Origin of the sequence: Oceanospirillum sp., assembly GCF_048265165.1 — a bacterium.
Lineage (GTDB): Bacteria > Pseudomonadota > Gammaproteobacteria > Pseudomonadales > Halomonadaceae > Oceanospirillum.
The window spans coordinates 57,672-173,014 of record NZ_JBLXCD010000003.1; the positions used below are offsets into that span (position 1 = coordinate 57,672).

A 115,343-nucleotide genomic window follows, 5' to 3' on the forward strand; every position below is an offset into this window, starting at 1 on the left:
CATATTGGGCGATAATATTCTCTTCATCGCCATTATCCAGATAGATATTAAACTGAGTGGTTCCCGCATCTTCCAGATCACGAATCTTAGCAATATGATCCTCAACACGGCCCAGTACACAGAAGCTTTTGACAATATCTTCGGTAATAAAATCCAGGTACGGGTTATCGCTCTGGCCATGTTTGGAGTAGTCATAACCGCGACGTTTCTCGATATAGTCGGTCAGGCTTCGTGGCACCAGACCTGAATCGCTACCGTATTTTTCCACAATATCCGCAACATGGTTACCTACCATGGCGGGATACCATTTTGTGTGCTCTACGCAGTAATCCATATCACCAAAATACGCAGGGGCTGCGGCTTGTACTTTAAAGTTGCTCATATCACGGCCTGCGGCTTCGCCTGCGCTTTTAGCCTGATCAGCAAACCATTTAACCAGGCTAGGGTCGCCAATTTGCAGAATAACGCCATCGCCGACTTCACCCGCCGTTTTAAGCGCTTTAGGGCCGTAGGCACCAATCCAAACCGGTAGTTCATAACCGGTTGCCCAAGGCAGTTTCACCGGCTCTTCGCACTCGCCGTATTCCACCTCTTCACCGCGCACCATCGCTTTAACTTTTTGGGTAAATTCTGCCACACGGGCTAAAGGCGCTGGTTTTTTCCCCATAACCCGCATGGATGAATCTCCACGCCCCAGGCCGATATCAAAGCGGCCATTACTCTGGTGGGCCAAACTGGCATACAGGCTGGCGGCCAGTGACCAATCACGAATATTGGGGTTGGTGACACAGGGGCCAAAGCGCAGCTTGGTAGTGTGTTCCATACACATCGCCATTGCCACGAAGGATTCGCGCCATAGAATATGAGAATCATAAAACCAGCAGTAATCAAAGCCTGCAGCTTCCGCTTGGCGTACAAGGTGACGGGCGCGATCTGGGCTGACAAAGCCTTTAAAAGTGATACCAAATTCCATAAGAGTTACCTCGGGTATTATTGTTTGACTGTTATTTATTGGTTTCTTTCTATTGTTGCTTTTTTTCTGTTATTTCTTTTTGCTACTGCTTCGCTAAGGCTTAAGCATTAAGCTCCAGGCTTGAATTAGTGTTCTGGGGGACAGATACGAATCCCCGCATGGGAAAAGGGCACCTCTTTTGAGATATTCAGCCGAATCAAAATAGGGGTAATCGCTTCGATGCAGCGGGCGCTTTCTGCCAGCCCTGCGTTATAAGCAGTGGTGCCCAACCGTTCACAGAGCGCCATCACTTTTTTCTTCGCGGTCAGGTCGTTACCGCAAACCAGCAGATCGCAGTTAATAGGGGTATCCAGATTGTTTAGCGTTACCGCTGAAACGTTGTGCAGGGCACCCACCACAGGAATCTCATCCCCAAGCACCGCTTGAGCGGCCTCGGTGGCGGAACCTTCCGGCGGCATACTGACCGCTTTAGGGTTGCCCTCAGCAAGAGGCACCACGATATCCACCAGTATTTTTCCGTTGAGCAAGGGCTTAATCTGCTCTAACGTGGCGTTATGGCCGCTGAACGGCACTGATAGCACCACAATCTCGTCACTGGCCTGTACGGCACTGGCAATATCACAGCCGCTTAAATGTTGCCCATCGAACGTACTATTGAGTTCATCGGCCAACGCGGCGGCTTTATCGCCATCCCGCGAACCAATCACTACATCAACACCGGCCAGCGCTAAACGCTTGGCAAGCCCTTTGCCCTGCGGGCCTGTACCACCAATAATGGCTACTTTCATCGGAATAAATCCTCTTGTTGCGCTCGAATCAGATCCTGACCTGAGCTGTCGGTTGCTTGCCAATCAAGACCACGAAAGACAATCACGGGGGTTTGTGCGCTTTTATCCATCAGCAGACCAGAAGCCGCCGCCAGCTCGTCCGCCAATGCCGGAGCGGTAACGGTCAGGGGGCGACCGTAAGCATCGGTTTCACCGGCCATCAGGTTTAAAGCAGGAACATTCGCCACGCCAATGGCGACATTGGTTTGGCCTAAACGCCAGGGTCGGCCAAAGGTATCGCTGATAATCACCCCTAGGGTGATGCCAAAATGCGCTTCCAGCTGATCCGCAATCGCCTTGGCACTGGCGTCCGGGTCATCTGGCAATGTGATCAGAATATCGGGATCATCCGAGTTGGATTCATCCACCGCGGCATTGGCACAGATATAGCCCCGCTTATGCTCAGCGATAAGCACACCTTCCTGCTGTTCAGGTCGGCGTACCGCTCGCAGAATCCGTTTTGACTGATCGATAATAATTTGTACTTTGCGGGGGTCTTTGCGCACGCTTTCCGCCAGATCAAGGGCAGACTGCGTCGGTGTCACCTCAGACAGACGACGTAAGGCACCTTCGCATTTAGACACCACTTTATGGGCGATCACGAGGATGTCACCGTTAACCAAAGCAATATCATGGTGATCCAGGTGGGCGATAAGCAGATCTGCCAGGCGATCCCCCGTTTTAAAATGCGGTAAACCTTCCAGTCGGAATACATTAAGGCCGGTAGGTGTTTTCTGACCTGATGTGGGTTCAGATGCAGGTTTAGATGCAGGTGCAGATGTCAATAAAGATGTAGCATTAGGCATAGCGTTTGCCTCCTATCCCCGTCATATCCGTTTCTGTCAGCCCAGTCAACGCATGGCTGTTGGCGGCGGTGGCGCTATAGAGATCCATCTCCTGATCAATATCCAATGCCATTAAAGGCAAGGCCAGAGCGCTAAATTTCAGATTGGCTTTTATCGCTTCACGCTGATGGGCTCGGGCGGAATCCAAACCAAATCGAAAGCGAATCCCATTCGGTGGCTGAACCAACAGTGCATTGGTGCCGCCATCATTAGCGATGGCAACCACCACATCCTGATCCTGGCCGCGCCGGATCACCTGGGATAGCTCTTGTTCGGTCAAAAAAGCCAGATCAATCGGCAGCATTAACAGGCTTTTGTAACCCAAACGACAAACCTCTGAGGCCGCCTGCTCCATGGCGGCATTAAGTCCGCGTCCTGCCGTTTGTCTCAGCGTGAGGCAGCCCAGACGTTCCGCTTTGGCCAGTACCTTGCTATCTTCACTCACCACCAACAGGTCATAATCAGAGAAGTGCTGCTGAAGATAGCCAAGGGTGTACTGATACAGATGCTTTGCCAGAACCTCCCGCTGCTGATGGTTTAACGCCGGTGACAGACGTTGCTTGGCAAGTTCCGGTGACTTAACCGGCACCACAATGCAAAGGGATGCTGTTTTATCAGGGCCTTCAGAAGATCTGTTCGCTCTGGACGTTCTGATGGGGCTATCGGCTAAAGAATCATGGGGTTTCATAGGAGCGCCTCTTCCGTTGCGGAACTGGTCGTTGATTGCTTAATCGCCCATTCAAGACTGGCGCTAACCACTTGCGCTTTATCCTCAAGACATTGCATTAAGGTGGGCAGGCAATAGGTTTTGATGCCGAGAGCTTCTATCGCCGCCTGATCCTCTTTATCCTGATGATCAATCACCAGGCCCTGAATCAAACCGGCATAATGCTCCGCTAAGGCGATATTGTTAGCGGCCTTACCCAGAGCGCGCATCATACGATCCGCAGGGCCTTTCACGGTTTGTCCTCCAATAAAGGGGGAGATCGCCAGCACAAAGGCGTTGCTGTTTTGAATGGTTTGCCTGATCTGGGGAATAGCTAAAATCGCACCGATACTGACCAAAGGATTACTGGGCGCCAGCAAAATAATATCGCTATTGCTCAGCTGCTTAAGCACCTCAGGGGTTGCGGTGGCCTGCTCTGCCCCTTGATAACGAATCCCGTCAATCTCAGGCTGGCACTGATGCTGGACAAAGTAGCGCTGGAAACTGTGCCACTGACCATCAAAGTGAATCTGTGTCGGCACCTTGTCATTGGTGGGTGGCATAATCGGCAGTTTCAGACCAAAGCGCTGGGCAATACCCAGAGTCACCTCGGTCAGAGTCGCACCGGAATTAAGAGCGCAGGTTCGATAGATATGGGTGGCAAAATCTTTATCCCCGAGTGTCATCCAGGTCTCATGGCCAAAGGCTTTTAATCCCTCAAGGGCCTGATAGCTTTCATCCCGTAACCCCCAGCCTTTCTCTCGGTCAATCTGTCCGGACAAGGAATAGATCAGCGTGTCTATATCAGGGCAAACCGTTAAACCGTGAAAAATATCATCATCGCCAATATTGCCAATAACGGCGGCGTGATCGGCATATCGGGAGGCTTGCAGTCCTTCTGCCGCCTTTGCACCACCGACACCTCCGGCCAGCAGAGTGACCACAGGCGCTGTCATCCCTGACCTCCTGCGGATACCGGTAAAGCATCAGAGGAAGTCAATGCCGGAGACGTATCAACCGCTGTCAGAATCGGTGATGGAAAGGTTTTTAGCGTTTGATAGAGGGTGCCGCGCTGCACCGGTGTTAAGCCATTCGCCTGAATATTGGCGACCATATCACTGGGCATGACCTCCTGACCGTGGCTACCACCGGCGGCTCGGGAGATACTTTCATTCATTAGCGTACCGCCCAGATCATTAACACCGGATTTCAATAATGAGGCCGCCAGCTCCGGCCCCATTTTCACCCATGAAGACTGGATATTATCGATCTGCCCCTGCAGCATCAGCCTTGCTACAGCGTGCATTTTCAGGTGCTCATCATCTGTCGGGCCGGTACGAACCTGGTCAGGGTTATCGTTGTACAGTGCGGTTTCGTAGTGGATAAAACCAAGGGGGACAAACTCAGTAAAACCACCGGTTTCTTTCTGAATGGTCCGTAACAGAGCCATATGCTCGGCCCAGTGCTTTGGTGTATCCACATGGCCGTACATGATCGTGGCGGTTGTGGGCAAACCCACGCTGTGGGCCGCTTTAATAATGTTGACCCACTCTTCCGTGGTCAGCTTATTTTTGGTGAGTTGCTTGCGCACCTCTACATCCAGAATCTCAGCGGCGGTACCCGGCATAGAACCCAGACCCAGCTCTTTTAGCTCTGCCAAAAAAGCTTTGGGTGTCATACGGGCTTTTTTACTGCCGTACCAGATTTCAAAGGGTGAAAACGCATGAATATGTATCTCCGGCACACGGGCTTTCACATGGGTAATAATGCCGCGGTAGTAGTCCGCATCCAGATCAGGGTGTAGGCCGCCCTGAATACACACCTCCGTTGCCTCTCGCTGCCAAGCCTCTTCGGCTCTGTCTGCAACCTGCTCCAGACTTAAAAACTCCGCCCCTTCATCACCTTTGTGCTTGGCAAAGTTGCAAAAACGACACCCCATGTAGCAGACATTGGTAAAGTTGATATTTCGGGTAATGACGAAGCTAGCCTGCAGCCCTTTTCTTTTCTGACGGACAATATTAGCGGTATGGCACAGCGCGTCGGTTTCTGCCCCTTGTCCATCAAAAAGTAAAATAGCGTCATCTACAGATAACTCATCTCCCGCCAGAGCCTTCTGTAATACCGCCTGATAGTCCTTACGTATGGCCGGGGATGGTGATGCGCTGTCTATTGCAGATGTATTCACTGGTACAGAGGTATCGACTGGTGCCAATACAGAGATAGATGAAGAAACGGTGACAGGTGCATTCATGCGACAAGCCCTCTTGATAGAAGATTCGTTTGATTTAACCCGTGCACACGTTGTTGCAGGGCTGGCACTAGAAAGTGTTGCTCTGTGGATTGAAATTCAGGATAAATCGTCAGGCGTTCAAAGAGCTGATAGCCACGGCCACGACAGGCGGCATCTAAACTTTGAATTTGCGGCCAGGCACGTTCCGGGTTAATAAAGTCACGGGTGATAGGAGAGATACCGCCCCAGTCATTAATACCCGCCGAAAGATAAGCCCCGTACTCTTGTTCAAGATTCGGCGGGGCCTGCAGGCTAATCTCTGGCGGGAGTATTAAGCGTGCTATCGCCAGGGTACGCTTCATCTCATCAAGATCAGGCTCTGCACATCCGGCCATTGCGGTACCCGGCTTAGCACGGAAGTTCTGAATAATCACTTCCTGAATATGGCCGTAGGCTTGATGGATATCGCGGATCAGCGCCAGGCTTTCGACCCGGTCCTCCCAGCTTTCACCGATACCGATCAAAAGACCGGTGGTAAAGGCGATACCCAATTCACCTGCGGCTTCCAGGGTTGCGGTTCGGCGCTTTGGGGTTTTATCGGGACAACCATAATGAGCCTGTCCCGGCTTCATTAAGTTGATTGAGCTGTTTTCCAGCATCATGCCCATGCTGGCGGCATAGGGTTTTAAACTGGCCAGTTCGCTTTTTGTCAGCGCCCCAGCATTAATATGAGGCAGAAGTCGTGTGCGCTCTAACACCTGTTCGCACTGACTTTGCAGATAGTCCAAAGTGCTGGCGTAACCCAGATGTTCAAGCCACTCCCGGGCTTTAAGGTGACGTTGCTCGGGCTTTTCACCCAGGCTAAACAGAGCTTCAGTACAGCCTGCGGCCTCACCTTGTTTTGCTACTGCCAGCACCTGTTCCGGTGTCATATAGTTAGCGTTTGGGCTATCAGGGCTTTGAACAAAGGTGCAGTAGCCGCAGGTATCACGGCACATATTGGTTAAAGGCAGGAACACTTTAGGCGAATAAGTCACCTGTTGGCCCCACTGTGCATCACGAACAGCTGATGCCTGCTCGCACAGTGCGTATAGGTCTGGGCCTGTAGCGTTTTTGTATCGATTAGCGTCAGCAGCAGAGATCATGATGAACCACCAAATTTACGTGAATTTAAATGTTTTACCATTTGGTATAAAACATAAATATCACAAAGAAATTTGATCGGTAAACACGTTTTTTTTAGTGCAGAAGGCGCACCAAACTGACCCCAGTCTATTTAATACAGGTTAACCAAATCATTAACTATTTATTAAAATCCCTGTAAAAACATAATGTTAAAGGTTATCTATTTTTTCATATTTCATTAACATTAAATTCAGGCTTTGTTTTTACAAATGGTAAAAAGAAAGAATTATTTTTTACCAGCACCAAGAGCGTGCAAAATAAGTTCTGTCACAGCTTTCTCTGCCCGGGCGTAACCTTCTTCATGAAGTTGAGACTGCCCCATTAAAATTTCCATTTGAGTGGAAAAATCAGCATATGACTGAGTCGTTGCCCAAACCATAAAAAAGAAATAAGGAGGGTCTATTTTGTTAATAAAACCCTTATTAATCCACGAGTTAACAACATTTATATCACGCTCAAATTGCGGTTTTAAATCAGAAACCAAATAAGGTCTGAGCACCGGCGCACCACCAATAATCTCATGGGCAAAGACTTTAGAGCCGTAGGGATAGTCTCTGGAAAGTTGCATTTTTGCCTTCACATAATGGCGAATCGAGGTCTCGGGGTCCGCCTCTGAAAGCTCCAGAAGTTGTAGCTTATCAATCCAAATATTAAGGGTTTCCTGTAAAACCCTTTTGTATAGTAAGTCTTTGTTTGAAAAGTAATAAATCAGGTTTTGCTTGGATATATTCGCTCGCTCAGCAATCCGCTCCATGGAGGCTCCACTAAAACCCCGCTCAGCAAAAACAACCTCCGCTGAACGTAAAATCCGCGACTCCAGCATCTCCCTGTTAATCGCCTGTTTCGTTTTCTTGCTGACTGTCTTTACCACAAAAAGAACCACCTTCTAACATATTGAATTAAAATATTTTTTTGATAAAACAATGCTATTTCATCCTGTCTCTAAAGCTTAGCGGAAACAACACGACTATCGTTGAATTAAACCCTGATATATAAAGTTGGCCTCCTGCTTGCATTAGCCCTTTGCGTGATATTTTGATCATCCAACTCCTCTGCAATTTAAGTTGTTCATTTATCGAGGAGTTTTTAACTCTTAAATTTTACCAAATGGTAAATAAAATAGATAAGCAAATACTCTCTTATTAACAGCCATACAGTCTACTTCACTATTTTTAGGAGCCATATATGCAGGATTTACAGATCAACACTTTACGAGTCAAAAAAGAGCGCCTCTGGGATAGCCTGATGGAGATGGCACAGTTTGGGGCGACCGAAAAGGGCGGCTGTAATCGCCTGGCAGGAACCGATTTAGACAAGCAAGCCCGTGACCTATTCGTATCTTGGTGTAAAACCGCTGGCTGTGAGATCACTATCGATAAGATTGGTAATATCTTTGCCCGTCGCCCGGGTAAGAATAATGATCTTCCCGCCGTAGGCACCGGCAGTCATCTGGATACTCAGCCGACAGGTGGCAAGTTTGATGGTGTTTTTGGGGTACTGGCCGGTGTTGAAGTTTTACGCACACTGCATGAAAACAAAATCGAAACCCCAACCGCCATGGAATTTTCTGTCTGGACCAATGAAGAAGGTTCTCGTTTTCAACCTGCCATGCAAGGCTCTGGTGTTTATGCCGGTCGCTTTGACCTTGAAACCGAACTGAATAAAACCGATGTTGACGGTATTCGCTTAGGCGATGAGCTTAAACGTATCGGTTATTTAGGGGATGCAGAGCCTGGCAGTCGTAATGTTGGCGCTTTCTTTGAAACCCATATTGAGCAAGGTCCTATTTTAGAAGATGCCGACAAAGCCATCGGTATTGTTCGCCTGGGTCAGGGCATTCGCTGGTACAACATTGAGATTCAAGGTCGGGAGTCCCATTCAGGAACCACCCCTATGTATCTGCGTAAAGATGCCATGGTAGCTTCTGCTGAAATCATCTCCGAGATTGAAAACATCGCCCACCGCCATGAAAACGGCTTAGGCACTGTTGGCTTTATGCAGGTTTATCCCAACTCCCGCAACACCATTCCCGGCAATATCAAATTCAGTGCCGACCTTCGTAACCCCAAGCCGGATGTACTGCTCGCCATGCATGAAGAGCTAACCGCCTTTTGCCAAAGCGTTGCAGACAAACGCGGCCTTGAGATCAACCTGGACCCTTTCTGGTATTTCGCTCCGGTGGAGTTTAACGCCTCCGATGATGTAAAAGCCGCCACAGAGAAGCTCGGCTACAGCCACATGGATATCTATGCCGGTGCCGGCCATGACGCCTGCTATATGGCAGACCTTGTGCCCGCAGGCATGATCTTTACTCCCTGCGAAGGTGGTATCAGCCATAACGAAGTTGAATACAGCTCTCCTGAGCAATGTGAAGCCGGAGCCAATGTCTTGCTGCATACCATGCTTGAAGCAAGCCATCGCTTAGCTTCTGCTTCATAAGCTATTCCACCCTTTAGAAAGAATGGTCCGTTTAGAAAGAAAACTTTCCCCATAAGAACCGTGCTTTTGCACACCAAAATCAAAAATCGAAAGGTGCAAAGATGACGAGTAAAGCGATAAAACAAGGTGAATTCTACGAACTGGATGCAAAAGATGATCTGAAATCCAGCCCCGCCTACAGCGATGACCTGGCCCCAACAAAAATCAAGGAGCGAACCTGGAGTATTTTTAATATTGCAGCCCTTTGGGTTGGTATGGCGATCTGCGTACCCTCTTACACCTTAGGCGGTGTATTAACCGCTTACTTTGGTTTGTCGGTAACGGAGGCGCTGGTAACGATTCTGGTCGCCAATATTATTCTGCTGGTTCCTCTAACGCTCAACGCCTACCCCGGAACCAAGTTTGGTATCCCCTTCCCAGTAGTCTTACGCTCATCATTTGGCATTGTGGGTTCTAATATCCCTTGCCTTATCCGTGGGCTGGTCGCCTGTGGCTGGTTTGGTATTCAAACCATGTTTGGCGGCTTAGCGATTCACTTATTGTTCTCGGCCTTCTCTGATAGCTGGGCCTCATTAGGTGGTGTCGGTGAAGTGATCGGCTTCTTTATTTTCTGGGCATTACAGATGTATGTGGTGATCCGTGGCGCAGAATCCATTAAATGGTTGGAAACCCTGGCCGCACCGCTGCTGTTAGTTGTTAGCCTGGGTCTGATGTTTTGGGCCAGCGGCAAGGTATCCTTTGTTGAAGTATTAGCAACACCGGCAACACGCCCTGAAGGTGCCAGTTTTTGGGGTTATTTCTTTGGCGGCTTAACCGCAATGATCGGCTTCTGGGCTACACTATCACTGAATATCCCCGACTTTAGCCGCTATGCTAAATCTCAAAAAGATCAGGTAATCGGCCAGATTTTAGGCTTACCTCTGACCATGTTCTTCTTTGCCGCACTGGGTGTTGTTCTGACAGCAGCATCAACAACACTGGTAGGGGAAACCATCTCTGACCCTATCTCCTTAATCGGTAAAATCGACAGTCCGTTCTGGGTTTCGATTGCGATGGTTTTAATTATCATTGCCACCATCTCCACCAATACCGCAGCCAACATTGTATCCCCTACCAATGATTTTCAGAATATCGCCCCCAAACTGATCAATCATACCCGCGGCGTACTGATGACAGGTGCCGTCGGTATTGTATTAATGGGCTGGGAACTGCTGAAGAAAATAGGCTGGATCGTATCCGATGTTAGTGTCGAAAGTATGTACACCAACTGGCTATTGGGTTATTCAAGCCTTCTGGGGCCTATCGCCGGTATTATGATCGTGGATTATTTCCTGATCAAAAAACAAAACCTCGACCTTATCGCGCTCTACTCTTCTAAGGGTGATTACCCCGCATTCAACCCTGCAGGCCTTATCGCATTTGCAGTTCCTGTTGCTGTAACCATTGCATCTTTTGGTGTTGATTCCCTTAGCTGGTTCTATGATTACGGCTGGTTTACCGGTGCATTCACTGGTGCTCTGATTTACTTTCTTGTGGCAAGCAAACAATCGGCAGCCAATAAACAACCAATCGTTAGCAGCAGCGCCGCTTAATTAAGGGAGACCTATATTATGTTACTGATTAAAGGTGGCACTCTTGTTACCCATGAAGAAAGCCGAAAAGCGGACCTTCTGTGCGATAACGGTAAAATCATTCAAATAGGGGCTGATTTATCAGCACCCGATGCTGAGGTGATCGATGCAACCGGCAAGTTGATTATGCCCGGCGGTATCGACCCACACACCCATATGCAACTGCCCTTTATGGGCACCGTGGCAAAGGATGACTTTGCCTCTGGAACTGCCGCTGCACTGGCCGGTGGCACCACGACCATTATTGATTTTGTTATTCCAAGTCCACAGCAATCCCTGCTGGAAGCCTATCAGCAGTGGCGTGACTGGTCTGAGAAAGCCCATGCCAACTACTCCTTCCATGTGGCGATTACCTGGTGGGATGATTCCGTTGCCAAAGAGATGACCACCTTGGTAAAAGAGCATGGAGTTAACTCTTTCAAGCACTTTATGGCCTATAAAAATGCCATTATGGCCACGGATGATATTCTGGTGGCCAGTTTTACCCAGTGCTTAGAGCTCGGCGCTGTGCCAACCGTCCATGCGGAAAACGGCGAATTGGTTTTCCATCTACAGCAAAAAATGCTGCAAAAAGGTATGAACGGCCCTGAAGCACACCCGTTGTCACGTCCTTCATCGGTTGAAGGAGAGGCTGCCAACCGGGCGATCTCTATTGCCAAGACCCTGGGGGCTCCGATTTATCTGGTGCATGTTTCTACAGAAGAAGCGGCAGATGCTATTCGCTACGCTAAAGATCACGGTCAAACGGTCTTTGGTGAAGTGCTGGCAGGGCACTTAGTCGTGGATGACAGTGTTTATCAGAACACTGACTGGGAAACTGCAGCAGCTCATGTCATGAGCCCGCCATTCCGTCCCAAGCATCATCAGGATGCCCTTTGGAAAGCGGTTCAGGCGGGAACGTTACAGACTACCGCAACGGATCACTGTGCCTTCTGCACGGAACAGAAAGCCATGGGTAAAGAGGATTTCACTAAGATTCCAAACGGGACAGCCGGTGTGGAAGAGCGCTTAATGGTATTGTGGGATAAAGGCGTCAACTCCGGCAAGATTACCGCCAATGAGTTTGTTGCACTAACCTCAACCAATACCGCGAAGATCTTTAATCTCTACCCTCAAAAAGGCTCTATTCGTGAGGGTGCTGATGCGGACTTAGTGATCTGGGACCCAGAGCAGAGCAAAACCCTCTCAGCAAAAAGCCACTGGTCTAATATAGAACACAGTATCTTTGAAGGTATGACCGTATCAGGTGTCCCCGTTACCACCATTTGTAATGGTAAAGTAGCCTTCGATAACGGTAAACTTTTGGCCGAACAGGGAGATGGGCAATATGTTAAACGTGCACCCTACGCCCCCTTCTACCAGGCATTAGAAAAACGCTTATCGCTGGCTGAACCCAAGCCCGTTGATCGTAACTAATCATTCAGATCAGAAGCTGGATAGCGCTCAATATATACGGACAAAAAAAACGGCAGCCTAAGCTGCCGTTTTTTTGCATTTTAAAGATAACACCGTCTTACTAAGGCTGTTCTGTCTTAGCTTCTTTATCCAGCTGCAGGGTTGTCAATGTACGCTGACGAATCTCTTTCAGCATTTCCGGCTGATCAGAAAGTGTGAAGCCATAGGAAGGCACCATCTCTTTGATCTTTTCCTGCCAACCATCCGAGGCCAGACGGTCTTTAAAGCATTTTTCGATAATTCCAATCATGGTATTAACCGAAGTCGATGCACCGGGGGACGCGCCCAGCAGGGCTGCCAGAGAGCCATCAGCAGTGGTGATCGCTTCTGTACCGAACTCCAGCTTTCCTTTCCCTTGCTCATCTTTCTTGATGATCTGCACCCGTTGACCTGCCATCGCCAGTTCCCAGTCATCATCCTGAGCATCAGGGAAAAAGTTACGCAGAGAGTCACAGCGGGCGCTGTGGGACTGACGCACTTCACTGATCAGGTACTTGGTCAGATCCATATTGTTCATGCCCACAGACATCATTGGCATCAGGTTATCCGGGCGGATGGTGCTGACCAGATCAAACATGGAGCCCTTTTTCAGGAACTTAGTTGTGAAGCCGGCAAAAGGACCAAACAACAATGCTTTCTCACCATTAATAATCCGGGTATCCAGATGCGGCACTGACATTGGAGGGGCACCGATTGGTGCCATCCCGTAAACCTTAGCCATATGCTGTTCAACGATTTCAGGCTTCTTGCAAACCAGCCACATACCGCTCACTGGGAAACCGCCGTAGCCCTTACCTTCTTCTACACAGGACTTCTGCAGCAGAGGCAGAGCTCCACCACCAGCACCCAGGAAGACAAAGCCAGCATTAATTGTCACATTGCTGCCATGTTTATCTTTTAACTTAACGTTCCAGCGGCCATCTTTCGCTTTGTCGATATCTTTAACATTATGGCTCAGCAGGAGTTCAAAACCATCCTGCTTCTGCAAATGGTCAACCATGTTGCGGGCAACAGAACCAAAATCAACATCAGAACCATAACGAACGCGGCTTGCAGCAACTTTTTCGGAAGGGTCACGATTCTGCATAACCAATGGCATCCACTGACGAATCACATCGTGATCCTCAGAGTACTCCATATCTACAAACGCCTGGAATTGGCTGAGAGTCTGATAGCGGGCACGTAAAAACTCAACATTCTTCTCGCCCCAGACAAAGCTGCAATGCGGTGCCGTATTAATAAACTTTTCAGGGGAAGGAAGTGCCTTCTGCTCCACAAGATAGGACCAGAATTGCAGGCTGACCTCAAAGGCCGAGTTGATTGCGAAAGCTTTGGTAGTATTGACGCTGCCATCAGCTTGCTGAGGGGTATAGTTCAGCTCACAGTATGCAGCGTGACCAGTACCGGCATTGTTCCAGCCATCGGTACTCTCGTGCGCCACATGGTCAAGGCGCTCTACCATAATGAGGTTAATATTGGGATCCAGCTGCTTTAACAGCATACCCAGGGTCGTGCTCATCGCACCGGCCCCTACTAGCAACACATCTGCAGTTTTTGCGGTCATAGAGCTTTGCCATTTATCGTATTGTTGGGATTGAACCGACACCAGAAATCAGCTTTTGGCTTCTCCGACCCGTCTTAGTCAAACAGTCGGGCAGAGTCTCTGGATATCCCTTTTTAGTTATCGTCGAGGGTACACATGAACCATCTACAGGATCAGATAATTAATGAGACATTTTGTCTACAATTCCCCGTGGATGGCGCAGAATTATACGGATTCTGACTGAAAAGTCTTGAGCTAAAATTAGTAAATAACTTATCAATTGGGCGAATATTACCTCTAAAGTCGTAGCGATCCACCCTTGTATTTAATAGATAGCACCCATCTGACAAATTGTTCCGTCCTGTGGGTCTTTTTTGCCCGACGGAGAACAAGGCTGCAGCGCACAAAAAAATGATCTCCGATCAGGGACATCCTTTACAATCACCCAGAAACATCCTTTACAATCACAGTATTGCACCCGAAAATAAACAGATAAATATTGACTGCAGCTCACAGGCAGCGCCGTATCCTGCTATTCGTTACTCAGTCTTTTTTACCTCAAGGAACAGGTCATGTCATTTGAAAGTGCTCTGACATTTTTTATCGCACTCTTTATCTTTGGTATCACTCCGGGACCGGGGGTCTTTGCTATTCTGGCCAGAGGTATGATGTTTGGTGCACGTAGCTGCCTGCCGATAGCTGTAGGCATGATTGCCAGTGATATTGTCTATCTGGTCCTGGCCTGCCTGGGTTTGGCCGCCGTTGCAGAGCATTGGGGTGGATTGTTTACAATTATCCGTTATGTGGGGGCCGCCTACCTGCTCTATCTGGGATACAAAATGTTCACCAGCAAGCCGGATCTGAGCCAGCAGGGCAATGCCGGAACGAATCAGGGAATCGTCGCAGGATTTATTCAGGGCTTTCTGATCTCAGCCTCCAACCCTAAAGTGATCCTCTTCTATATCGCCTTTTTACCAACCTTTATGGATCTGACCGTACTGACCGCTCAGGATATCGGGCTGGCCTCGGTGCTGACTTTTGTCGCCTTGTTAGCAGGTCTAATGCTCATCGCGGCCTTTGCCGCCTGGGCCAGTAAGATGCTGCGCTCGGAGCAATCAGTAAACCGCCTGAACAAGAGCGCTGGAGGCATTATGATGAGCGCCGGTGCCTATCTGGCGCTGAAGAACTGAGAATTCCTTAGTCTATGTAACCCGGCCAGCAAGCTGATCCACAAACAAAGGGGCGGATGCTTATAAAAGCATCCGCCCCTTTTTGTGGTTCGCTTGTGCTAACCCCGCAGCCGGATCGATAACTGCAAACCACCTTCAGGATGATTTTCCGCTTCAAGCCTACCACCCAGCCGCTCAATAGCCCGACGGGCGATACTCATACCGAGGCCATAACCATCACCGTGACCGCCAGAGCCTCTTACAAAAGGTGTAAAAAGCTCCTTCAGCAAGTCATCACCGATGCCGTCACCATGGTCCCGAAGCCGGATCAGCAACCTGCCTCTTTCCTGATGGGCAGAAAGCTCCAGCAGACTATCCTCCGGAGTGTACTTGAGGGCGTTGCCGATACCATTTCTGAGAGCCCGGGCCAACAGATCCCGGTTTAATGTCAGATGCAGTGTTTCCGGTTCTATCTGAATCTGAACAGGCCGATCCGGCTGACTGAATCTGAGATCACTAACCAGCTCATCAAACAACCCTTTGACCGAGAAACGATCCCCTTCTTTATGGGCACTTTCCAGACGGCTGTATGAAAGAATCTCGGCAATCAGACCATCAAGGCGCTCGCACTCTCGATTAATACGCTGTGCCAGAGAACTTCCCTCCCCCAGTTGCTGCTCAGCCAGACCAGCACTAACCTGGAGACGGGCCATGGGGGCACGAAGTTCATGGGAGACATCCTGCAGTAAGCGCTGCTGGTTTTTCAGGGTGCTTTCAACATAATCTGCCATCTGGTCAAATTCCCGGGTCAGATCCCCAATCTCATCCTTGCGCTGACTGAGCTTTGCCGAGGCCCGGGCACTGAGATCACCATGACGATAGATCTGCTTAACATATTCACTGAGCTGCCGAATCGGCCTGACCAGTACAACGCTGAGAATTAAGGCTGACAGAGCTGCAACAGCCAATATCAGTACCATCTGAATAGAGAATAGGTAACCGGTAAAACGCTCTTTATGTTTCAGGGGTAATGGAATATCGGTTAACAGGCGATATTGCCTCCCGCTCTCAGACTTTAATTTAATGGTAAAAGAGTCCCGTGGCGGTGGCCTTCGGTGGCCTGTTATCTGTGTCCCTAAACGCTTATGCTCAACATCCATTTCATACAACCAGACCGGTGGCCGCCTATCTCTCCGATGATCAAGTACCGCAAAATCCTGACGTTCAAACCGATTACGCGGCAAGACCCAGGCCGGTGAATCCTGTAAGGGGTTATCTAGGAGGTTGCCATAACTTTTAGCCTCGATGTTTTTCTGCGAGTCCTCATAGAGTTCGATCAGCTCAAGCGCCTGGTGCTTAAACTGGGATTTAATCAGGTGTCGCCAACGATCCTCATCGTTACTGTTAGCAACAATCAGAAAGACTCCTGCCATCCCCAGAGCACTGACCAACCAAATAGTAAGAAAGATTTTCCAGAACAGCGTATTTAGCCATCTCATAATCTGTTAATCCTGACCTTGCTGGCCGGTATAAACAAAGATGTATCCCTGTCCACGCACTGTTTTTATCAGTTCTTTACCATCTATTTTATCTCTGCCTGAGCCACTAAAGTGCGGTACTAACTTCTGACGTACCCGGCTGACATGCACATCAATAGCTCTGTCATAGGCCGTCAGCTCACGGTGCAGAACCCAACGGGTTAACTGCTCTTTACTCAGAACCTGTCCGGCGTGCTGCATCAGATAAGTCAGTACATTGAACTCTGCGCTGGTCAATTCCAGCAACTCACCGGATACCTTTGCCTCCCGGGTTGATGGGTTCACACTGATCGGCCCAATAACGACAGCTTCATCCGTTAGTCGCCCCTCCACCGGAGCCGGAGCTGCACTGCGCCGTAACACCGCCCGAATACGGGCCAGCAACTCGCGGGGGTTGCAGGGCTTACCCAGATAATCATCCGCTCCCATCTCAAGCCCCAGAATACGGTCAATCTCATCACCACGTCCTGTCAGCATAATCACAGGCAGCTTATGACTGGGGCGAATCTGTTGCAGCAACTCAAGACCTGTAGTACCCGGCATCATAATATCAAGCACCATCAGGCTATAGCGCTGACCCTGTAACATATCAATCGCTTGCTCAGCACCGTAGGCAGCATCAACCTGATAACCCTCTGCGCTCAGGTACTCCATCAGCAGGCTACATAACTCTTTATCATCATCAACCAGTAATAATCGTTCGTTAGACATCGTGTTACCTCAGCGGTGCATCTCTAAGTAGTATCTTACGGGCAATGATACTGTCTTTGGCCTTTGACGTAAGGAGCTGTATTCCTTTCTGGATGGAGTTTTACCTAACTTTACACCTCATTGTCACAACTTTGCGTGGTAAAAGATCATACTCACTTCATCGAAAACGACTTCCAAAAACGGAAGAATAAACATCAGATGGAGATACCCTTTATGACACTTCTGAAGAATATGAAAAGCAAAAAAACCTTCGCCCTGCTGGGTTCCACATTGGTCGCGTTAACCTTAAGCGCCACGGTTGCCGCTCACCCCGGTAAAAAGCAGGGTGATCATCAGCGTGTTAAATGCGATAAAGAGCAGTGTCAGGAGCAACACGCAGAACACCGTCTTAAAAAGATGAAACGTTTTCTGAAACTCAGCGATGCGCAAACTGACAAAATAAAATCTCTGTTCGCGCAACATAAGGAAGAACGGGGCGAAAACCGTTCCCCCCGCACTCTACAGCGAGCACTTCACCAACTTGATCCAACCGATAAAAACTACGAAAACAAAGTGACTGATCTGATTGAAAATGCCCAAAAGAAAATGGCAGAGCGGATACAAGACCGTGCAACGCTACGTCAGGAGATCTATCTTCTACTATCCCAGGAGCAGCGTAGCAAACTAGAGTTAATGGAAGAGATGCGCCAGTTCATGGGGGATAAAGGGCCAAAAGGATCTAAGGGTGAACATCGGCACCACAAGAAGATGCGTCCTGCACCAATGGAAGCCTCTTAATCCTGAACCCTGAAATATCATATGAAAAAGCGGCAACTTAATGCCGCTTTTTTTATACCTGATAGTAAGTCAGTAGCCGAAAATATCAGCACCGATTTGTAAAGAAAGCGCATTTAATCTTTACACCGTAAAGATACGTTAAGAAAAAAAAAGTAGTGATAAGAGAGCTAAACCTTTGTTTCTTCAATAGAAATAGGCATCAACCTTGCTCTTTAGTTATTGCCGGGCAGTAGCTGCTGCGACGAAAGAAGCGGCAAGCTCTGAGCGGATACAGTTAATTGACGAAACAATGACCCATTCCCAAAACACTCAATAAAAGGAGTGACCTATGAGTATTAATGGTGTTCAGAGTGTTGGACAAAACCAGATGCAGGAGATGCGCAAACCACCATCTCCGGAGGAACTGGCAGGACGTATATCGCAATCCATTGAGGATGGCGATATTGAGCTGGATAGTCTGGTTGAAAACCTGACAGAACGCTTTGGCGAAGAGGCATCATCGATTGTTGCCGATGATGGTTCTCTCGACATGGACGCTCTGACAAACCTACTGGCAGAGAATGCGCCTCAGGGGCCAGGAGGCCAACCACAAGGTGGAATGGGTGGTATGCCACCACCGCCACCACAAGGTATGGCATCAACGGAAGAACTTGAGACTAAATTGCTTGAGGAATATGGCGAAGAAGCCACGTCTGCGGTATTCACTGAAGATGGTATCGACTTTGAAGCATTAAAAAGTCTGCTAACCAGCAATGAATCGCAGGAAACCGGCTTCCTGCTGGATGTAGAAGGCTAAGCAAAATACTTAGTATCGGGGTGCGGACTTGTCCGCACCTCTTCGAACCCTTATTCCGTTGCAAACAGTTTCAGTGCATCACCTGTTAAACGATACCCAACCCACTCACTTTGCGGCTTAGCTTCGAAAGATTCGTAAAAGTCGATGGCAGGTTTATTCCAGTCCAGAACATTCCACTCAAACCGACCGCAGTTTTCTGCCACTGCCTTCTGTGCCAGGTGTTTCAACAGGGCTTTACCAGCACCACAGCCACGGAATTTAGGTGTGATATAAAGATCTTCCAGAAAAATGCCGTACTGGCCGAGCCAGGTAGAGAAGTTATAAAAGTAGATCGCGTAACCCGCCATCTCGCCATCCACTTCACAGATCAGACTGAAGGCCTTTGGGTCGTCTCCGAACAGCGCCAGTTCCAGCTGATCCGGATTGGTTTTCACCTCATCAGGGGCCTTTTCATATACCGCCAACTCAACAATCATTTCGAAGATACGGGTGACATCCTCGCGGGTTGCGGGCCGAATCTGAATTGCAGACATAAATCTCTCCTGAAAACCGTACTTATAAAAACAGTGACTTACCGTAAAAGCAGGTAGCTCAAATCATCAGCAGACAACATAAGGCAAGGCCGAAAGAAAATACAGAACTCAGAACAAAAAAAGCCGGTGTTCAGAAAACACCAGCCAATTTCACGGAGCTGATTTATCAGCGCAACGCTTTCATGCGGCCGTTAAGTCAAAACCAGTGAGGGTTGCCACCTATATAGCTAACCGTTCGGTTAAAGATCTGCACCTGAGGTATCACGGGGCAGGAAGGCGTGTTTTTCCCACAGATCATACTGCTTACGGAAGCTATCCAGATCAGTCCACACCTTTTTGAAGAACTCGTTTTTTGCACTCTGCTCTTCAACCACTTCATTCCAGGCATTATTATAGGCACTCAGAATTTCATCACTCCAGTAACGGATCTCAACACCGTTCTTTTTGGCACTGGCTAACACTTCAAATTGCTTAGCCTCGCCTTCCGCCAGAGAGTCAGCCACCACGGCTTTACAGGCGGTCTCAACCAGAGACTGCTGCTGCTCATTCATCGTGTTCCAGACTTTCTTGTTGATCAACAGCTCCTGCATGGAGGTTTGCTGATGCCAGCCGGGGAAATAGTTGTACTTAACGATCTTCTGGAAGCCCAGCATTTGATCAACCTGTGGCAAGGAGAACTCAGCCGCATCAATCGCACCTTTTTCCAATGCACTGAAAATCTCAGCCGGCGGAATCTGCACTGTACCCACACCCATTTTATCCATTACATTGGCACCCAGACCGTAGAAGCGCATATTTAAGCCTTTCAGGTCTTCAACCGTATTGATCGGTTTTGCAAACCAGCCAGAAGTTTCCGGCGGAATCATGCCACACGGTATCGCATGCACGTTATAACCGAAGGTGTCGTACATCTCCTGATGCAGTTTCCGCCCATTGCCATAGTACATCCAAGCCATAAATTCGCTGGCTTCCGGGCCAAAAGGCACCGAGGTAAAGAAAGCAGCAGCCGGCATCTTACCTTGCCAGTTAGCCGAAGCTGCAAAGCCAGAGTTGACCTTGCCCGCCGATACCGCACCTAAGATCTCAGAAGGTGCAATCAGTTTGCCCGGCTCATAAATTTTCATACGCACGGCACCGCCACTAGCGGTGTTAAGTATATCGGCCAGCTTAACAATCGGTGTACCCACCGCCGGTAGCTTTGATGGAAAGGCCGTGGGCGTTTTCAGCAGCAGGCGATCACCTGCTTCAGCCATTGTGACCGTCAGGACAGCAGGTGCTATGACAGTGGCCAGGCCAAGGATTCTGGCCCAGGGTTTAATTGAAACAGATTTCTTCGCAGGGTTTGGTCTTTCCAGACTCATGATTATTGCTCCAGCATTCGTAGGATTTGCATATTTTTATAGGATTTTTTTTATTTGGCCGGGGCGCTGAACAGGAATAGTATCTGCGCTCCGGCCCGGTTCAGGCAGAGGGTGCTGCCATAAGGTTCATCAAAGATCGAAAATCTTGCCCGGGTTCATAATGCCTTTCGGGTCCAATGCCAGTTTGAGGTTGCGCATCAGATCCACAGCTTCACCGTGCTCCTCCAGCAGATAGCCTTTTTTGCCGTAACCGATGCCATGCTCGCCGGTACAGGTGCCTTCCAGCTCCAGCGCTTTGGCCACAATCGCTTTGGACAGTGCTTTACCTCTGACTTGCTGCTCAGCATCGTTTTCATCGAACAGAATCAACACATGGAAGTTGCCGTCCCCAACGTGACCAACAATCGGACAAGTCAGGCCGGAAGCGACCGCTTCCTGTTCAGCAAACAGCACGGCTTCTGCCAGGCGAGAAACCGGCACACACACATCAGTGGTCAATACCGAAGCTCCGGGCTGTAAAGACAGACCAGCAAAGTAGGCCTGGTGGCGTGCCTTCCAGAGTGCATTACGGGCTTCGGTGCTTTCCGCCCAGCTAAAGGCACTGCCACCCATGGATGCGGCAAGTTCTTCCACCAACTCCACCTGCTCAGCAACGGAGGCAGCTGTACCGTGAAATTCAAAAAACAACGTGGTTTTCGGCTCAAACCCCTCCAGCTTGGAGTAACTGATGCAGGCCTTCATCTGCAGTTCATTCAGCAGTTCAATACGGGCAATGGGAATCGCGCACTGCATCACAGAGATTACGGTATCCACAGCACTTTGCAGATCATCAAACTGGCAGGTTGCCGCTTTAATCGTATCAGGGATAGGATGCAAACGTAGCTGAATCTCAGTAATGACGCCCAGGGTGCCTTCAGAGCCGGTATAAAGATGGGTCAGGTCATAACCGGCAGAGCTTTTACGGGCACGACCACCGGTTTTAATGATACGACCATCCGGTGTAACCACCGTCAGCCCTATCACATTTTCCCGCATCGTACCGTAACGTACGGCGTTAGTACCTGATGCCCGGGTTGACACCATACCGCCAATACTGGCATTGGCGCCGGGATCAATCGGGAAGAAGATACCGTCATAACGCAGCGCTTGATTCAGTTCTTCGCGGGTTACCCCGGCCTGAACCCGGCAGTCCAGGTCTTGAGCATGGGTTTCAAGAATCTGGTTCATCTCGGAAAGATCCAGAGAAATTCCACCTTCCAGGGCCATCAAGTGACCTTCAACAGAGCTGCCCGCACCATAAGGAACCACAGGCATGGCATACTGATGACAAAGCGCCAATACCTGGGCAACTTCCTCAGTAGACCGCACCATAACCACAGCATCGGGGGCTTTACAACCGTAGCTATCTTCTCCCTGACCATGCTGGTCACGCACCGCCTGAGCGGTAATAAGCTGTTCGCCCAATAATGCTTTCAGCTGCATGATCACAGAGGTGCGGGCCGATGCATCCGCGTAACAAGAGGAGGCCATTTGGCCAGGTACAGATGTGTTGATCTCCTGAGAGGTCATAGTGCAGCTCCTGATTGCTGTCATTCAGACATAGCGTTTATGGCCTCACCTCGTGTCTATCCTTTTATTACGTCAGGAGGAGATCATCGGGTAAAGCTCATTTGTAGGGTCAAAGACCTAAATATAGGTAGGCGTGATAATAGAACTTGCCCTAACGGTAAAAAAATTATTTATTAGAATAGAGTCATTCTAAAAAAGAATGATAAAATGAAAATATTTTCGCAAAATATCATTATTTTATTTTTATTGTGGCCGCCAAATGGCCTTAAAGGCAATAAAATATCAATACCAGAGGATAAAACGGCCTTTTTATAGTCGGAAAAACAGAGAGCTGGTAAGGTAGTCATTCATTTATTTTATACTGAAAATACCCCTAATTAAGGGAACTCATTCAATCCCGAAGATAGTCACGCACACTGGCGTGTGCATATATTCGGATTAGGCAAGCCCACAGATACCTGGCACAGATACAATATCCATGCAGATATACCACCCAGACAGAAAATCATGAAAGAAGTGTACGAATACCTGTTATCACCTTGCTCCTCCAACATCTTCTGGCCAGAACAGGAGTGTTTCAGCTGATGCAGGATAGCCACAACCTGAGTCAACGCCTGAGCCGGGTTAACCTTAATCTGCTAGTGGCTTTTCATGCCCTTTATCAGGAGCGCCACCTGACTCGTGCTGCAAACCGCATAAGCCTCAGCCAGCCCGCTATGAGCCATGCACTGAAGAAACTCCGTAGCCAGTTTAGCGATGAGCTCTTTATTAAAACATCTGAAGGGATGCAGCCAACGCCATTGGCTAACCGACTGTTCCAACGTATTGAAACCGGCCTGTTACAGCTGGATGAAGCCATCATCAGTAGTCACAGCTTCAACCCTGAAAAAGAGGTGCGTGAGTTTCGTATAGGTATCACTGACTTCATGATCAGCGAACTCGTCCCCTATCTGGTCCGAGCGGTAAATGAACAGGCCCCTGGTATCAGCTTTAATATTCTCTACACCAAAATATCCAGCCCGGAAATGGCCTACAAACTGCTGCAGGATCAGGAACTGGATCTGGCAATCTCCCAATTTGAATACCTGCCACAGGGAACCTGCTATGAAATGCTTTATGAAGATCATCTGGTATGCGTAGGAGATGAAACCATCTATGGCAAAAAAGAAGCCCTGAGCCTTGATGAATTTCTGACACCTTCCCATGTTGCCCTTTCTCACAGGGAAGATGAACCCATTCTGGTCAACAGAAAACTAATCTCTCTGGGGATGCAGCGCAAGGTTGTGGTTAAAACCCCCTATATTGCGACTCTTCCGGCAATTCTGACCGGCACCAACATGATCACCGTGATAACCGAATATGGTGCAGAGCTGATCTGTCCGAAATCGTCCCTGAAAACATATCAGATGCCAATCGAATTTGATCCGCTTTATGTGTGCCAGATCTGGGAGAACCGGAAAGATGATGATCCTGGAATACACTGGTTACGCACTGTGGTTCGTAACTGCCTTCAGGAACAGGGGATAAGTCGCTAATGTCATCACAGGATATGAAAAACAATGATGCTCGCTACCTGTACTATACTGATCAGCCGGACTGGCAGCAGCTGGATAGTTTGATTGCAATCCGTGAAGCCCTGCAGGAATTGGTAATCGGCATCGGTTTTGATACGGCAAGCCTGATTTACGCTCCCGTAGGCGAACTGCCTAACCGGACACCAGGGCAGGTGTATCCATTGGTAACCGTTGGTAATGATAACCTGCGTTGGCTGAAGCAGTGGCGGGAGCACACTGAACATAGTGAAGACAACCCCTTAAGCCACCGTCTGTCACCAACCTGGAAGCACACCCTGCAGCATACTCTGCCTCAACGCTTTGATCTGGCAGAGCCGGAGAAATGGAGTGAGAACCTGACACTGGCTGACCAGCGTTGGCTGAGCGCCCTGTTTGACTATGGCTTTCAGGAGCTCTGCGTCACGCCGGTACACTTTCCCGGCCGGGAATATGTCGCGCTATCCTGCTTGTCCCATCGCAGCCATCCAAAACCAGCACCACTATCAGAGCAGACTCAAGCAAACCTGCTGTACAGCACTCACCGTCTGGCGCATATCTGCCTGCAACCAGAGTTTTCACAACTACGGAACCGGGAGAGCCACGCTGGATTGCTTTCCAGGCGGGAAAAGGAGTGCCTTTATTGGGCTGCAAAGGGGAAATCCGCAGCAGAAACGGCGGCTATTCTCGCCCTGCAACCGGAGACCGTTCGAACCTACCTGAAGGCTTTAATGAAAAAGCTCAAGGCCGAAAACAAACCCCAGGCGATCGCCATCGCTTATGAGACCGGCCTGCTAGGCAATCGTGTGCTATAGCGATCAAGAAACACTTTCAGATCCTCTGGCTTCAAAGGACGGGAATAGTAATACCCCTGAAAGCGATCACAACCGAAACGGGATAGTATATCGGCCTGCTCCTGAGTTTCTACGCCCTCTGCAAGCACTGCCATCTCATAGTTCTTCCCAATAGCGATAATATTCTGCACCATTTTCCGGGCTGCATCGTCATTAAGAATATTATCGACAAAGCTTTTATCAATTTTCAGCTCATCCACCGGCAGAGCACGCAACATGCTCAGGGAGGAATAACCGGTACCAAAATCATCCATAGAGATCTGTATACCTATATCATGAATTTGATTCAACAGAGGAAGAATATAATCCAGATCTTCAATAAACAGACTCTCGGTGATCTCCAGGCAAACAAAAACCTTACTGAGCCCGGCATCATCAATGGTATCCAGTAGCAAAGCCATAAAGTTTGCCTGCATAAACTGGCGCACAGAAACATTGATCGAGAGATGGAACTCAAGCCCGGTTTCCTGCTGCAGGTGTTTTATTTCACTTAAGGACCGACGTAATACAAACTCCCCTAAGCGAGGCATAAGACCTGATGCCTCCGCTATAGAGATAAACTGATCCGGCGGCACAAAACCTAGCTCTTCACTCTGCCAACGGGCCAGTGCCTCAACACCATATAGCTTACCGCTATAATCAACCTGGGGCTGATAGACCATGAAGAGCTCATGATTATCCAGCCCTTTGCGTAACTGCTGTTCAACGACCAGCTTTTGCAGATAGCCACTTTGCATCTCATCAGCAAAAATACGTACACTGTTCTTGTGTTTCTTGGCTTCGTACATGGCAATATCTGACGCACGCAGCAAGCTGTCAAGATCAGTGCCATGCAGCGGATATTTTGCAATGCCGATACTGGCTCCCAAAGTAAAATTAATACCTTCAACCTGATAAGGGTGGGAAAGTGAAGCGATAATACCTCGGGCTATCGACAGAAGGGATTCGTCTTCATGTTCCCGAACAAAGACAAGGAACTCATCACCTCCCTGGCGAATAAGGGTGGTGCGCTCAGGGGTGGTTTCACGCAGACGCTGCGCCAACTCTTTCAGAACCTCATCACCAAATTCATGACCAAAGCTGTCGTTCACGCTCTTAAAGTGGTCCATATCGACAAAAAGTACACTAAAGCCGGGATTGTCCTGCGCCAGCCAGTCATCTTTATGCATCAGAAGATAACTGCGATTAGGCAACTGTGTCAGGGGGTCGTGACTGGCCTGATGGATCAGGTCCTGACGACGCTTATCCTCAGCTTTAGCAATCAGTTTGAACAGCTGATAAATCACAACCTGCCCGATCAGAAACAGCAGAGCGTAGATCAGAAAGCTCTCAATAAAGTCATCCAATAACTTACGAAGCTTTACCTCTGACACAGTCCAAAGCTGATATGTCTTATCAAAACGGGCAACACCCACACTTTTCCATTGGCGGGTGTTTATCTGAAAAGAGCCCATACTTTCTGAGTCCTTCAGGTAATCCATTGACTTGCCGGATCGTTGCAACAGACTATTGATCGCTTCCTGTATCAGGTCGCTTCGGATAGGACCATCATAGCTCAGGTTCATCCCAGGCCCTTCAGAGGAATGATATTGGGGATAGCGGTCAACGGCACGAATCAGAGAGACCCGGTTCGACTCATCCATATGAATAGCGCCACTGAAAAAGCGGGAAGCGCCTTTAATGCGTAAGCCCGCCGTCATAACCGCAATAACATAACCGCGCTCATCCCTGATCGCTTTTCGAATAGGAATGACCCACTCATTCAGCGCCGTCATAAAGTAGGTGCGTCCCAGCACCATAGAGTCTGACGTCAGAGCGAGTTTAAAAGAATCCCGGCTGGACTCCTGCTGCAGTAAATTGGGTAAGCGGCTGGGGTTCAGGTTAGAACTAATAAATGTCAGTCTGCCGTCAGGTGTTGCCAGACCAAAGCCGACAATCGCCGGATTCAGGTCCAGCACCTGGTCCAGTACCGGCTGTTTTTTAACACTTTGCAGAAAGGCCGGATCTTTTGTTAACTCTGAACCGAGTACATCAAGGATAACTTCCTGATTTACAAATAGAGAATGACTGGCATTACTCACCAGCTCCACCAAGTTCTCCTGCTTAGTCAGATAAGCATCCTGGATGTTGAGCCAGCGGTAATAGGAGATGAAGATCAGAAATAGCAAACTACCGGCAAACAGCAGTGTGTAGAGTGTCCATATATTTTTGCGGAGCAGTGCCATAGAAGATCCATCGCTCAAATCGGGACAGATATCTTATGACACCTGTAACATCAGGTTACAAACTTACCTGAGTCAGAGGTTGCCGTCCAGTCAACCGCGATGAATAACATTGGATCAAAAAGCGAAAAAACGCCTGCAAAAAAATACACCCACTCAACTCTGCAGCAGAAGATCAGAGGGCTTTGCGAATATGCTCCGGCCCGATCTGTTCAATAGAAGAACAGCCCGCCAGAATCATGCAACGTTCAAATTCAGATTTCAGCAGTGTCAGGGCGCGGGTCACCCCTTCTTCACCACCTGCGGAAAGGCCACGGACATAGGCTCGTCCCAGACTGCAGGCATTAGCCCCTAATGCCAGAGCCTTGAATACATCAGTGCCACGACGAATGCCACCATCGACGATAATTTCCATATCAGGGCCTACTGCCTCACGCACCTCCTGTACGAGCTCAATGGGGGCCGGAGTTCCATCCAGCTGCCGGCCGCCGTGATTCGACAAAATCACAGCATTGGCACCTATCTCTTTGGCTTTAACCGCATCAGCCGCTGACATAATACCTTTAATGGCAAAAGGGCCATTCCATTGTTCATTCATTCTGCGAGCATCCTCCCAGGTAAGATCCTTTTTGAACAGTTTGCTCATCGCTTCAACAAAGGCATGGGAGTCTCCCAGGGACACTTTTGGCATTTTCGGAAAATTCCCCATATTCGCCCCTTCGCTTTTCAGATACTGCAGCAACCACTTAGGGCGCATCATGAACTGTAAGGTCGATTTAAGCGTCAGAGTTGGCGGAATACTAAGACCACTTCGAGCATCCCGCTCACGGTTGCCGCCGACAATAGTATCGATCGTCAGTACCATGGCTTTAAAACCTGCAGCCTGAGCACGAAGGTTCAGATCTGAAGCCAGTTGATCATCATCCAGCACATAAACCTGAAAAAATTTATCACCTTCGCTGCTGGCTGAAATCTGCTCCAGAGAGCGGTTTGAAAACGTTGACGCTGTATAAGGTACACCAAACCGACTGGCTGCCCTTGCACCGGCTAACTCAGCATCCTTCGGGCACATCATTCCGGAAAAACCCGTGGCCGAAATATAAAAAGGCTGACTTGCCTCACACCCCATAATACGGGTGTGGGTATCAATACGACTTACATCCTGCAAAGCACGAGGGATAATCTGATAACGTTGAAAGCCAGTACAGTTCCGACTCAGAGTCACTTCATCATCAGCCCCACCTTCAACATAATCATAAACCGGAGTCGGCACCTTCTTCGCCGCAAGCTTTGCAAGGTCATCGATGTTGATACAGGACTGTAAATCACGCATAGGGTAAGTGCCTTCTTATCAGTAAATATCCGACAATGAGAGAACCAAAAGCCGCCGCCGGAAGATAGAGTAGACAAAATAATACGGGGAACACGCAAAGGAGCAGATACCCCTCTTTGGGTGGGCCATGTGCTTCTGCTCCGTCAAAGAAGAATATCAGGCCCGTCGTGTTTACCTGTACTAAAGGGCTACAGAGCACACCCTGAATTCAGGCATCAATGCCAGATAAGATTGATCGGATCATCAGGGCTAAAACGGTCTGCAACCTGTGCCTGAAGCAATTCAGCAGAGGCCAATGCATCGGTCAGAGCATGATGCGGAGCATAAAAAGGCAGATTGTAACGGGTACGACTATCTGCCAGACGAATCGATACCGGCCTTTTGCCCAGCAGGCGTGCAAACCAACCCAAGGGGTGATGTCGGTGTAACCGGGCTTCCAGTTCCATCGTATCAACCACCGGAAATATAACGCCTTCCCCCAACCGGGCCTTAAGGGCTGCACTGAGAAACGGCTGTTCAATTCCGCGGTGATGAACAACGGCCACTCGTCCCTTCAGAGCCTCCAGCAACTGAGGAAGAATGCGTCTAAGATCAGGTGCTTCATCAATATCAGAATGGGTAATACCGTGAATCACGACAGACTCTTCATACAGCGGCTTTCCGGGATCCAGTATCCAGTGCTGCGACTGGTTGCAGTAAATTCGCTTCAGCGTAAAAGGCACGAGACCTATACTGACAATGCCATTTTTTTGTGGGTTTAATCCCGTGGTTTCAAAATCCATCGCAACGAAGGGCACTTGTGCCAGAGGTGTATCCGGGGAGATACAGCCAGCCGCATAGAAACTCTTCAGTAACGGGTGCTTTGCCTGCTCTGCCAGCTGACGAAATCGCTCCGGCCATTCCGGCTGAACCTTTGCCTTCTCCTTGGGTATCAGATGGAACATCAGTTAATTCGCCCGGTTAGGTTGATAACGGAATTTCAAAAACTTCTGAGCGTCACTGAGAATCTGGAACGCCTCTTTCAGGTTACGTCGCTCAAAGTGGGACATATTCTCAGGCTCAATATTATTATCCGGCTCTTGCTCAGCCTCAATATCCAGAGCCTGATGACGAATACGTACCCGGGAGATAAACTCCATCGCATCTCTAAGATCCGGCCCACGCCCAGGCGGAAGAATTTCAGCTTCAATGACATCATCCAGACGATCAAATGAATTCTGCGCTCTGGAGCCTACGGCCAAAGCATGAACCCGAATCAGATCCGCCAGTGGTGCTGTTCCCCGGCGCTTCAGGTTAATCGAGTTTTTATGCTGACCATCCTGTTCCATCACAAAGGTCTTAAAAAAGCCCAGAGGTGGTGTACGATTCAGAGCATTGCGTGCCATACAGGCAAGAAAGCGCTGACTACGGCGAGCCCGGCGACTGATCAGGGCCTGAAGCTGATCGGCCCACTCCGTTCGCCCCCAGACACCATCAAGGTCAAAAAAGATATTACTGTTCAGCAGAGATTCAGGTGTCGGATTGTCGATCCAGTCGATAAAATATTGCTCCCAAACCGATTTTGGCTGACGCCATTGACGGTTTGTTGCCATTACATCACCGGTGCAGTAACTGTACCCACAAGCAGCCAGTCCATCGCTAACGAAAGTTGCCAACTCTCTGAAATACTCATCATGCAGTTTAGGATCAAAGCTATCATCCAGAATCATAGCGTTATCCTGATCGGTAACAATCAGCTGCTCATCCCGCGCCATGGAGCCAAGAGCCATAAAACAATAAGGCACTGGAGGAGGCCCAAATTTTTCCTCCCCTAGTTCAAGTAACCGCTGTTTAAAGCTACGACCAATAACCGCCATGGCAGATCCAACCATGCGGGAGTTCGCATCTTCATTCACCATACGTACAAAACTTGCCTGGACATCGCCATATAGTGATGCCAATTCCTCAACTGTTTGCTGCCGAAAAATACTACTGACCACAAACAGACTATTACGGGACTCGTAACGCACCAGATCCGACAGGGCAATAACGCCAATAGGCCGACCTTTTTTTAGTACAGGCAGGTGGTGCACATTCGTTCTTAACATGGTGAGCATCGCCTCAAAGACGTACTCATCACTGTTAATCATCACCAACCCTTGAGACATAATCTCTTCTACTGGTGTATCAAAAGGCAACCCTTGAGAGACAACCCGAGTACGCAGATCCCGGTCCGTTATGATGCCGCAAACCTTGTGCTCACTACCATCGGAAGCCGATACCAGAGCCTGACGACGGTCAAAGCTTTCCTCCGATTCATTCGGGTCACTGGCTTCAGTCTGCAGGATCAGCAACGAGGATACCCCCTCACCGGTCATCAACTCAGCAGCCTGCTGGACCGTCGCTGCACTGGAAATCAAAACCGGCTCCCGGCTTATCAGAGCTGTAATACGTGAGGTCAGGAGTTCGTTCGCATCTTCCCGTCGGGATACAGCCTGTCGCAATCTTGACTGGTCACCAACTTCAAAAAAATCTGCAAACTCTTCATGCTCATCGAACAGTGAACGGAACGCCGCTTCCGGAATAAAGTAGATCAGACAATCTTCAATCGCTTTAACGGGAAAGCGGACTTTCTGCTGCATAAGCAAACTCTGATAGGCAAACAGGCCTCCTTCGCTCATCCGGTTGTATAGCTCGCCGTTCCGTCGATAGATCTCAACGGCACCGCTGCGCACAATACAAAGATCCGATACGGCATCCCCTACCTCTAGAATTTGAGTATCGGCCTTGTAATAGGAGATCTCGACCTGCCTGCTCAGGGCAGCCAACGTCGACTCAGGCAGATTTTTAAACGGCACAAAGCGACGCAGGAACTCATAAACCTCAACCTGTTCAACTTCCATTTCTCACCTCCGGGTACAGCATACTGATATTTTCTGAGCTTAAGTCGTCGCGAATACAATAATTCGATTACAAACGAAAAAAGGGTAGGAACGCAATGCGCCCTACCCTTTTTATCAAGCGATCTGAAACTTAACGAAGTTTAAACGCTCTTTGGCTCTGACGCCAAACCTTTAAGAACCGATACAGAGGCAACCAGAAGCACAAAAGTGAATGGCAAGCCAGTGGATACGGCCATCGCCTGCAGGGCAGTCAAACCACCACCCAGAATCAGAGCAATCGCGACCAGTCCTTCAAAGGTACACCAGAAGATACGCTGCGGCTTAGGTGAATCCACTTTACCACCGGCAGAAATAGCATCAATAACCAGGGAACCTGAATCAGAGGATGTTACAAAGAACACAATCACCAGCACAATAGCAATTAAAGAGGTGATCTCTGACAGTGGCAACACATCCAGCATCAGGAAAAGTTTGATCGGCAGATCTGCCTGACTAACCGCCTGATAACCATCGTTCACCAGCTGACTGATCGCAGTACCGCCAAAAGCAGTCATCCAAAGTACGCAAGCCAGAGAAGGAATCAGCAGTACAGAGATCATAAACTCACGCACAGTACGGCCACGGGAAACGCGGGCGATAAACATACCAACAAAAGGAGACCAGGAGATCCACCATGCCCAGTAGAAAGCAGTCCAGCCAGAAGCAAAGTTAGCATCTTCACGGCCCACAGGATTGGCCAGTGCAGGCAAGTGCTGTACATAAGAAACCAGATTACTGAAGAAACCGGTCAGAATCGCAAGGGTTGGGCCAACAAAAATGACAAAAAGAAGCAACAATGCAGCCAGAACCATATTGATCTCAGACAGGCGTTTAACACCAGCGTCCAGACCTGCCAGTACTGAGATCATTGCCAGACCGGTAATACCGATAACCAACAACACATTAGTCGTCGATCCCATCGGCACATCAAACAGATAGTTCAGACCCGCGCCAGCCTGAGATGCCCCAAGCCCTAAAGACGTTGCTAAACCGAACAGGGTCGCAAATACCGCCAGAATATCGATGATATGACCTGGCCAGCCCCAAACACGTTCACCCAGAAGAGGGTAAAAAACGGAGCGCATCGTCAAAGGCAAGCCTTTATTGAAGGAGAACAGCGCCAACCCTAAGGCAAGAATCGCATAGATTGCCCACGGGTGAAGTCCCCAGTGATAAATCGTTGCAGCCATACCCAAAGATGCCGCCGCCTCAGCATCACCTGCCGCGCCCCCCAAAGGAGCCCAGTCGGTACGCACGCCATTCTCCATGCTGATACCGCCCATCGATGATGCGAAGTGAGACATAGGCTCAGACACACCATAAAACATCAGGCCGATACCCATGCCGGCAGCGAACAGCATCGCAAACCAACCAGCATAAGTGTAATCCGGTGTCGCTTCTGTTCCACCTAATCGTACTTTGCCCAGTGGTGAGAAGATCAGAAACAAGCAGATCAGAACAAAAATGTTTCCGGCACTGATGAAAAACCAGTCCAGATTGGTGGTTAACCAACTGCGTATTGAACCAAATACAGGGGCAACCTGAGCCTGGAACATTAACGTCAGCAGTACAAAAGCAACAATGGTAAGACCGGAGATCATAAAGACCCGGTTGTGGATATCGAGACCAAACGGCCCGATTTGTAGCGCGACATTATCCTGACCGATCTGGTAATCCGTATTAATCGGATTAACCTCACCATCAGGAGTCATAATATCGTTTTTATCACTCATGAATTTAGCCTTCTCAATAAGTATTTGGCTTCTGTACTGTGACGGCTACTTAAAAGCTCTGTACCCAGAAGCAGCCATGTAGAGACATGGATAGTGATGCTTACAAAGTCATTAAGATAGAAGAAAAGCACAGAAAAACCGAGATAGGAAATTACTTACATACCTAATCATTATAGCACAAAGATATTTTTTCTGGGATCGGAAAAGCCAAAAATACTGTTCAACCAGTCAGTTAGCCTTAATAAAGTCTGTCTAATAATGATCAGCCACGTACTTTGTACCAAAGGCGCTCCAAAATCAGCATTGCATCCTGTGCCTGCTGCAGCCCCAGTTCAAACATCGAAGGAGACAGATGACAGAAAGCGGGCAATCGATGAATTAATTGCACATCAATGCCGCAGTAGCGATATAAACCCGCAGCATCAAACCAGGGATTTCCAATTCCTGCATACTCCCAATCAATCAGCACCAGCCGGCCATCCTGCCAGCAACAGTTTCCGGGGTGCAGATCATGATGAGTATAGCTTTCAGGGACTTCAGGTAATGAAGTAAACAACTGCACCAATCGGTTAAGCAACTCAAGCCAGCTCACCGGATCAGTCTCACGATTTAAGCATCGTTGATAAGCCTGAAACAAACTGGGGTAGCTGATAAGAGCAACCTGACGCAACTCAGCCTCCGGTAAAGGCAGCTGTTGGAGAGACTCAATCGCCCGAAGCAAATGCTGAGCCAAGGGATCAGGCAGCGCCTCTGGCCCAAGCCCCAATCCATGGTGGCGCATAACACACCACCCCAAATCCGGGCGATTACAGATAACGGACATCGCCCAATCGCAATCCGCCAACTGCTGCAACACACAAGCCTCGCGTTCACGGGAGACACCAAAAACCAACTCATCTGAAGCATTAATACGTAAAACGAGAACCTGTCGACCATTACTGCCTTTATACAACCAGTTGCTGGTGCCAAGCTGACTCAAAGGCATCCAGTGCACCTTAGAGTTCAGTTGCTGATTAACCTGTTCAAAAATAGCGTTGTGCATAGCGAGTCCAACAAGTTTCCGATATGATTCACGGCATTAAATCCGATCCGGTCAGGTGGTGATCAGTACGGTATTCCGCACCTGTTTATTATTTCAGATGCATGCACTGACAGCACAGTCTCAATATACCTGCAGCACCAGTGTGAATGTGTCACCAGGTTAGTGTGGGCAACAAGTGATCTGCACGCAATAAAGAATGGCTGACGGCATACCCAAATATAACCATATTGGATAAGAAACAACGCGGATCATAAGCTTACCGAATAGGTTTATGCCTTGCTGTTTGTTGCTTCCTGTCAATCCGGTTCACAACCTCTTTAGTCTTGTTCCCTCAAGAAGGAAAGTACGTCATGGGTCGAGTTACACTCCAGACATTCAAAATCCGCATCAGCAATATGCTGATTGCAACAGCCGCTCTCCTGTTCTTTTCGCAGGCACAGGCTGCCGATAAGCCAGAACTCACTGTTTACACCTATGATTCTTTTATTTCTGAGTGGGGGCCGGGGCCACAGTTACAAAAAGCCTTTGAGGCTAACTGTGAATGCAACCTCAAGTTTATCGCCGTAGAAGATGGTGTCAGTATTCTGAACCGTGCCCGAATTGAAGGCAAAAAAACTAAAGCCGATGTGCTTCTGGGTCTTGATAACGCCCTGATCGAAACAACTCGCCAGCTAGGCCTTACCCAACAACACAATACTGACGTATCAGGATTATCCGCTCACCTGAACTGGTCAGATAAGCACTTCGTGCCTTTCGATTACGGTTATTTCGCGTTTATTTATGACAGCGACAAGATCCCAGAACCCGTCACATCTCTGGAAGAACTCATTCAGTCAGATGCTCAGGTGATCTACCAGGACCCTCGTACCAGTACACCAGGGCAGGGCTTAATGACCTGGATGAAAGCCGTTTACGGCGACAGTGCACCGGTTCAATGGCAAAAGCTGGCAGGTCATACGGTTACCGTAACCAAAGGCTGGTGGGAAGCCTACAGCATGTTTCTTGAAGGTGGCAGTGACTACGTACTCAGTTACACCACCTCTCCGGCTTACCACCTCATCGCGGAAGGAAAGAGCCAATATAAAGCAGCACTATTTAAAGAGGGCCATATTGCCCAGACCGAGGTGGCCGCCATCAGCCGCTATAGCGATCAGCCCGAATTGGCTAATCAGTTCCTGAACTTTCTGATCTCACCGGAAGCTCAGAAGATCATCCCAGTCACAAACTGGATGCTACCGGTTATTGAGAATGCAGAATTGCCTGAAGCATTCGACCAATTGATACAGCCTAAGACCATAGGCTTCACACCAGAGCAACTGGCCAATAACCGTAATCAATGGTTGCGTGAATGGCGCCAGGCTGCCAGCCAGTAGCCCACCGGAAAAGCGACATGACACATATCTCAGACAGCCGATGGCTAAAGTCGGCTGCTGTTGTCGCCTACAGCCTGGTCATACTGATAACCACTCTGGCCTTTTATGGTCTGATCGGCTTTGATGGCGCTCACTTACAAGCAGGACTTCTGACAGACCCTTATATTCTGCAGATTCTGGGGTTCTCACTAAAGCAGGCAGGGTTGAGTGCCATACTGTCCGTCGCCTTAGCGCTACCTGTGGCCAGAGCGCTGCACTTTATGCCACAACTGGTAGCCAAAAGAGCCTTTCTGAGTCTTTGCCTGCTGAGCTTTGTCATGCCAACGCTGGTACTGATTACCGGTCTGGTTTCTCTGATGGGGCGCACAGGCCTTATCACTCCTATTCTACCGAATGACTGGAACCTCTATGGGCTGAATGGCATTCTTATCGCCCATATTTATCTCAATACACCACTGGCAGTACGGGTGCTGAGCCAGCAAATGGCGCATATCCCAGATACCAGTTGGCGACTGGCCCGTCAGCTCAGATTCAGTCGCTGGCAGCAATTCACCCATGTTGAGTGGCCCGCCATCAAACCCAGTCTTTTAATGCTGCTGGGGTTTATTTTTGTACTCTGCTTTAACAGCTTTGCCGTCGTATTAGCTCTGGGAGGCGGCCCCGGCTCGACCACGTTAGAAGTTGCCATCTATCAGGCTTTAAAATATGACTTCAACTTAAGCGAGGCTCTGACTCTGGCCTGGCTGCAATTTACACTGGCCGGACTGATCTTTGCGCTCATCGCCCGAATGGGAAAGCTCAACTGGCTAAGCGCAGATACCAGCAGCCAACACTGGCAACCAGCGCTGGGGAAACTGAGCCAACATCTGCACCGTATTTTTTACTACCTCAGCTGGAGCGCTTTATTACTGCCATTACTGGCACTGCTGCCAACAGTAAGTGAAGCAAAACTCAGCAATATTGACCTGCACGGACTGCTTCAGGCGGCCTTTTTCTCATTACTGCTGGGCTTTGCTGCTGCAATACTGGCGATGCTTCTGGCCTGGCTGCTGCTTATACCGATCAGACGCGCCAGCCTGAATCGTCTTGAGAATCAGCGTGTTGTACTTCAGTGGCTGGCGACACATACATTAGTAGCCCCAGCCATGGTGCTATCGACCGGCCTCTATATTCTGCTGCTACCAAGAATCGATTTAGATCACTGGGGAATGTGCTGGCTGATATTGATCAATAGCGTGCTGCTGCTGCCCTTTGTTATTGCCCAGCTTAAACCCCGGCTGCTGCAGTTCGACCTGCAATACGGGCGATTAAGTGCCAATCTTAAACTAAGTATTTCAGATCAATTCAGTGTTATCTGGCCTTTCATTCGCTCAGTGGCCAAAGGAAGTTTTGCCCTGGCCCTGCTACTGGCACTTGGCGATGTTGCGGTTTTCTCTATTTTTGGTGATAACACCTTCGCCACACTCCCCTGGCTGATTTATGGTTACGCGGGTAGCTACCGTATGGCAGAGGCAGCCTTGGCCTCTTTGCTTTTACTGGCAATCTGCGCACTTCTGGTTTTTATGTTCGAGCGTCACCAGAAGACACAAACAACCACTTCTGCCTCTGACAAGATGACCAGGACCCAAAAAAATGACTGAGACGATCAATCTGAGCGGAACAGATACCAACCCCACGCACAGTGCTGCATCAGAGACTCAGGGACTACTTGTGGATCAGCTGGCGGTTATACTGGATGGCTATAGACTGCAATACAGTCTTCAGCTGGCTGCCGGTGAATGCCTGGCCATTCAGGGGCGCAGCGGGGTTGGCAAAAGCACACTACTGAATACCTTAGCGGGTTTCGAAACCGCTAAAAGCGGACGAGTACTCTGGCAGGGTAAGGACCTTCTGAGTCTCTCGGCCCAACAACGGCCTGTCAGTATGCTTTTTCAGGATCACAACCTGTTTGAACACCTGAGCGTCCTCGATAATCTGAAACTGGGCTTTAAGATACCGCCATCACGACAACAGCTGGAAGAAGCTGCTACGGCACTGGATGTAGCCGATCAGCTGGATAAACAACCGTCAGAACTATCAGGCGGGCAGCGCCAGCGTATCGGACTGATCCGAACACTGCTCAGACCAGAACCTCTGATTCTGCTGGATGAGCCTTTTGCAGAGCTGGATCAGCACACCCGACGCAAAGCTGCTCACTGGACAGCAACAACAGCAAGGGCTCAGGGGAAAACTCTGATTCTGGTCACCCATCAGGATGAAGACGCTGAGCGTATTGCCGATCGAGTCTTAGAATTGGAGTATCCCCATAAAAAGCTTGGGATATAAGAGATCAGGAATAACCTTTCGTTATAGATTCGGAGCGGGCTCACTAAACAGATACCCCTGAGAAAAGCGAATTCCCAGCGAATCAACCACCTGCTGAACAGATTCCGAATGAACAAACTCAGCCACTACAGGAATACCCGCATTTTGAGCAAAAAAGACAATTGCACGGGTAATTTCGTAACTGGTCTTATCGCTGTCAATGGACTTGATATATTTAGCATCGATTTTGATGATATCCACATCCAGCTCAAGAATCCGCTCAAAATTAGAATACTCTGTGCCAAAGTCGTCAATTGCAAGACGGAAGCCTTTAGCCTTCAGAGTTGCAAGCTGCTTGATATGGTTTTTCTTACCATCGGCACTGACCCCCTCCAGAATCTCTAACGTAATACGCTCAGGAGCAATATCATACTGAGCACACTTTTGTGCCAGATAAGCCTCCAGGTACTGATGGCTCAGATCATCCTCTGTAATATTAATGGCAAATTCACAACGGTTCGATGTCATCGCCTGACAGCTTTTATCAATGACAATACGCGTAATGACCGGTAGCAAACCTGACAGTTTAGCAGGCTCTAAAAACTGATAAGGGCCATAGACCTGGCCATTAATCTGCATCCGAATCAAGCATTCATAATAACTGATATTACCGGTTTGATTGTCACGAATCCCCTGAAAATAAGGCACCAGACAATCTTCATTCAAAGCCCGATGCAGCAGCGCATTCCACTGCATATACTCCAGTCTCTGGTGCTGTTCCAGTTCATCCCGTTGATCCGCGTAAAGGTAGAAGCGACCACGACCACCCTGCTTCGCCTTTTTCAGTGCCATCAATGCCTTACGAATAAGGTCGTCATGCCCTACGGCACCGCCATATGAAAAACTGATATTGAAATTAAGACTATCAACCTGGATTTGCTGCAGAAAAAAACTTTCCCGGATTTTATTAAAAATCGCTTTCAGAAAAACATCTTTTTCATAATGGACGGCAAATTCATCAGCATTTAGCCGGTAGATCCGGGCACCCGCCAACACACGCTGCAGCCTTTGAGTAATGGCAGCCAGAAGACGATCCGCAAAGTCCAGCCCATACGCAGAGTTGATCAGACTGAAATTGTTAACATTAAGCACCAAAAGAGCGCTATCCCCATGGCAGTGATTCAGCGCTTCCTGTAACTGACTCTTATTGGGTAAACCTGTCAAAGCATCTGTGGTCAGAGCCACCAGATCACGATCACACTCTTTTCTGATGTCACTCAGATCCGTAAAAATTCCGATATAGTTCTGCACCTTTCCAGCGCCATCACGCACGACACTGATACTCAACCACTGGGGCGATAACGAACCATCTTTACGTCGGTTAACGACTTCACCGCTCCAATGATTGTGGGTAAGAAGGCCATGCCACATTTCGTCATAAACATCCGCATTATCTTTATCAGATGACAGTAGAATAGGATCAAGACCAACAACCTCATCACAGCTATAGCCTGTTATTTTCTCGAAATAAGGATTAGCGTCCAAAATCCGATTGTTCGCATCGGTGATCACAATACCTTCAGAAGCGCTTTCTAGAGCATGGCCTAACAGCTGTAAACGCCGGTTCTGCTCCGCCATATGCTCATCCTGTTGCTGTCGCGCCAGAGTGAGCCCTGCCATATCAGCCCCAATCTTAAGTATTCTTTTATGAAAGACAGAGGGCAAGCGGTGCTCAAAAGAGGACAGTGCAAAACTACCTATTGCCTCACCAGAGATATTTCTGACCGGTAACGACCAACAGGCACAAAGATTAAAATCATAAGCTAACTGGCGCAAATCCCGCCAACGGTCATCCGTGAAGGTATCTTGCACATAAACGGCCTCATTACACAGTACCGCGTTACCACAAGAGCCACTACCTGGGCCGATCTGAAGCCCGGACAAAGCTGTACGCCCTTCAACAGGTACACTGGGTGCCGATAAGATCTGGAGGCTATTCGAAGGGATATCCCGCACCATAAAAGATGCAACAGCGTTAGGCAGAAGCTGCTCTGCTAATAAACATAAATGATCCAGAACTTTGACAACAGACTGCCCACTCATAACCTCGTTAAAAATAGACTGCTGAAATGCCAGAATCTGTTCCTGTTGCTCAACCGTAACCGGAGCACTATCAGAACAGGCTTCACTCAATGGGGTATCCTTCAGCAAACCTTCTGTATCCTTCATAAAATACCTTTACCCATTGTCATACGCACTATATCCCGGAGATTATGACGACCCAGCATTATATTTGCCTTGCTAATAGGCCTATCCAGCCCTGTGTTGACCTTACTTCAGACCGTTTAGACTGTGGGCCCTAGTGATATCATTTACACCTGATACCTTCCAGAGTTTTTATGTAATACCTATATAACGCCTACATCTTTTTCTGTTACAAAAGAAAAAAAACAACTGCATATTGAGTAAAACTTGCCATATATAAACAAGAGGTTACAGTTCTGTGTAACCCTTACACTTTGAAGGTCTTTTTTATATTTTCTAACAAAACCCTACATTTTGAAGCCCTATTACAGGGGATAACATGCAAGGACAGCATAACTTATGTTTCGACACCTGGTTCTGCCAACCATCTTTCTGGTGCTCGGCTACGGTTTCTGGGTCAGCCCGGACTTTAAAGAGATTGCCGCCGGCGTTGCGGTCTTTCTGTTTGGGATGCTCTCCCTCGAAGAAGGCTTTAAAGCCTTTACCGGAGGCCTGCTGGAAAAACTACTGAAAAGAACCACCAACAAGCTCTGGAAAAGCCTGAGCTTTGGCGTCATCAGTACCACTCTAATGCAATCCAGCTCTTTAGTATCCGTGATTACCATCTCCTTTCTGTCTGCCGGGCTTATTTCACTAACCGCTGGCGTCGGGATTATCTTCGGAGCCAACTTGGGCACAACAACTGGTGCCTGGCTTGTTGCCGGACTTGGGCTGAAGGTAAAAATATCGGCCTACGCAATGCCTATGCTTGTTTTCGGTATTTTGCTGATATTTCAAAAGAGCAAAGAGCTAAAAGGTATCGGTTATGTTTTAGCTGGCCTTGGCTTTCTTTTTCTCGGCATTCACTACATGAAAGAGGGCTTTGAAGCATTCAAAGACACTCTTGATCTTACTGCCTATGCTGTAAGAGGCTACCCCGGCGTATTTCTGTTTACTCTGATCGGCCTCTTTGCGACTGTGGTTATGCAATCCAGTCATGCAACCCTGGTCTTAATTATCACAGCACTTTCAGCCCAGCAGATCACCTATGAAAATGCTCTGGCACTGGCCATTGGTGCCAATATAGGTACAACGATCACCGCTATTATCGGCTCATTAAGTGCCAATATTGAAGGTCGGCGCCTTGCTGTTGCCCACCTGATTTTTAATACAATGACAGGCTTCATAGCCATTCTTTTTATCTACCAGCTCACAATGGCAGTCGACAGCATCAGTTACTTTGTCGGCATTGAAGCGGATAACTACACCCTAAAACTGGCTGTTTTTCATACGATATTCAACAGCATAGGCGTTATTCTGATGTTACCTGTGATTCCCTCGATGGTGCGCTTTCTGGAACGCAGCCTAAAAGCGAAGAGAACCACCAGGCGATCGGCTCCCCGCTACCTGAATCAGGCCGCATCTGATTTGCCCGAAGCGATGCTCGCAGCTGTACGCCAGGAAACACAACATCTATACGACAATGCTGCAAGCATCATCGCCGGAGGCCTTAGTCTGCCCTTGAACGCGATCCACAGTAATAAATCTCTTGAGGACGTGATATTTAATGCCCGCACCGTTATACCGGCCAATATCGATCAGCAATATGAGGAGTCGGTAAAATCTCTGTATGCAGATATCGTAGATTTCAGCAGCTCTTATCAGGGGGAGTTATCTGCAGACCAGGTTGAAGAGTTGTTTCGCCTAAGAGCAGCAGGCCGAGATATCGTTGAAGCCATTAAAGACACCAAACATCTGCAGAAAAACCTCTCCCGCTACTTTATTGCCGACAACCCTTATATTCACCACGAATATAACACGCTTAGAATGCGGTTGGCGTCAGTACTGAGGGAGCTACATAAGGTTCGCCAGAAGAGTGAAAATGACTCAGCCACAATTCTTTCCCTCGATCGTCTGAGACTGGACATGGAAGAGTACGATCAAAACCTGAACCATAACCTCAGTAGCCTGATCCGGCAAAAACTGATCAGTGGGCCTATGTCTGTATCTCTGATGAATGATAGCGGTTATGCCTCAGACGTTACCCGAAAACTGGTACAAATGGGCGAGGTTCTCTTCTCTCAAAGCGACCTCAGAACCAAAAGTATTGAACAAAGCCTGTCATTGAATGACGAAGAACTGACAGAAATCATGCACAGCCAGCACAATAACGGCAAGGAAAGGAGCATACTTTAAATGAAAATAAGCAAACTGATCAAAAAAGCAGAAACCTATGTCCGGTCTGATGAGCTAAAGCGCAAAGAGAAAAAAAAGCAACTGAAGAAGGTCATTAAGAAGCTGCGCAAGCATGAAGATAAGCTCAGGCAGGAATACGACAGCTGCACAGACTTTGAAAAAAGCCGTCAACTGAAACAGGAGATCGCCCTAGCGTATAACCAGCGCAAGAAAGGCGTCAAAATACTGAAAAGCCTGAAAAAGAAAAAAAGAGACCAGGACTGATACTCACTCAGATCAGTCCTACGCCAAGTATATTGCTGTCACCAGAAGAGCCATCAGCTCTTAAGAGATATGAAAAGCCATCAGCTCTTAAGGGATATAAAGCCGGTCAATCAAACCGACTGTTTCTTTTTCACGCCCTGCCAACTCATTTTATCAACCCTGCTCAGACCAGAGTTATTCCCGTGTATCAGCCTTCAGAGGGACTTCATGCTGGATATTTCGGGTTACCAGCCAACAAAGCAGCGACAGTAGCGCAAAGGCAGTAAACAGTGGGTATAAAGTACCATTGTAAGTCTGGCCAAAAGCCATCCCCACCACCATAGATATAAGTGTAGTTACCGAGCCAATCACCGATGAGGCCACACCCGCTATATGCCCTAAAGGCTCCATAGCCAGAGCATTCATATTACCAAACAACAGTCCGATACAGCCAAAAACCACCGCCCCAAACAGCATAAACAGCCAGATAGAGACACTACCGGCAAACAAAGTCAGCAAGACCAGAAAAATAACGGAAGAAACAAACATTACGATCAGCGCTCTATTTGCCAGCAGCTTCATACCAAAGCGCATGACCAGGCGGCCATTGAGAAATGATGCCACGCCAACGGAAAGCGCCAGCACCGCAAAATAGAGAGGAAAAGTTTTTTCGATCTGAAAAACCTCTTTAAACAGCAGCTGCGCCGTGGACAGGTAAGCAACAAAGGCACCGAAAATAAGCCCTGCACCTATGATATACCCCAAAGTCACCCTATGGGTCATCGTCTCTTTGATATTACCCCAGACATTAATAAACGAGAGTTTGACTCGGTGTTCCTTCGCCAGAGTCTCTGGCTGACGGATAGCAAACCAAACCAGAGCGACTAAAGACAGTAAGACAAAAAACTCATAGATCCCCCGCCAATCGGCCAAAATCAGAACGCCAGCGCCAATACTGGGAGCAACAGCTGGCATAATAATAAAAACAGCCATCACAAAGGACATTACCCGAGCCATAGCTCGACCCTCATAACGATCGCGAACCAGAGCAACAGCCACAACTTTAGGGCCCGATGCACCTATCCCCTGAATAAAACGCCCCACCAACATCATCTCGTAGCTGTGTGCAAAAGCAGAGACAAGAGACCCCATCAGGAAAATAATCAATCCCAGATAGATGGCAGGCTTGCGACCAAAGCTATCAGACAGTGGGCCATAGAGAATCTGACCAAAGGCCAGGCCAGCAAACAAAATACCTACAATCCATTGCAGATCTTCAACGTGTACCACTGAAAAATCCTGACCGATCACGCTCATTGCAGGCAGAACCGCATCAATTGCCAGAGCGACCATAGACATTAACAAAGCCAATAGTGCAATAAATTCAGCAAACGGAGGTTTAAAAGGGGTTGTTTCAGCTTCACCCTGAGATCGAGGCGTCATAGAAAACCTATTAGTTACAACACGATGCGTGTTTAAATTGTTGAATGTTCAGGTTTCTGAAGAAAATCAGAATAAATACCGAGGGAGCACCTATTTTAACAAGCCTTATCTGATGCCACCTGCAAATAATTATTCACAAGTAAACCTTTTGTTCATACCTCACCATGTATCACGCTAGGGCAATGAACTTTTGTCTCAGATCACTGGATGCCTGCGCAAGGCTTTGCTAACGTTCATTGAAAGCAACTGACAACGTTACGTACTGATACTTTGATAAAACAAAAATAAGACGAAAGACCCTAGGGTCAGGAGAGCACCATGTCTGAAGAAAAATCCACAATCAGCCGCAACACCTTATTCGTTATCATCGGTCTGATTCTTTGTGCCGGTACACTAATAAAAATCGCCAGTGGCTGAGGCTTTGCAGTCGCCATCTGCGACGGGTAGGAACAGCTCCCTAAGGGGCTGTTCTCACTTAAGCCATTCCTGTCGCTGAAATACCTTCTGTGAATTTAAGCAGTAACTAATGGAGAAAAGGCATGGGCAATACCCCTTTTATGCAGAAACTGGTTCTGATTGTGGTCTCACTTACCCTACTAGCAGCGATGGCAATGCGGCTAATAGACAACATCTGAGTGGTGGTCATGACAGAGGTAACTGAGCAGATATACGCCATTACAAACACCAGAGCTCTCAGGCTGATTTTAGCTTGCGATACAACGTCCGCTCACTGACTCCTATCTTATGCGCCAATAGAGCTTTGTCATCACCCAATTGCCGCAAAGCCCAGTGCAGATAAAGGCTCTCCAACTGCTCAAGACCAATAATTTCCTGCTGCGTAAAGTCACTGCCATCAGTTTTAGCACGCTGTAGAGCTCCGGGTACACTCGCTGAAATCTTCTGACGACAGGCCTGGGGCAGATGTTCTGGCTCAATCCAATGATCATCGACCAAGAGGCAGGCGCGCTCCAGAATATTTCTCAGTTCACGGATATTACCGGGAAAAGCATAGGCCTGAAGCAGTAACAACGCCTCCTTGGAAACCTTAATCACACGCCCTTTGGAGAACTTCGGCAACAGGCTTTCTATCAAAAGAGGAATATCAGTGATCCTTTCCCGCAATGATGGCAGAACTATAGGAAAAGCATTGATTCGATAATAGAGATCCATACGAAAATCACCATCAGCCACCTGCTGCTCTAAATTACGATGCGTGGCGCAGACTAAACGAAAATCGGCCTTTAATGGCTCAACCCCACCTACTCTTCGATAAGTTCCGGTTTCCAGAAGCCGTAACAGCTTTACCTGCAGAGAGAGAGGAATATCACCCACCTCATCAAGAAACAGAGTGCCACCCTTAGCCGCCTCAACCAAGCCTGTTTTCCGGCTATGAGCCCCAGTGAAAGAGCCCTTTTCATGACCGAAAAGCTCACTTTCAAACAAGGTTTCAGTCAGACCGGAGCACTCCACCGGCACAAAGGCCTCATGATTGCGCATACTGCCTCTGTGCACCGCCTGCGCCATCAACTCCTTACCTGTGCCTGACTCCCCCAGCAGGAGAACCGTCGTCTCACTGGGCGCGACACGCTCAACTAACGCCATCGACGTCATAAAGGCTGGAGACCGCCCAATCAAACCGCTATCACCCGCCCTCGGACTGGCTAGTTTGCTATAGCGCATCACTTCCAGAAAATATCGGGGCTTACCATCTTCAGCTTCTACCGGATACAGCTCTACATCCACATGCTCTTCCCCATGTGGGGTATGGTGCAGATGAAAGACCCTCTGGGCCTTACTCGTCTGTATACACTGGAGCATAGGACAGGATTCCCCCATCTGGTCACAGGGCCGATCATAGTGATGGGAAACCTCATAACAGTGACGTTTTGTCACGCTGACATCACCATAGCTCTGACGGTATGCTCTATTCGCTGAAAGAATTTCATAGTCCGCCGACAGCAGAACAGCGGGATCGGGGTAGCTTTGCAGCATCGAAACCAACTCTGCCGGAGGTTGACTGGAGAGGTCTGTACGAGACATTTTCATGGCGGGAACCTGAGTGCTTTCTGTTTTATTCATAACGCCTCCTGAAAAGCAAAATTGACCTGCAAAACAGGTATTACTATGATAATCCTGCGCTACAGGCCTGCTTATTCAGCTCAACCCGTTATTTCAGCACCCTATTCGTCAATGACAATTATGACGCTTTTGCCTAAAATTGTCATAATTGACAACAACAAAAACAAACAATCGCCCAAAAGAACAAAAAAACCCATTAAAAACAAAAAGTTAGAAAAATAAAAAACGGGCATATACCTTGCTTAGTGATAAGTCACAAGCTTGTCTCAAGCTTTGTACTATCATTGAAACAACATTTTACCCTATCCAAAGGCGAACTATCGTTAATGGCAACTGCAGGTGAGAAGGTTATGCAACGGAACATGCTGTTTGAGCAAACAAAGCGGGTTTTCAGTCAACGCTGGAAAACATCTTTGTTTGCCCGACAAAAACTGGTACGAGAGCTCAGCATCGTACTTCTGATAAAGCTGACTCTGCTCTATGGCATTGTGAACTTTATCGTTCCTTCAGCTACCGTCGTTGATGGCAGCGATGTCAGCACTCGCCTGCTTAACTCTCAACTACCTGCTCCGAGTACACCGCAAGAGAATATCGATGAATCTGCGATTCACTTTAAGGTGCTCGGAGAAAACCTGACAAAGGCCGCTACCTCAGAAACAGCGGCCTCTATACAACAGGAAACACCATGATTACAGAAGAAGTTGTTGATCTGTCCCGGCTACAGTTCGCGATTACCGCACTGTATCACTTTATCTTTGTTCCCCTGACACTTGGCCTGGCTTTCCTCCTGGTCATTATGGAGTCTATCTATGTGATGACCCGTAAGCAGGTCTACAAAGATATGACACAATTCTGGGGTAAGCTCTTTGGTATTAACTTTGCTCTTGGTGTGACAACAGGTCTCACCATGGAGTTCCAGTTTGGTACGAATTGGGCCTACTATTCTCATTATGTAGGGGATATTTTTGGCGCTCCTCTCGCTATTGAGGGCCTGATGGCTTTCTTCCTGGAGTCCACTTTTATTGGCCTCTTCTTTTTTGGCTGGGATCGCCTCTCCCCCCGTCGCCACCTGATGGTGACTTTCCTGATGGCGCTGGGTTCTAACCTGTCTGCACTATGGATTCTAATCGCCAACGGCTGGATGCAGAACCCGGTTGGTGCCGAGTTCAGCTATGAAACCATGCGCATGGAGATGACCAGTTTTGCGGATCTGGTGTTTAACCCAGTCGCTCAGGTGAAATTTGTTCACACCGTGGCAGCAGGTTATGTAACAGGTTCTATGTTCGTTCTGAGTATCAGTGCTTATTACTTACTGAAAAAGCAGGACCTGCCTTTTGCCCGCCGCTCCTTTGCCATCGCATCGGCCTTTGGACTGGCGTCCATTTTATCGGTGATTATTCTGGGTGATGAATCTGGCTACGAGCTGGGTGATGTCCAGAAAACCAAGCTGGCTGCAATTGAGGCTGAATGGGATACTCATCCGGCTCCGGCGTCCTTCACACTGTTTGGTATCCCTGATCAGGAAAACCAGACCACAGACTACGCCATTAAAATCCCCTATGCTCTGGGCCTGATCGCCACTCGTTCACTGGACGAAGAGGTGACAGGTATCAAAGACCTGATCCAGGAGCATGAAGTACGTATCCGTAACGGCATGGTCGCCTACGGCCTATTGGTTAAGCTACGCGCAGGTCAAACTGACCCGGAAACCATCGCTGCTTTTGAGGACGTGAAGAAGGATCTGGGGTATGGGCTATTGCTTAAACGCTATACAGAAAACGTAGTTGATGCCACTGAAGAGCAAATTCAGGCAGCAGCTCACGACACGATTCCTAATGTTGCGCCTCTGTTCTGGAGTTTCCGCATTATGGTAGCTTCCGGCTTTACCATGTTGCTGATCTTTGCGTTGGCCTTCTACTTTAACGCAACCCGTAAGCTTGAAAGCAAGCGCCGATTCCTGAAAGCTGTTCTCTGGTCACTTCCACTACCCTGGGTCGCCGCAGAAACAGGTTGGGTTGTTGCCGAATACGGTCGCCAACCCTGGTCGATTGGTGAAATTCTGCCCACTCATCTCAGTACGTCTACACTGGATGCAGGCAGCCTTTATACCAGTATTGGCGCTATTGTAGCCTTCTATACCCTGCTGTTGGTCATTGAGATGTTCCTGATGTTCAAATACGCCCGCCTTGGCCCTAGCGCGCTGCATACAGGTCGCTACCATTTCGAGCAGGATGCAATAAAGGGTACATCCCATAAAGAAGACAAACCTGAAATCGCCGGAGGTGCGGCATGATTCTGGATTATGAAACCCTGAAACTGGTCTGGTGGGTGCTTGTTGGCGTCCTACTGGTCGGCTTTATGATTACTGACGGCTTCGATATGGGTGCAGGCATACTGCTGCCGTTTCTGGGCAAGAATGATGCAGAGCGGCGTATTATCATCAATACAGTAGGCCCTCACTGGGATGGTAACCAGGTCTGGTTTATCACCGCAGGTGGCGCACTCTTCGCTGCCTGGCCTGCCGTGTATGCTGTCGCATTTTCCAGCTTCTACTTTGCTATGATGCTGGTACTGTTTGCTCTTTTCTTTCGCCCGGTAGGTTTTGACTATCGCAGTAAGATTGCCGATCCGCGCTGGCGCAGCACCTGGGACTGGGGACTGTTTATCAGTGGCGCAGTTCCGGCACTGGTATTTGGTGTCGCCTTCGGCAACCTACTGCTGGGCGTTGATTTCTATCTGGACGATTTCCTGCGTCCACATTACACCGGTAGTTTCTTTGATCTTTTCCACCCTTTTGCCCTGATATGCGGTGTCGTCAGCCTGACGATGCTGGCTGCCCATGGTGCAATCTGGCTTCAGATGCGTGCAGACGAAGTAATTGCTGAACGCGCTGGGCGTGCCGGTATTCTGATGCTGTTGATTATGCTCGCAGCTTTTGCCGCAGGCGGTTTAGTACTGCTGAAGGGGTTGCCTGGCTTACACATTGATATGATGCCAGCCAAGGATGCACTACCCAATCCATTGAGCAAACAGGTCAGCGTAGTTGAAGATGGCTGGCTGGCAAACTACACAACCTATCGCTGGATGATTGCCGCGCCTGCGATTGCCTTTGTAACCGGTTTGTTAAGCCTACTATTGATAAAAGCACGTCGCTCAGGGCTGGCCTTTGCAACCCATAGCATTACGATGACTGCGATTATCTGTACCGCAGCTTTTTCACTGTTCCCATTTGTGCTGCCTTCGCTATCAAACCCGAATAGTAGCCTGACACTATGGGACGCAGCTTCCAGTCACTTGACACTGAACGTCATGTTTATCGCCGCTATGATCTTTGTCCCCATTATCCTGCTGTATACCCTATGGACCTACAAAGTGATGTGGGGCCGGGTAACCAGCAAGCAGATTGATGGTAACCCACTGGCTTATTAAGCTCTGTATTTATAAAAGAGCCTGACGGACAACTAAAACAAGAGGAGCCGACTTTGAAAGATAAGCGGCTCTCTTAGGAGAAATGATATGTGGTATTTTGCCTGGATTTTGGGTGTATTACTGGCGATCTCATTCGGCATTATCAATGCGATGTGGTTAGAGTCAGACCCAAATTTTGACCTGGATAACGATCAGCCACAAGGCTGACACCGTTTCTTTAGCCAGCATCACAATGCCAGATGCTGGCTTTTTCAAATTCAAAAAACGCTTCCTTCTTAGGAACTGCTGCAATGACAATTCCTTACCCTAAAGCCCGCTGGACACAAGCGCTATCACTTATCAGCGCCATCATTATCAGTGTTGTACTGACGGCTTATCCCCGCCTGATTGCAGAATCTATCCATGAGGTAGATCACGGCCTGTTCACCCTGTTTATGTGGGCGATCAGCGCAGGATTTATCCATGGCGTTGGTTTTGAGCCCAAAGCTACTATCTGGCGACTGGCGTTTAACCCCATTATCGCCTGGCTTATCATTGTGTATGGGTTAGTCGAGTATCTAATTCATTAAAGACATGTTATAGCCCAACGAGAACGGATCAGGCCTGCAGCAATATGTGCCCCTTCGTTGTCTGGGCTTTTTTCATACTGCCAACACTTGCACTTAAACAGGTTGTTATCTAAATTTAGAAGACATTGTTAACATCACTCAAGGAGGAAGTGATATGCGCTATGGTGGAAACCTGTTCAAGGCTGACTCTCCTGTAAGATATTCCGAAAAAGCTAAACAGAACCGACGCTGTCGGGCTATCCTCAGTTTGGGTTCCCTCTACCTGTTTGCCCCCTCTGGCCTTTGGGCCGATACACTTATCCCGCCACCCGATAGCTCTCCTTTGCCACTCATGCTGGCTAAGCATTACCAACAACAGGACAATATCCGGGACTACTGGGTCAGTGAGAAGCTCGATGGTGTAAGAGCTTTCTGGGATGGCTCACAACTCAAAACCCGACAAGGTAATCCTATCCATGCCCCTCAATCAATGCTGAACGCCCTGCCCAGGACTCCTTTAGATGGTGAACTCTGGCTGGGCCGCGGCCGCTTTGCAGAAGCTTCTGGCCTGGTACGTCAGCATGAACCCTTAGCAGCCGACTGGGTTGACATTCAGTACCGCATTTTTGATCTACCAAACCAGCTCACCTCCTTTGACCAGCGGGTAAAAGCCATCGAAGAGCTTTGCCAGCAGCTGAACCTCCCTTGGCTAAAACCGGTACAGCAGTTCCGCTTGCCTGACCGCGAAGCCCTGAACCAGTATCTGGAGCAGCTCACAGAAGAGGGAGCAGAAGGTCTTATGCTGCACAGAGGCAGTGCTCTGCATCAGGTTGGGCGCTCCGATGATCTGATGAAAGTAAAACTCTACGAAGATGCAGAAGCCGTTGTTTTAGGCTACACCCAAGGTAAAGGCCAGTTTACCGGCATGATGGGGGCTCTGAAGGTTCGGCTGGCAGATGGCCGGGAGATAAAAATAGGCAGTGGATTCAGTCATGCTGAGCGCAGAACACCACCATCAATTGGCAGTGTTATTACCTATCGTTACAACGGTCAAACGTCCACCGGGTTACCCCGTTTCGCACGCTTTATGCGCATCCGGGATGACTATGAGGCAAGGGATTTAAAGTAAAGACTCACTATAAAACCAGAAAAGGCTCCTCTGCGAGAAGCATGGGAGCCTTTTTCAGCAACGTAATCCGGGCAAGTTACTTTTTATAAACCCGTGGAACACGAGGCGTAATGCCGGTAAACAGGGTATAGGATATGGTATCCGAACAAGCTGCAACCTGATTCACATCCACCTGTTCACCCCATAACTCAACCGGATCACCTATTTTAGCCTCCGGCTGATCCGTCAGATCCAAGGTCATCATATCCATAGAGACCTTACCAATAAGCCGGGTCATTTTGCCATTCACGGCCACTGGCGTGCCATCAATGGCGTGACGAGGATAACCATCGGCATATCCCATGGCGACAACACCCACACGGGTTGGTTGCTCAGAGGTAAAGCGACGACCATAACCCACAGGCTCCCCTGCAGGAAGTTCACGGATAGCAATAATCTCAGAGCTAAGAGTCATCACAGGTTTGAGTCGTGCTGCATTTTCAGTTTTCTGATCCAGCGGTGAGGCACCATACAGCATGATACCCGGGCGCACCCAATCACCGTGGGCTTCCGGCCAGTGCAGGGTTGCTGCGGAGTTTGCCATACAGTGCTGCAGCCCAAAACGGTCACAGGCAGCATGGAAATTTGCCATCTGGGTTTGGGTGTACTCACACTCCAGTTCATCGGCACAAGCAAAGTGCGTCATGGCAATCACATCCGAAACATGCTCCATCTTCTGTAAACGCTCAACCGCTTTGGCAAAACCTTCAGCATTAAACCCCAGACGGTGCATACCGGAATCAAATTTCACCAAAACCGGTAACGGCTGAGAAAACGTGTGTTGCTCCAGAGCCTCCAACTGCCACTCACTATGCACGGCAGTCATCATCCGGTACTTATCAACAAACTCCAGCTCATCAGCGGTAAAAAAACCTTCCAACAGAACCACGGGCTGTTTAATACCGTTTTCTGCCAACTGCAATGCCTCTTCAATGCAGGCGACACCAAATGCATCGGCCACATCCGCCAGATATTCTGCTGCTTCTATCGCACCATGGCCATATGCATTCGCTTTGATAATAGCCACCGCCTTGCGGCCCGGAGCCAGTTCTTTTGCCAACAGATAGTTATGTTTTAATGCAGTCAGATCAATTACAGCTTTTGCCGCCCGAGCCATGAGCCGGTCTCCATCTCGTTATGATATTGAGTGTCAGATACAGGGTTTTGCAGTACAAAAAATCAGGAAAGAAACAGAGCGGTCTACTCTGGCGCAAACAGCTCTGTCACGCAGCACACCAGGCACTGCATTAGCAAAAAACGGTTGAATTAAAGCGCCAAAATGCCTTCAACTTCAACATCAACCCCTTTGGGCAGTTCTTTAACACCCAGTGCAGCGCGAGCCGGGTAAGGTGCAGAGAAGTAACGCTCCATCACTTCGTTAACCTTGGCAAAGTTACCCAAGTCTGGCATATAGATATTCAGCTTAACAACGTTCTCCAGAGAACCGCCTGCCGCTTCAGCAACAGCCTTCAGATTTTCAAACACCTGTACAGTCTGTGCTTCAAAGGATTCAGTGACCACTTCCATTGTTTCGGGGTTCAGTGGAATCTGACCGGACATAAAGACCAGATTGCCTACCTGTACCGCCTGTGAGTATGGGCCAATTGCTGCAGGAGCATTGTCAGAATGAATGATTTTTTTATCTGCCATGGTAAAAAAGCCTCTTTTAGAGCAGTGTATGATAAGTCATAAAAAAGGCAGGCCCGAAGACCTACCTAAGCACAAGATGCGAGTAAGAACAGAACAACAAGTGCAAAAAAATTACAGGCTGAAGCCTTAGGGGAAATCAGTTGTAGCGGGCAACATCCAGATCAGCCGGATCAATACCGGTTTCATTACCGGAGATAAGGTCTGCCAGTAGACGTGAGGAACCGCAGGACATAGTCCAACCCAAAGTTCCGTGTCCGGTATTCAGGGATAAGTTAGAGAACTTAGTTTTACCAATAATAGGTGTACCATCCGGCGTCATTGGCCGCAGACCTGTCCAATATTCAGCCTGAGAAATATCGCCACCATCCGGAAACACATCAGAAACTACCATGGAAATAGTATCCAGGCGCTTCTGTGGCATCTCCAGGTTATAGCCAGACAATTCAGCGGTACCTGCCACACGAATACGGTCATCAAAACGGGTAATCGCAACCTTATAGGTCTCATCCATAACGGTAGAAGCCGGTGCCGCATCATAATCGGTGATCGGCATCGTCAGGGAGTACCCTTTAATCGGATAAACCGGCAGGTCAATACCCACCTGCTTCATCAGCTGACGGGAGAAACTGCCCATGGCAACAACATAGTGATCCGCTGTCAGCGTACCGGCGGATGTCTTAACCCCTGTCACTTCTCCGGCTTTATCCTGCAGACCGTGGATCTCAGTATCAAACATAAATTTCACGCCCATCTCTTTACAGAGATCAGCCAGCTTGTTGGTAAAAGCGTAACAATCGCCAGTCTGATCACCAACCATGCGCAGACCACCAACAAACTTTTCTTTAACACGGCTCAAAGCAGGCTCATATTGCAGGACACCATCCATATCCAGCTCCTGGAAATCAACTCCGAAGTCGCGTAGTACGGCAATATCCTTCTGAACCGCCTCAACCTGCTTCTCGGTTCGGAACAGCTGGGTCAAACCTTGCTGGCGATCCTCATAACGGATGCCGGTTTCTTCTCGAAGCGCATCGATAGACAGACGAGCATACTCTGAAACACGCACCATACGGGATTTGTTAACGGCGTAGCGGCTTTCAGTACAGTTGGCCAGCATCTGTGTCATCCAGGCGTACTGAAATGGATCCAGCGTGGCGGACATTTTCAGCGGCGCGTGAGTCTGAGTCAGCCATTTCATCGCTTTAAAGGGGATGCCTGGAGCCGCCCAAGGGGTGGAATAACCGAATGAAACCTGGCCAGCATTGGCATGGCTCGTTTCCATCGCAGGAGAATCCTGACGGTCAACAACGGTTACCTCATGGCCCTGTTTTGCCAAATAGTAAGCTGTGGTAACTCCCACAACACCGCTACCTAAAATCAGAATATTCATACGTATCCACTCCAAAGAGTCCTGGCTTTCACTCACCAGACAGGTTTAAAACGAAGTTATTGTTTTTCTGGCAAGCCTCTAAGGAACAGATGATTTCCCTAAACAAAAGCAACTAACCAGCGAATACGTATAGATTATTATACTTCAATCAAAAAATGACACTTATTTGAACCTATAAAAAAGACTAAAAAACCTTTAAAAACAACAACAACAGAAAAAACCATCTGTCCGCAAATCAAAAACCAGCTTATATATCCATAAGCAGGTAAAGCATCTGAAATATGACTGCGCCTAATCTTGCTCTACAGGTAAACCGGCATCTCTTTTAACCTCTTTTACCGATATGTGAGACTGCACCGCGGTTACACCCGGAATACGGCGCAACAATGTGATACGTTCAGAGAACTCATCCATATCCCGTGCCACCAACTGCAACAGGTAATCCACACTGCCCGTAATACAGTGGCACATCTGAACCCAGTCAAACCCGCCGATCAACTCTTCAAAGCGATTTGTCAGTGCAACATCGTGACTAGCAAACGACACCTGGGTAAAAACGACAATGTCATAACCCAGCTTCTTACGATTCAAAACCGTACGGTACTGCTCAATATAGCCGCGATCCTCCAGCCTTTTCCAACGCCGCCAGCACGGCGTTTCACTTAAATTAACCTGCTCTGAGAGCGCACTGTTACTAATACGGGCGCTGGACTGTAGCTTGCGCAGAAGCTGCAAATCTGTCGCATCCAACTCACCATGAGAAATATCTTTTCTTATTTTGCTCATCATTAGGGATTTCTTTTAACTAAGGCATTAATTTGAGTATAGATAGCAAATTCATTTCCGACAATTCAGATAGACTTTCTCCTATGGCTACCTTCCCATCCGGAGGATGGCAACACACACATCACCCTCTTATTACCTCAATCAACAATAGGAAAAAAACAGTGGCATTACCCCAAATCATCAGCGATGTTCCGCAAATTAATACCGGACTGTTCAGCAGTGTATTAACTCTTTTGGTGGTCCACTTTATTGCCACGGTCTCACCTGGACCAGAGTTTATGCTGATATCCAAAGAAACCCTGACCAAGGGGCGTAAAGCAGGCTTTGTTTCATTAGCCGGGACGCTATCGGGTCTGGGTATTCATATTCTTTATTCCGCTATGGGCCTAGCTGCTATATTGGCGGGCTCGCCGAAAGCACTGCTGGCTATTCAGGTTCTTGGGGGCAGTTATCTGATCTATTTGGGTATAAAAGGCTTGCGGGCTAAGCCTGCAACTGATGAGCAGGGCTGTCATATCAATATTAGTGCGGAGTCATCGGGGGCTTACCGAAAAATTTTCAAAGCGGGTTTTATCTGCGATATTCTGAATCCAAAAGCCCCTGTGTACTATGTGACTTTGTTTACTTTAGTGTTATCACCGAATATGCCTGTGCAGCACTTGGTGATCTATGCTGCCTGTATTGCAGCTGTTCACGCTGGCTGGTTTGCACTGGTCATTTTCCTGCTATCAACACCAAGCATTAACCAGCGGTTCAAACAGGTTAGTCACTGGATCGACCGCTTACTGGGTGGCGCTATGGTTCTAATCGGCCTGAAGGTACTCTCCCATTAACCCTGAAGGTACTCTCCGATTAGCAATGAACGCATCCATTAGTAATGGACGCATCAGCCCTCGTCCAATGGAGCGGGGTATAAACAGTAAAAGGAAAAGCTCAAGGTTAAAAAATAAATACGGTTGACCTACGAGCGTCAGATCAAATGCATTCAGAATGCTGGGCAGGATAAAACGTGGTAAACAGACAGGTTCCGCTTTTATTCAGATGTAACCGGAGTTATTTCTATACAACTCACTCAGGATATGTGTTTAGCCAAGCAGATAGTCAGCTTCCATGCCGACCATACCCCACATCACCTCCATGTGGGGCATATCATAGGTCGAAAATACCGAAGGAAATACTATTTCAAACCCTAAAAAACCCAAGGGAATTCCCTAGTTAGAGCATTTTAGTGGATTTAAAACGCCCGTCTGAAAGGCGGCAAACTATTTAAAATTTGTTTGCCATAGCGCTTAGTCTGCACCCGGCGATCTAATAACGAGATCTTGCCGGTATCCGTCTCCGTTCTCAGCAAACGCCCGACTGCTTGCACCAACCGAATTGAGGCATCCGGAACAGTGATCTGCAGGAAGGGGTTGCCACCTTTCGCTTCGATCCACTCAGACAGAGTCTTTTCCACAGGATCATCCGGCACTGAGAATGGAATACGGGTAATCACGACATGGGAAAGATATTTTCCGGGCAGATCGATACCTTCAGCGAAACTGGCAAGGCCAAAAATAATACTGCCTTCATCTTTATCAACACGACTACGGTGCCGCTCCAACAGCACCTGCTTAGTCAGATCACCCTGAACCAGAATCGTATTCACTAAACTGGCGGGCATCTTATCCAGCACATCCCGCATCTGGCGACGGGAAGAGAAAAGTACCAAAGTACCTTCATCAGTAGACACTCTGTTTTTGATAAAGCTGACAATCTGACCGGTATGGACATCGGCCTGAGTTGGGTCGCAAGCCTCTTCCGGCAGCTCCAAAATACCGTTGGAGGCAAAATCAAACGGACTAGGTACAACAAGACAATCCGCATCCTCTGGTAGTCCTGCACGGGTACGGATGCGCTCAAAGCTTCCCAAAGCTGTCAGAGTAGCGGATGAAAGTACTGCCCCAAAGCAGGGCTGCCAGAGGTTTCGAGCTAACGTGCCTGCAGCACTGATCGGACTGCAGGAAACTTCCAGATCAATATCCACCTGCTGATTCTGCAACGTAATCCAGCGTGCAATCGGCATAACGTCCTCTGCCTGGGGCGTGGCATACATCCCCCAAAGCTCCCAGGCAGCCACTGACCGACTATGCAGCATGGTCGCCAGCGGCAGCCATTGCTCTCCCTCTTCCCGACCTAAAGGGCCGGAGGTTTCCGGGTCCATGGCATCTTTAAGCTGCTTAACCATAATCTCAAGTTTCTGGCACAAGCTGGCAAAGCTTATCTTCAGATTCAAAGCACTCTGAACGAGTACTTCCGGGACAACCCCTTTCTCAAAACGATGAACCGGGCGAATATCCCGATCCATGTTCTCCGGTGAGAACTGAGTGATTTCGTGCAACTGGCGATAACACTCGGCCAGCTCCACCTCAAGATTATTCAGAATTTCCGGCAGCTGATTCAGCTGTTTCACAATCAGAGGGTCCTGTCCCAATTCACTGTTCAGGTCCGGCAGTGATTTTTTCAGCAACCGTAACCACTGCAGAGAAGCGTTCACACGGAAGCTTCCGGCAAAATGATCAATTGCTTTATCCGGCAAGTGGTGGCCTTCGTCAAAAATATAAATGGTATCCTGAGGGTCTGGCAGCACAATACCGCCGCCAAGGGAGAGATCCGCCAGCACCAGATCGTGATTCGCCACGATAATATCTGCATCATCCAGTTCGTTACGAGCTTTGAAGAAGGCACAGCTACTAAAGTTGCTGCAGCGACGATTAGTGCACTGGTTATGGTCCGTGGTAATGCGCCGCCAAACTGGCTCTTCAAGGGAGTCCTTCCAGCTATCTCTGTCACCTTCCCATTTGCCGGACAAATAATGCTGGGCCATCTCCTGATAAAGTGCAGTCGCTTCTTTTGATGTATTGGTCTGGAGAAACTCATCAAACAGAGAAAGCGTACTCTGGGCAGGGTCAACGCCGTTAGCATCTTCTAAGGCCTGCTCAAGCCTGCTTAGACACAGATAACGGCTGCGACCTTTTGCCAGAGCATATTTAAACTGAATTTCAGCATAGGTTTGCAGGTCCGGCAAATCTTTAAAGATCAGCTGCTCCTGTAATGCCACGGTTGCGGTGGATACGACAATGCGCTTGTCGCGCTCTTTCGCTACCGGTAGTGATGACACCAGATAAGCCAGAGTTTTACCGGTACCTGTACCGGCCTCAATGGCGCAGATATGAGGGCCTGATGTGCGTATGCCATCTGACGCAGTCTGGATGTTACCCAATGTGCGGGCGATTTGAGCCACCATAAGACGCTGCCCTTGTCGGGCCCTCAACTCACGGTTTTTCAGGAAAGTAGAATAGGCAGTCTGGATATCAGATTTGATGGCGTCGGTAAGCATGCTGGCCTCTTTTCGATAAGGCAACAATTTTACCCGATGGCACTCTGCGGTAACAGCTTATTCAAAGAAAGGCTGAAGGCAGCCAGTGAATCGGCCACCTTGTTTATCAGAGACGATTACCCCTGAAGCTCAGCTTCAGCTGCAGAAAGTATCGTTTTCAATGCCTGAGCATGCTCTGTCGCCGTATGCCCAAGTGAGGTCAGATAACCACCATCCTCCTGAGTAATAAGACCTTTTTCAAACAAACGGCAGGTTGCTGCAATCAGATCCGGTTCGGCGTTGGAATGAACCTTAATTCCCTCCTGCATAGAACTGAGATTAAACTGGAGTAATACATTAATTTCCTGATGTTGCGCTTCACTTAACAGCATAGAGGTTGCCTCATTTATTGTTATCGCACTTACTTTAGTTATCGCACTTACTTTAATTAAATCGTGTATTAATACGTCAGGCCTACACCCCAACTCTAGCAAGTTTCCAGGGGTAAGTGTTAGGGAAAAATAAGCACGGAGTCACCCGTTTCAGTTCAATAACAGAATAAAAACAGCAGGATAAAAAATTGAGATAAAAAAACCGGAGACTAAGCCCCGGTTTTCATCTGAACAGAGAGAGACCTCTACTCAACCATTATCAATCAGGCTGATATCCGGTTGCTGACTCTCAATTTTCTTACCGATAAACTCTTCGATATCCGGCAGCACAAAAGCATCCTCTTCACCGATAAAGCTGATGGATACTCCCAGGGATCCGGCACGACCTGTACGACCGATACGGTGTACATAATCTTCCGGGTCGTCCGGCAAGGTAAAGTTCACCACGTGGCTTACGTCATCAATATGGATACCACGACCGGCCACATCTGTTGCGACCAATACCTGAATAGAACCGTCCCGGAATTTCTCCAGTGTAGAGATACGCTTACGTTGCTCCACTTCACCGGATAGCATCGCGACACTAACACCGGCTTTTTTCAGCTGATCGCACAGGTCACGCACACGGTCACGGCGGTTAGCAAATACAATCACCCGATCCCAACCCTCTTTCCGCATCAGGCTGATCAGTAGCTTCTCTTTATCAGAATCCGCAACAATGTAAGCGTGCTGTTCTACGTTAACGTTGGTTTGCTCTTCAGACTCGATCTCAATACGAACCGGCTCATAGGTCCACATATCCGCAAGGTTTTCCACATCCTGCGGGTAGGTCGCACTGAACAGGAAGGTCTGGCGCTCTTCCTTCTTCGGTGTAGCTCGAATGATACGCTTCACATCCGGGATAAAGCCCATACTCAGCATGCGATCTGCTTCATCCAGAACCAGCACTTCCACTTCACGCAGATCCAGGTCACGTTTCTGATGGAAGTCCAGCAGACGACCCGGTGTTGCCACCATAATGTCGATCTGGCCTTTCAGCTGATCACGCTGTTTTTGGTAATCCATACCACCCACGATAGAGACCACGTTAAAGCCACAGTGCGTGTTCAGCTGGTGAGCATCTTTCGCAATCTGCATAACCAGCTCACGGGTTGGCGCGATGATCAGAGCCCGAGGTGCACCATTTTTTTGCAGACCTGGCCCTTCCTCTTCCAGGAAGTAGCTCAGAATACTGATTAGGAAAGCCGCCGTTTTTCCGGTACCGGTCTGAGCTTTACCAATCATATCTTTGCCCAACAGGGTATGTTCCAGCGACTGCCCTTGAATTGGCGTGCAATACTCAAAGCCAGCTTCATGAATTGAGCGCATCAGTGGCAATGGCAGGTCAAAATCATGGAAACGATGCTGGCCTTCTACTTCCGGTACCACAAACTGAGAGAGATCCCAGTTATTCGTTGGTTTTTTCTTTTTGAATGGCGGGCGGCGACGGCGCTTATGGCTTCGCTTGGCATTGGCGGATTTAGCCCTGGATTCATTACGCTGTTGTTCGTTATTTGATTCGGAAACTTTCTGATTTTCGGATGGGTTTGACACGGGTTTTTCTGCTCCTGAAACCCTGAACGCATCAGGGCTTTGTCATTAATCTATTCGCCGTTTGACGTATTGTCTCAGTTTTTACGCTCCGACACATTTTTTTCTGCAAAAAAACAGCTGTCAGAGCAACATATAAGTAAAAATTTATTAGAACCCTGAGGGATTTTTATCCATTTAAAAGTGCAGACTCTAATCTGCTTTTTCCCTCAGTGGTACATAATTCCCCGGATAAAGCACCGCCAGATTCTCAGATAGACCCGAGGCCGTTACCATCTGGCTATGGTGACGGCGAAGCTCACGAGGTTCTCGGGCACCACAGGAGTGAGCAATCACACCAACTTCATTGATAAGGTGCTGGTGGTAACTGGCAACACGGACAGATTTATCCTGAGGATTTAATCCCTCCTGCAGATCCGGGTCATGGGTTGTCACACCCGATGGGCAGGTATTCCTGTTACACTGCAGTGCCTGAATACAGCCCAGCGCAAACATAAACCCTCGCGCTGTCACCGTAAAGTCCGCACCAACGGCAATAGCCCAGGCCACATCTGTTGGGTTAATCAGCTTGCCGGATGCGATAACCCTCACCCGGTCCCGTAAGCCAAAGGCCTTCAGCATATCCACCACCAATGGCAGACTCTCCTTCAGAGAAAGGCCAACACTATCCATTAATGGCATAGGGGCTGCACCGGTTCCCCCCTCAGCACCATCCAGAGTGATAAAATCCGGAGCACTCTCCTCACCTCTGTGATTAATTTCGGCAAAAAGTTCATCCAGCCAGGCGTGGCTGCCTAAGACAAATTTAATGCCCACAGGCTTACCCGTCACACTCCGTACCCGGTCTATCATATCTAAAAGATGAGACGGGCTATTAATATCGGGATGGCGATTAGGGCTAATCGAATCCTCACCAGCCTTAATCCCCCGGATCTCTGCAATTTCTGGTGTTACCTTTTCTCCGGGAAGAATACCGCCTTTACCCGGCTTCGCACCCTGGCTCAGTTTGATTTCAAACATACGAACCTGGTCAATTCCAGCAATCTTCTTAAGCTTTACATCGCTAAGCTGACCATGTTCATCACGAACCCCATATTTAGCCGTACCGATCTGAAAGACAATATCGCAGCCTCCGGAAAGATGATAAGGAGATAACCCGCCCTCACCGGTATTCATCCAGCAACCTGCTACCTGAGCACCTGCTGACAACGCTTCAACTGCAGGGCGAGACAGCGCACCAAAGCTCATGCCGGAAATATTAACGATGGATTTAGCATAAAAAGGTTTTTCGCAGTACATACCCACCTGGAGCGGCGGTGACTCCACCGCATCTTCTTTCAGTGTTGGATAAGGCGTATTCAGAAAAATGACAGCACCCGGTTTATGGATATCCCGGCTGGAACCAAAGGCGACGGTATTATCAACATTTTTTGCCGCCCGGTAAGCCCAACTTCGCTGTGCACGATTGAAGGGTAACTCTTCCCGATCCATAGCAAAAAAGTACTGGCGGAAAAATTCCCCAATATATTCAAAGAAATAGCGAAAACGTCCCAAAACCGGAAAATTCCGACGAATGGTGTGCTGCGTCTGGTGTTTGTCGACGTAATACATCACCCCAACAGTCACAATACCCGCCAACAGTAAAAGTCCAAGGCCGATCACCACCACATCTAAGATTAATATAGCAAACTGATCCATGAGCGCTCCTTATATTCCAGAAGTGCTGATCATACCTGATTCAGTAATTTGTGCATTGCATCCTCTAAGGTAAGTTTCTTCACAAATAGCAAACAACATCAATTCTTATTTATATAATGTATTGATAAGACTTCTCATTTGTATTTTAATAGACAACACCATCCGAATTAAAACTAACTATCGATGCAAAGGGAATACGATGCAAAAACGTACACTGGCTCTTGCCGTTGCACTGGCCGCTGGCATTTCTGGCTGTAGCCTGATGCCATCTGCAGAGAACAACCTGACTCAGGAGCAGCAGGTTGTTAAAACTTATGCTGATGTTGCCTATGCCACTTTTGATGATGCCTACCTGACAGCAGTTGAACTGCAGAAGTCTGTTGACATGTTTCTGGCCGAGCCTAGTGCAACAGGCCTTGAAGAGCTGAAGGGCAAATGGAAAATCGCCCGGGAACCTTACCAACAAAGTGAAGTCTTCCGCTTTGGTAACGCTATCGTCGATGACTGGGAAGGGCAGCTGAATGCCTGGCCTCTTGATGAAGGTCTGATCGACTACGTTGACGACAGCTACTACCAGCACGAGCTTGGCAATCCCGGTGCAGAACTGAACATCATTGCTAACAGCCAGGTTCAGATCGGTTCCGATACAATTAACTTCGGTGACATCACACCTGACAAACTGGCGAACATCAATGAGCTGGGCGGTTCCGAAGCGAACGTAGCAACAGGTTATCACGCAATCGAGTTTCTGCTTTGGGGCCAGGATCTGAATGGCACTCGTACCGGCGCAGGTGAGCGCCCTTACACAGATTATGTTCAAGGTGCTGGCTGCACAGGTGGTCACTGTGACCGCCGGGGTGCATATCTGAAAGCAGCCGTTGACCTGCTGGTTGCCGACCTGGATTGGATGCGCCAGCAGTGGGATGCTGACGAGTCTGGTAACTACCGTGCAACACTGATGTCCGAACCGGCTGATCAGGGATTGCGTAAAATGCTGTACGGCATGGGTAGCCTATCTCTGGGTGAGCTGGCAGGTGAACGCATCAAGGTTGCGATGGAAGCGAACTCCACAGAAGATGAGCACGATTGTTTCTCTGATAACACTCACTACTCCCATTTCTTTAATGCAAAAGGTGTTCAGAACGTTTATCTGGGTAAATACACCCGGGTTGACGGATCTGTTGTAAACGGCACCAGCCTGAGTGATCTGGTTCAACAGCAGAACCACCCTCTGGATACGGCTCTGCGCCAACAACTATCACAAACTCAGCGTACATTACAGAATGTTGTTGATCTTGCAGAAGGCCCGCAACAGATCAAATTTGATATGATGATCGCACCGGGCAACAAACAAGGTGAGCAATTGCTGACCAGCACTATCAATACCTTAGTACAGCAAACCCGTTATATTGAGCAGATTGCTGGCACACTGGGCGTTGACGCTCTAAACCCTGACACAGCTGATCACGAATTCTAATCTAAGCTGTATTTACAGGATTTACCACAAACGACCTCCGGGTCGTTTGTGCGTTTTCAGAGACCGAAAAAAATGATTCAGATCAAAATTCAAGACCTGTACAGCAAATTCAAATATCCCGCTAAAACAGGCCTACTGGCAAATAATTCAACAACCTCAACCACATTTCTGGCAGGCAGCTTATTACTGGTATTAGCCTCTAGTCCGGCGGCCCATGCAGAACCGCAAAACCCTCGCTTAGGCGGTATGACCAGTGTTAACCAAAGTGACCGTAACGCCTTCTCGCGCCCCTCTGCGAATCTATCGCCACTGCGTCAGCTGGACTTTAAAGTTGGCAACAGCTTTTTTAAAGCCCCTTGGGTCATGGCACCGGCCAGTACGACAGCAAGGGATGGCCTTGGTCCTTTAATCAATACCAATGCCTGTCAAAACTGTCACCTGAAAGATGGCCGGGGTCATGTCCCTGCATACAACCCAGACCGTGATGCGATGACCGGCCAAGCTGTCAGCCTGTTTCTCCGACTGAGCCGCCCAGCACTCACGGAAGCCGACAAACAGCAGCAAGCCAAATATGGCCCACTACCGGATCCGGTTTATGGCGGACAGCTACAAAACATGGCAACGCCGGGAATCACACCGGAAGGTGAAATGAAACTCACCTATACCACCAAAACAGTGACGTATCCGGATGGCCACCAGACCGAGCTACAGGTGCCTCATTACGAACTGATCAACCCGGCTTACGGTCAACCTACCCCAGGCTTGCATATGTCTCCACGGATTGCTCCACTGATGGTCGGTCTTGGGCTTTTGGAGCTGGTTTCCGAGCAGGATATTCTGGCTAACGCCGACCCTGATGACAGTAATAATGATGGTATTTCCGGTAAAGCAAACTATGTCTGGGATAGACAGAAGCAAGCAACCGCTCTGGGTCGCTTTGGCTGGAAAGCCGCTGAGCCAACCCTAAAACAGCAAAACTCCGGTGCTTTTGCCGGTGATATGGGGCTAACCACTTCACTGCATCCGGACACAGACTGCACCAGCAGCCAACCCTGTGAAAAGAGCGTATCCGGTGGTACTCCGGAAGTACCGGATAAAACACTGAACCATGTAACCTTCTACACCCAGCACCTGGCTGTTCCGATGCAGCGCGCAGGCGAATCTGAAGCGGTACAGCAGGGCTATCAGCACTTTAAGGATGCAGGCTGTAATCAATGTCATGTTGAGCACTGGACAACTGGAAAAGCCTCTGACAGACCTGAGTTATCAAACCAGAAAATCCGTCCATTTACTGATCTCTTACTGCATGACATGGGAGAAGGATTAGCCGATAATCGCCCGGAATATCTGGCTAATGGCCGGGAATGGCGTACCGCACCACTGTGGGGAGTCGGCGTAAACAAAGTCGTCACGGGCCAGGAAAACTACCTGCATGATGGGCGGGCCCGCACCCTCGAAGAAGCGATTCTATGGCACGGAGGCGAAGCCGAAATACCCCGTAATCATTATATGGCACTTGATAACGACCAACGCCAACAACTGTTACAGTTTCTGGAGTCTCTTTAATGTTATACCCATTCAACCTACTTCGACTCTCGCAGAACCTGGGTTCTGCGCTTGTCCTTCTGTACAGTGCATCAATGCAGGCCGCAGAAAAACCCGCATTTAATTACGATGCTTACACACACTCCGTTGAACAGACACAACTGCAACAAATGCAGGAGTTCATCGGCCTGAGTACCCGCCTCAATCAGACGGTACAAAAAGTCTGTACATCCCCTGGGCAGCAAAACCATGCATCGTTACAGGACTGGTCATCCTTACCGGCTCTGCAAGAGCAATGGCGCAATAGCTATCAGCAATGGCAAAAGCTACAGGTCTTCCCATTAGGGCCGAATAATGATGTCACTACCCGCCTGAATATCAGCTTTTGGCCTGATAAGAAAAACCTGGTTGAACGTAAAGCCCGTGCGCTTTTAAAACAGGGTGATCAGGCTGAACTGAAAAATGGCGGTATTGCGCTACAGGGCCTGACCGCCAGTGAGTATCTGCTGTTTGACCCCAAACACCTGAAACACTCAACACCTGCAGATAGCTGCCATCTGTTAATGGCTATCACATATAAAAGTCAGGAAAACGCTACGGCAATGTTAACCCGTTGGCAACAAAGTGAGTTTCTGAGTCACTGGCATGATGCCGCACTGGGTAATGACACCTTCGCCAGTACCAAACAAGCCACAGGCTATCTTGTGGATGGTCTGGCTCAAATCCTTGAACAGATGGCCAAGTACAAACTCTACAAGCCCTTTCGACTAAATGATGCCGATGCGCAGCCAAATCCTTACCTGGCAGAAAACTGGCGCAGTGGCCAGGGACTGGTTAGCCTGAAAACCAACCTGGACCAGATCGAAGACTACTATCTCGGTCTGACGGTGCAGGGCCAGACACAACCGGTGAACGGCCCGGATCTGTTACTGCGTCATTTAGGTTTTGCCGATGAAGCTGATGCCATCAAAGATGCTTTCGGGCAAACACAAAGTCAGCTGAAGGCATTGACAAAAATGGGCACAGAGGCCTATCAGACTATGGACGGCAAAACTGCAGCCACGGCGCTTAACCTTCAGATTAAAAAGCTTGAACGGGCACTGAAAAAACCACTGCCTCATTTTCAGTTGGCACAGCGCTTTAACTCCGCCGATGGTGACTGATATGCCCGATGACATCTCCAAAGATACTATCACCGTTAGCAGAAGGCATTTTCTGCAAAGCGCAAGTAGCAGCTTGTTGCTGGGCAGTAGCTTTTTCCTTGGCAGCGCTAGGCCACTCCTCGCCGCTACTCCATCGGAAAAAAGCCCCCAAACTCTGCACCTGGCCAGTAGCGTTAAGACAGATACAGCAGGCCATCAACTGCTGACTCTGCAAGGGAGCCAGCCTAATATGCAGAAAAGCGGCTGGCGTGGTCACCAGGCGGTAGCTTCACCCGATGGTCGTTTTCTGGTTTCTGTTGCCCGCAGGCCTGACGCTCAATTACTGATAGAAGATATCAAAAGTGGACAAAGCTATTTTGTGAATGCTGATGAAGGGCGACACTTCTATGGTCATGGCCTGTTTACTCCGGATGGGCGCTGGTTCTACGCCCCGGAGAATGACTATGACGCAGTGCGTGGTGCTATCGGGCGATATGATCCACAAAATAACTTCAAAAAGGTAGCGGAGTGGGATAGTCATGGCGTTGGACCTCATCAGATCGCCTTTTTGCCCCTGACTAACACTGAAAGCAAAGCTCACCCCATTATGGTGATTGCAAATGGCGGCATAGAAACACACCCGGACTATCCACGCATTAAGCTAAACCCTGAGACCATGCAGCCCAACATTAGCTATATCAATGGCAATGGTGAACTGCTGGAGCAGATAGAGCCGCCACATCATCAGCTGTCATTACGCCATTTGGATGTGGCTGTCGATGGTCAGGTTTGGGTCGGTGCGCAATATCAGGGGGAGGTTTTTGAAAGCCAAAATCTGATTTTCAGCCATCGAATGGGGAATCCCAGCCTGAAGCCAGTTGAAGCGGCAAACACCCTCTGGCCTCAGCTCAGGGGATATATTGCCAGCGTGAGTTGCCACAGGACCAGTGACACGGTCTGTATCACAGCACCCCGTGATAACTCTGTTACCTTTTGGCAACGCTCAACCGGCAGGCTGATTAAGACACAAAAGCTTACGGATTGTGCCGGAACCTGTGCGCACCCTGAGCTTCCGATCTACTATGTCAGTAGTGGCAATGGTGACCTTGCCGCCTTTGATGCCGGGAGTGGTAAAAAAATCTGGCAACAGAGCTTTGCAGGCATTCACTGGGATAACCATCTCACCTGGATCTCCTAACCTGAATGCAGCCTGCGGCAATTGCAGAAGAGAGTGGGTTTTAGCCTACTCTCTTCGACATTACTGACAAGCTGTCAAATTAAAGCAACATGGATAAATGAGATGGCCGTTGTATCCAGACGGCCTCTGTCCTAAAATGCCCGCCCTCTGGCGCTTTTTTCGTAAAACGTCCTGAAAAGACCTTTCCCAGCAAGATTTATTGCGCCAATGACCCATTTATCCAATGATAAAAGTGAGCCTGATATGTCCCGTTCAAAGAAAAGCCGCTCGCTGAAAGGCAAGGCCAATATCCGCACCGGAAAAAAAGAAGATTTTAAAAAATGGCGTGAAGAACAGAGCGCCTTAGGCATTGTCGGCCCAAAATCTGCCGCCCATAAGAAGAAAGATAAAAAGCGCAAAGAGCAGGCTGCTAAAAAACTGGCCCGTATGGGTGTGACAAAAGCCGATAGTTAAAAGCAGGTCATCAATTTCTTTTAAATAACAGGATTTTTTACTGTGAAAATTATCAGCTTCAATATCAATGGAATCCGAGCCCGCCTACACCAGATTCAGGCGGTTATTGACCAGCTGCAACCTGATGTCATCGGTCTGCAGGAGATTAAGGTTCACGATGACGCCTTTCCACTAGCAGATATTGAAGCCACAGGTTATCACGTTGAGTTCTACGGCCAGAAAAGCCATTACGGTGTCGCACTGATGTCGAAAAAGAAGCCTGTTGCAGTACGCAAGGGCTTCCCGACAGATGACGAAGATGCCCAACGCCGTATGATTATCGGAGATTATGAGGCTGCCGATGGCTCTGTGGTGACCGTGATGAACGGCTACTTCCCTCAGGGTGAAAACATCAAGCACGAAACAAAATATCCGGCCAAGCGTAAGTTCTATGCGGATCTGCAAAACCTGCTGGAAAGCGAATACAACAAGGATCAACAGGTCGTGGTGATGGGTGACTTTAATATCTCCTCCACAGACTGGGATATCGGTATTGGTGAGCAGAACGCCAAACGCTGGTTACGCACCGGAAAAACCAGCTTCCAGCCGGAAGAGCGTGAATGGTTTGATCGCTTGCTGGGCTGGGGTTTAGTCGACAGCTACCGGGAACAGCATCCGGAAGATAACAGCAAGTTCAGCTGGTTTGATTATCGCAGCAAAGGCTTTGCCGATGACCCCAAGCGTGGACTTCGTATCGATACCTTGCTGCTAACGGACAGCCTGATGCAAAAGTGCACAGATACCGGTATCGACTATGAGATTCGGGCCATGGAAAAACCATCAGATCACTGCCCGGTTTGGGCTGAGTTCAAGTTCTGAAGACAGGCAGAAGCCTAATACTCAGAGCCATAAAAAAAACCTCCACAGGATATCCTGCGGAGGCTTTCTGTGTTCCGACTTCCTATATACAGATGATGGGAAGCCTGCGATTGAACACATAACTATCAGGTAGCTATTAAGTAAGCCGTATTTACAGCTTACCCTCCAGCTCAGGCAGAGCGGCGAACAGATCACCCACCAGACCGTAGTCTGCTACCTGGAAGATCGGTGCTTCTTCATCTTTGTTGATGGCAACGATCACTTTTGAGTCTTTCATGCCAGCCAAGTGCTGGATCGCACCGGAGATGCCCACAGCGATATACAGCTCAGGCGCTACAATCTTACCAGTCTGGCCAACCTGCATATCGTTCGGTACAAAGCCTGCATCAACTGCAGCACGAGATGCACCAACCGCTGCACCCAGCTTGTCAGCAACCTTGTTCAGCAGCTCGAAGTTCTCACCGTTACCCATACCACGACCACCGGAGATCACTACCTTAGCAGCGGTCAGCTCAGGACGATCAGATTTCGCCAGCTCTTCACCAACAAATGCAGATTTACCGGCATCCTGTGCGTTATCCAGAGATTCAACAGTAGCAGAACCATCTGCAGTCACTGCATCAAAGCCCGTACCACGAACCGTGATTACTTTGATCGCATCATCAGACTGAACAGTCGCAATCGCGTTACCGGCGTAGATAGGACGCTTAAAGGTATCGGCAGACTCAACCGTAATAATGTCAGAGATCTGAGCCACATCCAGTAGCGCAGCAACACGCGGCATGATGTTCTTGCCGTTAGACGTTGCCGGTGCCAGAACGTGAGTAAAGTCTTTACCAAGCTCAGCAACCAGCAGAGATACGTTTTCAGCCAGCAGATGCTCATAAGCGGCGTTATCCGCAACAACCACTTTTGCTACGCCGTTCAGCTTTGCAGCCTCTTCAGCAGCTGCGCCACAGTTGCTACCGGCAACCAGTACAGTGATATCACCACCGATCTGCTGAGCCGCTGCAACCGTATTTGCAGTAGCACCCATCAGAGCAGCATTGTTGTGATCAGCTACGACTAAGATACTCATGATCAGATCACCTTCGCTTCGTTTTTCAGTTTTTCTACCAGCTCGTCTACGCTGCCCACTTTAACGCCCGCACTGCGCTCTGCAGGTGGCTCAACTTTTAGGGTCTTCACTTTAGACGCCACATCAACACCCAGATCAGCCGGAGTCTTAACATCCAGTGGCTTACGCTTGGCTTTCATGATATTTGGCAGAGACGCATAGCGTGGCTCATTCAGACGCAGGTCTGTGGTCACGATAGCAGGCAGGTTCAGTGCAACCGTTTGCAGACCGCCATCAATCTCACGGGTTACATTCACTTTTTCGCCATCAACAGCAACTTCAGAAGCAAACGTACCCTGAGGCATACCTGTCAGCGCGCCCAGCATCTGACCGGTCTGGTTGTTATCAGAATCGATAGACTGTTTACCCAGAACCACCAGACCCGGCTGCTCTTCTTCAACCAGCTTAGCCAGAATTTTAGCGACACCCAGAGAGTCTACTTTTTCGTCAGTCTCAACCTGGATTGCACGATCTGCACCCAATGCCAGCGCAGTACGCAACTGCTCCTGAGCGGTTTTAGGGCCAACAGATACAACAACGATCTCTGTTGCGATACCTTTCTCTTTCAGACGAACCGCTTCTTCCACTGCAATCTCGCAGAACGGATTCATCGCCATTTTAACATTGGTCAGATCAACGTCAGAGTTGTCCGCTTTAACACGAATTTTGACGTTGTAGTCAATGACTCGTTTGACAGCAACTAATACCTTCATAAATTCCTCGTTCTTTGTTCTTACATAACTTAACGTGACGAGCTTTAGCCGGCAGGGGCTCTGAAATAAGCTATAAATCCTGCCACATTTTTTTGGCAACACAGCTCAGCACACGGAGGGTTGCAATTAATAGCTGTGCTCCCGGAATTCGTTTCAAACGAGCGTTTGCTGCACTCGCAATCCCATAATGACTATTTTTTGGGTTTAGGTCAAATTCCTTTCTAAACTGACGGGTCACAATTTAGCCGCTATACTTGCTGCACCGCATTAAACACCCAGTTTAATTTATTGACTGTTTTTTCTGTCTTGTCCGGACACCCTGTAATCAGCCTGAGACTTGCCTTCTATTAAAATAAGGGTTGACCAGAAGCAAACGTCCGTTTTAAATGAGACTATAAAATAATTACATGCGCCTTACCGAGTTTACTGCGCCCCCCGGCGCGCAGCTACACAGGCGCACTACGCTGTTTGAGGAGTGTATCGTGGAAAGAGAAGCGATGGAGTTCGATGTTGTAATCGTTGGCGCAGGCCCGGCAGGCCTTTCGGCGGCAATTCGTCTGATGCAACAGGCGAACGACGCCAGTCAGGAGCTTACAGTTTGCGTGGTAGAAAAGGGCTCTGAAGTGGGCGCCCATATTCTGTCCGGTGCTGTTATCGAGCCTACAGCTTTAAACGAACTGATTCCTGACTGGAAAGAGAAAGAAGCACCTCTCTTAACAGCAGTGACTAAAGATCAGGTCGTTATGCTGAAGGACAGTAATAGTGCTAAGACTTTCCCGAATGCTATCGTGCCTAAAAATATGCACAATGATGGTAATTACATCGCCTCTCTGGGTAACGTTTGCCGCTGGCTGGCAACCCAGGCTGAGACGTTAGGCGTTGAGATTTTTCCGGGCTTTGCTGCTGCAGAGCCCCTGATCGAAGATGGTGTCGTTAAAGGTGTTATCACCGGTGACATGGGTGTTGCGGAAGATGGCAGTGAAAAACCTGGCATGTATATGCCCGGCATGGAACTGCGTGCTAAATATACCATTTTCTCTGAAGGTAGCCGTGGCCATTTAGGTAAGCAACTAATCAGTCAATTCAAACTGGATGAAGGTAAAGATGCCCAGCACTACGGCATCGGTATCAAAGAGCTTTGGGATATCGACCCGGCGAAGCACCAACCGGGTCTTGTTGTACATGGCTCCGGCTGGCCACTGACTGAAAACGGCGCCAGCGGTGGTTTCTTCCTTTACCACGCGGAGGACAATCAGGTCGTGGTTGGCCTGATCACTGACCTGAACTATGACAACCCATACCTGAGCCCATTCGATGAATTTCAGCGAATGAAGCACCACCCGGAACTGAAGCAACATCTGGAAGGTGGTAAGCGCGTCTCTTACGGAGCCCGAGCCATCACAAAAGGTGGTTACAACTGCCTGCCTAAAATGACCTTCCCCGGCGGTATTCTGATCGGTTGTGATGCAGGCACCCTGAACTTCTCTAAGATCAAGGGCACCCATACGGCTATGAAATCCGGCATGATTGCCGCAGAAAGCATTTTTGAAACAATCAAAGGTGGTGATGAAGGCGGTCAAGACTTAACAGCTTACACCGCTGCTTGGGAGCAGTCTTGGGCGTTTAAAGAGTTATACGCAACCCGTAACTTCGGCCCGGCAATGCATAAATTCGGCCCTATGCTGGGTGGTGCCTTCAACTTTATCGATCAGAATCTGTTCGGCATTCCAGTGAACCTGCATGACACCCATGAAGATTACGCCATGCTGAAGCCTGCAGCTGACTTTCAGCCAATTGATTATCCGAAGCCGGATGGTGTGCTGAGTTTCGACAAACTGTCTTCTGTGTTCCTGTCGAACACCAACCATGAAGAAGATCAGCCATGTCACCTGAAGCTAAAAGACGACGCCATTCCTCTGCAGGTTAACCTGCCGAAGTGGGCTGAGCCTGCACAGCGTTTCTGCCCTGCTGGTGTTTACGAAGTAGTGAAAGATGAGGAAACCGGTGATGACCGTTTCCAGATCAACTCACAGAACTGCGTACACTGTAAAACCTGTGATATTAAAGACCCTTCCCAGAACATCACCTGGGTAACACCGGAAGGTGCCGGTGGTCCGAACTATCCAAATATGTAACAGGGCCAAATTGTACGAGAGTGTTATTCCGCAATGATAACCTTGCGGGATAACAAAAAAGGGAAGCGCTGCTTCCCTTTTTTATTGGCCGAAACTCTGGCGTAACAAATTACCCATAAGCAAGGGAAAGGCCTTGCTCAACTCTGCCTCAAGCCTTGGAATCTCAATAAAAGCTTCGGCCAACTTGTTTTCTCGTCGCATCCGCTGTGACATACCTGCCAATGACCGGCGTATGTGATCAGCCTTTGCATAAGAAACCAGCCAGTCATTTTTTACCATATAGCGCACCATATGCTGCATAGAATCGGGCTGCAGATCACGGTATCGGGTCAGAAGCTGATATTGGTGAGACGCAAACACCGACAGAGGTAGATCAGAATAGGCTACCCATGAGCGGGCCAGATGATAGTCCCAGGCCATATCCAGAACGATACCAGCATAGCGGCGATACTCTTTAGAAAACTGCTCCCGCAGCTCGCTGACAAGGGGTGAATGATCAACCGTATGGTCAATAAAGCGGTGGTAACGGATGCCAGCCAGCAACTCTTCTGCAAGAAGATCCGAGTGACCCAGGGGTAGAAAGTCCAGCACTCTATCTACCGGGCCCTTGATATGATCCGCCATCAGATTACCTAAGCGGAAGGCCTCTCCCTTCTCGCGGGCAAGAAAAGCGTGTGCCAGATAATTCACCTCAATAAGCCCTCGTTATCTAGCCGACAAGGCGTCTGATCGGCGCTTTATCCGCCAACAACACTTTAGTGCCCTGACCAAATCGTACCGTGATTCGGGTTTGAGCTCCGGGCTCAATATGGGTTAACTCTCCGCGACCAAAAACGTCATGCTCTATCTGATCACCAATACGGTAGAAGGTGCTCTGCTCCGCCCTAGAGGACAAATGCCTCTGAGGCAGCACAGATTCATTTTTCTGAACGGGGCGGGCACTCACTTTGACACCTGCAAGACCACAGGCTGACAGATATTGCTGAACCAGTCCGACATTCTCTACCCTAAGTTCTGCATTATTAGGGAGATTAGGTATAAGACTGCCAGCAACAAGACGGCTGTCTTCCAGATTCATCTCAGTAACAAAGCGACTAGGACGTTTTTTACGCTCTTCAGATAGCCCATGGTCAGTCAATAACCAAAGCGTCTCCCGGGCTCGGGTCATTGCGACGTAGAAAAGACGCCGCTCACTTTCCTCGGCTTTTTCATCGAAATCTGTAACGTTCTGATAGCACGGAAAACTCCCCTCTGTCAGGCCTGCAAGTACCACATGGAGCCACTCCAGGCCTTTGGCACCATGCACAGTAGTAATCGTGACGGCATCACCATGATGACTCTGACTGGCACCAGATTGCTTCTGCAGCTCAATATGATTCAACAACTGAGAAACATTCATTCTCTGCTGCCGGATATAGTTCACCAGTGCCTGCAAGGTTTGTTTACGCTCCTGCGCCTGGTCCTTAGTTGCCGCTGCCTTATCAATCAGATCATAAGCATCAGTATCCTGGAGCACACGAATCGCCAAAGGGCCGACGGGCTGATCAGCAGGCTGGCGCTGCAGTTCCAGAAGTAGTTCCAGGCGTTTTTTCAGACGTTTTGCGGTATAGGGTTTCAGATCCATGCCTGAAACAATTGAATCAGGGCTTAAGCCATAACGCTCTACCTGTTGTTGAACCGCCTGCTGCTCACCTTGACTGAGAAACAAAGGTGGAAAGCTAAGCATCTGCCCAAGTGCTTCTGAACCAATCGCCGCATTGGCTTCACCTGCTGCTAATTGCAGATAGGACAAAAACTGGCTTATCAATGGCTGATTAAAAACAAAGTGCCCCTGCTGATGCAGGCGAAACGGAATCTGCTGCTGCAAAAATACCAACTGAATCGGCATACTTAATGCCCAGCTTCTGACCAGAACAGCAACATTCACCGCTCCGGATCGCTCCAGTACAGGCTGGAGATGACTCACCAACTGATTGAGCTCTGGCAAAACCTCAATCTGAGTATCCTGATGCTCTGAGGTAGCTAAGCAGAGGCCAGCATCCCGGTTTTTGTTACGGCCAATCAGATGGTTGGCGGCCAGCGCCAGCGTCGCCCCATAACGAAATGAGTAAGACAGCGGATAACTTACCGGTTGCTGAAATTGCCGGGCAAAATCCCGCAGCATAAATTCCGGGCGGGCACCGCGCCATTCGTAGATGCACTGATCAACATCACCGACCACCATCACCCGGGCTCGCTCCCCCGCAAGAATACTGAGCAGGAATTGTTGAATGCTGTTGATATCCTGATACTCATCAACAATGACATGATCAAGATGGTTACTGATACGTGTCTCCAGCTCCGGCCGAGCCAAAACTGCCATAGCAGGTCGGTAGAGCAAGTCAGAGAAAGTCATGACACCCTCTCTGGCCAGAATCTGCTCCAACTGCTCAAACGCTTCGATGAAATACTTCTGATCATCCGGCAAACCGAGCAACCGGAACTGATCTTTTGGTGTTTCCAGATCAGCTTTTACACGCTCAACAAACTGCATAAAAGCTTCAAGATGATCCTTATCCAGAGCCTTACGCCGAGTAGCCTGGTCCGCACTGGGTAACGCCAGGGTAATCCCCTGTCGAACCAATTTCTCGTAGGGCCAACCCTCTCGCACGAGATGCCGGGGCTGCAGCACGCCCCAGCGCACAAGACTTTCACAAAGCTTATGGCCGATCGAGTGAAAAGTTCTGATATCGGGTCTGGGGTAATGTACCTGCTGACGCTGATATTCCTTTTGCAGCTTAGTTTCAAAATCGACCCGGGCTGAGCGGTTATACATAAGAACCAGTACCCTGCGGGGTTCGTAGCCCTGAGCAAGCAGAAAAAGAACCCGGTGCACCAAGGTTGTGGTTTTACCAGAGCCTGCTACAGCCATTACACGGGCATGCTGATTACCGTGGTGCACCACACGCTGCTGTTGCGCTGTCAGGTGCAGAGGTGCAGAAAAAATATTGACCGGTTCAGACTGTACAGATTGGGACACAGGATCTCTCAAAACTTAACTCTCAGGCTTGAAAGGAGAAGTGCCTGAGTCAGAAAACAGATATTCCGATAAACCCTGCAACTGTTCGCAGGGATCATCGGGCAAAAACACTGCAGAAAACTATTCCGGCAACTCGCCTAATGACCAATAGCGGCCATCACTATTAAGGCCAAGATAAGTCTTTCCATCAGCCTCGAATGGCTCCGCTTCTTCAATCAGCTGATAGAAGAGGTTTCTGTGTAGCCGCCCCATAAGACCTGCCCGTACATGCAGATAGGGTTCCGGCTCTCCGGATTCAGTAACCGAGACTGTCAGAGGGTGTGCTTCGTCTAAAAGTACCTCATCGCCCACATTGGTGACAAAACGGAGTTTATTTTCAAACGGTTCAAGCTGCTGATTAATAATGAAAGGCACATCATCTACCTGAATCCCCACCTTCTCAACAGGCGTCACCAGAAAATAGCGGTCATCCTCCCGCTTTAAGATAGTCGAGAACATACGTACCAATGCAGCCCTACCGATTGGCGACCCCATATAAAACCACTGTCCATCTTTAGCGATACGCATGTCGATATCACCACAAGATTCAGGGTTCCATTTATCGATCGGAGGAAGGCCTTTTTCCCCACTGTTTTTATCGATGTGCTGAGCCAATTGTGCCGGTGAAAAACTGCCGGATAACATACCCTATCTCCCATAATTTCATATTACTATTTTAACCCAGCGACAGAGAAAATGCTGTGACTAATGAGGAACCATAGACCTAAATGAAGCTGCAGAAAAAACCATAAAAAATGAGCGGATTAACGGGGCTCTTAGTTTAAAACCATAGGAAAGGTTTAATATAATCTAACGCGGACACACACAACCCACAGACATAAAAAAAGCAGCCGAAGCTGCTTTTTTGTTCATCGCAAAAAAACTGAGCGATGCATATACGAGGAAATCACCTCATATAAGTGTTAAATCAGGAAACCTTCCAGCTCTGTACAGTTTCTTTACCGTACTTCTGAATCCATTCCTGATAATCCTTCTGACGACCACCCCGAACAGTGATCTCCTCACCGGTCTGGGGGTTTTTATAAACACTTGGAGTACGCTTACGACGTGACTTGCCAGACTCAGCAGTATCTTCACTTGCACCAAACAGAGCAAGCAATTCAGATTCAGACTTATCAAACTGTTTCAGTACTTCTTCAACAGCCGTTTTAAAAGCCAGTTCCTGTTTCAGCTCCTGCTTTTCTTCCATCGCCTGCAGTTCTTCCTGCAGCTGACGCATCAGACGCTCTTTCTCACGGTATTTATTAATAATAGACATAATAACTCTCTTGTTACATAAAGGTGCTGTGGGGGGAAACAGAAGTTCTTAGCTCAGGCAGGTCTGCTGCACTACGTTCTCAGGTAAAAACACCATCAAAGATGGGTATGGTTTGTAGATGGATACGTGTGCAAATTTTTATGATCATCTAGGCCAATCATATTTTCAGATCAGGCTAGAGTAAAAAATCTTTTGAAGACCTTTTCAAATTTCCTAAACAAGAAGCTTTAATGCCGGTAATACTAATATCAGATATTTGGAATTACAAGACATATAAACTCTTAAGTTATACCAGAAAATTTAACAAGGATTACCTGATTAAATTATTAAACCCAAAAGGGGGAGTAGTTAAATATTTTTTACAGCAATACCTGAAAAACCACCATCAAGCTCAAGTGCTTTCTCAACCTTCTATAATAAGACGGATTTATCACACCCCAGAATGCCTTTCAGCACTAACTGGTTAGAAATATGATCCGAACGAAAGACCGTAGATGTCAGGTTTAGTTCAGAGATAAATTGATGCATCTCTTGCAACAACCCTTGGCTGTCCAGTTCAGCGAAATTATCTCCAAAAGCTTCAACAAACCTCTGCCTTCCGCGATGGAAGGTTAAAACCAATATTGACAGATAGTCTGGCTGCACCCTATTAACCAACTTTGCAGAGTTTACTGCATGCTGCTCTGATAACATCTGCCCGCCCAAACCATTAAGCACCATTACAGATGTTTTAATCCCTGCCTGCTTTATCTTCTGTAGCGCAGAATATGTCGTCTCTGCTGTTTCACCTTTTTTAATTCGAGTTAATACTTCATTATCACCGGACTCAACGCCTACATAGAGTATTGATAAACCGTTATTTTTTAACTCAGTTAATTCTTCAACACTTTTTCGGGCTATATTTCGTGGCAAGCAGTAGGCACTAATACGCCGTAGCTCAGGGAATGCATGGTTAAGGGCTTTCAGAACTGTCAATAAGCGACGAAAAGATAGCGTCATTGCATCACCATCTGCCAAAAAAACACGACTGACGCCTACAAGCTGCTCACCGGCCCGTTGAATATCCGCCAGGACATCAGGTTCCTTCCGGACCGAGAATTTCTTTTGAGCATCGGTATACATGCTACAGAAACTGCAATGATTCCAGCTGCAACCATTGGTTACCGGTAGGATAAAAGATTTGGCCTCACTGGGAGGCCGGTACACGGGGTCAATATATTGCACAGGAAAATCATTAAATGTCATGACTCCTCTCTATTGCGCCCTCGTTGACCGCGATTCCCCATGCGCACACCGATCTCCATCAGGAAGGTAAAGAATTCATCTTTATCCTGAATCACTTCCCTGAAAAAGCGCGACTGGTACAAAGCTGCAGCGCCATGTACCAACGCCCAATGGGCGCAGTAATGGAAGTAAGATGGCACATCTTCCAGTTTATTCTCATCAATGCGGGCGGTAATCAAATCCGTCAGACTTTCAAGGTTACGGGCCCGGAAATTATGCAGCTCATCCAGCATGTCAGTATCGCCCGAAGACTTAGTTAGCTTCTCTTCCAACCTGGAGAACAACAGATATTTACCGGGGTCTTGCATACGGAATTCAAAATAGGCCCGTGACAAAGCCTCTTTGTCTTCAGATATTTTGGGGGACTGAAACAGGTCAGCCAGATCTTTCTCATAATCCAGCATCAAGCGCAGATAAATCTCAGACTTACTACGGAAATGCTTGTAGATCGTACCTTTGCCAATACCAACGTGGTCTGCAATCATTTCGACGGTAACGCGATCTTCTCCATGCTCCATAAATAACTCAAGAGCAGCATCGAGAATATTAGCTTCGCGCTGACGAAATTCCTGCACTTTACGGGCTTGTTTTTCCACTGCGGATAAGGTCATAACATTTACTGCCTAACAAATATGAACCTGTTTAGTTATCAATATCAAAGCTTAGTGAAGATACTGACACCTGCTGGCGCAACCCCCTATGTTGCGCCGCACACAATACCATTTCACACTTAATTTGACCAGATTCTTTTTTTCAGTCACATTCTGATATTTGTCAGTATAGAACTAAAAAACCCTGCAACGTGTAGAGGCCACAGGGTTAATCATCAAAAAAACGGGCATCCGAAATCTATAATATAAGCCAAAACAGGATGCTACATATCAAGCTCTAATCAGAGCCTCTTCCCAGCGGGATATAGATCAGCTTTGGATGAATATCTACTGCGGGGTTCATTACATGAACTCCGCCAGCCTCCTTAACACAGCGTAGACTATCCATGCTGATATCAGAGAACACAAGTTCACTCTGATGATCCCGAATCATCAGCTGGCCACAATTATTAAAAAAAACCCGGGCATCCGTAACATTAAGCTCCGGACTGATTTTAGGTAGTAAGACACGATTGAATGCGCGGCGGGCAATAAGCTCAAACTGTTCGACCTGGTATGTTTTCATGTCGATTTCTCCGTGTTTTTTTATAGTCATTTTCACGTCATAAATTCAGTATATGCTTATCCGGCTCAGCCAATGTGACGCTTTAATGAATTCTCCCCCTCCTCAGGTCCAGAACTTGATCCTGGTCATCATTCAGGACTATGGGCATCTTGTCTTTGCCCCTCCGGCTTCATCTCTCAGCAATTGGCTACTCTGACAGAGACCCATAAATAGCCTACTCTTATTAAAAGGAATATTTCCAAATATGAACAATCACATGAGATAGCAATCGCGGAGGATCCTGCGATGAAAATAACAAAAATGACACGACCAATTGTTAACTGGCTTACACAACACAGGCCCGCACCTGAATTTCCTATGTCGGATTTTGAGCGCATCCGATATGAGGTTCGCTCCTGTGATGTACTGTTGGTGGAAGGCCGCTCTAGGGTTAGCGATGTGATTAAAATGATCACTCAAAGCCCTTGGTCCCATGCTGCACTGTATCTCGGACGCCTGCACGATATTGAAGACCCTGAACTCAGAAATACGTTGAGCGAGCTCTTTCCCTTTTCACCGGATACCCAGCTGATTGTTGAATCTGAGTTGGGCATGGGTACGATCATTCGGGATTTAGCAAGTTACAAGGAAGACCATATTCGTATTTGCCGCCCCAGAGGGTTAAGCCACAAAGATAGCCAACAGATGATTCATTACGCCATTAGTCAACTGGGTAAAGAGTATGATGTTCGTCAGATCCTCGATCTGGCACGCTTTCTTTTTCCCTGGTGGATTATGCCTCGGCGCTGGCGTTCATCACTCTTTCAGCACAATGCGGGGAAGGCTACTAAAACAGTTTGCTCGACCATGATTGCTGAAGCGTTTGGCTTTATCCAGTTCCCGATTCTCCCTCTGGTCAAAAAGAGTGGTGACTTAGGATTTCAGCTATTCAGGAGAAACCCCAAGCTATGCACCCCAAGAGATTTTGACTACTCACCTTACTTTGAGATCATCAAATACCCTTTTATGGACTTTTCGGAACATGCCGATTACAGACTATTACCCTGGCACGGTAAAGGTGTTCTGGATAGCCAGGAGCAGTCCATGTATGTCTACCCTGAAGGTCAAACCAGTGATGAACCCCTGCCAGATAGCATGAAGAAAAAGCAAAGAACAAAAAAAACACCTTTTGTCCCCTGGACATCACCTCAGAGTGATACTGACTTTTACGAGGGCAGCAATGGCCACCTATCCGCATCAGGCTCCGCTCATGATAAATAAAAAAATGGCCAGATCGCATCTGGCCATTCAGTTATAAACAAAGCACTCTGTCATTAGTCACCGTTGCTAAAGACAGTCATATCATTGCTCCGCAACAGCTTTAGGTACAGCCCCCTTAAACAAGCGAAAGAAATTAGCAGTCGTCTGCATCGCAAGCTCGTCATAAGAAATACCACGCTGCTCCGCAATAAATTCTGCTACATCACGGACATACTGTGGCTCACATTTTTTGCCCCGATGCGGAACCGGTGCCAGATAAGGTGAGTCCGTTTCCACCAGTAGAGAGTCCAGGGGAATTTTTGCTGCCACTTCCTGTACCTGATCAGCATTGCGGAAGGTAACAATGCCGGAAATAGAGACATAGTAACCCAGGGCAATACCACGGCGCGCCATATCAAGGTCTTCGGTAAAGCAGTGTAGTACACCACCAGCGTCCGGCCCATATTGCTCCAGCATATCCAATGTATCTTCTTTTGCATCCCGGGTATGAATAATTACAGGTTTATTCACTTTCTGGGCAGCAAGAAGGTGACGTTTAAAGCGCTCTTTCTGTAAATCTTTCGTGTCAGGCGCATAGTGATAATCCAGGCCCGTCTCACCCACAGCTACAATCAGTTCATCTTCTGCCTCTTTTACCAGCTCTTCAACCGTTGGCTCATGTGGCAGATCCTGTAACGGATGAACGCCAGCTGATGCGAAAACAGAAGGATATTGACGGGCTAGGTCTTTCAGGCCAGCCACATCATCAAGGGTTACGCTAACCGCCAGAAAGTGACTAACCCCCCGATCATGGGCCGCGTTAAGAGCCTGATTAAGATCACCTTCATAGGGGGTCAGATCAAGGCGGTCAAGATGACAATGTGAATCGATCAGGTACATAAATATCCTAAACAGCTTAAATTCTATGGGTATAAATAAAACAACACTAAGATGTCATGGATGACAGCAGGTGTTGTGAGTACTCAAAACGTATGAGTTGGGTGCTCAGAGTCAAGTTGATCAGACAAATAGTGCTCAATCTTATCCCTCAATAAAGCATGCTCCTCTGTAAACTGAACACCAATACCAGCGACACGCTGACCATGAGCCCTCTCAGGGGTAATCCAAACCACATGAGCCTGAACCGGAATTGTCTCGGGTTCATCCATCAGGTTAAGCATCAGTGATAAAGTCTGTCCAAGGCGGAAATTACTCCGGGTTGGCAGAAATAAACCCCCATGGTGCAAGAAAGGCATATATGCTTTATAAAGCTCTTCTTTCCTATCAAGATTTACTACAGCTGCTTTTGGCCGGACTTTATTATTCCCTGTTACCTGCTTCATCGTCTGATACTCCTTTATCACACACACCGCTTACCTCAGGGGTAAACAGCATCAGCCTTATTACCCTCTGTATCTGTAAATTCTGCCAAATATTATAATAGCATCTTGTCGACCCACCGAATAAGCAGTGCTTCCATCGCTAATTGGATATTAGGGTTTGCACCGGACAGCAACTGGGTACGTAGGTGTCCAACCTCCTGAAATAACAGGCGGGCCTTTTCCAGATCAGATGAATGCTGCCACTGACGGTAGAGAGGGAGCATATCCGGAAATGACAGATCAGACTCTTCCTGAGTCACCATCCAGCGGCACCAGTCATTCAACCACTGCTGCATCCAACGCAACGTCCACTGCAGATTACCTTCTGTGAAACCAGGGGCCAACTCTACAGGATCACCGCCGCGAGTCAGATTTTCCATGGCGAAGAAAAGCTTATCCCGCTGTTTGTGCAACGCTTCATCCGCCAATTCCTGAGCAAGCAGAGGGTTACCCTGAGCCATTCTCAGTAATTTTTCAGCATGCAAAGCAGCATGACTGGAAAGATGACTACCCAGCCAGTCTAACGCTAACCCTTTATCAGGAACCGGTAACGAAAACTGCTGACAACGGCTTTTGACCGTTGCCATCACAGCGTTCAGCCTGTGACTCAGTAAAATAAAGAGCACATTATCACCAGGCTCTTCCAGGTTTTTCAGTAGCGCATTAGCCGCATTGATATTCATTGCATCAGCTGGCTGCAGAATAACCACCCGAAAACCACCCTGTTGAGCCGTTTTATTGGCAAAGGACTGTAGTTTACGAATCTGCTCAATTTTGATTTGCTTTCCTTCACTCTCCGGCATCACTTCCATCAAGTCAGGATGAGTATCGGCATAAAACAGAGCGCAGGACGCGCAGTTACCACAAGCAGTCGCCCCAGGTTGACGGCATAAAAGATAAGCAGCCACCGCCCTAGCCAGATGATACTTACCAATACCCTGAGCACCTGCCAACAGAAGCGCATGGGGCAAACGGCCGGAACGGTGCTGCTCTGTGAGCTGATTCCAGTAATCCTGCTGCCAGACAAAAGGGATGAGAGGTGAGTCTTTAACAAGCTCTGTCATGGATGTTCCAAAATAGGCAGTTATCGAAAGTTAGCTTAGAAGACTTGAAGCGATCAACTACCTGACTGAAAGAAACACTGGAGCACATCAGCAATATCCTGCTGAACTCGCTCCAGAGTTTGGCCTGCATCAATCACAGCAAAGCGTTCCGGCTCAGCCTTAGCTCGGGTCAGATAACCCTGTCGCACCCGATCAAAAAATTGAGCCTGCTCCTGCTCAAACCGATCAGTCGTGCCACGCTTATTCATCCTCTGGCGGGCAACTTCTGTCGACAGGTCCAGTAAAATAGTCAGGTCTGGACGTACCGTTTCCTGTACTAGCTGTTCCAGTTGAGCTATCCAGTCGAGATTCAGGCCTCGAGCATACCCTTGATAGGCGTAGGTCGCATCGGTAAAACGGTCTGATACCACACACCTGCCGCGGGCAAGCTCTGGCAGGATTTTTTCATCCAAATGCTGAGCCCGGGCGGCAAACATCAATAGGAGTTCAGCTTTTTCACTGACTTTCTCATCCCGTTGATTCAGTAGTAGCTCACGTATCTCTTCAGCCATTGGCGTGCCACCTGGCTCACGGGTCATTAGTGGCTGGAGGCCATTTTTTTCAAGCCATTGCTGTACAAAAGTCAGATTAGTGCTTTTACCAACACCTTCTGAGCCCTCTAAAGTAATAAAACAGCCCTGTTTTCGGTTATTTGTTATCAAGGTCATGATCAATTCCACCAAGTCAAACCGGTTTGCTCAAATTTATTGCTGAGTCTCAGGGGATGACTGATAATTCTGTTTACGTTTATAAATCTGGTAGTAACGCACCGCTTTATTATGTTCCTGCAATGTCTTGCTGAATTTGTGACTACCATCACCACGGGCAACAAAATAAAGGTCTCCCTCTTTCAGAGGGTTCAGGGCTGCATGAATCGCATCACGCCCTGGAAGAGCGATAGGCGTTGGCGGTAAGCCATTGATTCGATATGTATTATAAGCTGTTTTCTCTTTCAAGTGGCTCCGGGTAATATTGCCCTGATAACGCTCACCCAGACCGTAAATAACAGTCGGGTCGGTTTGCAGCCGCATGCGCTTCTCCAGACGTTGAACAAAAACACCGGCAATACGAGAACGCTCCTCTGGCACCCCTGTCTCTTTCTCAACAATAGATGCCATAATCAGCGCTTCGTAGGCATTATTGTAGGGCAACGCGGCATGGTCAGCTTTCTGCCACTCTTCATTCAAAACCCGGCCCATTTTTTCATAAGCGAGTTTAAGAATCTGCAGATCAGTCATGCCTTTGTGGTATTGATACGTATCAGGAAAAAAACGTCCTTCATGGTGCTCTACATCACTGGCGGGCTTGCCGGAAACCCATTGCATAATGTCTGTGGTACTCATGTCACGGGTTCTAACCGTTAGTTTTTCCTGTTGCTGCAAAAGCTGCAGAGCCTCCGAAAAGTTTAAACCTTCCGGCAGCGTCACTTGGTATTGAACCGTTTTGCCAGACGTCAGTAAGCCCATGAGTTCATAGGCACTGATACCAGCAGGAATCCGGTACTCTCCTGCTTTTAGTTGACCTTTTTCGGGATTAATTTTCAGCCAGATTTTCAGTGGCCAGGTTTCCGGTAAAATACCCTCAGCATGGAACTCCGCCATCACATGGTTAGCGCCAGAGCCAGACTTTACGTCATAAACCATAGGCTCAGAGAGCGGTAACGGCTGTTGTAAAAGCTGCTTCCAATATACAAAAAAAAGCAGAGGTATAAGAACAGCAAACCCCGCAAGCGCTGCAATAACCCGACGATTCAGAAAAAACATATTTATTCCTTAAACAAATTACCGGCAGAGCTCCGGCATCACAAATATCTCACCTGGCACAGAGGTCGGTTAACCCGAAGAATTTCAAAGCAAAACAGCTCACACAATCGGTAATTTCATAGCAGGATGAAAGGCACCGATCAACGCCTTAATCACAGAATGCTCAGCAGAATGCCAGGACTGAATCAATCCACCATGTTCATCATACCAGTGTGACAAGGGTATAATTCCACGAACACTGTTACAAATAAACGCTGACTCAGCCTGCAACAGATCCGAAGCACTTAACGCCGGCATTTCACAGGGTATGGTCAACGCACCTGAACTAGCAGATACCTGCTCCAGAATAGCATCACGCATCACCCCTCTAACCCCACAAAGGTTCAATTTCGGAGTTAAAAGCCTGTCTTCGTGTACCAGAAAAATATTAGCCATTGTCGCTTCAACCAGATAGCCTGAACGGCTGAACATCAGACCTTCAAAGTATTCGTCCCGCCATTCCTTGCGCGCCATCACCTGCTCAAGCCGGTTCAAATGCTTCATTCCTGCTAACGCAGGCTGCTCTGCCAGTTGTAGATGACAGCTTCGTACACTGACACCTGCTGCATAATGTTCAGAATCGGTTTCTGGCAGAGGAAAGCCCTGAAGACTCCACTGGCTATCAGGGCTATCAGGGCACCGGTAACCCCGGCCTCCACTCCCCCGGGTCACCATAAGCTTGGCGACCCCATCACCTCCATCAACAACCCCGGCAATAGCTCTTATCAGCTGCTCTTCAGACAGAGGTAGAGGGATATCAAGTCGTTGCAGAGAATATTTCAAACGTTGCCAGTGTCGGTTAAATAGTCCGACACGCCCTCCAATAACCCTGAAGGTTTCAAACACACCATCGCCATAAGCAAGGCCACGATCGGTGACCGGCCATGAAGTCTGTGCAACACCATTTACCAGAGTTTGAAATGCCATAGGGAAGGCTCAATAGCAAAAGACAGAGATAAAAAAGGGCCCATCGGGCCCTTTTATATACAGCGGCACAGGATCCAGAGTCCTGCTACACCTTAGAAAATAGCAATGAACCGTTGGTTCCGCCAAAGCCAAAGGAGTTAGACAGCGCATGCTCAACCTTCATATCACGAGCCGTATGCGGCACGTAATCCAGATTACAGCCTTCAGCCGGATTTTCCAGGTTGATGGTTGGTGGAGCAACCTGATCCCGAATCGCCAGAATGGAGAACACCGCTTCAACCGCACCGGCAGCTCCCAGAAGGTGGCCGATCATAGACTTAGTGGAACTGACCGCAACACTCTTAGCAGCATCACCCATCACTTTCTCAACAGCACGACTTTCCGCAACATCACCAGCAGGAGTCGATGTGCCATGGGCATTAATGTAATCCAGCTGCTCAGGGTTCAGACCTGCATCTTTAACAGCATTTGCCATGGATGCCGCAGCACCACGACCATCTTCCGGTGGAGACGTCATATGGTAAGCATCATCGCTCATACCGAAGCCGGTCAGCTCAGCGTAGATGGTAGCGCCACGGGCTTTTGCATGTTCATACTCTTCCAATACGAGCACGCCAGCACCGTCAGACAATACAAAGCCATCACGGTCAGCATCCCATGGACGGCTGGCTGTCTCAGGCGAGTCATTGCGGGTCGATAGTGCTCGTGCGGCTGCAAAACCACCCAACCCAAGAGGCGTAGTTGCCATTTCAGCGCCACCGGCAACCATAACATCCGCATCGCCGTAAGCGATGGTGCGCGCAGAGTAGCCGATGTTGTGAGTACCTGTTGTACATGCGGTGGTAATCGCAATATTAGGCCCCTGAAAGCCAAACCGAATCGCTAAGTTACCAGAAATCATATTGATAATACTGCCCGGTACAAAGAACGGTGAAATCTTACGAGGTCCCTTTGCCTGCAGGTTATTATGGTTCGCCTCAATCATTGGCAAACCACCAATACCAGAACCAATGGCAACACCGATACGGGACGCATTTTCTTCTGTGCATTCCAAGCCAGCATCATCTACCGCCTGAATCGCGGCTGCCATACCATACTGGATAAAAGTATCCATTTTGCGGGCATCTTTTGCAGGCATGTATTCGGAGACATCGAAGCCCTTAACTGAGCCACCAAACTGGGTGCTGAAACCCGTTGTATCAAAGTGCTCAATTGGCGCGATACCGCTTTTACCAGCCAGAATACCGTCCCAGCTCTCTTTTACACTATTACCGAGGGGCGTGATCAAGCCCAGGCCAGTAACAACGACCCTTCTGCGAGGCATTATGCTTCCTCCAAATACGCTAAAAAACTACCGGGGCATGTCATCTATTTTACTTACAAAAAAATCATACCCGGCAATAAAAAAGAAAAGCCGCCCCTGCTAGGCAGAAAGCGGCTTCTTTGTAGTCAGTCTAGGACTGAATACTCACTCGATCTTACTGGTGAGAAACTACGTAGTCGATTGCTTCCTGAACGGTCGTAATCTTCTCAGCTTCTTCATCAGGAATCTCTGTCTCAAACTCTTCTTCCAGAGCCATTACCAGCTCAACGGTGTCCAGAGAGTCTGCACCCAGATCGTCAACGAAAGAAGATGCATTGGTGATTTCTTCTTCTTTAACACCCAGCTGCTCACTTACGATCTTTTTTACACGCTCTTCGATAGTGCTCATAACTTAAAATTTCTCCTGTGGGTACAAATATCCGAACAGCAATAAAAGCTGATCGGTATTTTATAGAGGGTTACTGAGTGGCGCAATAGCTACCAGCCAACAACCGGCTTTAGCGCATATTCATGCCGCCATTAACTTGCAGAGTTTCACCAGTGATGTAACTCGCACCTTCACTCGCCAGGAAAGCGACAGCATTCGCAATCTCTTCTGGCTGGCCCAGACGGGCCAGAGGAATCTGTGTCAGCAGCGCTTTATGCTGCTCTTCAGGTAATGCATGGGTCATATCCGTAGCAATAAATCCGGGGGCAACCGCATTCACCGTGATATTACGTGAAGCTACTTCACGGGCCATTGCCCGGGTAAAGCCTTCCATGCCAGCCTTTGCTGCAGCATAGTTGCTCTGTCCCATATTGCCCATTGTGGCCACTACAGAACTGATATTTACAATGCGACCCCAACGAGCTTTTGTCATGCCACGCATCGTTGCTTTAGCGATACGGTAAACAGACTTAAGGTTGGTATCAATAACAGAATCCCACTCATCTTCCTTCATACGCATCAGCAGATTATCTTGTGTGATACCTGCATTATTGATGACGATCAAAGGAGCGCTGAATTCTTCAGTAATCGCTTTAATAACAGAGTCCACAGACTCCTGAGAGGTAACGTTAAGAACGTAACCCTTTCCTTGATAGCCTTGCTCCGCAAGCCCTTCGGAAATACTTTGTGCACCAGATTCAGAAGTGGCCGTACCCACAACGATGGCACCCATTTTACCCAGAGCGTAAGCAGTTGCACGGCCGATACCACGACTTGCACCTGTTACCAGGGCCACTTTTCCTTCAATACTCATCTGATTCTCCGTAGGAGTAAATTTAGGCACCCTTTACCAACTCAAGGGTAGACGTTAATGACTCTGGATCATTCACCGCCAGAACTTTCAGACTACGCTGAATTTTCTTATTAAGACCTGCAAGCACTTTACCCGGACCACACTCAACGGTGATCTCTGCACCCTGCTCAATCATATGTTCAACACAGGAGACCCAACGAACCGGACTATAAAGCTGAGCCAACAGGTTTTCGCGAATGGTATCTACATTGCTATGGGGTTGGCCATCAACATTGTGAACAACCGGAATACGCGGCTCTTCAATCGTAATTTTATCCAGCTCTGCAGCCAGCAGATCTGCCGCAGGCTTCATCAGATCACAGTGGGACGGAACACTCACCGGCAGAGGTACAACCCGCTTGGCACCCAACTCCTGACACTTAGCACCGGCACGTTCAACTGCTGCCGTGCTGCCTGCAATCACAACCTGACCAGGGCAGTTATAGTTAACCGGTGCCACAACAGCGCCTTCGGCTGCAGCCTGACAAGCTTCTTCAACTTTATCATCCGCCAAACCCAGGATAGCAGCCATGGCACCTGTACCCTCGGGTACAGCTTGCTGCATAAATTCACCACGCAGCTTAACCAGTCGGACAGCGTCAGCAAAACTCATGGCTCCCGCACAAACCAAAGCACTGTATTCACCCAAGCTATGACCGGAAACCATCGCTGGACGAGGGCCTTCCAATTCTTGCCATACACGCCAGATCGCAACACTGGCGGTCAGAATGGCCGGTTGTGTTTTGTCTGTCTGGTTTAATGACTCTGCAGGACCTTCCTGCACTAACTGCCAGAGGTCATAACCTAAAATTTGTGAGGCTTCTTCAAATGTCGTGCGAACTACCGCATAACGATCAGCCAGTTCACTCAGCATGCCTACTGCCTGCGAACCCTGTCCAGGAAAAACAAAAGCCAGGGACTGTGTCATAGCAAACCCTTTACACTGTTTATTATTAATCAGAACCCAGCCTTACAAATAAACAGCAAGCTGGATCCTTTGTGATCCTTGCGCTTTACCCTTTGAAACACCGGGCAAAGCCTTAGTCTGCCCACTCAGGCCAGAATAGCGCGCGATTATAGCACAGCAAAAAAAAAATCGAGGCCAAATTTACAAACTCGTGCCAGCGCCACTATTTGCTACCTTATCGCCGACCCGCTCACAAAGCCCTGATCGCACGGCATGAGTGGCATGGAGAATAGAGCGATAAAAACCTTCAACTTCTGCGGCACCATGGCTTTTCACCACAACCCCTTGCAGACCAAGCAAAACGGCACCATTGTATCGCTCAGGGTTAAGGGATCGCTTAATACTTTTCAGCACAGGCCTAACAAGAACACTCACCACCCTTCCGTAAAGAGTACTCTTGAATCCTTGCCGAATCTGCTGGAACAGGAAGCGCACCACACCCTCACTGGTTTTTAGTGCCGTATTACCGGAGACGCCATCACAAACAATTACATCCACCTGACCAGAGAAAATATCACTACCTTCAATAAAGCCTTCATAACGAATAGCCGTAGAGGTGGCCATAATATCTGCCGCATCACGCACCAACTCTGTGCCCTTGAGTTCTTCTTCGCCGACATTGAGCAAACCAACCGACGGGGATACCTTACTCTGCATAACCTCAGCCATAGCGCTACCCATTAAAGCAAACTGGTACAAATCATCAGCATCACACCCCAGGTTTGCCCCCAAATCTAACATCAGGCACTCACCACCATTAACAGGCAGCTGACTGCAGATCGCCGGGCGACTCACCCCAGGGTACATTTTCAGCAAATAACGACTGATCACGGCTAACGCCCCGGTATTACCGGCACTGACACACGCATCTGCTTCCTGATCGGCAACAGCCTGAACAGCCAGATGAATCGACGAGCCTTTCTGATGACGCAGTGCATGCTTGGCACTATCTCCCATAGCTACAGATATATCAGAATGACGAAACTGAATCCGGTTAAGCAGCGGGGATTTTTCAGGAAGAAGAGGTCGGATCTTATTAAGATCGCCAACCAGGAGCACGGAGAGAGAAGGATCTTTATTAAGCGCTCGGAGCGCTGCAGGAACGGCAACGCGGGGACCGAAGTCCCCGCCCATCGCATCAATAGCGATTAACACAAGCAGACCTTATTCGTCGCCTTTGTCAACCACTTTGTTGCCACGGTAGAAGCCATCTGCCGTCACATGGTGACGCAGGTGAACTTCACCAGTGCTTTTATCTTCTGAAAGCGTAGACGCACTCAGTGCATCGTGAGAACGACGCATACCGCGCTTAGAACGGGTTTTACGGTTCTTTTGAACAGCCATGACAACTCACTCCTAAATACAACTAGAGGTTGCAGTTAACGTTTTCCCTTCAGTTGCTCTAGAACACTGAAAGGATTTTCCGGTTTAGTTTCAGGTTGGGCTTCATCTTCCTCACCTGAAACCAGCATTTCACTTGTAACCGAGCAATCACCTTTATCGTGATATGACGCTATGGGTAACGTCAGAAGAATTTCATCTTCTATCACAGGTAATAGCTCAAGCTTCTCGTCTTCGACGATCAGCGGTTCATACTGTTTCGGCAAGTTAGCCGCAGCCTCATCAGAAGCAGCGATCGCTAACAAAAATTCGCTATCAACCTCAAAAGACATCGCCTGCATGCAGCGCTGACAGGGAACCTGAAAAAGGCCCTTCAGCTGACCACGCACAAAACGGATTTTCTGAGGGTCAATATCGAACTCAAGACGTACATGGCAATGCCCTTCACTACTGACCAGGGCATCAAGCACGCGATGGCATTTTTCAAGGGAAACATCCCCTTCAATAACACCAGCATCACGAGCTAACTTGTACGGCTCGATTGTAATGGGAAGTCGGTCACCAAACATAAGCGCGCAATAATAGGGATATGACCCGCAACTGTCAAAGGATTGAAGACAAGAACAGTAAATAATCTCTGAAAAGATCGGATACAATCCTCTTTTCAGGGGGTTATCCATTCCCCACATCTATCACCAGTGCCAAACCTGTTGCTTTGGCACTGAAGCTGCAGCTGACAAACATCCACATTCACAGGATATTATTTACATGCTCCCACTGGTTCTGGCTTCCACATCATTTTACCGCAAGCAACTTCTCGAAAAACTTGGCCTGCCTTTTATCCAGACAGCCCCAAACATCGATGAGTCACCCCTCGATCAGGAGAGTGCCAGCACACTGGTAGAACGCCTTGCCAGAGAAAAAGCTCTTGCCCTGACAGAGAACCACCCTAACAGCCTGATCATCGGTAGCGACCAAGTCGCTACGTTTGACGGGCGCATTATCGGCAAACCGCACACCAAAGACAACGCCCAAAAACAACTAAAAGACTTCAGCGGGCAAAAAATTACTTTTTATACCGGTCTGGCCCTGCACAATACCGCTACAGGTGAAACCAAAAGCATGGTCGAACCTTTCCATGTTTACTTCCGAAAACTTAATGACCAGCATATCGCCCATTATATTGAAAAGGAAAACCCATTGGACTGTGCCGGTAGCTTTAAATCTGAAGGGATGGGAATTGCATTATTTGAAAAGCTGGAAGGCAGAGACCCTAACACCCTGATAGGGTTACCCCTTATCGCGCTTTGTGACCTTTTACACGCTTTCGGGGTATCACCACTGGACTAGCCCTATACCTTCACATTCGGGAGAATGACGGGCAGCAAACTGCCCGCTACTCTCATCAGGCCGCCCGTCCCGGGAGGCTCAATAAAGTTGCGGCTCTCTCAGTAAGGCCTTTAACTGCACGCCCATCTCACGACTGATCTGCTTCCAAGGTGACGGCTCCGGCGTAAAATCAACCAGATGCCGAATACCTACCTGCTCTTCCGCTACCTGACGAACACTTGCCAGACCATCAATCAGCCCAAGATCAACTGCCTGCTCCCCACTCCAGACAAGACCAGAAAAAATCTCTGGATTATCTGCCAGGCGATCACCACGACCGTCCTGCACTGCCTTAATAAATTGCTGATGGGTCTGGGTTAGCACCGATTGCCAGAAATCTGCCTGCTGGTCACTCATATCTGTAAAGGGATCGAGAAATGCTTTGTTTTCGCCGGAAGTGAAGACACGACGCTCAACACCCAGCTTTTCAATCAACCCGCCCAGACCAAAGCCTGCAGACACAACACCAATCGACCCAACCAAACTTGCCCGATTGGCATAAATCTCATCCGCACCCGCAGCAATATAGTAAGCGCCGGAAGCTCCCATATCCCGTATTACCGCATAAACAGGTGTATCCGGGTGTAAGGACCTTTGCCGGAGAAGCTCATCATAAACCTCCCCGGAATGAACCGGGCTACCACCGGGGCTATTAATATTCAAAATCAAAGCACGAGTGCCGTTATTGTCAAAAGCAGCACGAATTCCACGAATCAGGCTGTCCGCATTGGCCTCCTGCTCTTCTCCAATCTGACCCAGTACATTGACAATAGCAACATGATCACCGGATACAGCATCACCGCCTCCAACTTTATTGGCAGATTGCCAAAAAAGTACAAGAGCAACCACTACCACTATTGCACGAAAAAACCGGAAAAATAGCTTCCAGCGCCGAGCCCGGCGCTGTTCTTTCAATGTTTCCAGCAACCAGGTTTGCATCATTTCATTTTGCTGCCTCACCGGATCAACAGCTTCAACCGTCTTTTGTGCTTCAATATCAGAGACAGAGTCGCCAGCCACTCGGCGCACACCCTCTTTCGGTTCATTCCAGTCTGATTCACTCATTACAATTCCTTAAATCCAGCATTACCTGGCCATATATGACTGGCCTGACCATGCATCACTTATCCAGATATACAGCAGTCATTGACCGTTTAGCAATCGGCCAACACTTAGACCCCAGTTCTTAATCACTCAGTAGCCAGTCCACCAGCTGTTTAAAACGATCCGCAACAAAGACCGGCTGATAGGCCTGTAGCCGATCAGGGTGGTGCGCGCCGTAAGTAACGGCCAAGCGATCCATACCGGCATTTTTTGCCATTCCAAGATCATACTCTGTATCACCAACCATAACGGCTTGACGAACATCAAACCCTGTCACATCAAGTAACTCACGCAGCATCAGAGGATCAGGCTTAGAAAGCGTTTCATCGGCACAACGGGTATGTGTAAACAGAGCTCCAAGCCCAACCTCCGGCATCACACTGTCCAATCCACGACGACTCTTACCTGTTGCAACCGCCAACACACAGCCAGCCTTTTTCAGGCGCTGCAGTCCATCCTGAACGCCATCGAACAAAGGCATATCTAAATTTGACCGTTCAAGAAATTGATGCGTATAACCATTTCGAATCGCCTCAACACCATTATCATCAATCCCCTGACAAAGATGACGAATAGCTTCCGGCAGTGCCAATCCTATAATATTACGCACCGCTTCATCCGTCAGCGCTGGCTCCCAGCCATAATCCTTCGCAGCAGCTTGCATACTGGTAATAATACGCGCCTCGGAGTCCACCAGAGTGCCGTCCCAATCAAAAATAACAAATGGATATTTCACAACTTATCCCAAAACAATGTTTGAACAACCTATTACCACCAAGCGGCAGCACAGACTCAATAAACAACTAACCCGCTGACAGACGCTCAAGGATCAGACGGAGACTATCTTCATAAGGCGCCCTGATATCGACAAAAGTTCCTGACTTAGGATCGGGAAAACCAAGAGATGCCGCATGCAAAAACAAGCGTTTAAAACCCAGGCCTTTAAAGTGCTGATGCACCTTATCATCGCCATATTTCACATCCCCTACAAGACTGTGGCCAACAGACTGCGCGTGCACGCGAATCTGATGGGTTCGACCGGTTACCGGCTCCGCTTCAAGCAAGGTACAGAGTACGCCATTTGCATCGAGGCGTTTAAGAATCTGAAACCGGGTGACGGATGGCTTTCCTTCTTTCGGATCGACTTTGACCACTCGCTCACGCCCGCCCACATCATGTTTCTTTAGGGGTTTATCCACCTCAGTCACAGACTCAGGCCAGTACCCCACAGCAAGTGCATGATATTTTTTCCGAAACGCCTTAGCCTTTAGTTGCTCCTGCAGGTAATTCAGAGCCTTACGGTTTTTCGCAACCAGTAAGCAACCGGAAGTATCTTTATCCAATCGGTGCACCAGCTCCAAATAGCTACCTTCCGGGCGAATCTGACGCAAGTTTTCAATCAGCCCGGCCTGAATCCCAGAGCCAGCATGAACCGATAATCCTTGCGGCTTATTGATCACCAGCCAATCATCGCACTCCTGCAACACCGCAGCTTCTAAAGCCAAAGCAAACTCTTTACTGACAGGTATATCGTCCGCTTTTTCTGCAACCCGAACCGGCGGAACGCGAACAATATCTCCCGCCTGTAAACGGTATACCGCCTTGACTCTTTTTTTGTTCACCCGAACCTCCCCTTTTCGGATAATCCGATAGACAAGATTTTTTGGCACACCTTTAAGAAAGGTAATCAGGAAGTTATCAACCCGTTGCCCTTCATTATGGCTATCAATGGTGACAAAACGAACAGAGTGAACAGCTTCAGCCACATGGCCTCCCGGGGCAGTTCTTCAAGTAAATCAAATTGATGGTTTGCGTGATAGCTGCTATATTACAGACCGCCTGAAAAAAGACTAAAAAAACTGACATCTATTGTCGCCTGCACACTTGGCTGATGGGGTATAAACTCCCCCGCCAGGAAAAACAGCCCGGCATTTCAGGCAAATATCACCGCTAGCATGTTGAAAACACCTGTAGTTTTACCGGTGGTCATCAACCAGCGAGATGGTAACAGATTACACATTGAATGTGAGCTGAATGAACAGCTTGCAATTTCCGTTAACAGCACACCCTCACAACCTGAATAGTGCGAACGGATCAACTTATGTTTCGTGTCCGGTGAGACTTGCGGAACGACTGGTTTGTTTAGTGTTGGCCGATTGCCAACCCCGGTATCATCATTTGTCGTCATCCAGTCCTGTACCTTGCCACCAGTATGTTTTTCACCTTTTGCTGCATTCCGGCAGCGGCGCATGTTATCCAACGTGAAACATGCTGCCCTAAGGGATAGTAGTCAGAGTTCGGCTCTATGATCGGGAACTGCCAGTCAGCAGATCAGATACGTATGACAGCCGCCGCTGAAGAGCATTAAGCACGCATAAAAATTTTGATTCTGAGCCTTAAAAGGTTGGTCAGTATACTGACATTTGGGTGTCCCAAGGACCCAAAAGACTTCGATGAAAAGAATGCTAATCAACGCAACCCAACCTGAAGAGTTGCGTGTTGCCCTTGTAGATGGCCAGAGACTTTACGATCTGGATATCGAATCAGGATCCCGTGAGCAGAAAAAAGCGAATATCTACCGCGGACGTATCACACGTATTGAGCCCAGCCTTGAGGCTGCCTTTGTTGATTTTGGTGCAGAGCGCCACGGCTTTCTGCCGTTAAAAGAGATCTCAAAAGAGTACTTCAGCAAGAAACCGTCTGAAATTCAGGGCCGCATCAACATCAAAGATGTTGTTAAAGAAGGCACCGAGGTTATCGTTCAGGTTGATAAAGAAGAACGTGGTAACAAGGGCGCAGCCCTGACGACCTTCGTTAGCCTTGCCGGACGCTATCTGGTACTGATGCCAAACAATGCCCGGGCTGGCGGTATCTCCCGACGTATTGAAGGTGATGATCGCACGCAACTGCGTGAGGCGATGAGCCAGCTGAAAACACCTTCTGATATGGGGGTTATCGTCCGCACTGCAGGCGTTGGCCGTAGTGCAGAAGAGCTGCAGGTTGACCTGGATTATCTTCTGCAACTTTGGGATGCCATTAAAAGTGCCGCCCTTGAGCGCCCGGCTCCCTTCCTGGTTTACCAGGAAAGCAACGTCATCATCCGTGCTATGCGTGACTACCTGCGCCAAGATGTTGGTGAAGTTCTTATCGATAGCCCTGAAGTTTTTCAGGAGGCGATGAACTTTATCCAGCAAGTGATGCCAAGCTTTAGCAACAAGATCAAGCAGTACGAAGACCCTGTACCTCTGTTCAGCCGCTTCCAGATCGAAAGCCAGATTGAAACGGCGTTCCAACGCGAAGTAAAGCTGCCGTCCGGGGGCTCCATCGTCATCGATCACACAGAGGCACTGGTATCGATCGATATCAACTCGGCCCGGGCAACTCGCGGCAGTGATATTGAAGAAACTGCACTGAATACCAATCTGGAAGCCGCAGATGAGATCGCCCGCCAGCTTCGCCTGCGCGATATTGGTGGCCTGATCGTTATTGACTTTATTGACATGACGCCGGTTAAAAATCAGCGTGAAGTAGAAAACCGTATGCGCGACGCCCTCAAGGTAGATCGCGCTCGTGTTCAAGTAGGTCGTATCTCTCGCTTTGGTCTGATGGAAATGTCCCGTCAGCGTTTACGCCCTTCTCTGGGTGAAACCAGTGGTGTGGTATGTCCTCGCTGTGACGGTCAAGGCACAATCCGTGATGTACAGTCACTGGCTCTGTCTATCATGCGCCTGATTGAAGAAGAGGCCATGAAGGATCGTACTGCGCAAATCCGGGCTATCCTCCCGGTCAGCGTTGCTACCTTCCTGCTGAACGAAAAACGTAAAACCCTTAACGATATCGAAACCCGTCAGGGTGTTGCGTTAATGATCGTACCCAACCCTCACATGGAAACACCTCATTATGAAGTGTCACGCCTGCGGGATGATCAATTAGAAGGCAACGGTGAAGAGTCCAGCTTTGAAATAAATCTGGAGTCGACCGATAAAGAAGAAGAAACGGCAGCACCTAAACAGCCAGAACGCGCTCAGGCCGCTGTACGTAGCGTTGTAGCGACAACGCCTCCGCCAGCACCACAGGTTAAAAGTGCTCCGGCTGAAGAAAGCTTTTTCAACAAACTGGTAAAAGGCATCAGCAAACTGTTTGCTGGCGATGACACCAAGAAATCAGCGCCTGAGAAAAAGCCTTCTCAGGAAGAGAATGAGAAAGATCATCGCGGCGGTCAGGAAAAATCAAACCGTAACCGTCGCCGCAGCGAACGCAAGCCACGTCGAGATAACCGCCGTGACAGCAGTCGTAACCGTGATGACCGTAATACCCGTGATGAGCAAACGGAAGATAAATCAGAACGTAAATCAGATAGCCGCAAGTCTGATAAGCGTAATGATCGTTCAGACCGGAATAACGAGCGCAGCAATGACCGAAAACGTCAGAGCCGCGATAATCGTGATCAGAAAGCGAAAGAAACTACGGAAGTACCGACAGAAGACAATCAGGAGCAAAAAGCAAAAGCCGAAGCTCGTGAAAATAACCGTCCGAAAAACAAACGTACCCGTAACAACCCTCGCCGTCGTCGCCGTAACCGCAACAGCGAAGGTAGCGAGCAAAATGAAGTACAAAACCAAAGTGCTGTTGCAGGCAATGAGCCAGCGGAGAAAACACCTGTTAAAGAAGAAACCAAGCCTGTAGCTAAAAAGGCAGAGACAGCCCCTGCTAAAACAGAGTCTTTACAGGGCAAAACAGAAGAAGCACCTGCAAAGGATGCCGCTAAAGAGATCTGGGCTAAAGCAGAAGCAACAATCGCTTCCCAAGTTGAAGAGCCTTCTGTTCAGTCTGACACTGAAAATGCAGTCAAAGCCGCTAAAGCAACCGCAGCACCTGCCGGCGGCACTCAGAGTGCATCGACTGAAGCTCTACAAACAGCTTCTGCAGACAGTGTAAAAGAAGGGGTAGCAGAGGCTGAAACAAGCACGGATGTATCTCAGGAAGCAGCGACAACGGAAGTACCTAGTGTTCAGTCAAACTCTGACGAGAAGCCGGCTGATGTTGAAGTAAAGCCTGATAACGTTATGCAGCAGGAAGCGGCCGCCAGCAAAGAAGTAGCTGTCGAGGCTGTACAAGCGGAGACCAAGCCTGAAGAGGTGCAGGAAGAAGCGCCGGTTGAGCAACCCGCTGAACCTGTAGTGGAAGAGGTTGAGAAGCAAGAAGCAGTTTCAGCTACCGAGGAAGCTAGTGCAGCGCCAAGCAAATCCGCAGAAGCAATAACTGCTGAAGCACAGCCTGCACTGGAAACTGAAGCAGCTCAGACAGCTGAGTCACCGACTGCAGATTCAACGCCTAAGAAACGGGTTAGTCGTAAGGTTCGTGCCAAAGTCGCCAAAGAGACAGGTGATATTGATCTGAAAATTCCGACACTTAAGCCTAATGATGAGGCTATTACACTGCCAACTGAAAAGAAAGAAAGCGTCAAAAAAACGCGGGAGCGTAAACCACGCTCTGGCCGTGTTTCTAATGACCCTCGTCTGACCCGCGAATAACAGCGTTTATTCCGCAAACAAAAAACCCAGTCAATGACTGGGTTTTTTTATACCTGAACATAACCTGTACCTAAAAATAAAAAACAGCACCTGTTCAGATCAAAGAATCAATTGAGGCTCCCTCTCCAACTCAACCTTAAACCTGAGCTTTACCTCAGAAACAATGTCATCAGCCAGAGCCAAAAGCCCTTCGGCGCTGCCCCCACCATAATGAACCAGTACAAGTGCCTGCTTAGGATATACCCCTACAGAGTCACGCCGGATTCCCTTAAAACCACACTGCTCAATAAGCCAACCTGCCGCTAATTTATTTTGTCCTTCACCAGCAGGGTATACAGGCATCCCCGGATACTGCTCTTTAAGGCTTTGAGCTAACTCAACAGACACAACAGGGTTTTTGAAAAAACTACCTGCATTACCCACCTCAGCAGGATCAGGGAGCTTACTCTGACGAATCCTGCAAACAGCTTTGGCTATCCTCAATGGCGTCGCCTCTTTGCCTTCAAGTTCTGCGGCCAGATCACCATAACCCAACTTTGGCTCTGCTTTAGTCTGCAGGCGCAGCAGAAGGCTGGTAATAATAACCTGGCCGGTGCACCCTTGCTGATACTCAGCAGACTTAAAGATACTGTCACGGTAGCCAAAGGAACACGCCTCACGACTTAAGGTAACCGGCTTGCCATCGCGAACACGAATAGCCGAAACCGACACCAGTACATCTGCCAGCTCTGAGCCATAGGCACCGATATTCTGAACGGGCGCAGCTCCTGTACGACCTGGAATCAACGCTAGATTTTCTAGTCCGTATAACCCCTTCCCGGCAACTTCCATAACAAGATCATGCCAGACAACCCCTGCGCCCACAGTCAGTAACACACTGCCGTCTGCCTGAGGGTCGTAATGGCGCTGCTGATTACTCATCTGCACTACTAGACCAGGAATGTCCGCAGCAAGAATAAGATTACTACCGCTACCTAACGGAAAAACCGGCAAGTCACGCTTTCGAGCCCAGTCCAAAGCCTGTTGGCACGCTTTTGCAGACTCAGGTCGGCAGAAGTAATCGGCATAAACAAGAAAGCCTAGGGTATTCAACTCACTAAGGTCTTTATGGTTTTCAGGTTCAGGTACAAACAGGAATTCTGATGGAGACACTAAATTGCTCACTAACAATTAGGATGGGTTTGGCTCGGAAGGAGTCAGCTATCGCGGTGTATAACAAGCTCAACCAGCAGGCTTTTACCCGCCGCTTCGACCAAGTCTAATACTTGTTCAAAGCCTGATTCACCCCCGTAATAAGGATCAGGGACCTCCTTCAGACCTAAGTCTGGCGCATAATCCAGAAAGAGCCCTAATCTAGCTGAACCGTCTTCAGGACGAATCTGATGCAGGTTTTCCAGGTTACTCAGATCCATTGCCAGTATATGATCATATTCATAAAAATCTTCTGCAATGGCCTGACGGGCTTTCAGCATACTCAGATCGTAACCTCGTCGTACAGCAGCCTCCTGCGTGCGTGGGTCCGGCGACTTACCAATATGCCAGGCAGCAGTACCCGCAGAATCAACCTCGATCAGCCCCTGAAGGCCAGCATCTGCAACTAGCTTTCGAAATACGCCATCAGCTGTCGGAGAGCGACAGATATTGCCTAAACAAACAAACAAAACCTTAATGCGTGACATCAGTGCTGATCCTTTCCTGTCTGCTGGCAGAGGTGAGCTCGCACACGCTCCAGATCTTCAGCCGTATCAACACCTGCAGGATGTCGCTCATCGGCCACCGCCACATGAATACGGACACCATTCCAAAGCGCCCGTAACTGTTCCAGCTGTTCCGCCTGTTCAATAGGGGCCGGTTGCCAACTGACAAAGTCATTCAGCATTTTCACCCGATAGCCATAAAGGCCAATATGCCGGTAAAGCGGTGACGGCGGCAACTGATTCAGACCTGCAGAGAATGCATCGCGCGCCCAGGAGATGGTTGCTCTGGAGAAATAGAGTGCGTAGCCACGGGCATCTGTCACAACCTTAACGACATTCGGGTTGTGAACAGCAGCCAGATCTTCAATCTGCTCGCACAGAGTTGAAATTCCTGCGGAAGGATCTGCCGCAAGATTATGAGCTACCTGATTGATCAGGCGCGGTGGAATCAGAGGCTCATCACCCTGAACGTTGACGATAATATCATCCGCATAAAAACCTAACTTCTGAGCAACTTCCTGCAAACGATCAGTACCGGAAAGATGCTGGTCTGACGTCAGACAGACTTCAGCACCAAAACCTTCAGCAACATCTGCAATGTTCTGATCATCAGTGGCAATAATAATGCGACTGGCTTCACTTTTCTGAGCTTGCTCATACACCCACTGCAACATAGGTTTGCCTGCTATATCCAGCAGGGGCTTACCCGGTAAACGAGATGACGCAAAGCGAGCGGGAATGACAACAGTAAATGACATGATCGGGTCCTTAAAAAAGCAGAGTTAAGTGAAAAATCGCTTACTTTTCCAGACGCTCATCAGCAGTCAGTGTACGCGCTTCACTCTCCAGCATAACGGGAATATTATCCCGAACCGGAAAAGCCAGGCCATCAGCCTTACAGATCAATTCATTCTGTTCTTTTTTGTAGATCAGTTTTCCCTGGCAAATAGGGCAAACCAGGAGTGCTAGTAACTGCTTATCCATGTTGTTTTCTCTTTAAAACATTAACAAGTTGATGGTGTAAATTTTCGATCAGTTCCGGTTTAATTCTGGCTTCAACATCCAAAGCCCAATAGGTTTCTTCTGACCAGCTTCGACACTTCACCGCATCTTTTGCCGTCATCAGCACAACCCGACCGTCCGGTACTTCATGGTCTTTAAAAATATGGTGATCAGGAAATGGATGTCTTTCGATATGAACCTCCAGATCCTCAAGGGTCTGGAAGAAGCGCTCCGGATTACCAATTCCCGCCATCGCAAATGCAGGTCTGCGTAGAGACGTTTTAAAAGGAGGGCGGCTTGCCGAAAAGGTTTCCCCTGTGCGCAGATTACGCCAATAACGAGGAGCCAGCTTCATCGGCTGAGCCTGAACACCAGAAAAATCAACAGGCCGTACACTGCCGTTGGCAAAAACCTGGGTCACTTCTTTTAAGCGATCGACAGGTTCTCTTAAAGGCCCAACAGGAAGGCAGTGACCGTTGCCTAAACCTCGGGTGGCATCAATAATCACCCACTCAATATCTCTGGGCAGGCTCAGGTGCTGCAAGCCATCATCACTGATAATAAGATTACAGGCAGTATGCCCAGGAAAGTTTTTCTGGAAGAAAGCTTTATTCAGTAGCGCTGAAGCTGCACGATACCGATCCGGATCGATAACAACCGGACACTCTGTCTGTGCCGCCAGCATAACAGGCTCATCGCCAACGTCTGTTGCATCACTTTCAGCGGTAACGGCTACCGGCCCAGAGAGTTTCTTGCCACCATATCCCCTGCTAATCACCCCCGGATGCCACCCGTGATGCTGTAAAACCCGGCACAGCATAGACACCATGGGAGACTTACCTGTCCCACCCACGCTGACATTGCCCACCACAATCACCGGAACCGGCAGAGCTCTTTGCTGAGCCCGTTTCTTTGCTTGATCTTTACGCGCTAAGTAGCGGTAAACGACCTCAACCGGCCACAATAACAGAGGCCATTTGGCGCCTGAATACCAAGCTTTTTCCAGTGCTTTCATGGTTAAGCCTCTTCATCGCTGAACTGCATAGAATGCAGCTGGGCATACGCCCCTCCTTTAGCCAGCAGCTCTTTATGGCTACCGGATTCGATAATTTCACCTTGCTCCATCACCATAATAATATCGGCGTTTTCAATAGTGGAGAGGCGATGCGCAATCACAAACGTCGTGCGGTTTTTCATAACTTCATCGAGCGCTTTCTGGATATAACGCTCAGATTCCGTATCCAGTGCTGACGTCGCTTCATCCAGAATAAGAATAGGGGCATCTTTCAGAATAGCCCGGGCTATAGCCAAGCGCTGACGTTGCCCACCAGATAACAGAATGCCATTATCCCCAACCAATGTATCCAGCCCCTCAGGAAGCTCCTCAATAAAGGACATCGCATAGGCTGACTTAGCCGCAGCCTCTATCTGCTCCCGGGTTATGCCCGGCTGACCGTAAGCGATATTGTTCGCCACGGTATCGTTAAACAGTGTGACCTGCTGCGTCACCATAGAGATCTGCCGACGCAGGCTAGCTAATGTCACACTTCCCAGAGGTTGTCCATCAAAGCAGATCTCACCATCTACAGGTTCATAGAAACGGGGAATCAGATTGATCAGTGTTGATTTACCACTACCGGAGCGCCCAACAATCGCAACAACTTGACCCGCATTAACATCAAAGTTAACGCCTTTCAGCACTTGCTTCTCAGTACCTGGGTAACGGAAGTTCACATCTCTGAACGAAACATCACCTTTAATTTGAGACATGACCCCGGAACCGTAATCCGGCTCATCATCTTTATCATATTGCTCAAAAAGATCCTCCGCTGCAGCAACTCCTCTCTGAATCGCATTATTAACCTCTGTCAGCTGACGGATCGGTTTCGCCATAAGTGATGCGGCGGTAATAAAAGCGATAAACTCACCAGGAGTCATGCCCTGCATAATCTCCGGGTCCAAAGCCAACCAAACCAGAGTCCCCATGGCAAAAGCAACTATCAGCTGAACAATTGGAGTGCTTAAAGCCCGGGTCGCAGCCATCTTTATAAACTGTCTACGGTTAAGTTCACTGGCTTTATTGAAGCGTTCACGTTCGTACTCAGTGCCATCAAAGGTACGTACGACTCTATACCCGGTAATAGCCTCAGAAGCCACATGAGTCACATCCCCCATAGAGGTCTGAATCCTGCGACTGACCTTTCTGAAACGCTTGCTGGCCACGCTGACCACCAGACCAATCAGAGGTGTCATCGCAATAAAGATTAGTGTCAGCCGCCAATTATTATAGAAGAGATAGAGCAGCAGTCCGAACACAAAAATACCTTCACGAATAACCACAGTAACGGCTTGAGAAGCGGCATTTGTGACCTGATCAATATTGAATGTCAGGCGGGAGATAAGATGACCGGATGACTGACTATCAAAATATGAAACCGGGAGAGAAAGGTACTTATCAAATAGCTGGCACCGTAGTTTGTGCACCACGCCACGAGCCACTATTTCCATGAAGTAGATCCCTAAAAAGCTACCAACGCCCCTGGCAGCAAAAGCACTGACCATCAGAGTGGGAAATAACCACCGGAACTCCGAGTTTTGCTTTTCTATGGAATCAACCAAGTATTTCATCAGTTCTGCAAACGCTGTACTCGACGCGGCATAAATAATATAGCCCAGAATGCTCAAGGCAAACGCCCAGCTGTATGCCTTCACGTATTTTAGTAAGCGGAAATAAGAGCTCGCCGCGCTTTTTGGCGAGTCTTCGAAAGGCGATATCTTTTGATCAGACAAGTGAAGCTACCTTATTAAAACGCTGTTTTTTTAATTTAAAATGCTGAGGTCTCGCCAGGAAGCGTTATGTTAACCATTTACTGAGCAAACCGGGTCTGAAAGCTGACCTGAGTCAGACCCGCACCCGCCAGGTCATCCAAAACCCCCGTTACCCGACCATGGCGAGCCCTTTCATCAGCAATCACAACTACCCGACCTGAAGGCGCCTGCCGCTTAAGGTAGTCAGCCAGGGCCAATGAGAGTTTTTCAACGGGTTTTCCATTCATCAAAATGGCGCCTGTTTCAGGAACCTCAAGTCGAAGCGGTGCAGGTGTTTCAGCAGCCTGACCATGACTTGTTTCCGGTAACTGAAGCTCGAGTTCGCTGCTCTGATCAAATGTAGTGGAGACCATAAAAAAAATCAGCAGCAGAAAAACCACATCAATCAGGGGTGTCAGATTAAGGCTGATTGGCTCCGGCTGGCGACGCTGAAATTTCACGCCGGGATAACCTTTTCAGTCATATCACGTTGCATACGGGATCGCTCATCCAGGCCCGAAGACACTTTTGCCCGTTGGCCATATAGCTCGTCAACCAGCTTGATTGACTCCTGCTCCAGACTAATAACCATATCCTGTACACGTCGTTCAAAAAAACGATGAAAAAGAACAGCCGGGATTGCAACAGACAAACCTGCAGCCGTTGTAACCAGTGCCTGAGAGATACCACCAGCCAATGCCGGCGCTTTACCGGCACCTTGTTCCATAATGACAGCAAAGACATCAATCATGCCCAAAACCGTTCCCAGTAAACCCAGTAAAGGAGTAATCGCAGCAATGGAGCCCAGTAAACTTAAGAAGCGTTCAAGATCGTGCACAACGGCTGCCGCGGCCTCTTCTATAGACTCCTTCATGACAACCCGACTGAATTCAAGATTGCGCAGTCCGGCCGCAAACAGAAAACCCAAGGGTGAGCTCTGCTCCAGCTCATAAAGCTGGGTCGAACTCATTGGTGCAGACAGGGCCTGACGAACCACTTGCTGACGCAGAGCTGAAGGTGCAATACGCTCCCGGCGTAATACCCAAAACCGTTCCAGAATAATTGCCGCAGCAGCCACAGATGAAGCCAGAATCGGCAACATTAACCAGCCACCGGCAGAAAAAATGAGATCCACGTTTTTTCCTTTGCTGAACAAGTGATTGTCTGTTATTCAAGCTGCAAGTGTACACCATTGTCAGGCTGGTCTGAACGCAAAACAATCGACAGCAACAGCATTTCTCCCTCACCATACCGGGCTTATCTGACAAATAAGCACAACCGCCAGATCTTCAGCAGTATTCCTGCTCAATCGAGCTTCTGCCAGCACCAACGTAGCGGCTTCAATTCCCTGTTTGCCGCAAGCGTCCAATGACCGGAAAGGTCATCATCATCCAGAAAGATAGCTCCCAGATCTGCTGTATTGTATTCCCGGTAGATTTTTTCACCCTCCCCCATAGTAGACTCCTGAGACCTGAGATAGGCGATACGCTGCTGTACCTCTGAAGCAGGATGGCCATACCGATTATTAAATCCGGCCGAGTAAATAATCCCCTTAGGCCTGACCGCCGATAAAAATGCCAGGCTATTTCCTCCGGCACTGCCGTGATGACTGGCAACCAGCCACTCAGCCTGCAGATTTTGCCCCGAAGCTAGCAACCAGCTTTCTGCCTGATGACCAATATCCCCTGTCAGCAGAATGCTTTTTTCCGGCTCACTGAGCGACCAGACCTTCAGCACACAGGAGCGATCATTATCACTGCGCACAATACCAGACAGCACTTCAGCTGAAACAGGCGGATATAGCACCTCAAACGCGATATCGTCCCACTGCCAAAGCTGCCCTTGGTAACAGCCGGTAACGTGCTTAACCGAGCCTAATACTGTCTTATCCAGCCTTTCCGGCTGCCCTGCCAAAACCGCCTCAGCAAAAGGCGTTAGCGCAGATAAACCTCCGGCATGATCATTATCATCATGGGAGATCATAAGCAGATCAATCTGCGCGGCTTCCGATGTCAGTAGCGGAGGTAAAAAGAGTGAAACAGGTTGAAAGCCTGAACGAAAAGATGGGCCGGTGTCATATATCAGCTGTTTGCCTGCAACCCGGATACGAACTGCTAATCCTTGCCCTACATCAAAGACCTCTACCCTGACGCCATCTCTCTGATCATTCTCGGGCTTAATATCTGCAACAAAATACAATCCAACACTGAGTATAATCAGGCTTATTCCCTGCCTGCCCGGCACCGCCGGAAACGCCCAGATCAGCGTCAATAAAGCCAGTAATAACCCAGGGCCTAGACCCAGCACAGGAGTCCCCCAGTTAAACTCCAGCCCTAACATCAACCATTGCCAGAACAGAAACTCCAGCATACCCAGTAAAGGTTCAAGGGGAAGCACAGGCAGAATAGTCTGCAATAGAGCCAAGGGAAGTATCAAAATCGATACCAGAGGAATAGCAGCCAGATTGACCAAACCGGATACCAGGTCCGGAGTATTCAACCAGAAGCTCTGTACCGGTAATAAACCAGCCATCAGAACCAGCTGAACCCGGATAAACATGCCATGATGCCTGCCACCACTGATCACAATCAGTAACAGAAAAACAGCCCAGACACTGTAATAGAACCCAGGGCGGAGCAAATAGAGCGGCTCATAAAGCAGAAGCAGCGTCACAGCGAAAAGAAGAATCCGCAGGGGAGGCAAAAAAAAGCCACGGCTTCTAATAAAAATTACCAGCAACGCCATTAAAAGCGCACGTGCTACTGCGACGCCAGGAGGCCAAATCAACAACATGGGAAATAAAAGAATAACAGGAGCTGCCAGTAGAATAATTCTCTGCCAATACTGATCCAGGGGGAGCACCCGTCTTATCAAAGAAAGGAGAAACCAGCCAGCGCCCAGTAAAACCCCTATATGCAAACCTGAAACGACAACAAGATGAATTGTTCCGGTAGCCCGTAGCAACTGCCAGTGATGATCTGTCAGACGCCGACTATCCCCAGTCAGCAGTGTTGATACCAGAGGCAAATCCTGATGATCCGCCCGCTCTGAAAAAGCAGATCGCCACCGACTCAATAACTGTGGCCAAAGATCAGGGTCGGAAAGTCGCTGGCTATTCTGCTCACTGCGAATATAACCCCGGGCCATAACACCTTTACCTAGCTGCTGAATCCGGTAACGACTTTGCCCTGGATTACTGAACCCTCTGACAGGGTATAAGCGCACAAGAAACTGCCAGCGCTCCCCAGCCTTGGCTTTAAATGATGACACCCTGTCTGCCGTCAAACCATGCAGATAGCGATTAATCACCACATTGCCTTGAAAGGTGCATATTTCAGCTGTTTCATCCACCAACTGACACCGATCAACCTTGAAGCTCAGCTGTTGCTGATTCGTTGAGTCACGCACAACCTGCTCAACCTGCCCCTGAACCAGCAGGTTCTTACCCGATAACGTTTGGGGCAGCGTTTGACTTAATAAAATAGCCAGATACACGTTTGTGTAAAGATAAGCTAGAATCCCAACCCCTGTAGCAACAGATATAAGAGCAGGACGGTTTCTGATTAAGACCATCGCTATAAAGGCCAGCATCAACAGGGCTTCAGCCGGTGGCCAGTCGAAATCTACAATGCCTGCCAGCACACCTAAAATAACAACAATAAACCACATCGACCTGACCTCCTGTCCGGATGATGTTTTTTTTGACCTTAATCCCTAGTGACAAGGTCGAATATGTGGATAATGATCCGCTCTCAGAAGGTGACCTAAGACATGCCAAGACGAATCATCAAGAAATACATGCCCGACCCCAAAAAGCTACAGGAGCAGAAATCTCTACGCTTTCTTGGCAAGCTTCTTGAAGATCCCGGCCTTTTGCACCTGACCCGACGCTCCGTTGCCACTGCTTTTATGGTAGGCATTTTTTGCGCTTTTATCCCGGTTCCTTTTCAAATGGTTCTCGCCGCCGCCGGAGCCATGCTACTACACTGCAATCTCCCGATCTCCGTAGGCCTTGTATGGATCACCAATCCGGTTACGATGCCGGTGATGTTTTATGGTACATATCTGGTTGGCGCATGGATTCTGGGCGTTGAAGCTAAGCCGATGCCTGATGAGTTAACCTTGGAGTGGCTTGGCCAACTTTTGAACGATGCATGGATACCGCTTTACCTCGGTTCCGTTATCATCGGTATTATGATGGCTATTCTCAGTAATATCGGCATACGTCTGCTTTGGCGCTGGCATGTCAGTAAAAGCTGGAAAAGCCGTAAGAGACGCATGCTTGTTCTACCAAAGAAAAAGCAGGATACAGACGAAGAATAAACCTCAGGGCAAAACCAGATGGGTCAAATGGGATTCCAATACATTTATCAGGGGCTTATTTTGCTACAGAATATCATTAATCGAAATTCCTAACCCAATACGATTAGTATACTGATCGTAGTCTGCCAGCGTATCACCATAGCCAGTGCGCATTAGCAAGTACCCCTTATATCGCTCTCCGGCTAATGGGAAGCTCCAGCTGAACTGCATATTCCCCCGGGAAAAGTCACTATCGATATGGTTGCGCATACGAAAGGTCAATACATGACTGGCCTTTGTATATGCCATACCTAACTCATTGACTCCGACATAGTTCTTGATATCCGGATTATCATCCTCAGCAGTAGGTTCAGGAATGCGGAACCAACGCTTAAATGCAATCCCCCAATCACCACTGGCAAAAAAGACCTCTGCAAATAACCGGTTCCAGCTGCGGGAGAAATCTCCGCCCTGACCATTCGACTGGTGATTAATTCCCAGAGTAAAACCTTCCAGTTTAAGCTCCTTCAATAGAGCCTGATTCAGGCTTACGCCATAAATCAGTTCAGGCTCGTACATAGTCTCCCGGAAAGGAGCTGACTGCTCGTATAGCTGCCAATAAGACTGCTGAGTATAGGCTGCAATCAGCGCGTCATTCTCTGTAAAAAGCCCGGTATCAATAGGGAATTTCAGACTGATCTGGAACTGCGCCTCTACTGGCCCATATTCTGCCCCCCGAAATCCGGCAGACTCCTGATAGCCACTGTAATAACTGACCGGTAAAAAATAGTTCGCCTTATAAGGCAGAAAAACCAGAGGATCATCCGCCAGTTTTATTTCACGTTCTGCCCGCTTCCGCAGAGCAGATGGCGGATTAAACAATGCCTTAGCAGTATTTTCCATCTTATCCGCCATTAACAGGCGTTCCTGCTCATCCGGTGTCAGCGGGACAGATTTTTCATCTGACGGCAGACCAGTGCCTTGCTCAGGCTGGACAAGCTGAACATCCTGAGTAGAGCGGGTTTCCGAAAAAGAGGTACCAGCAACAGCAAGCCCCAACAGGCCAATCAGAGCCCTGAGGCTTCCGGTAACGTTCATCTCAGATGATCTCCACAGGTCGAGTCTGTTCAACCAACTGCCCCTGATCCAGCTTGAGCACCCGATCCATCCGCTGTGCCAGTGCCATATCGTGAGTTACCGTGATAAAGCAGGTCTGATGCTCTTTACCGATCTCCAGCATCAGCTGATTCACAGACTCTGCAGTATTCGGATCCAGATTACCGGTGGGCTCATCCAGTAGTACACAGGCTGGTTCACCTACTAGGGCGCGGGCAATCGCTACCCGCTGACGCTCACCACCGGATAACTCTGATGGTTTATGATCAACACGATGTCCAAGACCCACACGTTCCAGCAGAGCCATCGCACGGGGCAAAACCACCTTACGCTTGTCACCCCGGATCAGCATCGGCATCAGCACATTTTCCAACGCGGTAAATTCCGGCAGCAGATGGTGCAGCTGATAGACAAAACCGAGACTTCGGTTACGGAACAGACCCAGTTCTGCATCGGTTAGCTTAGCCAGTGCTTTACCATCAATAGTCACATCACCGGACGTTGGTTTATCCAACCCACCCAACAGGTGCAGCAGAGTGGTTTTACCGGAACCAGAGCTGCCCACAATAGCGATACGCTCACCACGGAAAGCACTAAAATTCAGCTGCTGTAACACCTGAACTTTCTCTGGCCCGTTCACATACTCCATCGACAGGTCGGTACACTCCAGCACAGGTTGATTACTCATAACGCAGAGCCTCCGCAGGTTGAATTCGGGACGCCCGCCACGCAGGGTACAAGGTCGACAGGAAACTCATCACAAATGCAGAACCGGTAATAACGCCCACATCATCCCAACGTAGTTCTGACGGTAAATAACTGATGAAATAAACATTACTATCCAGAAACTGAATCCCCATAATCTGTTCCACCCAGGCAACAAAGTCACTCACATTCAACGCAGCCAGAACACCAAGTCCAGTGCCAATCAGCGTTCCCGTCAGCCCGATCACAATACCCTGTACCATAAAAATACCCATGATGGTGGCCGGGGTTGCCCCTAAGGTTCGGAGAATCGCGATATCCCCCTGTTTATCGGTCACCACCATCACCAGAGTAGACACAATATTGAACGCGGCAACCGCAATCACAATCATCAGCAGCAGACCGATCATACGCTTTTCCATCTGAATCGCCTGAAACAGGTTGCCATGGGTTCGCGTCCAGTCGCTACCGCGCATATTAGGCGGTAGTTCCTGCAGCTGATTCCAGACCACTTCACGGGCTTTAAACAGATCATCCAGCTGCAGACGCAGACCATGGATATCTTTATCCAATCGCATCAGGGTTTGCATATCCGCGATATGCGCCACCGCCAGATTACTGTCCAGCTCCGCCCCGACACTGAAAAGCCCCACAACAGTGAAACGTTTCATACGGGGAAAAACACCCGCCGGTGTAATTGAGGCTTCCGGAATCATCAGCGTCACCTTGTCGCCAACACCGACACCGATGAAGCGCGCCAACAGATCACCCATAATGATACCGAACTCACCAGGTTTCAGATCACCCAAAGAGCCTGCCACCATATGATCCTTCATGATGGAGACCTTATCCTCAAGCTCCGGCATAATGCCGTTCACTAAAGCACCACGAACATAGCCCCTGTGGGTAAACATCCCCTGTGCCTTTACGTAGGGCACAGCCGCCTGAATATGCTCATTCTGTTCCAGCTTTTCAGCAACCTCAGGCCAATTCTGAAAACCGCTTTGAGAGCTGATAGTGGCGTGGGGCACCATGCCCAGAATGCGCTGACGAAGTTCACGGTCGAAGCCATTCATCACCGACAGCACCAGAATCAGTACCGCCACCCCCAAAGTCAGGCCCAGCATAGAGGTTAAAGAGATAAAAGAGATAAAATGATTACGCCGCTTGGCGCGTGTGTAGCGTAAACCGATAAAAAAGGGAATCTTGTCTAACATCATGTTTGACTCAGGCTATGACGCAGGCTTGTGGAGCCAACGCCCATTTCAAATGAATATCCTGTACAAGGGATACTCTCGCTAACAGGCTGTTTTTAGTGGGCTTATCATACGCTAAACCCTAAGTGTTCTGCCAATTGTGCCATTTTTTTCCGACACTATTGCTGCTGTTTTGTTATCCGTACAGATACATTAAAGCTCAGCGGCTGAATAGCACTGGACAAAGTGCTATTCTCTGCTAAATTCCAGCCCCAAAATGAACCAGAATCTATGAGACATAAAGGCTCATAACAAGTTTCGGTCTGCAAAATAAAATCAGGCTGACAAACCCTGATTTATTCCTAATCTCTTCTCTAAATATGCAGGTATTGCCACTGATGAGCACCGCTTCAGACTCTCAAGCACCAGGTCACCAGACCACTTTATCCGAACGCTGTCAGTTGTTACCGGAATGGGCTCCGCAAAGCGGTGTTATGCTGACCTGGCCACACGCCAACGGTGACTGGGCGCCTTTTCTGACGCAGGTTGAACCTGTGTTTTATCAGATTGCAGAAGCAATTGCCCGTCGTGAAAAAGTACTGATCACCGTATCCAGTGAGACTAAAAAGCAGGAAGTAATCGCTCACTTTGCTGAGTTAAATCTGCAAACGAAGCTGAGTGTTTTTGTTCAGGAAACCAACGACACCTGGGCGCGGGATCACGGCCCTATCACCGTCATCAAAAATGATAAGCCACTGCTGCTGGACTTTATATTCAACGGCTGGGGCAATAAGTTTGATGCCCGACTGGATACCGCCCTGAACCGTAAACTTGCTGCAGTAAACGCCTTTGCCTGTCCAATGGAAACCGTTGATCTGGTACTGGAAGGCGGCAGTATTGAGTCAGACGGCCACGGCACCCTATTAACCACTAGCGAGTGCTTACTAGCGTCAACCCGTAACCCCTCTATGGATAAAGCGGCCATCGAAGCGCTGCTATCAGAGAAATTCGGCCTAAAGCGCACCCTATGGCTCGATTATGGCTATCTGGCAGGCGACGACACCGATAGCCATGTGGATACCCTAGCTCGCTTCTGTGACCCGCACACTATCACCTATGTTCAGTGTACGGATGAAGGCGACGAGCACTATCCCGCATTGAAAGCGATGGAAAATCAACTAAAAGCCTTTACCGATTATCAAGGCCAAGCCTATAAGCTGGTACCTCTGCCGATGGCCGAGCCTTGCTTTAGCGAAGAGGGCCACCGCCTGCCCGCCACTTATGCTAATTTCCTGATTATTAATGGCGCGGTACTGCTCCCCATTTACGGTAATGAACAATTGGATCAGCAAGCGTTCAGCCAAATGCAGATCGCCTTCCCGAACCATGAGATTATCGCCATCAACTGCCGTCCGATTGTTGAGCAGTACGGCAGTTTGCACTGCCTGACCATGCAGCTACCGGAAGGAGTTCTTGCCTAATGACCAACCCAACAGACACATCAAAACGCAGCACCTCCTTAAAAGTCGGTCTGGTGCAGCAGCACGCTTTTAACGATAAGGCCAAGAGTCTGTCGATTAGTGAACAAGGGTTGCGTGAACTGGCTGCAGAAGGCTGCGAACTAGCGCTATTACAGGAGCTGCACGCCACCCAGTATTTTTGTCAGACAGAAGATACGGATCTATTTGATCTGGCGGAATCGATCGACGGCCCAACCAGCCAGCGCTTATCCGCACTGGCCGATGAACTCAACATGGTAATTGTTGGCTCTATTTTCGAAAAGCGGGCTCCGGGGCTTTATCACAACACCTCCGTGGTATTCGATAAAGATGGTTCACTGGCGGGCACGTATCGCAAGATGCATATTCCCGATGATCCCGGCTTCTATGAGAAATTCTATTTCACACCGGGGGATGCCACCTTTAATGATGGCCGCTCAGGTTTCAGCCCGATTGAAACCAGCGTGGGTAAACTGGGGGTTCTGGTCTGCTGGGATCAGTGGTATCCCGAAGCCGCCCGCCTGATGGCGATGGCCGGTGCTGAGATTCTGCTCTACCCCACCGCTATCGGCTGGGACCCAAGGGATGATGCCGCGGAACAAAAGCGCCAACAAGACGCCTGGACGCTGATCCAACGCGCCCACGCCGTCGCCAACGGCCTGCCGGTAATGGCGGCGAACCGAGTGGGTCACGAAACCGACCCAAGCGGCCAGAGTGACGGTATCCAGTTCTGGGGCGGCAGTTTTATCGCAGGCCCGCAGGGTGAACTACTGCAACACGCCGGAGAAGATGCCTGTGTACTGGTCGCCACAATCGACAAACAGCGCACCGAAGACACCCGCCGCATCTGGCCGTATTTCCGCGACCGCCGGATTGATGCCTATGGGGATCTGACCAAACGGCATCTGACACCTTAATCAGAGCGGCCAGACAACCTGGCCACTCTGTATCTGCCGCGACCGCCGGATTGATGCCTACGGGGACCTGACCAAACGGCATCTGACACCTTAAACCCTAAGGTTTAGGCCGCGCCAACAAAAACGCCCCTTGGAGTGATCCAAGGGGCTTTATTTTTCTACGCCAATGGCGGCCTCTATCCTACAGAGGATTTGTAGAACTTCTTCTCGAGTGTACGCCAACTCATTTGGCAACTTAAAATCTTTTAACTCATCTATCATCAGACCATTCTTTTCCTGATCTAACCTTTCATTAATGTCTTTTATCTGCTCTGAATAAGAACGGAAGGGCGTTGTATTTCTAGGCAAAGTTTGCAGATCATTCAATGCAGATTTTCGGTGAGCGAACTCTTCCAAAATGTCTTCAAGATAAGCTCCGATAGACTGATCTTTCGCTAACTTCAACCTTGGCTCATCACCTCTAATTTTCTTTACCTTGTCTAAGGTGGACTTACTGATATAAAGCTGGACGTTGACCTTCCCGCCCTCTTTTTTCTTGGCCCTGAAGCGCTCTTGAGCTTTCCTCAGAGACTCCCTCCTCGCACTATTCATACACCCCTACTTGATTACGAGTAATCACTTTTTTCGATATTGTAAAATATAGAGAAACCCATCAACTCTATAGGCAACTTTTTGGAACAAACAGAAAAATACCAGAAGGTAGACATTATAAATGCGACAGCTCAGCTTCTCGAGATCAGCAACGAAGAGGCATGTTTTTTCATTAATAGTTCAGTGCCATACTACATAGTAAAAAAACAATATAGAAACCTCGATGAAGCCATGTCCTACGTGCTTTGCTACATTCAAATTTGATCCTCAAATTGATATGGAAATCAAACCGTCTTATACCAAGCATTCCGATGCCTCAGGTCGAAATACCCGACAATCGCGCTTGGGTTCACAATACACAGCTGAATATGATTCCGGCTTTGAAAGCCGGCATTTGAATAGAGCGGATCACCTTCAGGAAACATGCCTCGAACGGAATCCAGAAACGACGGATGATTCTGAACCTTGCGTTTGTTTTGCCCATGCATATCCGACAGGCTGAGATCTTCCATAATGGCCTGATTATTCATCTGATGCAGACGCATAATGACCTGACAATCCAGATCACCCAGAAAAGTATGGCCATTTTCATCAGCTTCCACTGCTTTTTTGGAGGAATTTAGATATGGCTATCCCTGGCGATAAGTGCATCTAACCTCCTTTCAACCGCTGCACCACATCCCCTTTCTGATCGAGAATGCCTGCTTCCTGTAGTGAGCGGGTGATGGACTCTTTCGACAGATCATAGCCTTTAACCTGATCCTGACCGGTTTTACGGGCTGTATTCAACGTTTTGAGCCTTTGCTCAAGCTTTTCCCGAAGGTTATACATTGCATGCCTGCCTATTCT

104 protein-coding genes (1 of these 104 only partly in view) are annotated in these 115,343 nt (G+C 48.7%); 33 read left to right on the forward strand and 71 right to left on the reverse strand.

Annotation, left to right across the window (positions count from 1 at the left end):
- From ACN0R8_RS07290 to ACN0R8_RS07325, 8 genes are all read right to left on the reverse strand, one after another.
- On the reverse strand, positions 1 to 973 hold the 5' portion of the coding sequence (locus tag ACN0R8_RS07290) for a TIGR03842 family LLM class F420-dependent oxidoreductase (RefSeq protein WP_417596430.1). The gene continues 50 nt to the left of window position 1, outside the view; only the first 973 of its 1,023 coding nucleotides appear in the window; it begins with the start codon at positions 971 to 973; its stop codon lies beyond the left edge, outside the window.
- 125 nt (positions 974 to 1,098) lie between these two features.
- The gene (gene npdG / locus ACN0R8_RS07295; protein WP_417596431.1) at positions 1,099 to 1,761 is read right to left on the reverse strand and encodes an NADPH-dependent F420 reductase; all 663 of its coding nucleotides are present in this window, start codon (positions 1,759 to 1,761) and stop codon (positions 1,099 to 1,101) included.
- On the reverse strand, positions 1,758 to 2,606 hold the full coding sequence (cofE, locus tag ACN0R8_RS07300; protein ID WP_417596432.1) for a coenzyme F420-0:L-glutamate ligase: 849 nt from the start codon (positions 2,604 to 2,606) through the stop codon (positions 1,758 to 1,760). Before cofE ends, npdG begins: the two co-directional genes overlap by 4 nt.
- On the reverse strand, positions 2,599 to 3,333 hold the full coding sequence (cofC, locus tag ACN0R8_RS07305; RefSeq protein ID WP_417596433.1) for a 2-phospho-L-lactate guanylyltransferase: 735 nt from the start codon (positions 3,331 to 3,333) through the stop codon (positions 2,599 to 2,601). Before cofC ends, cofE begins: the two co-directional genes overlap by 8 nt.
- Positions 3,330 to 4,307, reverse strand: a complete 978-nt coding sequence (cofD, locus tag ACN0R8_RS07310; RefSeq protein WP_417596434.1) for a 2-phospho-L-lactate transferase — start codon at positions 4,305 to 4,307, stop codon at positions 3,330 to 3,332. Before cofD ends, cofC begins: the two co-directional genes overlap by 4 nt.
- Positions 4,304 to 5,602: a 5-amino-6-(D-ribitylamino)uracil--L-tyrosine 4-hydroxyphenyl transferase CofH gene (gene cofH, locus ACN0R8_RS07315; RefSeq protein WP_417596435.1), complete on the reverse strand. Its 1,299-nt coding sequence runs from the start codon at positions 5,600 to 5,602 to the stop codon at positions 4,304 to 4,306. Before cofH ends, cofD begins: the two co-directional genes overlap by 4 nt.
- Positions 5,599 to 6,726: a 7,8-didemethyl-8-hydroxy-5-deazariboflavin synthase CofG gene (gene cofG / locus ACN0R8_RS07320; RefSeq protein WP_417596436.1), complete on the reverse strand. Its 1,128-nt coding sequence runs from the start codon at positions 6,724 to 6,726 to the stop codon at positions 5,599 to 5,601. The genes cofH and cofG overlap by 4 nt, the downstream gene beginning before the upstream one ends.
- Before the next feature lie 266 nt (positions 6,727 to 6,992).
- Positions 6,993 to 7,637, reverse strand: coding sequence for a TetR/AcrR family transcriptional regulator (locus ACN0R8_RS07325; RefSeq protein ID WP_417596437.1), 645 nt, complete (start codon positions 7,635 to 7,637; stop codon positions 6,993 to 6,995).
- A gap of 314 nt (positions 7,638 to 7,951) precedes the next feature.
- Here ACN0R8_RS07325 and ACN0R8_RS07330 point away from each other — a divergent pair, with 314 nt between their 5' ends.
- The 3 genes from ACN0R8_RS07330 (at position 7,952) to hydA (ending at position 12,252) form a co-directional block, all read left to right on the forward strand.
- Positions 7,952 to 9,205, forward strand: coding sequence for a Zn-dependent hydrolase (locus ACN0R8_RS07330; protein ID WP_417596438.1), 1,254 nt, complete (start codon positions 7,952 to 7,954; stop codon positions 9,203 to 9,205).
- 101 nt (positions 9,206 to 9,306) lie between these two features.
- Positions 9,307 to 10,797, forward strand: coding sequence for an NCS1 family nucleobase:cation symporter-1 (locus ACN0R8_RS07335; RefSeq protein WP_417596439.1), 1,491 nt, complete (start codon positions 9,307 to 9,309; stop codon positions 10,795 to 10,797).
- Between the two features lie 15 nt (positions 10,798 to 10,812).
- Positions 10,813 to 12,252, forward strand: coding sequence for a dihydropyrimidinase (gene hydA / locus ACN0R8_RS07340; RefSeq protein ID WP_417596846.1), 1,440 nt, complete (start codon positions 10,813 to 10,815; stop codon positions 12,250 to 12,252).
- 100 nt (positions 12,253 to 12,352) lie between these two features.
- On the opposite strand, the gene mqo is transcribed toward hydA, so the two are convergent.
- Complete coding sequence (gene mqo / locus ACN0R8_RS07345) at positions 12,353 to 13,897, reverse strand: malate dehydrogenase (quinone) (protein WP_417596440.1); 1,545 nt, start codon at positions 13,895 to 13,897, stop codon at positions 12,353 to 12,355.
- A 509-nt stretch (positions 13,898 to 14,406) separates the two neighbouring features.
- On the opposite strand from mqo, the gene ACN0R8_RS07350 reads away from it, so the two are divergent.
- Positions 14,407 to 15,024, forward strand: a complete 618-nt coding sequence (locus ACN0R8_RS07350; protein ID WP_417596441.1) for a LysE family translocator — start codon at positions 14,407 to 14,409, stop codon at positions 15,022 to 15,024.
- A 98-nt stretch (positions 15,025 to 15,122) separates the two neighbouring features.
- Here ACN0R8_RS07350 and ACN0R8_RS07355 read toward each other — a convergent pair whose 3' ends face one another.
- Both ACN0R8_RS07355 and ACN0R8_RS07360 read right to left on the reverse strand, forming a co-directional pair.
- Complete coding sequence (locus tag ACN0R8_RS07355; protein WP_417596442.1) at positions 15,123 to 16,502, reverse strand: sensor histidine kinase; 1,380 nt, start codon at positions 16,500 to 16,502, stop codon at positions 15,123 to 15,125.
- Positions 16,503 to 16,508: 6 nt separating this feature from the next.
- The gene (locus tag ACN0R8_RS07360; protein ID WP_417596443.1) at positions 16,509 to 17,252 is read right to left on the reverse strand and encodes a response regulator; all 744 of its coding nucleotides are present in this window, start codon (positions 17,250 to 17,252) and stop codon (positions 16,509 to 16,511) included.
- Positions 17,253 to 17,465: 213 nt separating this feature from the next.
- Between ACN0R8_RS07360 and ACN0R8_RS07365 the strand changes: the two genes are divergently transcribed.
- Positions 17,466 to 18,029, forward strand: coding sequence for a Spy/CpxP family protein refolding chaperone (locus ACN0R8_RS07365; protein ID WP_417596444.1), 564 nt, complete (start codon positions 17,466 to 17,468; stop codon positions 18,027 to 18,029).
- A 328-nt stretch (positions 18,030 to 18,357) separates the two neighbouring features.
- Positions 18,358 to 18,825, forward strand: coding sequence for a hypothetical protein (locus tag ACN0R8_RS07370; RefSeq protein WP_417596445.1), 468 nt, complete (start codon positions 18,358 to 18,360; stop codon positions 18,823 to 18,825).
- 50 nt (positions 18,826 to 18,875) lie between these two features.
- On the opposite strand, the gene ACN0R8_RS07375 is transcribed toward ACN0R8_RS07370, so the two are convergent.
- The 3 genes from ACN0R8_RS07375 to ACN0R8_RS07385 form a co-directional block, all read right to left on the reverse strand.
- Entirely contained in the window at positions 18,876 to 19,358 is a 483-nt protein-coding gene (locus ACN0R8_RS07375) for a GNAT family N-acetyltransferase (protein WP_417596446.1), read from the reverse strand.
- Positions 19,359 to 19,597: 239 nt separating this feature from the next.
- Positions 19,598 to 20,719, reverse strand: coding sequence for a TRAP transporter substrate-binding protein (locus tag ACN0R8_RS07380; protein ID WP_417596447.1), 1,122 nt, complete (start codon positions 20,717 to 20,719; stop codon positions 19,598 to 19,600).
- Positions 20,720 to 20,848: 129 nt separating this feature from the next.
- The gene (locus ACN0R8_RS07385; RefSeq protein ID WP_417596448.1) at positions 20,849 to 22,288 is read right to left on the reverse strand and encodes an FAD-binding oxidoreductase; all 1,440 of its coding nucleotides are present in this window, start codon (positions 22,286 to 22,288) and stop codon (positions 20,849 to 20,851) included.
- A 584-nt stretch (positions 22,289 to 22,872) separates the two neighbouring features.
- On the opposite strand from ACN0R8_RS07385, the gene ACN0R8_RS07390 reads away from it, so the two are divergent.
- The gene (locus ACN0R8_RS07390; protein WP_417596449.1) at positions 22,873 to 23,823 is read left to right on the forward strand and encodes a LysR family transcriptional regulator; all 951 of its coding nucleotides are present in this window, start codon (positions 22,873 to 22,875) and stop codon (positions 23,821 to 23,823) included.
- Positions 23,823 to 24,653, forward strand: a complete 831-nt coding sequence (locus ACN0R8_RS07395; protein ID WP_417596450.1) for a response regulator transcription factor — start codon at positions 23,823 to 23,825, stop codon at positions 24,651 to 24,653. Before ACN0R8_RS07390 ends, ACN0R8_RS07395 begins: the two co-directional genes overlap by 1 nt.
- Here ACN0R8_RS07395 and ACN0R8_RS07400 read toward each other — a convergent pair.
- The 6 genes from ACN0R8_RS07400 to ACN0R8_RS07425 all read right to left on the reverse strand — a co-directional run bounded on the left by ACN0R8_RS07400 (position 24,617) and on the right by ACN0R8_RS07425 (position 33,943).
- Positions 24,617 to 26,917: a putative bifunctional diguanylate cyclase/phosphodiesterase gene (locus tag ACN0R8_RS07400; protein ID WP_417596451.1), complete on the reverse strand. Its 2,301-nt coding sequence runs from the start codon at positions 26,915 to 26,917 to the stop codon at positions 24,617 to 24,619. The genes ACN0R8_RS07395 and ACN0R8_RS07400 overlap by 37 nt on opposite strands.
- A gap of 172 nt (positions 26,918 to 27,089) precedes the next feature.
- Positions 27,090 to 28,247: an alpha-hydroxy acid oxidase gene (locus ACN0R8_RS07405; RefSeq protein ID WP_417596452.1), complete on the reverse strand. Its 1,158-nt coding sequence runs from the start codon at positions 28,245 to 28,247 to the stop codon at positions 27,090 to 27,092.
- Between the two features lie 215 nt (positions 28,248 to 28,462).
- Entirely contained in the window at positions 28,463 to 29,191 is a 729-nt protein-coding gene (locus ACN0R8_RS07410; RefSeq protein WP_417596453.1) for a 3'-5' exonuclease, read from the reverse strand.
- 3 nt (positions 29,192 to 29,194) lie between these two features.
- Positions 29,195 to 31,129, reverse strand: coding sequence for a putative nucleotidyltransferase substrate binding domain-containing protein (locus ACN0R8_RS07415; RefSeq protein ID WP_417596454.1), 1,935 nt, complete (start codon positions 31,127 to 31,129; stop codon positions 29,195 to 29,197).
- Between the two features lie 140 nt (positions 31,130 to 31,269).
- Positions 31,270 to 32,901: a BCCT family transporter gene (locus ACN0R8_RS07420; protein ID WP_417596455.1), complete on the reverse strand. Its 1,632-nt coding sequence runs from the start codon at positions 32,899 to 32,901 to the stop codon at positions 31,270 to 31,272.
- Between the two features lie 262 nt (positions 32,902 to 33,163).
- Entirely contained in the window at positions 33,164 to 33,943 is a 780-nt protein-coding gene (locus ACN0R8_RS07425) for a phosphotransferase family protein (protein ID WP_417596456.1), read from the reverse strand.
- A 350-nt stretch (positions 33,944 to 34,293) separates the two neighbouring features.
- Between ACN0R8_RS07425 and thiB the strand changes: the two genes are divergently transcribed.
- From thiB to ACN0R8_RS07440, 3 genes are read left to right on the forward strand one after another with little or no spacing between them, the layout of a single operon-like run.
- On the forward strand, positions 34,294 to 35,316 hold the full coding sequence (gene thiB, locus ACN0R8_RS07430; protein ID WP_417596457.1) for a thiamine ABC transporter substrate binding subunit: 1,023 nt from the start codon (positions 34,294 to 34,296) through the stop codon (positions 35,314 to 35,316).
- Between the two features lie 17 nt (positions 35,317 to 35,333).
- Complete coding sequence (locus ACN0R8_RS07435) at positions 35,334 to 36,956, forward strand: ABC transporter permease subunit (RefSeq protein ID WP_417596458.1); 1,623 nt, start codon at positions 35,334 to 35,336, stop codon at positions 36,954 to 36,956.
- On the forward strand, positions 36,949 to 37,641 hold the full coding sequence (locus ACN0R8_RS07440; RefSeq protein ID WP_417596459.1) for an ATP-binding cassette domain-containing protein: 693 nt from the start codon (positions 36,949 to 36,951) through the stop codon (positions 37,639 to 37,641). Before ACN0R8_RS07435 ends, ACN0R8_RS07440 begins: the two co-directional genes overlap by 8 nt.
- A gap of 21 nt (positions 37,642 to 37,662) precedes the next feature.
- Here ACN0R8_RS07440 and ACN0R8_RS07445 read toward each other — a convergent pair whose 3' ends face one another.
- Positions 37,663 to 39,849: an EAL domain-containing protein gene (locus tag ACN0R8_RS07445; protein WP_417596460.1), complete on the reverse strand. Its 2,187-nt coding sequence runs from the start codon at positions 39,847 to 39,849 to the stop codon at positions 37,663 to 37,665.
- 375 nt (positions 39,850 to 40,224) lie between these two features.
- Here ACN0R8_RS07445 and ACN0R8_RS07450 point away from each other — a divergent pair, with 375 nt between their 5' ends.
- Complete coding sequence (locus ACN0R8_RS07450) at positions 40,225 to 42,060, forward strand: Na/Pi cotransporter family protein (protein WP_417596461.1); 1,836 nt, start codon at positions 40,225 to 40,227, stop codon at positions 42,058 to 42,060.
- Positions 42,061 to 42,324: a hypothetical protein gene (locus tag ACN0R8_RS07455; protein ID WP_417596462.1), complete on the forward strand. Its 264-nt coding sequence runs from the start codon at positions 42,061 to 42,063 to the stop codon at positions 42,322 to 42,324.
- Between the two features lie 174 nt (positions 42,325 to 42,498).
- Here ACN0R8_RS07455 and ACN0R8_RS07460 read toward each other — a convergent pair whose 3' ends face one another.
- Positions 42,499 to 43,746 (reverse strand): multidrug effflux MFS transporter, encoded by a 1,248-nt coding sequence (locus ACN0R8_RS07460; RefSeq protein WP_417596463.1) that lies wholly within the window; start codon positions 43,744 to 43,746, stop codon positions 42,499 to 42,501.
- 693 nt (positions 43,747 to 44,439) lie between these two features.
- On the reverse strand, positions 44,440 to 45,825 hold the full coding sequence (locus ACN0R8_RS07465; protein WP_417596464.1) for a sigma-54 interaction domain-containing protein: 1,386 nt from the start codon (positions 45,823 to 45,825) through the stop codon (positions 44,440 to 44,442).
- Between the two features lie 350 nt (positions 45,826 to 46,175).
- Between ACN0R8_RS07465 and ACN0R8_RS07470 the strand changes: the two genes are divergently transcribed.
- The 6 genes from ACN0R8_RS07470 (at position 46,176) to ACN0R8_RS07495 (ending at position 50,931) form a co-directional block, all read left to right on the forward strand.
- Positions 46,176 to 46,514 (forward strand): hypothetical protein, encoded by a 339-nt coding sequence (locus ACN0R8_RS07470; RefSeq protein ID WP_417596465.1) that lies wholly within the window; start codon positions 46,176 to 46,178, stop codon positions 46,512 to 46,514.
- Positions 46,511 to 48,118, forward strand: coding sequence for a cytochrome ubiquinol oxidase subunit I (locus ACN0R8_RS07475; RefSeq protein WP_417596466.1), 1,608 nt, complete (start codon positions 46,511 to 46,513; stop codon positions 48,116 to 48,118). Before ACN0R8_RS07470 ends, ACN0R8_RS07475 begins: the two co-directional genes overlap by 4 nt.
- On the forward strand, positions 48,118 to 49,254 hold the full coding sequence (cydB, locus tag ACN0R8_RS07480) for a cytochrome d ubiquinol oxidase subunit II (protein ID WP_417596848.1): 1,137 nt from the start codon (positions 48,118 to 48,120) through the stop codon (positions 49,252 to 49,254). Before ACN0R8_RS07475 ends, cydB begins: the two co-directional genes overlap by 1 nt.
- Before the next feature lie 87 nt (positions 49,255 to 49,341).
- Positions 49,342 to 49,461 carry a cytochrome bd-I oxidase subunit CydX gene (gene cydX, locus ACN0R8_RS07485; protein WP_417596467.1) on the forward strand — a complete coding sequence of 40 codons (120 nt, stop codon included), beginning with the start codon at positions 49,342 to 49,344 and terminating at the stop codon, positions 49,459 to 49,461.
- An 83-nt stretch (positions 49,462 to 49,544) separates the two neighbouring features.
- Positions 49,545 to 49,823 carry a cyd operon YbgE family protein gene (locus ACN0R8_RS07490; protein ID WP_417596468.1) on the forward strand — a complete coding sequence of 93 codons (279 nt, stop codon included), beginning with the start codon at positions 49,545 to 49,547 and terminating at the stop codon, positions 49,821 to 49,823.
- Positions 49,824 to 49,977: 154 nt separating this feature from the next.
- Positions 49,978 to 50,931 (forward strand): DNA ligase, encoded by a 954-nt coding sequence (locus ACN0R8_RS07495; protein WP_417596469.1) that lies wholly within the window; start codon positions 49,978 to 49,980, stop codon positions 50,929 to 50,931.
- A gap of 76 nt (positions 50,932 to 51,007) precedes the next feature.
- Here ACN0R8_RS07495 and alr read toward each other — a convergent pair whose 3' ends face one another.
- The 4 genes from alr to ACN0R8_RS07515 all read right to left on the reverse strand — a co-directional run bounded on the left by alr (position 51,008) and on the right by ACN0R8_RS07515 (position 54,799).
- Positions 51,008 to 52,087 carry an alanine racemase gene (alr, locus tag ACN0R8_RS07500; protein WP_417596470.1) on the reverse strand — a complete coding sequence of 360 codons (1,080 nt, stop codon included), beginning with the start codon at positions 52,085 to 52,087 and terminating at the stop codon, positions 51,008 to 51,010.
- A 149-nt stretch (positions 52,088 to 52,236) separates the two neighbouring features.
- Positions 52,237 to 52,620, reverse strand: a complete 384-nt coding sequence (locus tag ACN0R8_RS07505) for a RidA family protein (protein WP_417596471.1) — start codon at positions 52,618 to 52,620, stop codon at positions 52,237 to 52,239.
- A 136-nt stretch (positions 52,621 to 52,756) separates the two neighbouring features.
- Positions 52,757 to 54,010 (reverse strand): D-amino acid dehydrogenase, encoded by a 1,254-nt coding sequence (locus ACN0R8_RS07510; protein WP_417596472.1) that lies wholly within the window; start codon positions 54,008 to 54,010, stop codon positions 52,757 to 52,759.
- 291 nt (positions 54,011 to 54,301) lie between these two features.
- On the reverse strand, positions 54,302 to 54,799 hold the full coding sequence (locus ACN0R8_RS07515; RefSeq protein ID WP_417596473.1) for an Lrp/AsnC family transcriptional regulator: 498 nt from the start codon (positions 54,797 to 54,799) through the stop codon (positions 54,302 to 54,304).
- A gap of 158 nt (positions 54,800 to 54,957) precedes the next feature.
- Here ACN0R8_RS07515 and ACN0R8_RS07520 point away from each other — a divergent pair, with 158 nt between their 5' ends.
- Positions 54,958 to 55,629, forward strand: a complete 672-nt coding sequence (locus tag ACN0R8_RS07520) for a LysE family translocator (RefSeq protein ID WP_417596474.1) — start codon at positions 54,958 to 54,960, stop codon at positions 55,627 to 55,629.
- Between the two features lie 401 nt (positions 55,630 to 56,030).
- Here the strand turns inward: ACN0R8_RS07520 and dinG are convergent, their stop codons facing one another.
- The 4 genes from dinG to ACN0R8_RS07540 form a co-directional block, all read right to left on the reverse strand.
- Positions 56,031 to 58,175 carry an ATP-dependent DNA helicase DinG gene (gene dinG, locus ACN0R8_RS07525; protein WP_417596475.1) on the reverse strand — a complete coding sequence of 715 codons (2,145 nt, stop codon included), beginning with the start codon at positions 58,173 to 58,175 and terminating at the stop codon, positions 56,031 to 56,033.
- Positions 58,176 to 58,291: 116 nt separating this feature from the next.
- Positions 58,292 to 58,546 (reverse strand): TIGR02647 family protein, encoded by a 255-nt coding sequence (locus tag ACN0R8_RS07530; protein ID WP_077242654.1) that lies wholly within the window; start codon positions 58,544 to 58,546, stop codon positions 58,292 to 58,294.
- Between the two features lie 249 nt (positions 58,547 to 58,795).
- Positions 58,796 to 60,139 (reverse strand): ATP-dependent RNA helicase RhlB, encoded by a 1,344-nt coding sequence (gene rhlB / locus ACN0R8_RS07535; protein WP_417596476.1) that lies wholly within the window; start codon positions 60,137 to 60,139, stop codon positions 58,796 to 58,798.
- A gap of 189 nt (positions 60,140 to 60,328) precedes the next feature.
- A complete protein-coding gene (locus ACN0R8_RS07540) occupies positions 60,329 to 61,834 on the reverse strand; it encodes an FMN-binding glutamate synthase family protein (RefSeq protein ID WP_417596477.1) in 1,506 nt (501 codons plus the stop codon).
- Between the two features lie 199 nt (positions 61,835 to 62,033).
- Here ACN0R8_RS07540 and ACN0R8_RS07545 point away from each other — a divergent pair, with 199 nt between their 5' ends.
- From ACN0R8_RS07545 to xthA, 6 genes are all read left to right on the forward strand, one after another.
- Entirely contained in the window at positions 62,034 to 63,311 is a 1,278-nt protein-coding gene (locus ACN0R8_RS07545; protein WP_417596478.1) for an imelysin family protein, read from the forward strand.
- A gap of 72 nt (positions 63,312 to 63,383) precedes the next feature.
- A complete protein-coding gene (locus ACN0R8_RS07550) occupies positions 63,384 to 64,877 on the forward strand; it encodes a di-heme oxidoredictase family protein (RefSeq protein ID WP_417596479.1) in 1,494 nt (497 codons plus the stop codon).
- The gene (locus ACN0R8_RS07555; RefSeq protein ID WP_417596480.1) at positions 64,877 to 66,019 is read left to right on the forward strand and encodes an imelysin family protein; all 1,143 of its coding nucleotides are present in this window, start codon (positions 64,877 to 64,879) and stop codon (positions 66,017 to 66,019) included. The genes ACN0R8_RS07550 and ACN0R8_RS07555 overlap by 1 nt, the downstream gene beginning before the upstream one ends.
- 1 nt (position 66,020) lies before the next feature.
- On the forward strand, positions 66,021 to 67,196 hold the full coding sequence (locus ACN0R8_RS07560) for a DUF1513 domain-containing protein (RefSeq protein ID WP_417596481.1): 1,176 nt from the start codon (positions 66,021 to 66,023) through the stop codon (positions 67,194 to 67,196).
- Between the two features lie 243 nt (positions 67,197 to 67,439).
- Positions 67,440 to 67,649 carry a hypothetical protein gene (locus ACN0R8_RS07565; protein ID WP_417596482.1) on the forward strand — a complete coding sequence of 70 codons (210 nt, stop codon included), beginning with the start codon at positions 67,440 to 67,442 and terminating at the stop codon, positions 67,647 to 67,649.
- A 42-nt stretch (positions 67,650 to 67,691) separates the two neighbouring features.
- Positions 67,692 to 68,507 (forward strand): exodeoxyribonuclease III, encoded by an 816-nt coding sequence (gene xthA / locus ACN0R8_RS07570; protein ID WP_417596483.1) that lies wholly within the window; start codon positions 67,692 to 67,694, stop codon positions 68,505 to 68,507.
- A gap of 151 nt (positions 68,508 to 68,658) precedes the next feature.
- Here the strand turns inward: xthA and ACN0R8_RS07575 are convergent, their stop codons facing one another.
- Complete coding sequence (locus ACN0R8_RS07575) at positions 68,659 to 69,585, reverse strand: electron transfer flavoprotein subunit alpha/FixB family protein (protein WP_417596484.1); 927 nt, start codon at positions 69,583 to 69,585, stop codon at positions 68,659 to 68,661.
- 2 nt (positions 69,586 to 69,587) lie between these two features.
- On the reverse strand, positions 69,588 to 70,337 hold the full coding sequence (locus ACN0R8_RS07580) for an electron transfer flavoprotein subunit beta/FixA family protein (RefSeq protein WP_417596485.1): 750 nt from the start codon (positions 70,335 to 70,337) through the stop codon (positions 69,588 to 69,590).
- Between the two features lie 497 nt (positions 70,338 to 70,834).
- Here ACN0R8_RS07580 and ACN0R8_RS07585 point away from each other — a divergent pair, with 497 nt between their 5' ends.
- Entirely contained in the window at positions 70,835 to 72,472 is a 1,638-nt protein-coding gene (locus tag ACN0R8_RS07585; protein ID WP_417596849.1) for an electron transfer flavoprotein-ubiquinone oxidoreductase, read from the forward strand.
- An 81-nt stretch (positions 72,473 to 72,553) separates the two neighbouring features.
- On the opposite strand, the gene ACN0R8_RS07590 is transcribed toward ACN0R8_RS07585, so the two are convergent.
- The 7 genes from ACN0R8_RS07590 to ACN0R8_RS07620 all read right to left on the reverse strand — a co-directional run bounded on the left by ACN0R8_RS07590 (position 72,554) and on the right by ACN0R8_RS07620 (position 79,269).
- A complete protein-coding gene (locus tag ACN0R8_RS07590; protein ID WP_417596486.1) occupies positions 72,554 to 73,162 on the reverse strand; it encodes an ACP phosphodiesterase in 609 nt (202 codons plus the stop codon).
- Positions 73,163 to 73,181: 19 nt separating this feature from the next.
- Positions 73,182 to 75,491 (reverse strand): ATP-dependent helicase, encoded by a 2,310-nt coding sequence (locus ACN0R8_RS07595; RefSeq protein ID WP_417596487.1) that lies wholly within the window; start codon positions 75,489 to 75,491, stop codon positions 73,182 to 73,184.
- Positions 75,492 to 75,611: 120 nt separating this feature from the next.
- Positions 75,612 to 76,175 (reverse strand): DUF1285 domain-containing protein, encoded by a 564-nt coding sequence (locus tag ACN0R8_RS07600; protein ID WP_417596488.1) that lies wholly within the window; start codon positions 76,173 to 76,175, stop codon positions 75,612 to 75,614.
- A 283-nt stretch (positions 76,176 to 76,458) separates the two neighbouring features.
- Positions 76,459 to 76,809 carry a histone-like nucleoid-structuring protein, MvaT/MvaU family gene (locus ACN0R8_RS07605; RefSeq protein WP_077242669.1) on the reverse strand — a complete coding sequence of 117 codons (351 nt, stop codon included), beginning with the start codon at positions 76,807 to 76,809 and terminating at the stop codon, positions 76,459 to 76,461.
- A gap of 411 nt (positions 76,810 to 77,220) precedes the next feature.
- The gene (locus ACN0R8_RS07610; RefSeq protein ID WP_417596489.1) at positions 77,221 to 78,054 is read right to left on the reverse strand and encodes a radical SAM protein; all 834 of its coding nucleotides are present in this window, start codon (positions 78,052 to 78,054) and stop codon (positions 77,221 to 77,223) included.
- Entirely contained in the window at positions 78,051 to 78,689 is a 639-nt protein-coding gene (locus ACN0R8_RS07615) for a TetR/AcrR family transcriptional regulator (RefSeq protein WP_417596850.1), read from the reverse strand. Before ACN0R8_RS07615 ends, ACN0R8_RS07610 begins: the two co-directional genes overlap by 4 nt.
- Positions 78,690 to 78,981: 292 nt before the next feature.
- Positions 78,982 to 79,269 carry a hypothetical protein gene (locus ACN0R8_RS07620; RefSeq protein WP_077242671.1) on the reverse strand — a complete coding sequence of 96 codons (288 nt, stop codon included), beginning with the start codon at positions 79,267 to 79,269 and terminating at the stop codon, positions 78,982 to 78,984.
- Positions 79,270 to 79,554: 285 nt separating this feature from the next.
- On the opposite strand from ACN0R8_RS07620, the gene ACN0R8_RS07625 reads away from it, so the two are divergent.
- Positions 79,555 to 80,529 (forward strand): YiiX/YebB-like N1pC/P60 family cysteine hydrolase, encoded by a 975-nt coding sequence (locus tag ACN0R8_RS07625; RefSeq protein WP_417596490.1) that lies wholly within the window; start codon positions 79,555 to 79,557, stop codon positions 80,527 to 80,529.
- Positions 80,530 to 80,610: 81 nt separating this feature from the next.
- Here the strand turns inward: ACN0R8_RS07625 and ACN0R8_RS07630 are convergent, their stop codons facing one another.
- The 13 genes from ACN0R8_RS07630 to ACN0R8_RS07690 all read right to left on the reverse strand — a co-directional run bounded on the left by ACN0R8_RS07630 (position 80,611) and on the right by ACN0R8_RS07690 (position 91,203).
- Entirely contained in the window at positions 80,611 to 81,408 is a 798-nt protein-coding gene (locus tag ACN0R8_RS07630) for a TatD family hydrolase (RefSeq protein ID WP_417596491.1), read from the reverse strand.
- Between the two features lie 83 nt (positions 81,409 to 81,491).
- Positions 81,492 to 81,851, reverse strand: a complete 360-nt coding sequence (locus ACN0R8_RS07635; protein WP_417596492.1) for a PilZ domain-containing protein — start codon at positions 81,849 to 81,851, stop codon at positions 81,492 to 81,494.
- Positions 81,852 to 81,943: 92 nt separating this feature from the next.
- Entirely contained in the window at positions 81,944 to 82,954 is a 1,011-nt protein-coding gene (locus ACN0R8_RS07640) for a DNA polymerase III subunit delta' (protein WP_417596493.1), read from the reverse strand.
- A 53-nt stretch (positions 82,955 to 83,007) separates the two neighbouring features.
- Positions 83,008 to 83,661, reverse strand: a complete 654-nt coding sequence (tmk, locus tag ACN0R8_RS07645) for a dTMP kinase (RefSeq protein WP_417596494.1) — start codon at positions 83,659 to 83,661, stop codon at positions 83,008 to 83,010.
- A gap of 36 nt (positions 83,662 to 83,697) precedes the next feature.
- On the reverse strand, positions 83,698 to 84,756 hold the full coding sequence (mltG, locus tag ACN0R8_RS07650; RefSeq protein WP_417596495.1) for an endolytic transglycosylase MltG: 1,059 nt from the start codon (positions 84,754 to 84,756) through the stop codon (positions 83,698 to 83,700).
- A 99-nt stretch (positions 84,757 to 84,855) separates the two neighbouring features.
- On the reverse strand, positions 84,856 to 85,722 hold the full coding sequence (gene pabC / locus ACN0R8_RS07655) for an aminodeoxychorismate lyase (RefSeq protein ID WP_417596496.1): 867 nt from the start codon (positions 85,720 to 85,722) through the stop codon (positions 84,856 to 84,858).
- 85 nt (positions 85,723 to 85,807) lie between these two features.
- Positions 85,808 to 87,046, reverse strand: coding sequence for a beta-ketoacyl-ACP synthase II (fabF, locus tag ACN0R8_RS07660; protein ID WP_417596497.1), 1,239 nt, complete (start codon positions 87,044 to 87,046; stop codon positions 85,808 to 85,810).
- A gap of 154 nt (positions 87,047 to 87,200) precedes the next feature.
- Entirely contained in the window at positions 87,201 to 87,434 is a 234-nt protein-coding gene (acpP, locus tag ACN0R8_RS07665) for an acyl carrier protein (RefSeq protein ID WP_077242679.1), read from the reverse strand.
- A gap of 109 nt (positions 87,435 to 87,543) precedes the next feature.
- Positions 87,544 to 88,287, reverse strand: a complete 744-nt coding sequence (fabG, locus tag ACN0R8_RS07670; RefSeq protein WP_417596498.1) for a 3-oxoacyl-ACP reductase FabG — start codon at positions 88,285 to 88,287, stop codon at positions 87,544 to 87,546.
- A gap of 22 nt (positions 88,288 to 88,309) precedes the next feature.
- The gene (gene fabD, locus ACN0R8_RS07675; RefSeq protein ID WP_417596499.1) at positions 88,310 to 89,254 is read right to left on the reverse strand and encodes an ACP S-malonyltransferase; all 945 of its coding nucleotides are present in this window, start codon (positions 89,252 to 89,254) and stop codon (positions 88,310 to 88,312) included.
- Positions 89,255 to 89,434: 180 nt separating this feature from the next.
- Complete coding sequence (gene plsX, locus ACN0R8_RS07680; RefSeq protein ID WP_417596500.1) at positions 89,435 to 90,448, reverse strand: phosphate acyltransferase PlsX; 1,014 nt, start codon at positions 90,446 to 90,448, stop codon at positions 89,435 to 89,437.
- Positions 90,449 to 90,457: 9 nt separating this feature from the next.
- The gene (gene rpmF / locus ACN0R8_RS07685) at positions 90,458 to 90,637 is read right to left on the reverse strand and encodes a 50S ribosomal protein L32 (protein ID WP_077242683.1); all 180 of its coding nucleotides are present in this window, start codon (positions 90,635 to 90,637) and stop codon (positions 90,458 to 90,460) included.
- A gap of 35 nt (positions 90,638 to 90,672) precedes the next feature.
- The gene (locus ACN0R8_RS07690; RefSeq protein WP_417596501.1) at positions 90,673 to 91,203 is read right to left on the reverse strand and encodes a YceD family protein; all 531 of its coding nucleotides are present in this window, start codon (positions 91,201 to 91,203) and stop codon (positions 90,673 to 90,675) included.
- A gap of 199 nt (positions 91,204 to 91,402) precedes the next feature.
- Here ACN0R8_RS07690 and ACN0R8_RS07695 point away from each other — a divergent pair, with 199 nt between their 5' ends.
- Positions 91,403 to 91,984, forward strand: a complete 582-nt coding sequence (locus ACN0R8_RS07695) for a Maf family protein (protein WP_417596502.1) — start codon at positions 91,403 to 91,405, stop codon at positions 91,982 to 91,984.
- A gap of 78 nt (positions 91,985 to 92,062) precedes the next feature.
- Here ACN0R8_RS07695 and ACN0R8_RS07700 read toward each other — a convergent pair whose 3' ends face one another.
- From ACN0R8_RS07700 to ACN0R8_RS07710, 3 genes are all read right to left on the reverse strand, one after another.
- Entirely contained in the window at positions 92,063 to 93,088 is a 1,026-nt protein-coding gene (locus ACN0R8_RS07700; RefSeq protein ID WP_417596503.1) for a S49 family peptidase, read from the reverse strand.
- Between the two features lie 121 nt (positions 93,089 to 93,209).
- A complete protein-coding gene (locus ACN0R8_RS07705; RefSeq protein ID WP_417596504.1) occupies positions 93,210 to 93,863 on the reverse strand; it encodes an HAD-IA family hydrolase in 654 nt (217 codons plus the stop codon).
- Between the two features lie 67 nt (positions 93,864 to 93,930).
- Entirely contained in the window at positions 93,931 to 94,893 is a 963-nt protein-coding gene (locus tag ACN0R8_RS07710) for an RluA family pseudouridine synthase (protein ID WP_417596505.1), read from the reverse strand.
- Positions 94,894 to 95,580: 687 nt separating this feature from the next.
- On the opposite strand from ACN0R8_RS07710, the gene rne reads away from it, so the two are divergent.
- Complete coding sequence (gene rne, locus ACN0R8_RS07715; protein ID WP_417596506.1) at positions 95,581 to 98,661, forward strand: ribonuclease E; 3,081 nt, start codon at positions 95,581 to 95,583, stop codon at positions 98,659 to 98,661.
- A gap of 99 nt (positions 98,662 to 98,760) precedes the next feature.
- On the opposite strand, the gene murB is transcribed toward rne, so the two are convergent.
- The 9 genes from murB to ACN0R8_RS07760 form a co-directional block, all read right to left on the reverse strand.
- Entirely contained in the window at positions 98,761 to 99,813 is a 1,053-nt protein-coding gene (murB, locus tag ACN0R8_RS07720; RefSeq protein ID WP_417596507.1) for a UDP-N-acetylmuramate dehydrogenase, read from the reverse strand.
- 44 nt (positions 99,814 to 99,857) lie between these two features.
- Positions 99,858 to 100,340, reverse strand: coding sequence for a low molecular weight protein-tyrosine-phosphatase (locus ACN0R8_RS07725; RefSeq protein ID WP_417596508.1), 483 nt, complete (start codon positions 100,338 to 100,340; stop codon positions 99,858 to 99,860).
- Positions 100,340 to 101,116, reverse strand: a complete 777-nt coding sequence (gene kdsB / locus ACN0R8_RS07730) for a 3-deoxy-manno-octulosonate cytidylyltransferase (protein WP_417596509.1) — start codon at positions 101,114 to 101,116, stop codon at positions 100,340 to 100,342. The genes ACN0R8_RS07725 and kdsB overlap by 1 nt, the downstream gene beginning before the upstream one ends.
- Before the next feature lie 40 nt (positions 101,117 to 101,156).
- Complete coding sequence (locus ACN0R8_RS07735) at positions 101,157 to 101,342, reverse strand: Trm112 family protein (protein WP_417596510.1); 186 nt, start codon at positions 101,340 to 101,342, stop codon at positions 101,157 to 101,159.
- Positions 101,335 to 102,375: a tetraacyldisaccharide 4'-kinase gene (gene lpxK / locus ACN0R8_RS07740; RefSeq protein ID WP_417596511.1), complete on the reverse strand. Its 1,041-nt coding sequence runs from the start codon at positions 102,373 to 102,375 to the stop codon at positions 101,335 to 101,337. The genes ACN0R8_RS07735 and lpxK overlap by 8 nt, the downstream gene beginning before the upstream one ends.
- 2 nt (positions 102,376 to 102,377) lie before the next feature.
- A complete protein-coding gene (gene msbA, locus ACN0R8_RS07745) occupies positions 102,378 to 104,150 on the reverse strand; it encodes a lipid A export permease/ATP-binding protein MsbA (RefSeq protein ID WP_417596512.1) in 1,773 nt (590 codons plus the stop codon).
- Between the two features lie 77 nt (positions 104,151 to 104,227).
- A complete protein-coding gene (locus tag ACN0R8_RS07750) occupies positions 104,228 to 104,629 on the reverse strand; it encodes an ExbD/TolR family protein (RefSeq protein ID WP_417596513.1) in 402 nt (133 codons plus the stop codon).
- Positions 104,626 to 105,303: a MotA/TolQ/ExbB proton channel family protein gene (locus ACN0R8_RS07755; protein ID WP_417596514.1), complete on the reverse strand. Its 678-nt coding sequence runs from the start codon at positions 105,301 to 105,303 to the stop codon at positions 104,626 to 104,628. The genes ACN0R8_RS07750 and ACN0R8_RS07755 overlap by 4 nt, the downstream gene beginning before the upstream one ends.
- A gap of 170 nt (positions 105,304 to 105,473) precedes the next feature.
- Entirely contained in the window at positions 105,474 to 107,837 is a 2,364-nt protein-coding gene (locus tag ACN0R8_RS07760; RefSeq protein WP_417596515.1) for a DNA internalization-related competence protein ComEC/Rec2, read from the reverse strand.
- A 102-nt stretch (positions 107,838 to 107,939) separates the two neighbouring features.
- Between ACN0R8_RS07760 and ACN0R8_RS07765 the strand changes: the two genes are divergently transcribed.
- Positions 107,940 to 108,491 (forward strand): DUF2062 domain-containing protein, encoded by a 552-nt coding sequence (locus ACN0R8_RS07765; RefSeq protein ID WP_417596516.1) that lies wholly within the window; start codon positions 107,940 to 107,942, stop codon positions 108,489 to 108,491.
- Positions 108,492 to 108,554: 63 nt separating this feature from the next.
- Here ACN0R8_RS07765 and ACN0R8_RS07770 read toward each other — a convergent pair whose 3' ends face one another.
- Genes ACN0R8_RS07770 through ACN0R8_RS07780 form a run of 3 tightly spaced genes read right to left on the reverse strand, consistent with a single transcriptional unit; the run spans position 108,555 to position 111,508 of the window.
- On the reverse strand, positions 108,555 to 109,568 hold the full coding sequence (locus ACN0R8_RS07770; RefSeq protein ID WP_417596517.1) for a phospholipase A: 1,014 nt from the start codon (positions 109,566 to 109,568) through the stop codon (positions 108,555 to 108,557).
- A 1-nt stretch (position 109,569) separates the two neighbouring features.
- Positions 109,570 to 110,274 (reverse strand): lipoprotein-releasing ABC transporter ATP-binding protein LolD, encoded by a 705-nt coding sequence (gene lolD / locus ACN0R8_RS07775; RefSeq protein ID WP_417596518.1) that lies wholly within the window; start codon positions 110,272 to 110,274, stop codon positions 109,570 to 109,572.
- Positions 110,267 to 111,508, reverse strand: coding sequence for a lipoprotein-releasing ABC transporter permease subunit (locus ACN0R8_RS07780; RefSeq protein ID WP_417596851.1), 1,242 nt, complete (start codon positions 111,506 to 111,508; stop codon positions 110,267 to 110,269). Before ACN0R8_RS07780 ends, lolD begins: the two co-directional genes overlap by 8 nt.
- Positions 111,509 to 111,885: 377 nt before the next feature.
- On the opposite strand from ACN0R8_RS07780, the gene ACN0R8_RS07785 reads away from it, so the two are divergent.
- Together ACN0R8_RS07785 and ACN0R8_RS07790 are read left to right on the forward strand one after the other, a co-directional pair.
- On the forward strand, positions 111,886 to 112,968 hold the full coding sequence (locus tag ACN0R8_RS07785; protein WP_417596519.1) for an agmatine deiminase family protein: 1,083 nt from the start codon (positions 111,886 to 111,888) through the stop codon (positions 112,966 to 112,968).
- Positions 112,968 to 113,903, forward strand: coding sequence for a carbon-nitrogen hydrolase (locus ACN0R8_RS07790; RefSeq protein ID WP_417596520.1), 936 nt, complete (start codon positions 112,968 to 112,970; stop codon positions 113,901 to 113,903). The genes ACN0R8_RS07785 and ACN0R8_RS07790 overlap by 1 nt, the downstream gene beginning before the upstream one ends.
- Before the next feature lie 150 nt (positions 113,904 to 114,053).
- Here the strand turns inward: ACN0R8_RS07790 and ACN0R8_RS07795 are convergent, their stop codons facing one another.
- The 3 genes from ACN0R8_RS07795 to ACN0R8_RS07805 form a co-directional block, all read right to left on the reverse strand.
- Positions 114,054 to 114,494, reverse strand: a complete 441-nt coding sequence (locus tag ACN0R8_RS07795; protein WP_417596521.1) for a hypothetical protein — start codon at positions 114,492 to 114,494, stop codon at positions 114,054 to 114,056.
- A gap of 284 nt (positions 114,495 to 114,778) precedes the next feature.
- Positions 114,779 to 115,096: a hypothetical protein gene (locus ACN0R8_RS07800; RefSeq protein WP_417596522.1), complete on the reverse strand. Its 318-nt coding sequence runs from the start codon at positions 115,094 to 115,096 to the stop codon at positions 114,779 to 114,781.
- A gap of 49 nt (positions 115,097 to 115,145) precedes the next feature.
- Positions 115,146 to 115,325 carry a hypothetical protein gene (locus ACN0R8_RS07805; RefSeq protein ID WP_417596523.1) on the reverse strand — a complete coding sequence of 60 codons (180 nt, stop codon included), beginning with the start codon at positions 115,323 to 115,325 and terminating at the stop codon, positions 115,146 to 115,148.
- Positions 115,326 to 115,343 lie beyond the last annotated feature (18 nt).

What these genes read in the sequence shown, in the direction of transcription:
- ACN0R8_RS07390 (WP_417596449.1), top strand. Translation starts at nt 22,873, where the DNA reads ATGCAGGATAGCCACAACCTGAGTCAACGCCTGAGCCGGGTTAACCTT.
- ACN0R8_RS07495 (WP_417596469.1), top strand. Translation starts at nt 49,978, where the DNA reads ATGCGCTATGGTGGAAACCTGTTCAAGGCTGACTCTCCTGTAAGATAT.
- ACN0R8_RS07475 (WP_417596466.1), top strand. Translation starts at nt 46,511, where the DNA reads ATGATTACAGAAGAAGTTGTTGATCTGTCCCGGCTACAGTTCGCGATT.
- npdG (WP_417596431.1), bottom strand. Translation starts at nt 1,761, where the DNA reads ATGAAAGTAGCCATTATTGGTGGTACAGGCCCGCAGGGCAAAGGGCTT.
- cofH (WP_417596435.1), bottom strand. Translation starts at nt 5,602, where the DNA reads ATGAATGCACCTGTCACCGTTTCTTCATCTATCTCTGTATTGGCACCA.
- ACN0R8_RS07585 (WP_417596849.1), top strand. Translation starts at nt 70,835, where the DNA reads ATGGAGTTCGATGTTGTAATCGTTGGCGCAGGCCCGGCAGGCCTTTCG.
- ACN0R8_RS07700 (WP_417596503.1), bottom strand. Translation starts at nt 93,088, where the DNA reads ATGAGTGAATCAGACTGGAATGAACCGAAAGAGGGTGTGCGCCGAGTG.
- ACN0R8_RS07620 (WP_077242671.1), bottom strand. Translation starts at nt 79,269, where the DNA reads ATGAAAACATACCAGGTCGAACAGTTTGAGCTTATTGCCCGCCGCGCA.
- alr (WP_417596470.1), bottom strand. Translation starts at nt 52,087, where the DNA reads ATGGCTCGGGCGGCAAAAGCTGTAATTGATCTGACTGCATTAAAACAT.
- ACN0R8_RS07735 (WP_417596510.1), bottom strand. Translation starts at nt 101,342, where the DNA reads ATGGATAAGCAGTTACTAGCACTCCTGGTTTGCCCTATTTGCCAGGGA.
- ACN0R8_RS07605 (WP_077242669.1), bottom strand. Translation starts at nt 76,809, where the DNA reads ATGTCTATTATTAATAAATACCGTGAGAAAGAGCGTCTGATGCGTCAG.
- ACN0R8_RS07400 (WP_417596451.1), bottom strand. Translation starts at nt 26,917, where the DNA reads ATGGCACTGCTCCGCAAAAATATATGGACACTCTACACACTGCTGTTT.
- rpmF (WP_077242683.1), bottom strand. Translation starts at nt 90,637, where the DNA reads ATGGCTGTTCAAAAGAACCGTAAAACCCGTTCTAAGCGCGGTATGCGT.
- ACN0R8_RS07790 (WP_417596520.1), top strand. Translation starts at nt 112,968, where the DNA reads ATGACCAACCCAACAGACACATCAAAACGCAGCACCTCCTTAAAAGTC.
- ACN0R8_RS07795 (WP_417596521.1), bottom strand. Translation starts at nt 114,494, where the DNA reads ATGAATAGTGCGAGGAGGGAGTCTCTGAGGAAAGCTCAAGAGCGCTTC.
- fabF (WP_417596497.1), bottom strand. Translation starts at nt 87,046, where the DNA reads ATGCCTCGCAGAAGGGTCGTTGTTACTGGCCTGGGCTTGATCACGCCC.
- ACN0R8_RS07610 (WP_417596489.1), bottom strand. Translation starts at nt 78,054, where the DNA reads ATGACATTTAATGATTTTCCTGTGCAATATATTGACCCCGTGTACCGG.
- ACN0R8_RS07565 (WP_417596482.1), top strand. Translation starts at nt 67,440, where the DNA reads ATGTCCCGTTCAAAGAAAAGCCGCTCGCTGAAAGGCAAGGCCAATATC.
- dinG (WP_417596475.1), bottom strand. Translation starts at nt 58,175, where the DNA reads ATGCTTACCGACGCCATCAAATCTGATATCCAGACTGCCTATTCTACT.
- cofC (WP_417596433.1), bottom strand. Translation starts at nt 3,333, where the DNA reads ATGAAACCCCATGATTCTTTAGCCGATAGCCCCATCAGAACGTCCAGA.
- ACN0R8_RS07540 (WP_417596477.1), bottom strand. Translation starts at nt 61,834, where the DNA reads ATGGATCAGTTTGCTATATTAATCTTAGATGTGGTGGTGATCGGCCTT.
- acpP (WP_077242679.1), bottom strand. Translation starts at nt 87,434, where the DNA reads ATGAGCACTATCGAAGAGCGTGTAAAAAAGATCGTAAGTGAGCAGCTG.
- ACN0R8_RS07350 (WP_417596441.1), top strand. Translation starts at nt 14,407, where the DNA reads ATGTCATTTGAAAGTGCTCTGACATTTTTTATCGCACTCTTTATCTTT.
- ACN0R8_RS07505 (WP_417596471.1), bottom strand. Translation starts at nt 52,620, where the DNA reads ATGGCAGATAAAAAAATCATTCATTCTGACAATGCTCCTGCAGCAATT.
- ACN0R8_RS07695 (WP_417596502.1), top strand. Translation starts at nt 91,403, where the DNA reads ATGCTCCCACTGGTTCTGGCTTCCACATCATTTTACCGCAAGCAACTT.
- ACN0R8_RS07445 (WP_417596460.1), bottom strand. Translation starts at nt 39,849, where the DNA reads ATGAAGGATACAGAAGGTTTGCTGAAGGATACCCCATTGAGTGAAGCC.
- lpxK (WP_417596511.1), bottom strand. Translation starts at nt 102,375, where the DNA reads ATGAAAGCACTGGAAAAAGCTTGGTATTCAGGCGCCAAATGGCCTCTG.
- ACN0R8_RS07335 (WP_417596439.1), top strand. Translation starts at nt 9,307, where the DNA reads ATGACGAGTAAAGCGATAAAACAAGGTGAATTCTACGAACTGGATGCA.
- ACN0R8_RS07600 (WP_417596488.1), bottom strand. Translation starts at nt 76,175, where the DNA reads ATGTTATCCGGCAGTTTTTCACCGGCACAATTGGCTCAGCACATCGAT.
- ACN0R8_RS07490 (WP_417596468.1), top strand. Translation starts at nt 49,545, where the DNA reads ATGACAATTCCTTACCCTAAAGCCCGCTGGACACAAGCGCTATCACTT.
- kdsB (WP_417596509.1), bottom strand. Translation starts at nt 101,116, where the DNA reads ATGTCATTTACTGTTGTCATTCCCGCTCGCTTTGCGTCATCTCGTTTA.
- ACN0R8_RS07510 (WP_417596472.1), bottom strand. Translation starts at nt 54,010, where the DNA reads ATGAATATTCTGATTTTAGGTAGCGGTGTTGTGGGAGTTACCACAGCT.
- thiB (WP_417596457.1), top strand. Translation starts at nt 34,294, where the DNA reads ATGGGTCGAGTTACACTCCAGACATTCAAAATCCGCATCAGCAATATG.
- rne (WP_417596506.1), top strand. Translation starts at nt 95,581, where the DNA reads ATGAAAAGAATGCTAATCAACGCAACCCAACCTGAAGAGTTGCGTGTT.
- ACN0R8_RS07470 (WP_417596465.1), top strand. Translation starts at nt 46,176, where the DNA reads ATGCAACGGAACATGCTGTTTGAGCAAACAAAGCGGGTTTTCAGTCAA.
- ACN0R8_RS07440 (WP_417596459.1), top strand. Translation starts at nt 36,949, where the DNA reads ATGACTGAGACGATCAATCTGAGCGGAACAGATACCAACCCCACGCAC.
- ACN0R8_RS07380 (WP_417596447.1), bottom strand. Translation starts at nt 20,719, where the DNA reads ATGAGTCTGGAAAGACCAAACCCTGCGAAGAAATCTGTTTCAATTAAA.
- ACN0R8_RS07450 (WP_417596461.1), top strand. Translation starts at nt 40,225, where the DNA reads ATGTTTCGACACCTGGTTCTGCCAACCATCTTTCTGGTGCTCGGCTAC.
- ACN0R8_RS07465 (WP_417596464.1), bottom strand. Translation starts at nt 45,825, where the DNA reads ATGAATAAAACAGAAAGCACTCAGGTTCCCGCCATGAAAATGTCTCGT.
- pabC (WP_417596496.1), bottom strand. Translation starts at nt 85,722, where the DNA reads ATGGCATTTCAAACTCTGGTAAATGGTGTTGCACAGACTTCATGGCCG.
- ACN0R8_RS07405 (WP_417596452.1), bottom strand. Translation starts at nt 28,247, where the DNA reads ATGCGTGATTTACAGTCCTGTATCAACATCGATGACCTTGCAAAGCTT.
- fabG (WP_417596498.1), bottom strand. Translation starts at nt 88,287, where the DNA reads ATGAGTATTGAAGGAAAAGTGGCCCTGGTAACAGGTGCAAGTCGTGGT.
- ACN0R8_RS07765 (WP_417596516.1), top strand. Translation starts at nt 107,940, where the DNA reads ATGCCAAGACGAATCATCAAGAAATACATGCCCGACCCCAAAAAGCTA.
- tmk (WP_417596494.1), bottom strand. Translation starts at nt 83,661, where the DNA reads ATGACCTTGATAACAAATAACCGAAAACAGGGCTGTTTTATTACTTTA.
- ACN0R8_RS07455 (WP_417596462.1), top strand. Translation starts at nt 42,061, where the DNA reads ATGAAAATAAGCAAACTGATCAAAAAAGCAGAAACCTATGTCCGGTCT.
- cofE (WP_417596432.1), bottom strand. Translation starts at nt 2,606, where the DNA reads ATGCCTAATGCTACATCTTTATTGACATCTGCACCTGCATCTAAACCT.
- ACN0R8_RS07385 (WP_417596448.1), bottom strand. Translation starts at nt 22,288, where the DNA reads ATGACCTCTCAGGAGATCAACACATCTGTACCTGGCCAAATGGCCTCC.
- ACN0R8_RS07780 (WP_417596851.1), bottom strand. Translation starts at nt 111,508, where the DNA reads ATGTTAGACAAGATTCCCTTTTTTATCGGTTTACGCTACACACGCGCC.
- ACN0R8_RS07420 (WP_417596455.1), bottom strand. Translation starts at nt 32,901, where the DNA reads ATGAGTGATAAAAACGATATTATGACTCCTGATGGTGAGGTTAATCCG.
- ACN0R8_RS07460 (WP_417596463.1), bottom strand. Translation starts at nt 43,746, where the DNA reads ATGACGCCTCGATCTCAGGGTGAAGCTGAAACAACCCCTTTTAAACCT.
- ACN0R8_RS07370 (WP_417596445.1), top strand. Translation starts at nt 18,358, where the DNA reads ATGAGTATTAATGGTGTTCAGAGTGTTGGACAAAACCAGATGCAGGAG.
- ACN0R8_RS07690 (WP_417596501.1), bottom strand. Translation starts at nt 91,203, where the DNA reads ATGTTTGGTGACCGACTTCCCATTACAATCGAGCCGTACAAGTTAGCT.
- ACN0R8_RS07375 (WP_417596446.1), bottom strand. Translation starts at nt 19,358, where the DNA reads ATGTCTGCAATTCAGATTCGGCCCGCAACCCGCGAGGATGTCACCCGT.
- ACN0R8_RS07550 (WP_417596479.1), top strand. Translation starts at nt 63,384, where the DNA reads ATGATTCAGATCAAAATTCAAGACCTGTACAGCAAATTCAAATATCCC.
- cydX (WP_417596467.1), top strand. Translation starts at nt 49,342, where the DNA reads ATGTGGTATTTTGCCTGGATTTTGGGTGTATTACTGGCGATCTCATTC.
- ACN0R8_RS07575 (WP_417596484.1), bottom strand. Translation starts at nt 69,585, where the DNA reads ATGAGTATCTTAGTCGTAGCTGATCACAACAATGCTGCTCTGATGGGT.
- ACN0R8_RS07635 (WP_417596492.1), bottom strand. Translation starts at nt 81,851, where the DNA reads ATGAAGCAGGTAACAGGGAATAATAAAGTCCGGCCAAAAGCAGCTGTA.
- cofD (WP_417596434.1), bottom strand. Translation starts at nt 4,307, where the DNA reads ATGACAGCGCCTGTGGTCACTCTGCTGGCCGGAGGTGTCGGTGGTGCA.
- ACN0R8_RS07725 (WP_417596508.1), bottom strand. Translation starts at nt 100,340, where the DNA reads ATGTCACGCATTAAGGTTTTGTTTGTTTGTTTAGGCAATATCTGTCGC.
- ACN0R8_RS07365 (WP_417596444.1), top strand. Translation starts at nt 17,466, where the DNA reads ATGACACTTCTGAAGAATATGAAAAGCAAAAAAACCTTCGCCCTGCTG.
- ACN0R8_RS07545 (WP_417596478.1), top strand. Translation starts at nt 62,034, where the DNA reads ATGCAAAAACGTACACTGGCTCTTGCCGTTGCACTGGCCGCTGGCATT.
- ACN0R8_RS07555 (WP_417596480.1), top strand. Translation starts at nt 64,877, where the DNA reads ATGTTATACCCATTCAACCTACTTCGACTCTCGCAGAACCTGGGTTCT.
- lolD (WP_417596518.1), bottom strand. Translation starts at nt 110,274, where the DNA reads ATGAGTAATCAACCTGTGCTGGAGTGTACCGACCTGTCGATGGAGTAT.
- ACN0R8_RS07330 (WP_417596438.1), top strand. Translation starts at nt 7,952, where the DNA reads ATGCAGGATTTACAGATCAACACTTTACGAGTCAAAAAAGAGCGCCTC.
- ACN0R8_RS07560 (WP_417596481.1), top strand. Translation starts at nt 66,021, where the DNA reads ATGCCCGATGACATCTCCAAAGATACTATCACCGTTAGCAGAAGGCAT.
- cofG (WP_417596436.1), bottom strand. Translation starts at nt 6,726, where the DNA reads ATGATCTCTGCTGCTGACGCTAATCGATACAAAAACGCTACAGGCCCA.
- ACN0R8_RS07395 (WP_417596450.1), top strand. Translation starts at nt 23,823, where the DNA reads ATGTCATCACAGGATATGAAAAACAATGATGCTCGCTACCTGTACTAT.
- fabD (WP_417596499.1), bottom strand. Translation starts at nt 89,254, where the DNA reads ATGACACAGTCCCTGGCTTTTGTTTTTCCTGGACAGGGTTCGCAGGCA.
- ACN0R8_RS07785 (WP_417596519.1), top strand. Translation starts at nt 111,886, where the DNA reads ATGAGCACCGCTTCAGACTCTCAAGCACCAGGTCACCAGACCACTTTA.
- ACN0R8_RS07580 (WP_417596485.1), bottom strand. Translation starts at nt 70,337, where the DNA reads ATGAAGGTATTAGTTGCTGTCAAACGAGTCATTGACTACAACGTCAAA.
- ACN0R8_RS07515 (WP_417596473.1), bottom strand. Translation starts at nt 54,799, where the DNA reads ATGATGAGCAAAATAAGAAAAGATATTTCTCATGGTGAGTTGGATGCG.
- ACN0R8_RS07640 (WP_417596493.1), bottom strand. Translation starts at nt 82,954, where the DNA reads ATGACAGAGCTTGTTAAAGACTCACCTCTCATCCCTTTTGTCTGGCAG.
- mltG (WP_417596495.1), bottom strand. Translation starts at nt 84,756, where the DNA reads ATGTTTTTTCTGAATCGTCGGGTTATTGCAGCGCTTGCGGGGTTTGCT.
- ACN0R8_RS07805 (WP_417596523.1), bottom strand. Translation starts at nt 115,325, where the DNA reads ATGTATAACCTTCGGGAAAAGCTTGAGCAAAGGCTCAAAACGTTGAAT.
- ACN0R8_RS07425 (WP_417596456.1), bottom strand. Translation starts at nt 33,943, where the DNA reads ATGCACAACGCTATTTTTGAACAGGTTAATCAGCAACTGAACTCTAAG.
- ACN0R8_RS07760 (WP_417596515.1), bottom strand. Translation starts at nt 107,837, where the DNA reads ATGTGGTTTATTGTTGTTATTTTAGGTGTGCTGGCAGGCATTGTAGAT.
- ACN0R8_RS07410 (WP_417596453.1), bottom strand. Translation starts at nt 29,191, where the DNA reads ATGTTCCATCTGATACCCAAGGAGAAGGCAAAGGTTCAGCCGGAATGG.
- ACN0R8_RS07415 (WP_417596454.1), bottom strand. Translation starts at nt 31,129, where the DNA reads ATGGAAGTTGAACAGGTTGAGGTTTATGAGTTCCTGCGTCGCTTTGTG.
- ACN0R8_RS07360 (WP_417596443.1), bottom strand. Translation starts at nt 17,252, where the DNA reads ATGTCTAACGAACGATTATTACTGGTTGATGATGATAAAGAGTTATGT.
- ACN0R8_RS07770 (WP_417596517.1), bottom strand. Translation starts at nt 109,568, where the DNA reads ATGAACGTTACCGGAAGCCTCAGGGCTCTGATTGGCCTGTTGGGGCTT.
- ACN0R8_RS07625 (WP_417596490.1), top strand. Translation starts at nt 79,555, where the DNA reads ATGAAAATAACAAAAATGACACGACCAATTGTTAACTGGCTTACACAA.
- ACN0R8_RS07435 (WP_417596458.1), top strand. Translation starts at nt 35,334, where the DNA reads ATGACACATATCTCAGACAGCCGATGGCTAAAGTCGGCTGCTGTTGTC.
- ACN0R8_RS07530 (WP_077242654.1), bottom strand. Translation starts at nt 58,546, where the DNA reads ATGCTGTTAAGTGAAGCGCAACATCAGGAAATTAATGTATTACTCCAG.
- ACN0R8_RS07630 (WP_417596491.1), bottom strand. Translation starts at nt 81,408, where the DNA reads ATGTACCTGATCGATTCACATTGTCATCTTGACCGCCTTGATCTGACC.
- ACN0R8_RS07355 (WP_417596442.1), bottom strand. Translation starts at nt 16,502, where the DNA reads ATGAGATGGCTAAATACGCTGTTCTGGAAAATCTTTCTTACTATTTGG.